The sequence below is a fragment of the Mesorhizobium sp. genome (assembly GCF_004963255.1).
GTDB lineage: Bacteria > Pseudomonadota > Alphaproteobacteria > Rhizobiales > Rhizobiaceae > Mesorhizobium.
Genome location: NZ_SUGA01000003.1, coordinates 1 through 111,634 on the forward strand (window position 1 = coordinate 1; position 111,634 = coordinate 111,634).

The following is a 111,634-nucleotide window of genomic DNA, read 5'->3' on the forward strand; positions in this document are numbered from 1 at the left end:
GCCCATCTGCCTCGTGCGCTAAATATCGGCTCCCGTGCAAAACCCTCCTTGTGGGGGAGAAAGCGATTTCAACATCTTAGCGAAGCTAAGTGTTAGAAATCGCAAGAGAGGGGAAAAGCGCCGACGAGGTAAGGTAGCGCTCTACGAGAAGCGGCGTATGCGCCCTACGAAATCCCCTCTCTGGCATTTTCCAAGCACTTGCTCGGGGACAAGCCCACTCGCAAATGCAGGAAAATGCTTTCTCCCCCACAAGGGGGGAGATAGGCGCCGCGCCATTACAGCTAAATGGCCAGGCGCCGCAGCTTGTGATCCTCCCAAGTGGGAGATGTCCGGCAGGACGGAGCGGGCGCTGCCCCGTCAGGCTTTCAGCATGTCAGCATAGTGCAGCGCCCCACGTTGACCGCGCCCCACTCCCATCTAAATTGGTTCCCTCAATCAGGAGCACACCATGGAACTCTATCGCGGCCGGCTCATCGACCACATCCAGCTCGTGGTGCGCGACCTTGCGGCCAGCCGGCGTTTTTACGGCGGCCTGTTCGAGGTGCTGGGCATTCCGATCGGCGGCGAGGCGCAGGATTATTTCTGGGCCGACGAGTTGTTCGTCTCCAGCGCCGACAGCCGCGCCGCGCTCGGCGTGCTGACCGGCCGCCATCATCTCGCTTTCCAGGCGAAGGACCGCGCCATAGTCGATGCCTTTTACCAGGCCGGGCTCGCTGCCGGCGGCAAGGACAATGGTGCGCCGGGCGAGCGCCGTTACCATCCCGGCTACTATGCCTGCTTCCTGCTCGACCCCGACGGCAACAACATCGAGGCGGTGTTCCATGGCGAGGCCCGGCGAAGCGCCGCGGCGGTGGAGATCAGCTTTTAGAGAGCAAAGGGCCGTTGCTGTCCCAGCCCGCCAGCTCGAGGCCCTCGCGTATTCTTTCGCGGTCCTCTGATCGCTCGATGCGCGTTTCCTCGATGATTTGCGCGATGGTGAGGCCGGGCTCCAGGGCGCGTCCTTCACGCACGCAGGCCAGCGCCTTCTCGGCGTCGCCGGCCAGGGCGTGGCACGTTGCCAGTCTCGCCCATTGCCAGGCGCTCTTGCGAGGCAGGCATGAGAAGGACGCGGCCGCTTCGCGGTAGCGGCCGAGGATCAGCAAGGCTTCGCCCCGGTCGTAATAGTACCAGGTCGGATGCATCGGATTGAGCTGGATGGCCTTGTCGAGCAGGGCCAGCCCGGCCTCGCCGTCGCCACGCAGCGCCCGGAAGAAGCCAGTTTGGGCGAGCGTGTCCGCGTCGTAGGGATTGAGATCCAGCGCGCGGGCGAAGTGCTTCTCGACTGCGTCGTATTCGTCACGGCCGCGATAGAGAAGCGTCAGCGCCAGCATGCGGTGGCAGCGCGCCTCGTCCGGGCTGAGCGCGATCGCGTGCAGCGCCCGGTCGCGCGCCTGGTCGAGCACGGCGCGCGGCGCGTCGTTGTAGCCGCCGATAATCACTTCGGCGAGAGCCAGATAGGCATGCGCCAGCCCTGATTGCGGATCGAGCTCGATCGCCTTGAGGAAATGCTCGCGCGCATCCTGGTTGACCCGTTCGCCATAGCTGCGCAGCAGCTCCTTGCCGCGCAGGAAATGCAGATAGGCTTCGACATTGGCCGCAGCCGCGGGGAGGCCGCGCCGCATCACCGCGCTTTCGATATTGGCGACCAGCGCCGTCACGATCCGCTGCGCCACCATCGTCTGGAAAGCGAAGATATCGGCCGGGGCAAAAGTGAAGCTCTGCGACCAGACGCGCCGGCCGGATGCCGTCTCGGTCAGAACCACGCGCGCGCCGTATTCCGTCCCCGCGGTTTCGACGCGGCCTTCGGCGATATAGTCCGCGCCGAGCCGCTCCGCCGTCGCCCGGATGTCCTCGCTCGAATGCTCGGCCAGAGCGAAGGCCGAATGCCGCGCCAGCACGGCGACGGTCTTGAAATATGAAAGCGCGTTGGTGATTTCCTCCACGGCGCCGTCGAACAACGCCCTGGCGGTGGCGTTGGCGGGATCCACATCAAACGGCAGCACCGCCACCGTAGGCTCCGCCCGCGCCGCGGCCGCCGCCGACGGCGGCGGCGGCGTGGCCTCGGTCTCGGGAAGCTGGAAGAGGTAGCCCCGGCGCGGCACCGTGCGGATCAGCGCCTGCGCCTCGTCGCCGATCGATTTGCGCGCGTCGCGGATCGACTGGGTGAGCGAGTCCTCGGTGACGATGATGCCCGGCCAGACTGCCTGCATCAGCTCGTCCTTGCTCAGCACCCGTCCCGGATTGCGCGTCAGGAAGGCGAGCAGCTCCAGGGTTTTTGGCCGGATGGGCACAATCTCGCCGTCCCGCCGGAGCGTACCCCGGTCAAGATCGAGAACAGCGCCGCCGATCCGTAGCGCCAAGCCCTTGCCCCATCGACACGCCTGATTGCGCAGGGTTCATTGGGAGGGCAAATGCCGGCAAGGTCAAGCCCGAAACATGCCGAGCAGGCCAAGCCATGAACGGCGCCGCGCGGCGTTCGGCTCGACGCCTGTCTTGCCTGGCGCGGTCTCATTGGACGGCAGCAGGGAAAGCCAGGCCAGCATCTCGTTGGCCTCGCCGCAGCAGGGTCCCGCGATGCTCGCAGAAAGCATGCTCAGCGCTTCGCCCCGCGACAGCGACGTCGGTGCAAATGATGTGTCAGTCCTCGCATGCATGATCGACCTCCGTGGCTGGCGTCGGCGCCATGTGCCGCCCATGAAGGCCATCATCGTCCCGAGGGCGTCCGTTTGTCCTGAAACAATCCTGATTTTTCGCTGAATCCGTCCGGCCTAGCGGCGCCACAAGGGCTTGGCGAGCTCATCGCGCACCTGGTCCATCGTCAGGCCGATATCGCCTATGAGATGCGGCGTGTCGCGCGCCTTGGTCGCAAGCTCCTCACGAAACCGCGCCCGCTCTCCCCATGCCGACAGCAGGCCGAACAGGCCGGGCCGGCGCTCGGCCAGATCGACGCCCGTCGGCGGCTCGCTGAGATCGAGCCGCACGGCGCCATAGAACCCGGATATCGTGTCCAGCATCGTTTTCATGGTCGGCTCCCTCCTTTGAAACGCTGCCCTTTGGAAAGGCATGCGGGGAGCCTGAACCTTCGCCATGCGCCGAACCATCGGCCGCATGCAGTGTTTTGGGTCCTGCATTTGTAGTATTTTGATGGTTCTACGGTTGATCGCATCTATGCCCGCTGGCAGGACAAGCCATGAACCGCATCGTGACGACCTCGGAGGTGTTGTCGGACCGCGAGCGCGCGGTGGCGGAGAGGTTCGCCGCCGGCATGACCTATCGCGAGATCGGCGAGGCGCTGTTCATCGCGCCGTCCACCGTGCGCACCCATCTCGCCGCGATTTATGAAAAGCTAGGCGTGCGCAGCAAGGTCGCGCTCGCCATGCATATCAACGCCATCGCAGCCGCGCCGGCCATGTCGCCGAACGGGCCCGAAGCTTCGCCGGTGCTCGCGATGTTCCCAATCGAATGCCTGAGTGCCGACGAGCAATGGCGCCGTTTTGCCGACGGCCTTTCGTCGGACATTACCGTCGATCTTGCGCGCTACGCGGACTTCCCGGTCGTTGCCTTTCACACCATGAAGGCTCTTGGCAGCAGGCCGGCCGATTTCGCCGCCGACGGCAAGGTGTTGGGCGCTGCCTATATCCTGTCTGGTCAATTGCGAGCGGTCGGCCAACGGGTACGGCTTACGATGGAACTCGCTGACGCAGGGACCGGCGTCAGCCTGTGGAGCGAGCGCTTCGACCGGCCCGTGGAGGACATCTTCGCGCTGCAGGACAGCTTGACCGAAAGCGTCATCAACGTGCTCGCCGGCTGTTTCGGAACGATCGCCACGGTCGGCCGCAATGCGATCCGCCGCAAGCCACCCGCTAGCCTGCGCGCCTACGACTACTATCTGTTGGGTGTCGAGCAGCACAACACCTTCAGCCGCAGCGGCAACAGGGAAGCCATCAGGCTATTTTCACGCGCCCTCGAGCTTGACCCGACCCTTGTCAAGGCCTGGACCGAACTTGCCTACGCCTATTCGATTGAGGCATGCAACGGCTTCGGCGACGATCTGAACGCCTCGATCGCCAAATGGCGCTGGGCGGCCGAGAATGCCCTGCGGCTCGACCCGAGCGACAGCACCGCGCACAACTGCTTCGGCGATCTCATGGGCTGCCTCGGCGATCTGGAGGCAGCTGAAAGAGCGCACCGGCGCGCCTTCGAATGCGGTTCCAATCATGCCGACACACTGGCGCTGCTTGCTGGCAGCAAGGCGCTGGTCGCGGGCGATCCGGCCGAAGCGATCCCGCTCATCGAGCGCGCCATGCGCCTCAACCCGCTTGCCCCGCCATGGTATTTCGGCATGCAGGGGCGGGTCCTGTTCACGGCCGGCAAGTACCGGGAAGCCATAGCCGCGCTGCGACGGAGCACGCCGGATTCTCCGCACGTGCTGATATTTCTGATGCTCGCCCATGCGAGGGAGGGCGAGGGGGCCGAGGCAGCCGCCATCGCGGGCAGGTTGCGCACGGAATTTTCAGGCTTCTCGGTGGACGGTTTCATTGCGGGCTATCCCGTCACCAATCCGGACGCCGTGCGCGCTATCCGCGACGCGGCGAAGCTGGTGGCGATCCGCTAGCCGCCGGCCAGAAACGCCGCGATCAGCTTCAGCATGTTGCCGTCCTGCCCGAACTCCTTCGTGTCGAAGTCGCGGCTGCCCTGGCGCTGCGCCCTGGAGAGCTGGTCGAGATAGGCCGTCAGTTCCGCCCTGACCTTCTTGCAGCCGGGATCGTTTTCGGCGGTGAGGCCGGTGCTGAAGGCGACGATCTTGTCGACCATGGCGATGATGCCGGCGCCATGCACCTTCTCATGCGCGATCAGGCCGGCCGCGAACCGGTCCCAGCGCGCCTGCAGGGCGGGGTCCAGCTTTCCGGCCGGCTTCGGCAGCGTATAGGTGATGATCAGCTTCGGCCGCGCCGACTTCAGCACGCAGGCGCTGCCTTGCGGCTGGTAGTTGCGCTGCCACGTCAGCTTGAAGAAAGTGTGCGCGATGACGCGACGCCCGCCGCCCGCCTCGCCGACCAGCGGGCCCTTCTCGCCGATCGAGAGATAAAGCTGCTCCGCGCTTTGCCCGGAGACGGCATAAGTCTCGATCCTCTCGATGGGCTTCCAGTCCGCCCGTGCAGGGGAGGCAAGCAGCAAGGCGCAAAGCAGGATGGCGAATTTCATGAGGGACTCAATGGGATTCCGTCCGTTGGGTGCATAGCGGTTGTCTCGCGCAAGATCAAAGCGCGCGGGCAATCCGTCCTTTGAGGAAGGAGACTACAGGCCGCCGTGCCGGAACCCGCTCCGCCCGTCATCCGTTTCCTTGGCCAATCATCCCAACCGATGGGGGAGGACAAGATGACCCGCAGCGAGATCATTTCCGTGCTTGGACCGGTCGACGAGGCCGTCATCGCCGACATCGCGCTCACTGGAGCAAGCCTCGAGGAGCTGCGCGAGGCCTTCGCCTGGATCGGCGCCGACGAGGCGCTGGTGAATGAAGGCCATGCCATGCCCGGCGCCCGCGTGGCGAGACTGATCGAGATACTCGAACCGCCGGAGGACGAGCCCGAGGCGCCGCGCGCGGCGGACTAGGGCGAGGGCGCCCTGACATGGGTGAAGCACAGGTGCTTCTCCCTACCTGCCCCTCTACCCCCATCCCTCATAGCTTTTGCCGCTTTGGCGGCGGCACAAGCAGCGGACCCGCTGGAAGTAGCAGCACTGGAAGAATTCGCGGTGCTTGATACGGTGATCGAGAGACGTCTCCAGCTAAGCTTTGATGCTTGGCACTGGCGGCATCTCGCGCGGCTCGAAGCTCAGCCGCTTGACCGTGGCCACAATCGCGGCTGATAGCGCCTCAGCTTCGGACAGCAGGGAAGGACCATCGCGGCCATAGGTGAAATCTTCGCTCGGTAGCACGCCAGGCGGGCAATGCTCCTCGATCGTGGCCCGGATAAGTTGGAGCGCGGCGCGGCAGTCAGGATCGTTCTTGGTCATTCATAGAAACATGCAGAAGGGCTAAAATGTTCCGGGCAGGATGGATCAGTGCAATTTCGCGCCGATCTGTTTGGCGAGCGCTTCAAGAGCCTTCACGTCTTCTGCGTAGGACCGCGCTTGCGCAGGGTAGCGCTCCATCTGTTGGCGATAGAAAGTCAGCCACTTCTGCAAATCGCCAATCGGGAACGCCCCTCGCCATATGCCCTTCTCAAGCGTGAATGTGTCCGTCGCCGAATCGTAGGTCGCTGTCGTCTTCATGGAGGGGCGTTATAGGTTCACATCCCTGAAACAAAAGCCGCGTCCCCGGCGTTTGCGAATGCAAACTCGCAAGGTGCGTCATTGCCATCCACCTCGATCAAGAAGACTGAGTACGATCAGGCCAGCAGGATCCTCTCTGTGTGGTTCGTGGCTAGCGGCAAGCGCTACGATTTTGAGGGGGTGCCGCCTGAGACCTACGCAGCTTTCCGATCGGCATTCGTCAAGGGCCGCTTTTTCAACGACCACATTCGAAATCATTTCCCGTATCGCCGCGTTCCGGACTAAGCGTCCATATCAGGCAGGCTTACGCAATGACCCCTTTAACATTTGTGGGCGCGGCTTCATCCTGTCGTGTGCACATGATTGGTCGCTCGGTCCTGGCGGGTCCGAGCCCAACCACCTTTCACCCGCTGGCTTCGGCTGGCGGGTTTTTTGTTTCGCGCTCTCGCGGAATGTAAAGAGCCTCTCCTGATGGCACCTTTGCTGCGAACTGGAGCGTGAACAGAAGCCGATTTCTGTCATCCGTCACATTCATGATCCAAGGGGTCATATGCTCCCAGAACGATCGCTTGCTGTCGTTTATCATCTCGCCGGCGGCGCGCACTGCTTCCTGGCGCGCGGCATCCAGATCGGGGAGATCGACGCCCTCATCATCGGGGTTGAATTCGCCGTTGTCGACGTGGAAATGAAAAGTGGGCATTCCGCTGGCCTTGTTGAACAGTGGAATAACTCTCGCCTCACGACTTTGTTTCGCGGTGGTTGCGGCTTGACAGTAGCGCAGGCCAGGTTTCGCCGCCTTGGAGGACCATCCTAGGTCGCGGGCAGGAATATTATCCGCGTCAGGCGTCTAACTCCAGCGACTCATGATCGTCCTGGAACTCGTGCCACATGACCTGTCTGATGTCTTGGCAGTCGACGACCTGGCTGCACGTCTCGCAGCGATAGAAATCCGAATTCCGAATGGAGCCCGGCGGGCGGTGCACTGTCACCCCTTTCGGCGGACCGAGCTCGGAAAGCCTCGTCATCCTCGAAGCTTCCTTGCCTCGCGCTCCAACGTCTTTCTGTCGTTGCCGTGCTCGCCGATCAGTTCACGCACCTGCTCGGGCGTGATGCGATGCTGTTTAGCGAAGTAGCGGACTTCGTAATCCTCATCCGCCGAAACACGGTCGCGGTCCCTGAAATCGCGCTTGGTTTTGTCGTCTGCCATAGCTGTTCCTCCTGGTGAGAGAGAACAGAGTTCCGCACCGAATGTTCCCATTAGCTGCAGCTAACGGAACTGAAACGACCCTGCGCTATTGAATCAAACTTGAGTGATGCGTTGGGGCTCTCATGCGTAAGCCGGTCCGGCTGTCCTTCATTCGCCCGATGGAGCCTGAGCTTGTCGAGCAACCACCAAAGGGAGACGGCTGGAGCCATGAGGTGAAATTCGACGGCTACAGATCGCAGATCCTCAAGGACGATGAAGGCGTCCGAGTGTTCACAAAGTCGGGTATCGATTGGACTGCGAAGTACAAGTCGATCGCCAAGGAAGCCGAGACCCTGGAGGCAGAGAGCTTCATTATCGAAGGCGAGATGATTGTGCTCAACGAAAAAGGCCTGTCCGACTTCCATGCGCTGCGCTCGGCTATCACACGGCGGCCTCAGGCTCTCTATTTCGTCGCGTTCGACCTCCTGCATCTGAATCGCCATGACTTGCGCGACATGGCCCTGAAAGATCGCAGGGAGGTGCTACAAGCGCTTATCCCGGCAGGTGGGCATATCCAGTTCTCGGAGGCTCTGCCGGGCACTGGCGACGCCGTTTACCACCTCGCGTGCGAGGCCAACCTGGAAGGCATCGTTTCGAAGCGCCTCGACAGTGTCTATCGCTCCGGCGCGACCATGAACTGGCGGAAAATCAAGTGCTACGTCGAAGCCGAAATGGACATCATTGGCGTGCAGCGTGAGGCGGGGAAGCCTCCCATGGTGCTGATGGCCGACAAGGGCCGCTATATGGGCGGTGCGTTTGTCACTTTCAAAGCCGACAAACGACAGGCTCTCTGGGATCGCGTGCAGGGCAAGGTTGGTGCTCCGCCTCCAAAGGAAATGGCAAAGCAGAAGGCGGAATGGCTGAAGCCGGGCCTGGTCGGACGGGTGAAATTCCTCAAGGGCGAGGAGACGTTGCGTCATGCCTCGCTCAAGGACTTTCGCGAAAAGTAGGGTGGAGTTACTGCGATGCCAGTTCGCCAGAAGGCGCAGGACGCGGGAATTTTCGAGCCTGCTGAATTGGAGTTCTTGGCGAGGGTGTTCGACCGCCTGAAATATCAGGAGCAGACTGCTGATGAACGTGAGGCTCTGGCGTCCCGAATCCTCGCAAACTTCATGGCCGGCATCCAAGATGAGGAAGAGCTTGTTTTGCTGTCACGGCTGCCTCTGGGTCGCTCACACATGTCCTAAGCGGCAGCACGGTCGTTGCCTCATTAGTCGGGCTAGCTGTTGCTGCCAAGCTACAGCCCTTTACATGAGATTCCATTAGAAAAGGCTTGTGCGGGGTTTCCTGGGTTTCGGGCGGACCATCCGGGGAAAGGGGCGCGCAGCAGTTTGAGGGAAGATGACCCGTCGGCTTAGGTCGGCGGGTTTTTCTTTCGAGCGACGGCTCTCATTTGAGATCGCACCTCAGATCGGTCGCGAGTCAAGGAGCGGTCCGCCATCCGCCGGCGCCACGTTCTGTTGTCGACGGTGATCTGGCCTTTCGGATCTACTATCGAAGCGCGCCCATCCGGCGCAAAGACAATTCCCCCAGCCTCCAAAGCCAGCCGCACAGCACGCACACTGCTAGGCCGGGTGTTCTTTAGCCCGTGTTCGATTCCGCTGATCGTTGCTTCACTGAGGTCGGCCTTGGAAGCAAGTCGCACCCGCGACCATTTCAAGAGGGCGCGGGCGAGTCTGACCTGTTCCGCCGAGAGTTCATGTCGACTGTCCATAAGTTTGGAACATTCAATCTCGCTAAAATGTTCCGGGTGGGGCCGATTTTTACAACGAAGCAGATGGCGGCGCGGCTGACAGGATTCAACATTTGACATCGCGGCCGTGGTGGCGATGCGTCAGTATCGGACCGTCCCATTTCTACCCGGGAGTGGACACCGGTCTGCGATCGAGTGTCACGGCAAGATCGCAGACCGGCGCGCCTCATCGCGCAAGCTGTTGCCGCCAAGCTACAGCCCTTTACGCGAGTTCCATTGACGCCGGAGCGGCTGAAGACGGCTTGTCCGTAAAAGCCTTGGCACGAGCAGCTTTCAAGTCCGTCGCTTTGCCTTGCCAGACGCAGCAGGCAGCTCGGGTGCGCTCGCAAGGATTTCTCGGGACCGCTCTATGAGTCGGCGGTTCTCCTCAATGAGCTCCTCAGCTTCCTCAATGCGCATAATGGTTTGCTGCTCCATCTCATCGAGGGGCTGAACTGGGCTGTTGGACTCGCCGATCTGTTGCATGACCATCCTCAAGTTATGAGTTACCCGCGATCCGCCGGCAGACAAAACTCCTGAGGGCTGGAAACGGTTCCCCTGAGCGGCCCGACATTTCCGCGATGGGGCGCGTTCGGTCGAACCGCTGGAGGGGGATAGGGCGCCGGCGCCTACGCAGGAAGCATGGGTGCTTCTCCCTACTTGCCCCTCCAACCCTTCCCGTCATAGTTTTTGCCGCTTTGGCGGGAGAAAAGCGTTTGGAGACCAATGTCGCCATTGTCGGCGCCGGCCCTGCCGGGCTCGCCGTTGCGGCCTGCCTCAAACAGGCGGGCGTCGATTTCGTGATCCTCGAGAAGGCCAATGAGGTTGCGCCGTCCTGGCGGCGGCATTACCGGCGACTGCATCTGCACACGGTGAAATCCTTCTCCTCGCTGCCTTTCGTGCCGTTCCCGAAAAACCATCCCCGTTACGTTCCGCGCGAAAAGGTCGTGGCCTATCTCGATGCCTATGCCGAGCGCTTCGGCCTTGAGCCGCGCTTCGGCGTCACGGTTAAGTCCATCCGCCGCGAGGGCGACCGCCTGCTGGTCCAGACCGATGCCGGACGCTTCAGCGCACGCAAAGCTGTCGTCGCCACTGGCAACAACGCCCAGCCGATCGTGCCGGATTTCCCGGGCATCGAGGCCTTCAAGGGCAAGGTGCTGCACAGCGCCGCCTACACGGAGGCGGCACCCTATGTCGGCAAGAACGTGCTGATCGTCGGCATGGGCAATACGGGCGCGGAGATCGCGCTCGACCTGGCCGAAAGCGGCGCTCACCCCACCATCTCGGTGCGCAAGGGCGTCCACATCGTGCCGCGCCAGCTGTTCGGTGTGCCGATCCAGATGGTGGGCATCGCCAGCCGGACCATGCCACAGGCGCTGAACGACTGGATGTTCCCCAAGATCCTCGACCTGGCGCTGGGCCGGCTGGAGCGATATGGCATCGTGCGGCCGAAGCAAGGCATCCTGCAAGGCATCGAGGCCGGCCGCATTCCGGTGATCGATATCGGCACCGTTGCGGCGATCAAGCAGGGTCGGATCGGCATTGCGCCGGACATCGCAAGCTTCGCCGGAGACGGCGCGACATTCGTCGATGGCGTGGAGAAGAAATTCGACGCGGCCATTTTCGCCACCGGCTATCGTCCTGCCTATGACGCCTTCCTGTCGGCGGAGCTCAGGCCGGACAAGAGCGGCGTCAACGCGCGGGCGAGCGAATTGGGCGTCTATCTCGTCGGCTTCCACAACCCCGTCACCGGCCTGCTGCGCGAGATCGGCATCGAGGCGCAGGCAGTGGCGAAGGATATTGCGGGGAGGTGAGGGTTATTTGCGGTCAGTATGATAGGCCGGGTTCCTTCGCCCCCCTCTCTGTCCTGCCGGACATCTCCCCTCGAGGGGGGAGATTGGCAGCTTCGGCGACGGCCGTCTCCCTGCAGCGCTGGTGATTGGCGAAAGCATACATGACATATAATCTCCCCCATTGAGGGGGAGATGCCCGGTAGGGCAGAGAGGGGGGCCTCGCGCAGACCTTTCTGTGTTTTGAGCCCCGCCCACCTGAATCGGGTGGCGCATCGGACCACCTCATGCGAAGCCATTGCTGCCAATGAGGGATCGGCCATGCTCATGCTCTACGATTATCTCCCGTCGCAAAACGCCTGGAAGATCCGCGTCCTGCTCGGCCTGCTCGGCATCGCTTACGAAACCCGCATGGTCTCGATCTTCGAGGGCGAGAGCCGCACGGAGGCCTTCCTGAAGCTCAACCCCGCCGGCGCCGTTCCGGTGCTCGCCGTGGACAATGGCCAGGCGATCGCCGAGTCCAACGCAATCCTCATCCTCGTCGCCGAGGGCACGCCGTTTTTGCCGGCGGACCGGCTTGCCCGCGCCAAGGTCATGCAGTGGCTGTTCTTCGAGCAGTATTATGTCGAGCCGGTCATCGGTTCGCTGCGCTTCTGGACGCTGACCGGCCGCCTGGAGCGCAACCAGGCCCTGGTCGCCGGCAAGCGCGAGGCGGGCGTCCGCGCGCTTGGCGCGCTGGAGCGCAGCCTGGCCGACACGCCTTTCCTGGTCGGCGATACGCTCACCATCGCCGACATCGCCGTCTATGCCTACAGCCACCGCGCTGAGGATTGCGGCTTCTCGCTCGCCGACTATCCGGCCGTCGAAGCCTGGGTGGAAAGAGTGGGCGAGGCGATCGGACCTGGCTATCCGGTGCATCCCTACAGCATCGATCCGCATTCGGGCGGGTGAGCCGCCGGAACATGGCGGCGGGCAGGGCGTTTCCCAATGGCTTCAACCAGAGCCATGGAGGCCCGCAATGGCCCGCACCCTTGCCATCGCAATCCTCGCCACCGGCATCATGAGCCTGCCCGCCATGGCGGCCGAAAAATATTGGGTCGCCAGGGACGCGGTCTCCAAGCAGTGCGAGATCGTGCCGAAGAAGCCGGATGGCACGCTTGTCGTGGATCTCGACAAGAAGACATACGCCAGCGAGGGCGAGGCGAGGAAAGCGATGGAGGCGAGGGCGGATTGCAAAAGCAAGTAGGGCGTTGAGGACCGTGCCTACCTGTCCACGAGCGACATCGTGCGCTCGTTATACCTTGGCCCGGACACCTTGTCGGGCGTCAGCGCCATGTCGAGCCCCAGCATCTCGGTCGCATCGAGCGTGATATCCGCCGCCGCGACATTTTCCTCCAGATAGGTCCGCCGCTTGGTGCCGGGGATCGGCACGATGTCGATGCCGAAGTCCGGCCCCTTGGCGAGCAGCCAGGCGATCGCGATCTGGCCGGGCTTCACGCCCTTTGCCGCTGCAATGTCGCGCACAGCGGCGGCAGCCGCGACATTCGAGTCGAAGTTCTCGCCTTGGTAGCGCGGATCGCCGCGGCGGAAATCGCCTTGCGGATAGTCTTCCGCGCGCTTGACGTCGCCGGCCAGGAAGCCGCGGCCGAGCGGCGCGAACGGCACCAGGCCGATGCCGAGCTCCCTCAGCGCCGGGATGATCTCCGGCTCGAGGTTGCGCTCCCACAGCGAGTACTCGCTTTGCAGCGCCGAGACCGGATGCGCGGCATGCGCGCGGCGGATGTTGGCAATGCCCGCTTCCGACAGGCCGAAGAAGCGCACCTTCCCCTCGGCCACCAGCTCGCCGACCGCGCCGGCGACATCCTCCATCGGCACCGCTGGATCGACGCGATGCTGATAGAGCAAGTCGATGTGGTCGGTGGCGAGCCGCTTGAGCGAAGCGTCGACCACCTCGCGGATGTGTTCGGGCCGGCTGTCGGTGCCGGACTGCTTGCCGTCGACGATGCGGAAGCCGAACTTGGTCGCGATCGTCACCTTGTCCCGCCGGCCTTGCAGCGCGCGCCCAAGCAGCTCCTCGTTGACGAAAGGTCCATAGACCTCGGCCGTATCGAGGAAGGTGCAGCCGAGCTCGATTGCCCGGTGGATCGTCGCGATCGACTCCGCCTCGTCGGCCGGTCCATAGGCCTGGCTCATGCCCATGCAGCCGAGGCCGATGGCCGACACTTCGAGCCCCTGGCTTCCGAGTTTGTGTTTGCCGAGGCTCATATGTCCTTGTCTCCCGCGAAAAATCAGCGCTCGCGAAAGTATAGGGCGGGGACAGGGCACGTCCAGCACGAGCCGACAGCGCTTGATTCAGGTCAAGGAAACCGCAGGACGGCGCCGTATAGTCGGCCCGTCTTGGGAAGGACACAAGGCGGGCGGGTGGTTCCGGCCGACTCCACTCCCTCGGGGACCCGACGGAACCACCCACACCGACGTTTGGACAAAAAGCCTGTAACGCGTCGCCCGAACTCGTTTTCGGTGCGACGCGCTTTTTCATGCATCCACAGCCCACACCGCGCCGGGCTCAACTATAAGGCGACAGGCACTGCTGGCGAGGACCGCCATAGGGCTGGTAGCTGTTGTCCCAGGCGCGGTAGGAGCGGTAGCGGTCAAAGCACCAGCGCAGATGGGCGGCCGCCAGGCGCGCCGCGGGGGGCGGGGGCGGCGCGACCGTGGCGGCCGCCACGCCGGCCGCGAAGGCGGCGGCCGGGAACCAGTAGCCATTGTAGTAGCGGTAGCCGGGCCGCATGCGCCAATAGCCCCTGAATCCGTTGTAGTAGTAGGCGCCGCCGACGACGTAGAAGCCGCGCCGGTACCAGACCGGCGTCGCCTGGCTGGTCACGGATGCCTGGCCCGGAGCGGGCATGATCGGAACTGCCTCTGCCGGCGAGGCCAGCATCGATGCGCCGAGCACCAGGCCGCATAAGGCCGTCGATATCCATTTCATCGTCTCTCTCCTTTGTCTTGTGTCACCTGGGATCACGGCGGGATCACTGGCGCTTCACCGCTCGCAGTTCGGAAATCGAAAGCGCGCCGTCGCCATCGGTGTCCGCCTGCAGCAGCCGGTCGGGAATGGCGGCCGTGAATTCGTCGCGCGAGATTTTACCGTCGCCATTGCGGTCCATGCGGCCCGCCTCGGCCTGCAGGCCGGCGAAGCGCGCGGCCTGGATGTCGCGCTTCGCCTTGACCTGCGCCACGGCCGCCTGCACCTCCTCGGGGTCGAGCACGCCGTTGTGGTTGGCGTCCAGCCGGTCGAACATCCGCGCCCGCGCTGCCTGGATCTCGCTGAATTCGAGCCTTCTGTCGCCATTGGTGTCGATGCGCCGGAACGCCTCCCGGGCGCCCGTGTCGGCGGCGAAGGCGCTGCAGCCGCACAAAAGCAGCCCGGTAAGGGCGATCACGATCTTGGTCATCTGGGTCTCCGCTGAATTCGACGACCCGTCGCGGATCGTCCTTGCAGCGTCTCCTACGCGCGAGTTCGACGGCTCCTACGCGGCGGCCGCGAATTTTTCGGAAGTTCGACACGCGGGGGCGCCGCGCCACGGCGGCCGGCAAAAAAATCCGGACGCTGGCGTAGGAGCACGGGCCGGGCTGCGTATTGGCCGACAGTCGCCATCTCGCGACGTGACATTTCGAAAGGACCAACCATGAAACGCTCAGCAATCGTTGCAGCCCTGCTTCTCGGGCTCGCTCCGGTCTGCGCCGCCGCGACGCAGGACATGCCCGGCCAGCGCATCCTGCAACGCCTCGACACCAATGGCGACGGCGCGATCTCGAAGGACGAGATGCTCGCCGCCCGCGAACGTCTCTTCAAGAGGCTCGACCGCAATGGCGACGGCGTCATCGACGAGAAGGAGATCGAAACCGCCCGCCAAGCCATCGAAGACCGTGCCCAGGCAACCGAGGCCCGCCTCGGCAATCGCTGGCGGCGCATGGACAGGAATGGCGACGGCAAGGTCACCGAGGACGAGTTCCAGGCCAGCACGCCGCTCTTCGATCTCGCCGACCGCAATGGCGACGGCAGGCTCTCCGCCGATGAGATCGCGGCCATCCGCAAGATCGTGGCCGCTCACGCCAATTGACCAACCTGCCTTCCAGAAAGGAAATGACATGATTTCAAGATTCAAACTCTCGCTGTTCTGCCTCGGCGCAATGGTCGTCTGGTCGGCCACTTCCCCGGCCTCGGCCGAGGAATGGACGCGCAAGACCGTGCATGGCGGCGAACTGAGCCGCAGCGTCGACCGGGACGGCAATACCTACACCGGCTCGACCACGCGGACCGGACCGAATGGCGGCACCTACACGTCGAACTCAACCTGCAAGGCCGGCGTTGTTGACCGCTGCTCCAGGAGCTATTCTGCCACCGGGCCGAACGGCAAGACCGTTTCGGGTCAGCGCTACAGCGCGGCCGGACCGTTTCGCGGCCGTTCTGTCGGCAGCTTCACGGGCCCGAACGGCAACACGGTTCACGGCTTCCGCCGTTGGCGCCGCTGACATCTGGTGGTGGACTTGACGTCGGAATTCGTTCTTCTCCCGAGCCGGATCGTCGCGGATTTCTGCCTCGCCGCCGGAGGCTCCTCGACCGGTGCTCGCTGCCGTGCGGGATGAAGCTGTCGGTGGCGATGAGGAGCTTCTGGCCCGCATCGCCGCGGGCAGCCAGGCGGCTTTGTCCGCGCTCATGGCCCGCCACGGCCGTGGGCTGCGGACATTCGCCGCGCGCTATCTCGGCCATGCCGCCGATGCCGAGGACGTGGTGCAGGAGGTGTTCGTGACCGTCTGGAAACAGGCCGCGCGCTTCGATCCCGGCCGGGCGCGCGCCTCGACATGGCTCTACCGGATCACCGCCAACCGCTGCATCGATCAGCGCCGGCGTCGCGCGCTGCGCAATTTCTTCGGGCTGGACGACATTGCGGAGGAGCCCGCCGCGCCGGAAGCGAATGCCGAGACCGCGACAGCGGCGAGGCAGGAACTGGCAATCGTGCGCGATGGCCTGTCGCGTCTGCCGGAGCGCCAGCGGATGGCGCTGCTTTTGCGGGCTGTGGGCGAGCTTGACATCGGTGCGATCGCCGAGGTGATGGGCGCCAGCGCGGGCTCGGTCGAACAGTTGCTCGTGCGCGGGCGCCGCGCGCTCAGGGATCATTTGGCAGATGCGGCCGGGGGCCGCGAAAGGAAGTCCTCATGACACGCGAGGAATTCGAGAACAACCGCCGCCGCTTCGGCGACGACATCGATGCCTGGCCAGAGGCCTTGAGAGGACCGGCCCTGGCATTCATGGCGCTTGACGGCGATGCCGGCGCCGACGACGCGCTCGACAGGCTGGTGCTTCAGGCCGCCCTGGTCGAGGGCGACGATCGCGCTTTGGCGCGCAAGGTGCTGGCCCGCATCGATCGCGGCGCGGCGCGTCCTTCGCTGGTGCCGCGCTTGCTCGTCGCACCGGCCGGCATCGCCGCTTGCGCCGCGGCCTTGCTGGTCACCGCGACAATCGCCGGTTACCAAGTGGCGCGCCTCCAGGACCAGCCGCAGGATTCCGAGCTTCTGGCGCTCGCCGCCGGCGCCAGGCTTCCCGATGACGGCGGACCGGCGATCGCGGGTGATGCGGGCGAGGGGGACGCGCTATGACCGGTCGTTCATGGACATGGGCTGCGGTGCTGGTCGTGCTTGCGCTGTCCCTCGCGCTCAACTTCTTCTTCATCGGCTATGCCGCGCATGGCCTGCGCCAGGCGGTCGCCGCACGCGGGCTGCTGGCCGAGGTCGCGGGCGCCTACTCGCCCGAGGTGCGCAAGGAATTCCGCTCGGTCATGCGCGACAACCGCGCCCGCACGTTCGAGGCGCTGCGGCAGCTGCGCGCGGCGCGCGCCGACCTGGCTGCGGCCGAGCAGGCGCGACCTTTCGACGAGGCGGCGGTCAGGCAGGCGATGGCGGCGGTTCGCGCCGCCACGACCAACCTTCAGGCAACGGTGCAGGACTACCTGGTTGCCGCTATGAAGAACGTCGCCGCGAAGCCGGCGGGGGGCGGGTGAGCCATCGCCCTACTCGCGGCACAATTGCCGTGACCTATTCGCGTGTCGGAACCATGATGACGAACCAATGCGGCACGACCGGCTTGTCCTGATACTGCTCCGGCGCGAGCTCATCGCCGGCCTGCGGGCGATGCGGCGCCGCGATCTCGCCTGGATCGGGCTCGGCGGCGGCGCGCTGCTGGCCTATGCGATTGCCGATATCGTGCTTGCCTTGCAGGCCGCGGCCCCAAGGTTGCGCCACGACCAGCTCCTGTGGACCCTTGGCCTGCCGCTCACCCTGGCAGTGCTCGGGGCGCTCACAGGCAACGCGGTCGCCAGGCTCTGCCTTGAACGGGCTTTCGCGCCTTTCCTCAAGGCGCTGCCGCTTGGCTCCAGACAGCGCCGCCAAATGGCTGGCAGGGCGACGCTGGCGATCTTCGCGCCGCTGGGCGTTCTGGTTGCCGTTTTGGTCGGCTTCGCCTGCGCCATCATTGGAAAGCCGTTGCCGGCGGCCTGGGGCGTGGGCGCGGCGATCCTGTTTGCCCTGGGCTTCGGCACGGCAGCCATTTGGCGCCTGCGGCAGCCACGTCTTCTCCTCGATGAGGCGGCGAGCGAGACGGCGCCGGTTGGAAGGCCGCGGCTCGGCCGCCTCGACCGGGCGCGTCCGCGCTGGCTTTCGAGCTGGGCCTGGAAACTGCCAGGTGGCCATTTGCGACCATCATGGAAGCTCGCCGCGGCCGGCCTGCTGCTCGCAGCCTCGGCCATCCTAGGCGCATGGGCAAGCCTTGCCGGCCGCACGGCCGGGCCGGCGGCGGTCGCGGGCCTGGCGGGCGGCATTCTCATCTTCATGCTCAGCCTGCGCTGCCAGCCGCTCGGCTCGCCGGTGCTGCGCACGGCGCCCATAGGCTTCACGCGCGTGTGGCTGCGGCTGGTGCAACTGCCGCTGCAATTGTCGCTCGCCTTCTTCCTGCTGCCGGCGGGCGCGGCGCTCGCGGCCGAGCCGTCGGCATGGGCCGTGCCGGTGGCGGGCGGGCTCTGGCTGCTGGTGCTGAACGGCGCCTATGCGGTGTTCGGCGCCTATTTCCTCAACACGCCCTTCGTCGCCATGCTGAGCTTCGCCAGCGCGCTCGCCTATGCCAGCTATGAAACGCTCGAATATGGACGCACCGTGCTGATCGGCCTGGCGGCATTGGTGGTTTTCCTATGGCACAGAACCCGACAGAGGTATCGCAATGGATGAAGTGCTTGCCGTCAGCGGGCTCAGCGCCGGCTATCGCGGGCGCGCCGTGGTGCGCGGCATCGATCTTTCGCTCCGCCGGGGCGACATAATCGGCCTGCTCGGCGCCAATGGTTCGGGCAAGTCGACGCTGATCAGGGCGATCACCGGCCAAATCCCGTTGCTCGGCGGCAGCGTGATGGTTGATGGCGTCGACCTCGCCGCCGCGCCGGAGCGCGCCAAGGCCGGCTTCGGCCTCGCCATCGAGCCGCACGACTTGCCGGCGCCGCTGTCGGGACGCCAATATATCGAACTCGTCGCCTCGATCCGCGGCTGCGCGCCAAACGATCTGCCAAGCGCCGATCTGCCGGGCGCCGACCTTCTGGAGCGGCTCGAACTCGGCCGCTGGATCGACCGCCCGATCGCCGAATATTCACTCGGCACGCGAGCCAAGGTCGCGATCCTCGCGGCACTTCTCGGCCGGCCGCCGCTGCTGATTTTTGACGAGACGCTGAACGGCCTCGATCCGGTTGCCGCCTGGGAAGTGAAGCGCGTGATCACCGCGCTTTGCGCGAGCGGCCGCCACGCCGTGATCGTGTCGACCCATGTGGTGGAAGCCGTACCGGCGCTCTGCAGCCGCGCCGTCCTGATGGCCGATGGCAGCCTGAACCGAAGCTGGGATGCGGCGCAACTGGTGGAGGCAGGCAGGGCGCCAGGCGCCTTCGAGGCAAGCGTCATGCAAGCGCTGCGCATGCGAGCCGCTGCCTGATGTCGATCTAGGCCATCGGCAGCATGCGGCGCATGATCAGCGAGGCGTGGCCGCCGACGCCATGCGCGGCTTCGCGGCGCTCGACCACTTCAAAGCCGTGCTTGCGGTAGAAGGCGATCGCGCGGTCGTTGCCTTCGATCACCTCGAGCGCGATCGAGGGGATGCCGGCATGCGCGGCAAGCACGGCATGCAGAAGGTCGACCGCAAGCCCGCTGCCGAATGCCTGCGGCTCGATATGCAGCCGCTCCAGCGTGACGTCGCCTTTGGCGTCCATCGCCGCCATCGCATAGCCGGCGATCGAGCCGTCGGCGCGTTCGGCGACGAAGGACATCTTATCCTCGTCCTCCAGTTCTTCCGAGAGCTTGTCCGGCGCGTGCCTTTCGTCGGAAAGCCTGGCCACGGTCTCGTCGCCCATGATCGGCGCGTAGGTCCGCTGCCAGGATTGGCCGAGCAGCCGCGACACATCGGCAAGGTCGTTCCTCGTCATCGCCCGGATGCGGGTCATGGTCGTTGTCCTTGTTTCGATCCGAAGATAGGGCGAAGCGCGCTGCGCGGCCAACCCCTCGGGCGCGCTGAAGGCGCGGATCCGGTCGGCGCTCTTTCGGGGCGTTCAAGCGGCTATCACGGGCAGCGGAAACGTCCTGCATGCCGCCGGATAGCCCGCTGCCGGACCGATGGAGGCGGCAGCGGGCCATTGATGCGACGGGAGTGCTGTCCCGCCGAGCAGGAGACACTGCTCACCCTAGGTTTAAGCCGGCATCGCCAGGGACGCGACTTACGGATTCGTAAGCTCACTCACGATGACGTTCCCGGCCACGCCCGGCGGCGCAGCGCCCCTCTCACGCCGCACGCGGCTCGGCCGGTTTTCCACCTTCGCGGACCCGTCGGCCAAAGACCATCAACTGCCGCGCGGTGTTGTTGCGCAGGCGGCGCAGGCGCCATTCCAGCCCGTTGTCGGTGGTGATGCGCTTGGCATAGATGCTGGCGCGCAGCGCCCTGGTGTCGGCCGCGACCTTGATCGGATCATCATAGAAGGCGCAGATCTTGTCGGCCGCCATGCCGGGCGTTTCGAGCCAGGCGGGGATATGCGTGGAACTGAGGCAATCGACATCGGTTAGCACGCGGTTTATCCCGTCGCCTTGCGCCGGGCAGGTCGTGGCGAACGCATCGCCGATGAAGACCACGCCGTCGCGGCGATGGCCCCGTGTCGTCGTCAGGCTGACCTGCCGCACCTCGACCTCGCTGGCGACGGCGAAGTTGCCGCATCGGTGGGCAATCTCCGGCATCAGGTCCATGAGCATCTTCTGCGGATTCTCGCGAAACGCCCGCACCCATGGATCGGCGACTGTCCGATAGACGAACATGTTCGCTCGCAGCCGCTCGCCGATCCGGAAGATGGTAAGAAAGGCAATGCGATCGGCGACCCGCCTCGCGTAGAAGGTGAGGGACTGCAGGCCGAATTCCTGCGGCGTGATCGCCAGATCGAAGCCCATCGACAGCGAATGCGCCTTCGATTCCTCGATGCGCTCGACGCCGATGGCGCGCCGCACCGCCTCGCTGTAGCCGGTGGCGACCACCAGAAGCCGCGCATCGATGACGGAGCCGTCGGTGAGCATTAGGCGCTGCCGGTCCGGCCCGGTCGACACCTCGGCGACCTTGCCCACCGTCAGCGGCACTTCCGGAGGCAGCGCCGCGCGCATGCCATTGACCAGCGGCGCGTAGGAGAAGGCGTATTCAAAGGTCTGCTTGCGCTCGAACAACTGGCCGAAGCGGAAGACATGGAGATCGGTCATCGGCGTGGAGAGCGATCTGAACACCTGCCCGAGGCCAAGCTTCTCGAACAGCCCCATCTGTTCGTCGCGGGTCTTCTCGGCCCGGAATTCGTCATGGTGGACACGGTGCGGATCGATCAGCGCCACCCTGCGGCCAGCTTTGGCGAGCGTTATCGCCAGAACGGTTCCGGCCAGCCCGGCGCCGACGATCGCCACTTCCGCCTCGGTCCTGCCGGGCGGGGCTGCGGGCGTTTCGCGGTTCTCGGTGTTGCTCATTGCTTGTCTCCAAGGCCCGTGGGCATGCTCTCCCGCCGCTGGGTCTGCTTCCAGCGCGGCGCCAATGCCGAACCATCTATGAATTCCAGTCCGCCCGCTTCGTTGAGCGTATGCAGCTTGCGGCCGGCCCAGCCGGCGCCTGGATTGAGGATCGTCTCGACGACCTGTTCGAAGCCGCCCTCGTCGAGGCGCGTGACCCGCGCAATGCCGAGCGCGGCGCCATAGCTCCTGCGGCAGTCCTGCACGGGACGCAGAAGCTGGCCGCCGCGTTTCACCATGCGGCCCGCCGGGCGCGCGGAGGCAATGTCGATCATAACGGGGTTCTTCGGATGCGGCGTCCACGGCCCGCGGAAATCCGGCGCCGACCACAGATGCAGCTGGTCCGAGAAGGCGCCGCCGCCGTCGCGCACGGTGGCGAACATCCACCAGCGCCCGCCATGCTCGGTGAGCGTGGCGTCGCTGGCGACGATGTCGGACAACAGCGTCGCTTCCTTGACCCAGCCGCCCGGGAACGCGGTGGCGCGGTAGAGATCGACGGTTCGGTTGGCGCCGCTTTCCGGCACCATCCACATCTCGCCGTCGCGCTCGAACACGAAGGGGTAGGAGAGGTGGTAGGGCAGTTCCAGCACCGGCTTCGGGGTGCCTGCCGGTCCGTTCGGCCCGAAAGCCACCGCCGACAGGATCGCCTTGCCGGTGCGGTGGATGTAGTCCTCCACGAACAGCGTCACCTGGCCGCGGTAAAGCACCGGGAACGGATCGGCGTAGAAGCGGCTGCCGTCGTCGGCGAGCTCCCGCCAGCCCGATTGCGGATGGGCGCGCAGTTCGTAGAGGTCGCTGCCTCCGGTCTCGCGCCAGCCGACCCGCCAGTGCGGGGCGTTGTAGCACAGATGATAGATCTGCTGGACGATGCGCCGCGCCGTGGCCTTGGCAGCCCGCACGCCAAGCTTCGTGGCGGATGGCATGGGCGGGGGCGACGCCCCGGATGGCGGTTCGGGCAGCACGGGCAGGGGCGAGCGCGCGGCGCCGTTGACCGCCGCCACGATCAGGCTGGCCGTGCGCGCCAGCATGTCCTGGAAGGATGCCAGCGCGATGCCGTGATATTCGGTGCCGAGCCGCCCTTCGGCGACAACCGCGCCGTTCTGCTCCAGGCGGGCGAGCGGCGTGCGCCCGGCAAGGATGAGCGCCAGCAGCGCTTCCTCGCCGCAGACGCCGTCATAGGCGAGCCGCCAGACCTGTCCGCCTTGCGGCTCGACGTCGCCGACGAGGTCGATCGTGAGATCGGCTAGCTGGGACGCCCTCGCATGGCCGGCGAGCGTCGAAATCGGCACACGCCTGGCCGTCCCATTGGCGGGCAGGCGGTGGATAAGCGTCTCAAGCTGGAACAGCGCCTCGGCCGCCTGCGGCACACCGCCCGCCGCCGGACGCGCGTCGACGCAAAGCTCGACGCCAGGCAACTGCGACAGCCTTTCGGCCAGCGCTACATGGAAAGCGCGCACGCAGTCGCCGTTGATGCGCAGGCTCAGCCGCATGGCCCGTCCCCAGGCGACTCGCCTCCGGAGCCGGCAGGCAGGCCCGCCGGTTCTAGTTCCCGCCGCATGCGCACGATGTCTCCAATTTCAGCTGCACCTAATTTCGATCCTGTTGGTGCAAACTTCGTGCCAGGGCAGTCCCAATTTATGAACATAATTAACAGTGTTTTAATCGTTGCCGGGAATAGCTAGGCCAACGCCGCATTTCTCGTCTTGCCGGCCGATGGAGCGTTGTCGGAGCGACCTTTGCAACCACCCCTGCTCATGGTGCCTCAGCAGAACGCTCCGGAGGCTGTCGCGCCGGCGCCGGCCTATTACGCGCCCGCACCGGCGCCAGCTTCCGCCACGGTCGAGCTTGGCGATCTCCGCCGCATCCTGTTGCGGCGCCGCTTCCTGATCCTCGCCGTCACCGCGCTGCTCACCGCGGTGACGCTCGTCTACACCATGCTGACGCCGGCGCTCTACTCCTCGACGGCGCAGATCATCGTCGATCCCGAGGACCTCCAGGTCGTCACCAACGACGTCAATCCGAGCCGCATTTCGCCCGATGGCGGCATCACCCAGGTCGAGAGCCAGGTCAGCGTCGCGCAGTCGAACGGCGTGCTGCTGCGCGCGATCAAGGCCACCAACCTCACCGAGGATCCGGAATTCAACGGGCAGGGCGGTCTCGGCCGCTGGATGGGCATGCTCTTCGGCGACAGCGGCAGCGACAGGACGGCGACCACGCTGGATTCGCTGCGCCGTGTCCTCGCTGTGAAGCGCGACGACAAGGTGCTGGTGCTCAACATCATCATCACCGCCAAGAGCCCGCAGAAGGCGTCGGACATCGCCAACGCCATCGCCAACGCCTACCTTGCCGACCAGGCCGACGCGCGCAAGGAGAAGGCGGCCAAGGCCTCCGAGGCGATCACCGCGCGGCTCGACGAACAACGCAAGCGCGTCGAGCAGGCCGAGAACGCGGTCGAGGCCTACCGCTCGCAGCACAACATGGTGATGGCCCAGGGCAATCTGGTGAGCGACCAGGAACTGACCGGGCTCAATGCCGAGCTGACCGCCGCGCAGGCGCGCACCCAGCAGCTGAAGGCGCAGGTCGATCAGTTGCGCAGGCAGGGCGGCGCGCCGGACGCGACCTCGGAAGCCACGCGCTCCTCGACGATCTCGAGCCTCAGGGCGCAGGAAGCGGCGCTGGTCGACCAGATCGCGCAGCTCGGCACCGGGCTCGGGCCGCGCCACCCCTCGATGATCGCCGCCCAGCAGCAGCTGCGCGACCTGCGCGTGCTGATCCAGCGCGAGCTCGGCCGCATCGTCACCGCGGCGGAGACCGACTATGAGCGCTCCCTGGCCAACCAGCAGGCGCTGCAGGCCAAGGTCGCGGCGCTCAAGTCGAAATCGCTCAATACCGACCAGGCTTCGGTGCGTCTGCGCGAATTGCAGCGCGACCTCGACGCCGTGCGCACCGTCTATGCCAACTACCTGCAGCGCGCCCAGGAAACGCGCGAGCAGACCAATGTCGACAGCACCAACGCCCGCATCATCTCCGAAGCCATGCCGGCGCTGAAGAAGAGCTGGCCGCCGAAGGGGCTGCTTGTGTTTGGCGCCGTGTTCGGCGGGCTGGCGTTGGGCGTCGGCATGGCGCTGATCGCCGAATATCTTTCGCCAACCGTGCTTTCCGCCAACCAGATGCAGTCTGCCATCGAGGCGCCGGTGCTGGGCGTGCTGCCGGGCAGGGGACGCCGCCGCTTCGGCCGCGCGGGCGGCGTGGCGCAGAAGACCGACGCCGTGGCCGGGCTCGCGCTGCAACGCATCGCCGCCGCCACGAGGCGTCCGACCGACTGGCCGCTTGTGCCTTCGATCCTGGTGGCGTCGCCGCCCGAGGACAAGGCGCAGCGCTCGAGGGTTGCTTGGCAGCTCGCCAATGCGGCGGCGGCCAGGGGGCGGCGCGTGCTGTTCATCGACATCAATGCCGGCAAGGGCCAGAAGGACCCGCAGCCTGGCGTGCTCGACGTGCTGCGCGGCGAATATCCTCTCGAAGCGGTCAGCCGCTATGCGCCCGGCTCGTCGGTGGCGCTGATCGGCAGGGGCAGGCCGGCAGCGGTGTTCCAGGAAGCGCAGGCGCTCTATTTCGCCCACCGCATGCTGGCGGAGGCCAACCACAGTTTCGAGCTCGTCGTGATCGACGGCGGCGCGCTGGCGGACGACCTCAACGTCCTGCCGCTGGTCGCCATGGCCGACGAGATCCTGCTCGTCGCCAGGCTGAACGCGACGCCGATGCGCGATGTCGCCTCGACCTCGGAAGCAGTCTCGGTCATGGGACGGTTGCCGACCGGCGCCATGCTGGTCGACGAGGCGGCCTGACATGGCCTCGATCCTGGCTGGTTCCGCCCGACCTGTCCCGGTGCCGGGCTACGGCATGGCGGGCCCGCGCACTGTTCCGGTCGACACGCTGACCCGTCTTGGCATCACCGTGGCGGTGCTGCTTCTGTTTTCCATCTCGGGCGGCATGCTGTGGCTGGCCGGCTACAATTACGATGGCCTGCAGGGCAGCCCGCTGAGCAAGATCCACCCGTCCACCTATCTCTTCGTGCTCGTCTTCGTCTGGCGCGCCTGCACCTTCGGCAATCCGGTCGGCTATGTTGTCCATGTCACCAACAAGCGGCCGGCAACGATGCTGATGGCGGTGATCTCGACGGTGCTTCTCTTCGTCGTCATCCTCAGGCAGCGCCCCGGCATGGCCGGCATGATCGACACGTTCGTCGCCCCGGCGCTGGTCGTGCTGCTGCTGAGCGAGGACGACGAGAAGACCTTTGCCCAGCTGCGGATCGTCATCCATGCCGTGATGACGGTGAACGCGCTGATGGCGCTGTTCGAGTTCGGCACCAAGCATCTGGTGTTCCCCTACAGGTTCGACGGCGCCGTGTTCGTCAATGATCTGCGCTCCACCGCGCTGCAGGGGCATCCGCTCTCCAATGCCACGGTCACCTCGATCTATGTGCTGTCGCTGCTGTCGGGTTCGCGCTCCCTGTCGACGCCGCTCGGGCTGGCGCTTGTCGGGCTGCAGTTCTGCGCGCTGGTCGCCTTCGGCGGCCGCTCGGGCATGGTGCTGACGATCCTGCTCGGCGGCGCCTACATGCTTATCCAGGGCCTGGCGCAGCTCAGGACCGGGCGCGTCAACCTTCTGGGCGCCGCGCTGGTGATCATGCTTGCCGCGCTGCTGCCGCTGGCGATCGCGCTCGCCGGCTATTACGGCTTCTTCGACGCGCTGCTCCAACGTTTCGTCTCGGACAGCGGCAGCGCCAATGCCCGCGTCGAGATGTTCGATCTCTTCAGGCATCTGGAGCTGCGCGACCTGATCGTCGGCCCCGATGTCGACCTGCTCGAAAGCATGCGCCGCATCACCGGCCTGGAGCAGGGCATCGAGAATCCGATCCTGCGCCTGACCCTCTATCAGGGCGCGTTCTTCACGCTTCTGATCTTCTTCGGTTTCGCGCTGTTCATGCACGAGGTCGCGCGCCGCTGCCATCCGGGCATCTGGCTGCCGATGCTGGGCTGGCTCATCCTGCTCAACACCTCCGAAAGCATCGCCTCCAAGACGACGCTGATGACCAAATTCGTGGTGATCGCCCTGGCGCTGTACAGGCCGGCGCGGGCCGAAAGCAAAATGTCCTGACGAAACACCGGCTTTCGGCATGCTGTTGCGTAAAACCAAAGCCTTAGCGCGGTTTGATGACTCAACAAATCAAGTTGGCGGCATCCTCAGCCCCAGCGCCTCGACCATGGCGGGATCGAGCGCGCGGGTTATGTCGTCCATCATGCCCATGCCGTCGAACAGGTCCCAGAACGCCCAGGGAAAACCGGCGGCTTCGGCGCTCTGCCGAACATCGGCGATGTAGCGGGCGCGGTCGGGATTGGGCGCGGCGGTGTAGCGGGCGTCGGTGCGCAGCGCGCCGAACTCGCCCATGATGATGCGGGCGGGCGCGATGCCGTGGCCGTCCGCCCAGTCGCTCACCTGCGCGAGATAGCCGTCGATGTAGCCGCGATCGGGCTGCGCGTCGAAATAGACCTTCAGCACCTTCTCGGTCTCGGCATAGGCGGCCTTCTTGGCTTCGTCGGACCTCTCCGTATCCTCAGCCATCCTTGCCCTGACCGAGGCCAGCGTCTGTTCCAATGTGCCGGCCGAGGCCGGCCACGGCACGTTGTTCAGCGCGCGGTAGACCGGCTCGCGCATCCATGGCGCGCCCTGATGGCTGAACAGATAGGGCTCGTAGAAGTGGAAGGTGAACAGGATCGGCTCGAATTCCCCTAGCGGCGCCGGATCGAGCGCGGTGAGGCCCCGCACCATCGAGCCGCAGCCGCCGGTGACGACGATCGGCAGGTCTTTCGCCGAGCCCCGCGCGGCGGTCAGCAGCGCCGCCTGCACCTTGGGCCACACCTCGGAGGAACAGTCCTGGGGCGGCTCATTGACCGGTTCCAGCGCGACCCTGCCGGGCGCCATGTCCTTGAGCATGCTCGCCACGTCGGCGACGAAGGCCCGGTAGCGGGCGAATTCCGGCGCGCCGGTGCTGGAAACCATGCGCTCGGGATTCCAGTAATGGGTGGCGCCATTGGCCTGCACGTTGACGATGACGCCGAGATCGGCGGCTAGAGCCGCTTCGACCGCCGCGCTGAGCATCGCCATGAGGTCGGCGCGCCGGCCCGCATCGGCGGCCAGGAACGGGCCCGGATCGACAGGCAGGCGGATGAAGTCGAGCCCGCTGGCGCGCAGCCGGGCGAGGTCAGCCGGCGTCGGCACGGGCCGCTGCGACTGGAAGGGCGGCCAGTCATAGTCGGTGCGGGGCGCGGGGAATTCGCGTGTCAGCGCAAACCACGGCCAGGCGTTGACGCCGCGCTTGAAAGGCCATTCGCCGGCGGCGCGCGCTTTAGATACGAGCGGCGGGACCGCCAGCGGCACCGTGGCCGCGACCAGCGCCGCGCCGAGCAGACGGCGGCGAGACCAGCCGGTCATGCGTGCCCAGTCATGCGTGCCCCAGTCATGCGTGCTTGGCCCGGTCGGCTTGCGCCGGCGCGGCGGTGGCGCCGCCGAGCTGCCGCAGCGCTTCCTTCTCATAGGCGGTGAGCACGTCTTCCCAGCGGAAGGCCTCGCGGGCGCGTGCCCGCGCCGCCTTGCTGCAGCGCACCACCAGCGCGTCGTCGGCCAGCGCCGCGTCGATCCGTGCGCTCAGGCTGTCGGTGTCGTTGAAATAGATCGCCGCCTCGCCGGCGACCCAGCGATTGTAGCGGTTGTCATGCGCGATCACCATGTTGCCGGCGCCCAGCGCCTCGACCAGCGAGGGGTTGGTGCCGCCCACAGTGTGGCCGTGCATATAGGCGCGCGCATGGTAGCGCAGCGCCTTCACGGTCGCCTGGTCGTAGATCGCGCCCGGCATGATCACCACGGAGCCCGCCGCCTCGCGCACCGCGCGGTGATAGGGGATCTCGTCGTTGAGCGTGCCCAGCACCACCAGCTTCATGTCGCCGCGATCGCGGCGGCGGAAGGCTTCGATGATCGGCAGGATGTTGTTGTCGGGCTCGATACGCGCGATAGAGACCAGGTATTTGCCGGGCTCGAGCCCGAGCGCGCGAACGGGTTCCTCCGGCGCCGAGGTCACCGGGTCGGCCCCGTAGGCGATGGTGGCGATGGCGCTGCGCGGCCGCCGGGTCGCCAGGTGGTCGGCGATCGCCGGGTGGTCGGCGATGAGACGGTGCGAGAGCCAGGCGCCGATCCATTCGTTGAGCCAGAACCAGGCGCGCGCCGCCGGCCCCCATTTCGGCCGCCGCCACTCGATGCCGTCCATGTTGGTGATGACCCTGCGCCGCATGAGCCTGAGCCAGGTCAGGAACACCGCGCCATTATAGCCGAGCACCAGGCACACGCCCGGGCGCCTGGCGGCGTCGAGCACGCATTGCCAGTCGAATTCCAGCGTCGCCCGCGGACCCCTCGAGGCGACCTCGATGGTGATGAGCTCGATGCCGCGCCAGGTCTCGCTCATCACCCTTTGGCGGACGTGCTCGACTTCCTTCTGGCAATAGACGCCGACCCTCCAGCCGCGTCCGGCCAGGAAAAGCGCCAGCCGCTCGGCGAAAGTCTCGAAGCCGCCGTGGGAAGCCGGAATGCCGCGTGTCCCCAGGATCAGGATCGAAGGCTTCTCGATCGGGTTGGAAGATCGTTCCGGTTTCAAAATAAAAGGATTCCCCCGGGGTCCGGTCATGGTTGTTGCTATGTCAATGACCGCCCAGCAACTTCCGTGCCAGGGGTACCCCCAGGGTGGATACTCGCATGAAGGTGTAAAATTTCTCTTCAGAACGCGGGGCTTGCTTCATTATCGGTCAACCTTCGCGACGTATCTGTGTCGATACGGGGCACGCTCAGGTACCAGGGTCGCAGCAGGGCAATCAGGAAGCCGGCACGATCCTTGCTCCCGGGCCTGCAGTGGCCACCGCTGGGTGGAGCGGCGTGCGGATTTGGCATGAAGTTTCTTCCGCGCTTGAAGGGCCCGGTGCCGAGCGGACTCGAGGTGCAGGTGGAAAGAGAGTGATGCGCATTGCCTGCGTTCATCAGGGCTACGAGCTCTATGGTTCGGACCGCAGCTTCGCCGAGAGCGTGGCTGCGCTGCGCGCCGCGTTTCCGGCCGCCGAGATCGAGGTCGTGCTGCCGCGCAAGGGGCCTATCGTCGAGATCCTCGCGCCGCATGCCAGCCGCATCGTGTTCGAGCCGCTCTGGGTGCTCAGGCGGCAGGCGATGCTCAGGCTCGCCACCGTCGAGATGGCGCGGCTGCCCGCGGCGCTCTGGCGCGCCTGGCGCCGCATGCGGGGCAGCGACCTGACCTATATCAACACCTCGATCATCGCCGACTATGCGCTGGCCGCGCGGCTTTTGCCGCGCAAGGCGCTGCTGCACATCCACGAGATCCCCGAGGGCATATTGCGCAAGGTGCTTGTCGCCCTGATGCGCTGGAGCCGTGCGGACCTCATCTTCAACTCGCGCGCCACCCGCGCCACGTTCGGCGATCCGCCGGCCCTCGATGCCAGGGGGCGGCGCACGCATGTCGTCTATAACGGCGTCGCCGGACCGCGGGCCGCCCTGCCGGTGACCTATGACGGCAGCCGCCCGCTCAGGGTCCTGCTGCTTGGCCGGGTCAACCGCATCAAGGGGCAGGAGGTGCTGCTCGAAGCGGTCGCCTCGCTTCCCGCTGGGTTGCGCAATCGCGTCGAGGTCCGCCTCGTCGGCGGCGCCTTCGAAAGCGTCGAGCGCGAGCAGGCGCTCGCCGAACTGGTCGGTCGCATGGGGCTGACCGGACATGTCGAGGTGCTGCCCTTCGTCTCCGACCCCACCAACCACTATCGCTGGACCGACATCGTGGCGGTGCCGTCGCGCCGCCCGGAATCGCTCGGCCGCGTCGCCATCGAGGCGATGGGCTGGGGCAGGCCGCCGCTGGTGTCGGCGATCGGCGGACTGGTGGAAGTGGTGGCCGACGGCGAGACCGGCTGGCATGTGCCGCCGGGGGATGCCAAGGCCCTTGCCGGCAAGCTCAGTGAGATCATCCAGCGGCCGGAGCTCTGGCGCGGCTTCGCCGCCGCCGGCCGGGCGCGCTACGAGACGCTCTTCAGCGAGCATATCGCCGCCGCCGCGATCGTGGCGATCGTGGCCGACAAGCTGAAGGCCGCGCCGCGACGGGGGCGGGCGGGCGTCGCCCGCGAGGCGGAGACGAGCCCGTGAAGTTCACCTTCCCGGCCCATCTGGTGCGGCGCCTCATGCTGATGATCGGCGGCGAGGCGATGCAGAGCGGCTTCCATTTCGCCCTCAACATCGCGTTGCTGCATCTTCTGTCGGCCGAAGGTTACGGCCTCTTCGCGATGGCCATGGTGATGGGCGGCGTCGGTCTGTCCTATATCCGCTCGCTCACCGCCGTTCCGGCCGCCATATGGATGGGCAAGAGCACCAACAGCGCCGGCGTCGACGCCTATGACATGACCTTCGGATCGGCCGCGCTTGTGGTGGCGCTGCTGATGGGGCTGGGCACGGGGCTGCTGATGCGCCTCCTCGGCGACCCGAGCGGCATCGGCGCCGCCTGCTTCGTCTGCGCCTGGTCGCTGCGCAGCCATATGCGCACGGCATTCTTCGCGCGCCGCATGCAACTCGTCGTCTCCATCAGCGACGCCGCATTCACGATCGCGGGCATCGTGCTGGCGGCAGCGGCGGTCTGGTTCATTGCGAACGCGCTTCAGACCACCTTCTATGCGCTTGCCGCGGCCAATATCGTCGGCATCGCGGTGCTGGTGAGACTGGCGCGCCGCAGGCTGCGCGTCTCGTTTCGCGCGCCGACCTGGCGGCGCTATGCAAAGCTCTGGCCGCAGCTCTGCTGGTCGGGATTCAGCGCCACCACCACCAACATCCAGGGGCAATCCCTGGCGCTGCTGGTCGCGGGTATCGCCGGGCCTGCCGCCTACGCCCCACTGGCGGCGGTGCTGGTGCTGTTCGCGCCGCTGCGCATCTCCAGCCTTGCCTTCTCGAACATGCTGCAGCCGGAACTTGCGAAGCTGGTGCGCAACAAGGAGTTCGACCGCGTCTGGACGCAGGCCAAGATCTGGGCGCTCGTCATGGGTTGCGGCAGCCTGGCCTATGGCTGCGGCGTCCTGTTCATCCTGCCGATGATCAAGTCGCAGGCTCTGCAGCATGCCTCGGTCGGCCTGATCGGAGTTTTCGCCATCGCCAACTTCGTACCGATCATGGCCTATGTGATGCCGCGCGTGGTCCTTGAGATTCTGGGCGATTTCCGCATCGTCGCCTTCATCACCATGGCCGGCGCGATCGTCGGGCTGGCGACGATCGGCATCCTGCTGGCCGTCGCGCCGTCGACCTGGGCGCTGGCCGGCGCCGCGGTGTCGGAGACCTTCGTGCTGGTGGCCTCATGGTATTTCACGGCCAACCGCATGTGGAACCTCAAGCACCCCAACGAGCAGCGCCCCACCATGGTCGGCGCCTGGCGCCGCGCGGCGACGCTCGCCGTGCAGAGACGATAGGAGAATGATGTGGCAAGCCAGGCAATGCCGATGGCCGCGATGACGACCGGCCTGGCCGACGGCGAGGCCGCGCCGCACGCCGCCGGCGCCACTGGCACCGCTTACGTGGCGCAGTTGCACACCAGCCTCGAAACGGCCAAGCCGCTCTGGCTGCGTCTCGAGACGACCGGCGTGTGCACCGGCCATCAGCATTTCGCCTGGGCAGAGGGGATCGTGGAGCGGCTCATGCCCCCAAAAGCCGAACTTGCCATCGTCGAATTGCGGAACGCCGCGACGGGCGAACCGGTCATGCTTGTGCCGCTCATGCGGCGCCGCGCGTTCGGCCATTGGGTGATCGAATGGCTGAGCTGCGGGGTCTGCGACTACGCGGCACCCTTGCTCGCCGACGCCGCGCCCTGGACAACGCAGTCCGCCGAGGCCGCCTGGGCGGCGGTGCTTTCGGTGCTGCCGCGGGCGGACCGCATCCACATCACCGGTATCCCGAAGGAGATCGGCGGCGTCGCCAATCCCCTGGCGCTGCTTTCGCCGGCGCGCGATTCCATCCATTCCCGCTACGGCATCGCCATGGATGGCGACGCCGAGACCGTCGTCAAGCGCATCTGCCGTCCGTCCTTCGTCAAGGCCCTCAACAAGGACCTGCGCCGGCTGGACCGCAATGGTGGCCTGGCGTTGGTGGAAGCCGACACGCCGGCGTTGGTGGACTCGATTTTCGGCAAGCTGGTCGAAATGCGGCTCAGCCGTTTTCGCGAACTGGGCCGGTTCGATCTCCTGGCGCGGCCGCCGGTCGTCGATTTCTACCGAAGCGCGGCGCAGCGCGGTCTGAAGGACGGTTCGGTACGCGTCTTCGGCCTGCGCGCCGGCGACGTCATGGTCGCGGTCCAGTACCTTGCGGTCCATCTCGGCACACTGCATGCGCTGCTGGTCGCGATCGACCAGGCCGCGGTGCCCAACGTTTCGCCCGGGCTGTGCATCATGGGCGAGTTGATCCGCTGGGGCCGCGGGCAGGGCTTCGACTATTTCGACCTGTCGGTCGGCAACCAGAGCTACAAGGAGCATATGGGCGCGGTGAAGTCGGTTCTGTCCGAACTTTGCTACGGCATCACGCTGAAAGGCCTGGCCGCGAGCGGCGCCATCAACTACCGCGGCCGGGGCGTTGCCCTCGTGCGTGACAACCCGCGGCTGTTCAAGCTCGCGCAGGACTTCATGCAGCGCTGGCGGCGGCTGCGGGCGGGGCGGTGAGTGGGCGGCCTGCGCTGGCCAAATTGACTCACATTCCGCTCTCCGCCATGCTTATGGCAGCCGCATTCTTCGGCGGCAGCGTGTTCGAGTGAGGCCATGGCCAGTCCCGTCGCCAGAGAAAAGTCCCGCCGCGCCGCGGTGAAATCCGCGCTCGAGCGCCACAAGGTCTATGTCACCGCGCAGCGCTTTTCCGGAGGCACCTACAGCGCCCGCGTGCTGGTCGACGGCGAGGCCTATTGGGTCGACGAGTTCCGGCTGAGCCAGCTGAAGCAGGGGCTGACCCCGGCGGAGCTGGAACTGACGCCGGCGGTTGACGATTGAGCATTCGGGGATGATGACTGAGAGGCTGGCGGGACAGCGCCCCCCTCTGGCCTGCCGGCCATCTCCCCCACAAGGGGGGAGATTGGCAGTTCCGCCGATCGCACTTCTCTTGCAGCGTCGAAAATTGGCGAAAGCCGTCGCGACGTCTGATCTCCCCCCAAGTGGGGAAGATGTCCGACAGGACAGAGGGGGGCGCGAAGGAACGAGGCGTTTGTCTTTGGCCACCATGCGCTAACCCATGCCGCCCGCCAACCTCAAACCCTATCGCGCCAAGCGCGAATTCTCTCGCACCCCCGAGCCCGCCGGCAGCCTTCCCACCGAGGGCTCCAACCGCTTCGTCGTTCACAAGCACCACGCCACCGCCGACCATTACGACCTGCGCCTCGAAATCGGCGGCGTGTTGAAGAGCTGGGCTGTCCCGCGCGGGCCGTCGCTCAACCCGGCCGACAAGCGGCTTGCCGTCGAGACCGAGGACCACCCGATCGAATATATCGACTTCGAGGGCGTCATCCCCGAGGGCGAATATGGCGGCGGGCCGATGATCGTCTGGGACACCGGCACCTGGGCGCCGATGGAGGACGTCGACAAAAGCCTGGGCAGCGGCGCCTTCAAGTTCCGGCTGGCCGGCGAGAAGCTGAATGGCGGCTGGATGCTGACGCGCCTGAAGCCCAGGCCCGGCGAGGACGAGAACAAGAAGAACTGGCTGCTGTTCAAGGAGCGCGACCTCGCTGCCGATGCGAAACGCGACATCCTGAGCGAGCGGCCCGAAAGCGTGAAGTCCGGCCGCCGGATCGAGGAACTGGCGGCGCCGCCGAGGAAGCGGGAACGTCTGCCTCCGAAGCCGGGTTCGCTGAAACCGGGCGCGCTGCCCGGCGCGGTCAAGGCCGCGCCGCCGAGCCGCATCGAGCCGCAGCTTGCCACCCAGGTGCCGAAGCCGCCGGGCGGCGAGGGGCCGGCGGAGAAGACCGGCGAGCTGTGGCTGCACGAGATCAAATTCGACGGTTACCGCACCATGGCGCATGTGGTGGATGGCGAGGTGCGGCTGATCACCCGCGGCGGCATCGACTGGACCAAGCGCTATGGCGATCTCCCGCAGGCCTTTTCGCGCCTGCCGGTCGCCCAGGCGATCATCGACGGCGAGATCATGGTGCTCGATGACAAGGGCATCTCTCGCTTCGCGCTGCTGCAGGACGCGCTCGCCGAAGGCGCAGGTTCAAAGCTGCATTTCTATGCCTTCGACCTTTTGCATCTCGACGGCTGGGATCTGCGCAAGGCGCCGCTCATAGAGCGCAAGGCGCTGCTTGCCGAGCTGCTCGCCGGCCAGGCCGCCAATGCCGCCATCCAGTACAGCGACCATGTCGAGGGCGACGGGCAGGGTCTTTACGATCAGGCCTCGGAGCTGGGGCTCGAAGGCGTCGTCTCCAAGCGCGCCGACGCCATCTACATGAGCGGCCGCACCAAGAGCTGGACCAAGGTGAAGGCGCAAAAGACGGACGAATTCGTCATCGCCGGCTATACCGTGTCCGATCGGGCCGAAGGGCTGGCGGCGCTGGGCATGGCAGAATTCGTCGATGGCGAACTGCACTATCGCGGCAAGGTCGGCACCGGCTTCGATAGCGACATGGCGCGGGATCTGCTCGCCCGGCTGGAGCGGCTGACCGCTGGCGCCACGCCGCCCGAAGGCGTGCCGCGCGAGATCATGCGCGAGATGCATTGGGTGAAGCCGCTGCTGTCGGCACGCGTGCGCTATTCGAACCGCACCGCCGACAATGCGATCCGCCACGGCGTCTTTCGCGGCTTGCGTGATGTCGGCGGGCTCACCACGCCGGCGCCGGTCAAGCGCAAGCGGCTGATCGCCGAATCCGACCTTGCCACCATCTGGGTCACCAATCCGGAGCGGCGGCTGTTCGGCAAGACCGGCCCGACAAAACTCGACATCGCCGTCTATTACGCGCTGGTCGGCGATTTCATGCTGCCGCACATCATCGGCCGCCCGGTGTCGCTGGTGCGCTGTCCGACTGGCAAGCCGCAGGACTGCTTCTTCCAGCGCCACGCCTTCACCGGCATGCCGCCTTCGGTGGCGGTGTTCGAGAGCGTCAATTCCGAAGGCGAGACGAAAACCTATCTCTCGGTCGAGGATGCCAAGGGCTATCTGGCGCTGGCGCAATTCGGGGTCGTCGAGTTCCACACCTGGGGCACGCACCGTCAGAGGCTCGACAGGCCGGACCAGATCGTCTTCGACCTCGACCCGGGCGAGGGGATCTCGTGGCGCGAGGTCGTGGAGGCGGCGGTCCACATCAAGGGCGGGCTGGAAAGCCTCGGCCTGGTGCCCTTCGTCAAGACCTCCGGCGGCAAGGGCATCCACATCACCGTGCCGGTGACCAGAAAGCAGAACTGGAAGAAACTGCACCAGGCGAGCAGCGCCATTTCCACCTTGCTCGCGGCAAGCGCGCCCGACACCTTCACCACCACCATGGGCAAGGAGAACCGCAAGAAGCGCATCTTCATCGACTTCCACCGCAACGCCCGCGGCCACACCTCCGCCGCTCCCTATTCGCTGCGCGCCCGCACCAACCTGCCGGCCTCGACGCCGGTGAACTGGACCGACCTCGAGACGATCGACGCGCCGGAGGACCTGAACTACGCCTCGCTGCCGGGCCTGCTGGAGACCTCGGGCGATCCCTGGGCGGAGATCGATGAGGCGGCCAGGGATCTGCCGGTAGTGGGATAGCTTCAGGTTTCCGGGAAAAGTCTTGGAAAGAGCATGTCTAGTGCGTCCACAGGGAAGCGCAGGGACACGGGCCCCTTCGGCGTTTGAGACGCCAGCAGACCAAGCGACGACACATCGTTGAACACTCGCCGGGCGGTTCGCTCCGGCAGTCCGGTGATGCGGGATATTTCGCCTCGCTCGAATTCGCCGCGCATCAGCGCCTCCTCCAGCAGACGTCCGGCCTCTGGTTTGATCTCCTGCCTTCCAACATAGGCACGAAGACGTTTTGCCAGCGTGGTGAGATCCAAAAGCCCGGACATGAAGCTTACCTGGTCGATGCATATTCGCAGGAACCACAGTGTGAATTCCTCCAGTGCTCGCTGCGACAGATTTCCTCTGCCGTCGAGATCGCCTTGGCGCGGCATGTCGGCATGATCCATCATGGCCTTGTAGTCGTTTCGGCTCTCCAATCCGCGCGCCAGTCCGCGCGAGATCGACCACAATCCATGCGCGGCAATGCCGGCTTCATGAGCCATTGCATGACTCATCAGGCGGCTTACCCTGCCGTTTCCGTCTGGAAAGGGATGGATGAAGTTGAAACGATGGTGGGCGGCTGGAATGGCCAGTATCCTGCCCGCCTTGCCAAGCCTAGCAAAGCGATAGCGCGTTTCGAAGTGGCGCATGAAATCGCCGACGCGGGTGCTCGACGGTGGCTGGTGCCTGCCGACGGCAACATCATGCTCGGGTGATGATCGCCACTCTCCCGGCGTCATCAGAAACTCACGCCCCATACCCTTGATGCGCAGCGCCGGTTCCTCCGCGTCGCGATAGAATTCCTGGTGCAGCCACAAGATGAAGTCGCAAGACGCCGGCTCGGGCAATTCACTTCTCGCGGCTAGCCGGTCTATCTCGGCCTGCAACCTGACATGGGCGGCGGCTTCGATTTGCAGATTGCGCCGCTCCTCATTCTTTTCAAAATTGCCAGCCAGCGCGCGCTCTATGTCGCGAGGGCGCGTGTCGTGACCCTCTATGAGATTGCTGTAATAGGTGTTCATAAGGCGTACGAGATCGGCAAGGTTCGCGGCCGTGAGAGGATGGAGGCTATTGCCCAAAGTCGCGGATGCCGCCGAAAGCTCTGCCACGGCGTCCGAAATCGTCTCGGGCACGTCCACCAAACGGGCCGGCTCTATTCGTTGTACGCTTTCTTCCATCGACTCGGTTCCTAATTCTGGCCGATCTGGAAATCCTATAACCGTATAATCATAAGAGGTTTTTTTAAACTGAATATGGAAATTGGCCGATCTTTTGGCCGATCTCGCTATAAGCGCAATGCCACGAAAAATGTGAACGGTTAGGCTCGGCGACTTCGCCGTAGCCTACCTCCATCGACGCTTCCTACAATTTAAACTATTCTGGTCCCAACCTCGCGGCAGGCCCGAAAAACACTTCGCTAGGAATTCGGCTGTAGGGTGAGGGGTCGGTGTAGGATTTCCAGAGCGCCAATCGTCCTACGGACGAAGCGCTGCAAGAGCATGATCGCGACAAGACCATGCTCCAACATAGTGTCAGTGCATGGCCGCGTAGGAGTTCATCATGGCGCCCAGGGCAAGTTGGAAAGGTTACCTCAAGCTCAGCCTCGTCAGCTGTCCGGTCCGGCTTTACCCGGCCACCAGCGCGAGCGAGCGCATCTCGTTCAATCAGCTGCACAAGAAGACGCACAACCGCATCAACATGAAGCCGGTCGATCCCGAGCTCGGCCTGGTCGAGCGCTCGGACCTTGTGCGCGGCTACGAATATGAGGACAAGCAGTACATCATCATCGATGATGCCGATCTCGACGCGGTGAGGATCGAATCCAATCACACGATGAACATCGAAGCCTTCGTCGACGAGGGCGAGGTCGATGTCATCTATCAGGACTCCCCCTATTATCTCGCGCCCGACGGCGCCATGGCGGAGGAGACTTTCGCGGTGCTGCGCGAAGCCATGCGCAAATCCGGCAAGCTGGCGATTGCGCGGCTGGTGCTCTCCAGCCGCGAGCGCGTGGTGACGATCGGCGCGCGCGAGAACGGCATGTTCGTCTGCACCTTGAGGAACCCCAACGAAGTGCGCGGCACGGCTGAATATTTCGGCAACATCCCGGCCGGCAAGCCCGATCCGGAAATGCTGGAGCTTGCCATGGCGCTGATCAAGCAGAAGCAAACCCACTTCGACCCGAAGAACTACGAGGATCGCTATGAAGTGGCGCTGATGGCGATGATCCGCGAGAAGCTGAAGGGCCACAAGCCGATCATCGCGGCGGCGCCCGAGCGCGGCAACGTCATCAACCTGATGGATGCGCTGAAGGCCAGCCTGTCGCAGCAGGCCAAGCCGCCGGCCAAGTCGAAGAGCAAGGCCGAGGAAGCGCCCGCAAAGCCCGCCAGGAAGACGGCTGCCGGCGGGGCGGCTGAGAACCCGCTGAAGGCGAACCTGTTGAAGGCCGTCGGCAAGAGCAAGAAGTGACGGGAGGGCCGGTGATCGTTCCCGGCGCCGTCTTCGGCGTCGTCGGCGCGCTGGCCGCCTTTCCGTTGCGGCTCGCCGCGCGCGAGGTCGAGCGCCGCCATGCGGAGCTGAGGCGCGGCGTAACCCGCCGCACCAGCCATGTCGTGTTCGGCCGAGCGCTTCTCGGCAAGGCGAAATCCGGCGATGCCGAGATCGAGCGCCGCGCCAAGGCCGAACGCGAAGCCGGCCGCCCGCTCTCCAGCGAGAACGGCTTCCTGCGTCTGCTCGGGCTGATGAAGGCGCCCGACGTCTCGTCGCTCTCCAGGCAATCGCTGATCGACCAGTCGCGGCTAGCCGGCGACGATCTCGACATGCTCTCGCTGTTCGATGCTTTCGAGCATGACGGCGAGCCCTATTCCTTCCGCGACCTGATCCTGGCCAAGAAATATGCCGGGCTGATCGCCAGCGGCGCCAGCTGGGGCGCGATCGCGCGCTCGGTCCATCGCTCCGGCCCGATCGCCTCGCTCACCGCCAAATCGCTCAATCTCGGCTCGCAGCACGGCCGGCCGGACGCGATCTATCTAGACGATGGGACGAGCGAACTCGACGGCCAGTTGCTGTTCGACCTCGGCTCGCCGGAAGACGACACGCTGGAAGAGCTGTTCGCCGAGGCGGAGATGGCGGAAGAGGAGGGGCGGCACGACGATGCGGCAGCCCTCTACCAGCGCTGCCTGGCGATCGATCCGAAGGACGCCATCGCCGCCTTCAACCGCGCCAACTGCTTGCGCGGCGCCGGCCGGATCGCCGAAGCAGCGCACGATTATGCCCGCGCGATAAAGCTCGATCCGGGCTTTGTGGAAGCCTGGTTCAACCTCGCCGGTCTGATGAGCGACGAGGGCAAGGTGGCGTCGGCAAGGCGCCATCTGCAGAAGGCGATCGTGCTGGATAAGACCTATGCCGACCCGGTGTTCAACCTGGCGCGGCTGGAATTCGATGCGGGCAATCTGGCCGAGGCCCGCCGGCTGTGGGCGCGGTACCTGGAACTGGACGCGGAGTCCGAATGGGCGCGGACTGCGCAAAAAGGAATCCAGTTCGTGGATTTGCACATGGCGCGCACGGCGGGGTGAGCGCCTCTCCTTCTCCCCTTGTGGGAGAAGGTGGATCGGCGCGCCAGCGCCGAGACGGATGAGGGGTGTTGGAAGAAATGAGGCGCTGGTGATCTTGTCGCAAGTAAGGATATTGACGGGCGTGCCCGCCAAGCTGGAGCACCCCTCATCCGTCCGAGCTTCGCTCGGCCACCTTCTCCCACAAGGGGAGAAGGAGAGGTTGGCGCACACATGACCACCTTCCTCTTCGATGGCTTCGACACCGCTCCCGTCACTATCCTGCTCGCACATGGCGCCGGCGCGTCGATGGACTCGCCTTCGATGACCGCCACCGCCAAGGCGCTCAGCACGGCCGGCTTCCAGGTCGCGCGCTTCGAGTTCCACTATATGGCGGCGCGCCGCTACGGCCACCGCAAGCCGCCGCCGCGCGCCGAGACGGTCAACCCGGAATATGTGAAGGCAATCGCCGATCTTCGCGCCAAAGGCGTGACCGGCAAGCTCATCATCGGCGGCAAGTCGATGGGCGGCCGCGTCGCCTCGATGGTCGCCGACGAGATGTTTGAAAAAGGCGAGATCGCTGGTCTCGTCTGCCTCGGCTACCCGTTCCATCCGCCAGGCAAGCCGGAGCAGTTGCGGACAAAGCATCTCCTTGACCTGAAGACGCCCACGCTGATTTTCCAGGGCACGCGCGACGAGTTCGGCACCAAGGACGAAGTCGCGACTTACGGACTCTCCGACGCAATTGAGGTGGTCTGGCTGGAGGACGGCGACCACGACCTCAAGCCACGCAAGGCGATCTCGGGTTTTTCGACCGGGGATCATCTGAAGACCGTGGCAGAGACGATCAAAATCCGAATGGCGGGCTGACTGCGCCGCCAAGTCTGCCGAGATTCAGGTCAGGCCGAGCCGAAAAGGGTGGTTTTCGAGAACCGGAGCGGAGCGTACTTAAAGTACGTGAGCACCGGAAGCGCAGGAAGCCGCCATTTGCAGGCCGGCATCACCTGAATATCGGCAGACTTGATGAAACTTGCCACCTTCAACATCAATAACATCAACAATCGTCTTGAAAACCTGCTCGCCTGGCTGGCGCGCGCAAAACCCGATGTCGTCTGCCTGCAGGAGCTGAAATCCCGCGACACGCAGTTCCCGCTGACGAGGCTTGCGCACGCCGGCTATGGCGCGGTGTGGAGAGGCGAGCCGACCTGGAACGGCGTGGCGATCCTCGCGCGCGGCGCCGAGCCGGTGCTGACGCGCGACGCGCTGCCCGGCGACGACGCCGACCGCCAGGCTCGCTACATCGAGGCCGCGGTCGACGGCGTCGTCATCGCCTGCCTCTATGCGCCGAACGGCAATCCGCGGCCGGGCCCGAAATTCGACTACAAGCTCGCCTGGCATGAGCGCTTCGCGGCGCACGCGGCCGATCTCCTTGACACCGGCCTGCCGGTGGCGCTCGCCGGCGATTTCAACATCGTGCCCGAATCGCGCGACATCTATGAGACCCGCTCCTATGACGACAACGCGCTGGTGCAGCCTGAAAGCCGCGCCGCCTTCGCCGCGCTGATCGACCAGGGCTGGACCGACGCGCTTCGCAAGGTCTTTCCAAGGGAAGAGAGACTCTACACCTTCTGGGACTACCGCCGGAACCGCTGGCCGCGCGACGCGGGACTCAGGCTCGACCACATCTTGCTGTCGAAGAAGCTGGCGCGAAAGCTGAAAGCGGCGGGCATCGACCGCGAGGTGCGGGGCGGGGAAAACCCCAGCGACCATGCGCCGGTCTGGGTGGAACTGGGGTGAGAAAACAGAAATCCCCGCCATGGCGGGGATTGTTAAGAATCAGGTTCTGGTGGCTCGCTTATACGGGCGTAGGCGGCGGCGAACCCGCCACCATCGCAGAAAGCTTGCCCTTGCGGACGACAATCGGCTTTCCGTAGGTCTTCTTCATTATGCATTCCTCGTCAGTTTATGCTGCAGAAGCACCGAGGATTTCAGCATCAACCCGGCAAGACGGGCGGCGAACCCGCCACAACCGCTGAAAGCTTGCCCTTGCGAACCAAAACAGGCTTCTCGTAAGTCTTCTTCATGCGATTGCTCTCCTCGAAAATCCCGTCCGATAATCTCATACGACGAGTTCCTGTCAAGTAAGCGGCCAGGACGGGCCGTTCTGTTTCTGGGGACAGCGTTCTACTGAAGCAACCGCCGCCCAATAGTGTGATGGTCGCGGCGGCTGGAGCCGAGTTCGGGATATATCGCCGGGAGGATCTATCGAGGCACATTTATCGCCTCTCTGTGATGTCCGGCAACTAGCCACGGCGGAAGGCTCGGCTAGGATGTTGGCCGCCTGCCGCCATCGGACGGCGAGAGGCGCGGGGGAGCCAGATGAAGAGACCGACTGACAGGCTGCCGGCGCTGGCGACACTGATCGCCGGCGTTACCTGTTTCGGCAAGCTGCGGGACAGCGGCGCCGCCAATCGGTTGCGCGGCCAAGGGCGCGGCGCCTGTGGCTGCTGACGCTCTTGTCCTTTTCGTCTCGGCTCTCGTGGTTGCGGGGGCCATCGCGCTCATTGCGCTCGCACTACGCCGGCGCCGCAAGCGGCGCAAGCTGCGCCGCAGCGCCGATCCCGCGCACGATTATCGGGCTCGCGCCAATTGGTCGGCAAGCGACCACGCGTTGAACTACTCGTCCTTCGTCTTCATGGATGTCGACGGCGACGGCAGGTTCGGCGACGTCGACCGGCCGATGGGCGGCATTGTCGTGCGGGTGTTCGACGACAAGGGCGCGTTCATCACCTCGGCCACCAGCAACAGCTCCGGCTTCGCCAACTTCCTCATGTCGACCAGAAAGCGGTGGGCAAGCCTCCGCGCGCCTGGACTCTACCGGTTTTCGGTGTCCGTCCCCAAGGGCTGGCGCGTCAGCACGGGCAACGAGAGCCAGATGTTGCGGCTGGTCGAACTGCCGGGTTCTCCCGCCGGCCTGGTGGGAGAGGATCTGCCTGGACTTGTCGGGTTGATCCCGGGGCGGAGCCTGCGCGGTAGGGTCCCGGCATCGGCGCAGGCGACATTGAAGTTGATGGGCAAGGGCGAACTGCTGCAGACCATGCCGCTTGCGGCAGGCAGCTTCCAATTCGACCTCCCGGACGTGGCTGACACACTGGAGATTTCGGGCCCGGATATCGGGCGGCGCCTGGCGCTGTCTCCCTATCCGACCGACCTCGGCGAACTGAGGCCGGACGCAATCGCCGACGAGGCCGTGCTGTCGCGGATCGGGTTTGACGACGTCACATCGCTCGACTTCAAGAAAGTGCCTTCCGGCCATGCCGGCCTGGAGTGGCGCAACATCAACGCCATCGCTAGAAACTACGTCAAGGAGAGCGAAGGCTATCTCAACGGCAGCATCAGCGGCAACCACGCAGCCTATACCAGCAGCGGCCACCCAGCCGAGTTCGGCGGCAGCACACCCTTCGGCTTTCATTCGGTCATGTTGACCGCCGCCTGGCTGAGATCGGAAGGCGAGGTGGCGCTGATTGAAAGCTGGCTGGGCGACGAACTCGTCGCCAGCGATGAGGTGGTGCTATCGGCATTGGCGCCGGTTCACTACGCGCCCATGCTGAAGGCTGTGACGCGCGTGCGCGTCTCCACCAGGCACTACTGGCAGCTCGTGCTGGACGATCTGGTGCTGGCGCGCTGAGCGGCGTGGACACTTTTTGGCAGGTTCGGCGGACTGCCATCGGCATTTTGTCCCGGCAATGGGGCCGGAAGCGGCCGCACGCCGTTCTGGAATTCCATCACGCCTAGGAATGATTGCTCCTGCTTCGGCGGATGCCTTGCATTATTGCGGCGGGTTGGACAACACCACCGGCGCATTCGCGGCGGTGATCGCCCCAAGCCTGCCTCTAAGAACCAAAGTGGGCTTCTCGTAGACTTTCTTCATGCCAAGCTCTCCTGCGAAATCCCTGCCGGATGATCCCATAACATCCTGTGCTGTCAACCAATGCGCCTTCCAACCGGTCCAGCTATTCTTGGGAAATGTGGCTTTCCGCGCACAGTCGTGGGCTGGCAGGGTCCGAAAGGTCCTCCATCGAGCCACATCTTCGCCTCGATGATGTCCCGCACTTAATCTTGGCAAAGCTCGGCCGTCTCCCCCGCAGGGGGTCAGCAGCATGCGCCGGCTTACATCCCGGCCCGGAAATTGGCGAAAGCGATCGTGACATCAATCTCCCCTTGCGTGGGAGATGCCCGGCAGGGCAGAGGGGGGTGTGAAGGAACGCGGCCCTCGATCGGTTCCGGCCGCCAAGTCCAAGGTACGCGCCATGCCCACCCTCCATCTCGTCGAAGCCTCGATCGCCGACCTGCGCGGCGCGCTGGAGGACGGCACTGTCACCAGCGTCGAGCTGGTTGCGGCCTTTCTCAGGCGCATCGCCCATTACGACCGTCACGGCGTCACGCTCAACGCCGTGCCCGTCCTCAATCCCAAGATGTTCGAGGAGGCGGAAGCGTCCGACCGGCGCCGCCGCGCGGGCAAGACGCTCGGACCGCTCGACGGCATCCCCTACACCGCCAAGGATAGTTACAAGGTGAAGGGCCTGACGGTCGCCGCGGGTTCGCCCGCCTTCGAGCATCTCGTCGCCACGGAGGACGCCTTCACCATCGCGCGGCTGCGCGCCGCCGGCGCGGTGCTGATCGGCCTCACCAACATGCCGCCGATGGCCAATGGCGGCATGCAGCGCGGCGTCTATGGCCGCGCCGAAAGCCCGTATAACAAGGATTTCCTCACCGCTGCCTTCGCCTCCGGTTCGTCCAACGGCTCAGGCACCGCGACCGCCGCGTCCTTCGCCGCTTTCGGGCTTGGCGAGGAAACCTGGTCGTCCGGGCGCGCGCCGGCGTCCAACAACGCGCTCACCGCCTACACGCCCTCGCGCGGCGTGATCTCGGTGCGCGGCAACTGGCCCCTGGTGCCGACCATGGATGTGGTGGTGCCGCATACGCGCAGCGTCGCCGACATGCTGGAACTGCTCGACGTGATCGTCGCCGACGATGCCGAGGCGCGCGGCGATTTCTGGCGTGTGCAGCCCTGGGTGGATATCCCGAAAGCCTCGGCGCTGCGGCCGGCGAGCTACACCGCCCTCCCGCTGCAAGGCGCGCTCAAGGGCAAGCGGCTCGGCGTGCCCAAAATGTATATCGGCAAGGACGAGGGCGCCGACAGGCCGATCGAGACCCGCGCTTCGGTGCTGGAGCTCTGGCGTCGGGCGGCGGTCGATCTGCAAAGACTCGGCGCGGAAGTGGTCGAGGTCGATTTCCCCGTCGTCTCCAATTACGAGCGCGATCGTCCCGGCGCGCGCTCCATGGTCGAGCGCGGGCTGGTGCCGCCGGAATTCGCCGAACGCGAGATCTGGGATCTGTCGATCTGGTCGTGGGACGATTTCCTGCGCGCCAATGCCGACCCGGCCATCCCCGATCTTGCTTCGGTCGACGGCGCAAAGATCTTCCCGCAGCCGCCGGGCGCGTTGCGCGACCGATACGGCGAGGCCGATCTCGATCTGGCGCAGTATGTCGAGCGGGCGAAGCGGGGCGTGGCGCGACTGGAAGATATCCCAACAATCGGGGAAGGCCTGAAAGGCCTCGAGGCAACGCGCCGCGTCGACTTCGAGGACTGGCTCGATGCCAACCGCCTCGATGCCGTGGTGCTGCCGGCGGTGGCCGATGTCGGGCCGGCCGATGCCGACGTGAACGAGGCTTCCGCCCGGCTCGCCTGGCGCAACGGCACCTGGGTCGCCAATGGCAATCTCGTCTGGCGGCATCTGGGCATCCCGACGGTGACGGTGCCGATGGGCGCCATGGCCGATATCGGCATGCCGGTGGGCCTGACCTTCGCCGGCAAGGCCTATGACGACACGGCGCTGCTGATGATCGCCGGCGACTATGAGCGCGCCACGCGCCGCCGCACCGCCCCGCCGCGCACGCCGGCGCTGGCCGACGATGTGTTCGCGGCGGGCAGCGGTGTGAGGAGGGGCGTTGGCGATGCGCCGTTTACCCTGAAGCTGACTGCCGAAACGGCCCACGCTGGTGATACTGACGAGATCACGATCGCGCTGGAGATCGAGCCGGCGGAGCCGGAAGTAGACGTTAAAGTCGACGTCAACGGCGAGCCGGTGATCATGCAGGCCGGCGGGAACCGCCACACCGGCCGGATCGTGGTGCCCGCCGCGACGCATCAAGGTTTCCACAGTGTGTGGCGGGGTTCATATGGCTCGATCGTCACGGCCGTTGTGAAGTCGCCGGACGGGCGCGCTGCTGGGGCATATGCCGTGACGGGCGGGATTGAGTAGTGCCTCCTCCTTCTCCCCTTGTGGGAGAAGGTGGATCGGCGCGATAGCGCCGAGACGGATGAGGGGTGTTCCAGCGGAGTGAGGGGTGGGTGTTCCCTGGAACACCCCTCATCCGGCCGCTTCGCGGCCACCTTCTCCCGCAAGGGGAGAAGGAGGAGATTGCGCTACGCCACCCAGTCCACCACCAGCGCCGCCACCCCGAACACCGCACCAACCGCGCACACCGCGTTCCAGCCGCCCCAGGCCCAGGCAAGGCCGGCCAGCAGCGAGCCGATCGCACCGCCGATGAAGAAGATGCCGACGAACAGCCCGTTGATGCGGCCGCGCGCTTTGGGCTGTAGGAGATTCACCGCGCGGCGGCCGAGCGTCTGGTCGCCGATGACGCCGATATCGAGCAGCACCGCGCTGGCGCCCATCAGGATGAGCGGCAGCCATGCGCCGCCGGCTCTGGCGGCGCCGGCGAAGGCGGCGAGCGCGAGCGCGGCGATGAGCACCAAATGGCAGGCGACCGTCGCCGGCCGCGTCCAGCCGCGGTCGCCGGCGCGGCCGAACAGCGGCGTCACCGCCGCACCCCCGGCGCCGACCAGCGCGAACAGCGCGATGCCCTTCTGGCCGAGATCAAAGGGCGGTGCTGCAAGCCTCAGCGCCACCGCCGTCCAGAACACGCTGAAGCCGGCCATCGCCAGGCTGGCGGTGAAGGCGCGCCGCCGCAGCACCGGTTCCTGGCGCAGAAGCGCGAGCAGCGAGGCGATGAGCCCCGCATAGCTCGCATGCGCCAGCGGCCGGCGCTTCGGCATGGCGAAGCCGAGCAAGATGGCGAGCAGCGCCAGCGTCGCGGCGACGATGCCATAAAAGGCGCGCCAGCCGAAGGCGTCGGCGACGAGGCTGGCCAGCGGGCGCGACAACAGGATGCCGATCATCAACCCGGTCATGACATCGCCGATGACGCGGCCGTCCGCTCCCGGCGGCGCCATCGAGGCCGCGACCGGCACCAGCACCTGGATGCAGGAGGACGCCGCGCCGAGTGCAAACAGCACCAGCAGCAGCGAAGCCGCGGACGGCGCGACGGAGGCGATCGCCGCAGCGAGCACGCCAGTGCCCAGCATGCGCAGCACCAGCACGCGATTCTCGACGAGGTCGGCGAGCGGCACCAGGAAGAACAGCCCGGCGGCATAGCCAAGCAGGGTGGCCATGGAGACGAGGCCGCCTTCCCATGCCGCTGCCCCCAGCGACGGTCCGATCAGCCCGACCAGCGTCTGCGGCGCGAAGATGTTGGTGACGATGATGCCGACCGAGCCGGCGAATAGCAGCGTCTGCGCCCTGGTGATGGTTTGAGCGCCGGTGGACGGCGCGGCGAACGCCGTGGTGGCTTGCGTGCAGTCTGATCCGTCCATTGCGAGTCCTCATTGTGCGCATATCATGAGGGGACTTTATTCCATGGAAGCATAATGCTACAATTCAAATGATCTAATAATGATTATGCGAGATACGCATGAACATTCACGACCTCGAAGCCTTCGTCGCCGTCGTCGAGACCGGCTCCATCGTCGGTGCTTCCGCCAGGCTCAACCTCACGCAGCCCGGCGTGACGCGTCGGGTCCAGAATCTCGAGGAGCAGCTGGCGACGCCCTTGCTCGACCGCCAGTCGAAGCCGCTCAAACCAACCGCATCCGGCCGCGAGGCCTATGAGCATGGCCGCCGCGTGCTGCGCTCGCTGGAGGATCTCAAGGCGGGCGTCTCGCCGGCGGGCGAGGTGAAAGGCGAGTTCCGCCTCGGCATCATGCCTTATCTCTCGACCAGCGCGCTGTCCGAGCCGCTCGACAGTCTTCGGGCGGCCTTCCCGCAACTGACCCTGAGGATTACATCAAGCCTCTCGCCGCGCCTGGTGGAGCAGGTGCTGCACAGCGAAATCGACGCGGTGGCCGTCTGCCTCGCCGAGGGCGTCGCGCCGCCGCCCGAACTCGTCGGCGAGGATCTCGGCGTGCAGGCGGTGCTTCTGGTGGCCTCGCCAAGCCTCGGCGTGCCGAAGCCGGCCGAGCTCAACGATCTTGCGCGCTACCCCTGGGTGCTCAACGAAACCGGCTGCGGCTTTCGCGCCTTCATCCGCCACCGCTTCGAGGTGGCGCGGCTGCCTTTCCATGTCGGCGTCGAGGCGCAGGGCGCGGATCTAAGGATGTCGCTGGTGGCACGCGGCCACGGCATCGGCGTCGTCACGCTCGGCGCGCTGGCGAGCAGCCAATGGCGCGACGCGGTCGAGGTGGTCGACTGCCCCGGCTTCAAGCCGCAGGTGCGCTGCTGGCTCCTGCACCGCCCGCCGGCCGGCAGGCTGGCACGCCCGATCGCGGTCTTCCGCGACGCGCTGGCCGAGGCGCTGAAGGGCCCGATGCCGCTGATGTCGTAAAAGCCAGGCGCCTTATCTTCCCCCTGATCCTAGAAAAGCGCTTTCAGTACTTTGGCAAACCCAAGCGTTAGAGATTGCCAGAGGGAGCGGGCTACACCGTCCGTCGAGTTCGCTATTTCCGGGTCTTGCGATCGGGGCAGGGAGGCGAGCCACGAATCCCAAAACTGCTGCTGCATGGAGACGAATACGGGCATCACATCATAACCATCGTCAAATATATTGACTAAGTCGCTCTCCTTGGGACGCTCCCCCGTTTTCACCTTGCAGACCACCAATCCACGACTCATCCCTGTCACGGTGCCTTCAGGGAAAACATTCGCACTCGCGCCATAACAAAAGGGCAGTATCCCGTCCAATTCCAGCTGCTTGCGGATTTGGCACAGGGCTTCGAAATAATCGTCTTCCTCGGCAACGATGACCTTGTCGCGATAGCTGCAAGTGAGCCTGCACCGAGTCCCCACATTCTGCGGCGTGAACACCGCCTGCTCGTTACCTCCCGTGTCTCCTCCGATTAGGAACACGGTGTATTGTTCATCCATTGTCATCCCCCGATCCTTTGGTCACGTTAGTTGCAACGGTTTATAAATGCAACCGAAAATTGCATCTGAGTTGGCGCGAGTTGCTGCTTGCTCGCTCCTGCCTCGTCCTTGACCCATCTCCCGCCCACGTTATCTTCGCCGCCATGCCAGACACCGCTCCCTCCGCCGCCGCGCCGCTCATCGTCATCGACCTGCAGACCGGCATGTTCGACGGTCGTTTCGACCCGCCGATCCATGACGCCGATGCCATCGCCGAGCGCTCGCGCGCGCTGATCGACTGGGCGCGCAGGTCCGGCCGCAAGGTGGCGTTCATCCGCCATGACGGGCCGGAAGGCGATCCGCTGGCGCCAGGCGCCTCCGGCTGGCCGGTCTGGCCGCTGCTCGGCCAAGCGGCCGACGAGCCGACCTTCTGCAAGAGCGTCGGCAACGCTTTCTCCAATCCCGAGCTCGCCGAATGGGTGGCGGGGCAGGGCGCGAAGGACGTCGTGCTCATCGGCGCCCAGACCGATTTCTGCGTCGCCGCAACCGTCAAGGGCGCCTTGGCCGAGGGCCTGGGCGTCACCGTGGTCTCCGACGCGCATTCGACGCTGGATTCGATCGAGGAGAAGGCGCCCGCCATCATCGCCCGCCACAATGAGGCCTTTGCCGGCCAGGGCGCGCGCATGACGACGACGGCGGAGTTGACGGAAGGCTGAGCGCTCCTTCTCCTTCTCCCCCTGTGGGAGAAGGTGGATCGGCGCGATAGCGCCGAGACGGATGAGGGGTGTTCCAGCGAAGTGAGACGCCGGCTTTCCCTGGAGCGCCCACACCTTCAACGAAACCTTCTCCAGAGCGGGAGAAGGGGAAACCCCAACCCAAGGAGCCTATCTTGCCCACCCTTGCTCTTCCCGCCGAAGGAGGCTGCCGCTGCGGCCGCGTGCGCCTGAAGATCTCGGCAAAACCGCTGCTCACCATGGCCTGCCACTGCATCGGCTGCCAGCGTATGTCGTCCAGCGCCTATTCCCTGAGCGCGGCGATCCCGTCGGAAGGTTTCGAGGTGACGAAGGGTGAGCCGGTGATCGGCGGCCTGCATGGGGCCTCCAAGCATTATTTCTGCGGCTACTGCATGAGCTGGATGTTCACGCGGCCAGAAGGGATCGACTGGTTCGTCAATCTGCGCCCGACCATGCTCGACGACCATGCCTGGTTCGCGCCCTTCATCGAGACCTGGACCGCCGAGAAACTGCCCTGGGCGGCGACACCGGCCGTGCACAGCTACGAAGCGCTGCCCGCCTTCGAGGAATATGAGGGGCTGGTCGCCGAATACGCCGGCACCAAAGGCTGATCGGAAGGGAGTCTGGCCAAAAGCAAACGGCGACCCTGGGCTGGTCGCCGTCGGCATTTCCTATCATGGTCGACGCGGCCGTTGGGGGCGCATTGTTGGGGATGTGCTTGGGCGTCCGCGTCGACCACGGCGGCCTCATACCGCAGACTTCACCATGGCACATTTGCCGCTCGCTGAAACTTCCGCGAAAACGGTATATGGCGGCTCTTTCCTTCTTCCTTTTGCGCGAGAAAGTAGCCCGGCGATCCGCGATTCCTGGTGACCCCTGTAGCGACGCGCTTTAGGTGCCTGACGTTGCAGCCGATAAAAGCCTCCTGCCTGTCACACAGGCCGCATGGCCGATCCCGAAAATCAGTTTGCACACAAATGTTTCAAGCCGCTCCGGCTTCGTGAGGCATTTCACCGTTCGCGCGCAATCGGCTGGTTACAGACGCATTGCAAAAGCGGCGCCGGGTGAAGAGGAGGCGCCGGTTTTGCGCCGCCTATTTATGGGAGCTGTCCATGTTCAAAAGTCTCAACCGGATCCGTGCCGCCTTCGCGCAGGCCAGCAAGCGCCGCCGCACGATGCGCGAGCTGAACGAGCTGCCGCCGGAGATCCGCAAGGATATCGGCTGGCCGCAGGCCGCGCAGGACGACGAGATTCGGTTGCCGTTCTGAGACGAATGCCAAGGCGCCACGCAGTGCGCCGGCATCTCGCGGCGCTTGGTGCCGACGGCGCCGGCTGGCCGCGCGAGGGCGGTCCGGCCGGTGCCAAACGGTGGCGCCTTGACCCTATATCTCCGCAACGACCGTGCCGGACACCGGATCCGTCACGCCGAGATCGCCGCCCAGGTCTTCGAGCATATCGCGGAACGTGTCGAGAATGCCGATCATCATCGGGCGCGCCGCGGCGAGGCTGTCCATGTCGTTCCATTCGCCGACCATGCAGAAGGTGCGCTCGCCGGTCTTGATCAAGGCGCCCTTGCGAAAGCCCTTGGTGTTCAGCGAGACCTTTTCATGTGCTTCGACGAAGGCCTTCTCCAAGCCTGGCTTGGTTCGAAAGCGGACTACGTTGTAGGCGGTCACTGCGTCCTCCGTTCGATGAGATATCAGCCGGCCGGCTTGTAGGCGCCGGCGGCTTTGTTGGCGGCCGCGATCACCGCCTTCATGTCGAGCTCTTCCAGAACGACGAGATCGCTCACCGAGCCGCTCGCGCGCACGGCAAGCGTCATCCCCATTCCGGCGATCTGGTCCGGCACCTCGCCATTGACGATGACGTCATAGAGGCCGCGCGTGAACATCAGGCTGTTCATCCTGCCGCCCACGCTTTCAAACAGCGCCGCGATTGCGACTTCCCGGTTCGATCCTTGCATCAGCCCCTTGGCGGCATGGGGTTCGTAAGTCGCCAGTATGGTAACCTTCATGGGATCCTCCTCCAGATATCACTGCCTCGGCCACCCAATGATGAGGGCAGCACGGACGTGCCTGTTTCTCCTTACATTTGACTGGTCTGTGGACCGCTTGGGCAACACGGCCGGCGGCGGCTCAACCGCAGCGAGGCTCCGGCTTGGCGTAATATGCGCCTTTTCTAATATAACGGCAATCTGCCATCGGCCATCTGCCGGAAGCCGATGACCCAATTTTCCATTAGCATTTGCGGAAATCCGTGGGCCAAATGTCGCCTCGACGATGCGCCATGACCGTTTTGTGTATTCACGCGGGCGATATGGCCTGATAATAGGTCAACCAAGCTGACCTAAATAGAAGCACTGCGGGAGGTGCGCCTTGACCCTGATGAACCTTCTGGCCTCGCGCTCGTCGCGCATGAAAGCCTCGGAAATCCGCGAGCTGCTGAAGCTGCTCGACCAGCCCGACATCATCTCCTTCGCCGGCGGCATCCCGGACCCGTCGCTGTTTCCCGCGCAGGCCATCGGCGACGCCTACCAGGCGGTGCTGGGCGGCAAGGAGGCGGGGACCGCGCTGCAATACCAGGTCAGCGAGGGCTATCTGCCGCTGCGCAAATGGCTGGCCACCTATATGGGCAAGCTCGGCGTTCAATGCGACGAGGGCAACATCTTCATCACCTCCGGCTCGCAGCAGGCGCTCGACTATCTCGGCAAGCTGTTCCTGTCGCCAGGGGACACGGCCCTGGTCACCTGGCCGACCTATCTCGGCGCGTTGCAGGCCTTCAACGCCTACGAGCCGCGCTATGACCGGCTGAACACCGCCGGCGGCAACATGACGCCCGAGGCCTACCGCGCCGCCGCGGCGGTGCCCAGCACTTTTTCAAAAGGGGGCGGTAAGGTGAAGTTCGCCTATCTGGTGCCGGATTTCGCCAACCCGACCGGCAACACGCTGGATGTCAGGCAGCGCGAGGCGGTGCTCGACCTCGCCGGCGAGCTCGACATCGCCGTCATCGAGGACGCCGCCTATCGCGCGCTGCGCTACGACGGCGTGGGCGTGCCGCCGATCCTGGCGCTCGACTGCGCCCGTTCCGGCGGCATCGATCAGGCGCGCACGCTTTATTGCGGGTCCTTCTCGAAGATCCTGTCGCCCGGCATGCGCGTCGGCTGGGTCTGCGCGCCGCGCCATGTCGTTGAGAAGCTGGTGCTGATGAAGCAGGCCTCCGACCTGCACAGCCCCTCGATCAACCAGATGGTCATGCACCGCGTCGCCGACACCATCTTCGACGCCCAGGTGGAAAAGCTGATCGGCGCCTACCGCAAGCGGCGCGACGCGCTGCTCGGCGCGCTTCAGGCCAACATGCCCGACGGCATTTCCTGGAGCCGGCCGGAAGGCGGCATGTTCGTCTGGCTGACGCTGCCGGAAGGCGCCGACGCCACCGAGCTTCTGGCGCGTTCGGTCAAGGAGGCGCGCGTCGCCTTCGTGCCGGGCAACGCCTTCTACGCTGACGGCACCGGCCGCAACACGCTGCGCATGTCGTTCACGCTTGCCGATGACCGCGCGGTGAACGACGGCGTGCCGCGGCTGGCGAAGCTGCTGCGGGGTTAGGCCTTCCAATCACCGTCGCCTCGCGCAGGCGTGATTGGTAGTGCGCAGGCGTGATTGTCCGCGCGGCCCATTCCTCGGCTAGGGTCGCGGCCGATCCAACACCCCCTGGATCGACCCGACCCTGGGGTCCCACCTCCAAGGTCTGTACGAAAGAGCCCCGACGGCCTCCACCGGCGGGGCTTTTTTCGTTGCCGCGGCGGTCAGCGTGCCGGCTTGCCCTTTTTCGGGCCGCTTTTGCGCTACGCTGGAGCAATTCCAGGAAAAGTGTCAGCGGTTTCCGTCCGGAATTGCGTCAGAACAAAGGGATAGAGCGGTTCGCCGTTTCCGTGAAACGGTGAAACGCTCCATAGGGAGGATCAGATGACCTTGCGTCTCGGCTTGACCATGCTTGCCCTTGTCGCCTTAGCCGGCCAGGCGCAGGCGTTCGAGATCTCCAGCCCGTCGGTCGCCGACGGCAAATGGAATGCGAAATATCTCGGCGACAAGGCCGGCTGCGGCGGCAAGAGCGTCTCGATCGCGCTCGCCTGGAAGGACCCGCCGGCCGGTACCAAAAGCTATGCGCTGACCATGTTCGACACCGACGCCAATGGCGGCAAAGGTTTCTGGCACTGGCTGGCCTGGAACATCCCGGCCAGCGCCAAGGGCCTGGGTGAGGGCGCCGGCGCCGAGGGCGGCAAGCACATGCCCAAAGGCTCGGTGCTGGGCAAGGGCGGCGTCGGCCGCGCCGGCTATTTTGGCCCATGTCCGCCGCCCGGCAGCGGACAGCATCACTATGTCTTCACGCTCTACGCGCTTGGTGACAAGACGCTGCGCATGCCGGACAATCCCCTGCCGGATATGGTCTCGGTGGCGGCGAAAAGCTCGGCCCTGGGCGAGGCGACGGTGACGTATACTTACGGGAGGTAGCAGGGCGCCGGTGGCAGCCAATCTCCCCCCTTGTGAGGGAGATGCCCGGCAGGGCAGAGGGGGCGCTGTCCCGCCAGCCTTTCCAGCTACAGTCAGCTAAATCTTTGGTTGTGTGCGTCAAGTTCTGCAAAAAGGGGGCGGCCATATTGCTGGTCATGCGGCTTGGCGTAGAGCGAGCTTCTTGTGCTCGCGCAGGTCGTCCATGTTGATGTAGCGATTGGCCTCCATCCAGTTTTCGTGGGTCTCGACAGCGAGCGCCCTGACCAGGCGCAGGCAGCTTTCGGCGTTGGGGAAGATGCGTACGACATAGGTGCGGCGCCTGATCTCCTCGTTGAGGCGCTCCAGCATGTTGGTGCTCTTCAAGTGCTTATGGTGCTGGCGCGGCAGGCGGAAGAAAGTGAGCGTGTTGTCGATGCTCTCTTCCACCCAGGCGGTCAGCCGCGGATAGCGCGCCGACCATTTGGCCAGCCACGCGGCGAGATCGGCTTTGGCCTCGGCGAGGTCGCGCCGGTCATAAAGCCATCTGAGCTCCTGCAGACAGTCGTCGCCGTGCTTGCGCGGCAGATGGTCGAGCGCATTCCTGAGGAAGTGGACATAGCAGCGCTGCCAGGCAGCTTCGGGGATCACTTCGCCGATCGCCGCGACGAGACCGGCATGATCGTCGGACACGACCAGCTCGACGCCCCTGAGGCCGCGCGCCTTCAGCGCCACGAGGAAGTCCTTCCAGGCCGAACGGCTCTCGCGATTGGCCATCTCCACAGCCAGGATCTGGCGCCGCCCATCCCAGTCGATGCCGACCGCGATCAGCACCGCCTGGCTCATGACGACGCCGGCCTCGCGCACCTTCTCGTAGCGGGCGTCGAGGATGAGATAGGCAAACGGCTCTTGAAGCGGCCGCTCAGCAAAGGCCTGCAGGCTCTCGTCCAGCCGCTTGTTGATGGCCGAGATCGAGGAGGCCGAGAAGGCATGGCCGCACAGCTCCTCGGTGATCGCCTTGACCTTGCGGGTCGATACGCCTTGCACGTACATCTCCGCCAGCGTCGCAACCAAGGCGCGCTCGGAACGCTGGTAGCGCTCGAACAGCTCGGTGGAGAAGCGACCAGCCCGGTCCTGCGGAACCCGCAGTTCGAGCTTGCCGACACGGGTGATAAGCGTGCGGCCGTAGTGGCCTGAGCGGTAACCGAGACGCTCCGGGGTGCGCTCGCTCTTCGAAGCACCCAGCGCCTCGTCCATCTCGGCCTCGAGAACTTCCTGCAGCACGGTGCGGATCACTTCACCCAGCTCGTCGGGATTCGAAAGAAGAATGTCTTTGACGGCGGCGCTGGCGGTCTTACCTTCACTCTTGGTCATGGTGGCGTTCCTCGCGAGGGAATCGGTGACGTTGAACATCACCAGCCTGCCATGACCGCCCTCTCTCAGCGAATTTGCAGAACTCTCAGCACACTACCATCTAAGCTTGGGTTGGGAAGTTCATCGCAGTCGGTGCGAGGCGCCGGACAAGGATGCCCAACGCAGAGACATGCGCCGCGGTCATTGTGATGATGAAAAGTGGCCCTGCAAACGCCAAGGCGGAGGCTCAGAGCCTTGCCACAGTCACAGCGGCAAGCGGTACGCCTCGATGGCGGAAGCGCCAAAAATCTGCGACCATTCCTCGCCCGTCAGCCCGGAGAGGCAATCGTCGAGGGCGCGCTTGACCGATTGATAGTCGGCGGCGACCAGGCAGACCGGCCAGTCCGAGCCGAACAGGCATCGCGACGGCCCGAAGATCGAAAGCACCGCGTCGACATAGGGCTGCAGGTCCTGGCTTTTCCAGTGCCGCCAGTCGGCCTCCGTGACCATCCCGGACAGCTTGCACCAGACGTGGTCGCGATGCGCCTTGAAACCTTGCATCAATCCGGCCCATGGCTCCATCGCATGCTGCGCAATGCGCGGCTTTGCGATGTGGTCGACGATGAAACGCAGATTCGGATGCCGCCCGACCGCCTCCAGGGCCGCGGGAATCTGCGGCTCCTTCAACAGCAGGTCATAGGCCAGCCCGGCCTCGGCGACCGCAGCCAGCCCGCGCTGGACGTCCGCGCGCAGCAGCCAGTTCGGATTCGCCTCGTTATGGACGAGGTGACGGATGCCGACCAGATAGCGGCCATCCGGCCGCGCCTTCAGCTCGGACAAGGTGGCCGCCACCTCGGGGTCGGTGAGGTCGACCCATCCGACGACGCCGGCGACGAAGTCGGTCCGGCTGGCCGTCTCCAGGAATGCGCGTGTCTCGTCGAGCGAATGCCATGCCTGGACCAGGATGGTCCGGTCCACGCCGGCCGCGGCAAGCGCCGGCCTGAGGTCGTCGGGCGAGAACACCCGGCGGATGGCGGCATAGTCTTCCGTCATCCAGCCGCAGGATCCGTCCGCCGGGTCCCAGAAATGCTGATGGCCGTCGATCACCAGGGGATTGCCGGTGCCCATGGCGCTCACCAGCGCTGGTGGACAGAGGCCTTGATGCGCCGCTCATAGATGTCGGCGATGCGCTCCATCACTTGCGGCGACAGCGCCGGCAGGTCGGACGCGGCGGCATTTTCCTGCGCCTGCCGGACGGACTTGGCGCCCGGAATGGTCACCGTCACCGCCGGGTTCATCAGGATCCAGCGCAGCGCCCATTGCGCCATTGTCGCGCCTGGCGGCAGCAGCGGCCGCAATTCCTCGACCGCCTGCAGGCCTTCCTGATAGTCCACGCCGGAGAATGTCTCGCCGACGTCGAAGGCCTCGCCCTGCCGGTTGTAGTTGCGGTGGTCCTTGGCACTGAAACTGGAATCGCTCTTGAACTTGCCGGACAAGAGCCCGCTGGCCAGTGGCACCCTGACGATGATGGCGACATCCTTCTGGCGCGCCATGTCGAAGAACAGCTCCGCGGGTCGCTGCCGGAACATGTTGTAGATGATCTGGACGCTGACGACACCGGGATATTGCAGTGCCTTGATGCCTTCCTCGACCTTCTCGACGCTGACGCCGTAGTGACGGATCTTGCCCTCCTCGACCAGCCTGTCCAGCGCCTCGAACGTCTCGGGCTGGTAGAAGACCTCCGTCATCGGACAGTGGAGCTGGACCAGGTCGAGCACGTCGACCTCGAGATAGCGCAGGCTGCGCTCGACGAAGCTGGTCAGGTTCTGGCGATTGTAGCCGGAAGCGACATGCGGGTTTAGCCGCTTGCCGGCTTTGGTGGCGACCATCGGCCTCGCGCCGCCCCGCCTCTTCAGCGTCTTCGCGATCAGTTTTTCCGCCCGGCCGTCGCCATAGACATCGGCCGTGTCGATCATCGTCACGCCTGAATCGAGCGCGGCGTTGAGCGCCGCGATAGCGTCCTTCTCCTCGACGTCGCCCCAGTCGGCACCGATCGCCCAACTGCCGAAGCCGATTTCCGACACTTGCCAGCCGGTGCGGCCAAATCGCCTTTGATGCATAGAAACTTACTCCTCAAAGCCAACGTCGTCTTGACGGGTCGTGCCCGCAGGAATATCAGACCGGATAGTTGTATGACAACCCTGTAAGCATGCAAAGGTGATGACGAAAAGCGGCGGTCTTGAATCTACCGGCAGGCTGGAGGGCAACAGGATATTCCTGGCATCGGCGCGCGTCGGCGATCGATGTCAACCCGACTTGGACCGTCAAGCCGCCGCCGCCGCCGATCGATACAAGCCACGAACCGGTCGAGCGGCCTTGCCCGATTTACTTCCCAGCGCTGTCGCGCAGCTGCTCGAAGCGCTTGTAGGAACGGGAAAGATGCAGCCGCATCGCGCGCTGCGCCGCCTTGGCGTCGCGGGCCGCTATGGCGTCGTGGATCGCCCGATGCTCGCGCCGCGTGCGCTCGAAATGCCGCTCGCGCTCGTCGGGCTCCAGGCGATCGAACTGCGTCCATTGGCGCGGGATCATCGCGGTGCCGAACGTGTCGAAAAGCCGGCTGAAATAGGCGTTGTGCGAGGCGAGCGAAATCGCCCGATGGAAAGCCGCATCCTCGGTCGCGGCGAGACCGGTTTCGGCGATCGCGCGGTCGATGGCGTCGAGCTGCCTGGCCATGAGCGCAAGGTCCTTGGCGGTCCGGCGCGTGGCTGCCAGCGCCGCCGCCTCTCCCTCGACGCCCATGCGCAGCTCAAGCACCGCCAGGATCTCGTCGATCGATTCGACATCCGTCGGCACGATCGAAAAGGTTTTCGGCGGCGGCTCCTGGGCCACGAAGGCGCCGAGGCCCTGCCGCGTCGTGATCAGCCCGCGCGCGCGCAGCGAAGCCAACGCCTCGCGAACCACGGTCCGGCTCACGCCTGTGGCGTTGACGATCTCCTGCTCGGTGGGCAGCCGCTGTCCCGGCGCAAGATCGCCAGCCTCGATCTGCGCGGCAAACTTGTCGACCAGCTCGCCCCTGAGGTTGGGGGACTGGCGAATGGCGCCGAACATTGCTTGCTCGCGATCCGTCATCGGAAAACCGGCCCGTTAAATCGATTCTTACGCCAAGGATCGCACCGCTTGGTTGCAACGGCAATCTTTCGTTTGTTTGAGCCCAACAGCAAGGAAGGACCAACATGAAGCAGCAAATCGGCTTTATCGGACTGGGCGCGATGGGTTCGGGCATGGCGGCCAACCTTCTGGCCAAGGGCTGGCCGCTGACGGTGTGGGCGCACCGCAACCAGGAGGCGGCGCTGAAGCTTGTCAGCGCTGGCGCCCGCCAGTCGGCGACGCCGCGCGCGCTCGCCGAAGGCTGCGACATCGTTGTCCTCTGCGTCACCGGCTCGCCGCAGGTGGAAGCGGTCGTAAAGGGTCCGGAGGGGCTTACGGCTGCCGACAAACCGCTGCTCATCATCGACTGCTCTACCTCCAACCCGTCCTCGACGATCGCTCTCGCCGCCGAACTTGCAGCTCAAGGCGTGACGCTGATCGACGCGCCGCTTGCGCGCACGCCCAAGGAAGCCGCCGAGGGCAAGCTCGACGTCATGGTCGGCGGGGCGGCGGAAGCGGTCGCCCGCGCGCGGCCAGTGCTCGAAGCCTTCGCCGCGCGCATCGTCCACACCGGCCCGACGGGCAGCGGCCACACCATGAAGCTGCTCAACAATTTCGTCTCGATGGGCTATTCCGCGATCTATTCCGAGGCGCTGACGCTCGGCGCCAAGGCCGGGTTGACGCCGCAGGTCTTCAACAGCGTCATCTCCGGCAGTCGCATGGACTGCGGCTTCTACCAGGCCTTCTTCGACTTCGTGCTGAACCGCAACGAAAACGCCCAGCGCTTTGCCATCGCCAATGCGCTGAAGGACATGACCTACCTCGCCTCCTTCGCCCAGGCCGCCGGCATCGCCAACCCGGTCGGCGCCGTAGTCCGCAACGGTTTTGCCACGGCGGTGGCCACGGGGCACGGGGAAAAATTCGTGCCGGCGCTGTCGGATATCGTCGCCGGGTTGAACGGGGTGTCGCTGGTTGAGCCGGCGGCTGAGTGAAATCGCACAGGGCGCTTCTCTCCGTTTTGGCTGGCGCTGACCGGGCGGGCTGAGCCGCTGCCTACCCGGCCGCCTGCCCGCGCACTGCCTTCCGCAGCCGCGAATGCCGCGCCGGCGACGCTGGCTTCGCCGAGGCCTCGCCTCCCGGCAGTCCAACGCGTGAGGCGGCGCCCGCGAGATGCCGCGTCATGGCAGCGCTCGCGCCCTTTGCGTCGCCGGCCTTGATCGCCGCCAGGATGCGTTCGTGCTCGCCCAGTGTCGTGCGCGCCATGTCGTCCGACTTCTGCTGGTTTCCGGCGGCCAGGATGCTTTCGCGCACCCGCTCCGAGACGAAGACGAGAAACTGGCCCATATAGGGGTTCTGGGTCGCTTCTGCGACGGCGCGGTGGAAACCGAGATCGTTCTTCAGCCAGGCGACGCTGCCATAGGGAGCCGTGCGCATCCCATCGAGCGCCTGCTCCATCGCCGCGATATCCGCATCGGAGCGGCGGGTCGCGGCCAGCGCGGCGATCTGCACTTCCAGCATGCCGCGCAGCTCGAAAAGATTGCGGAAGGAATCCGCGCGCTGCAACGTCTCATAGTCGATCGTCAGCACCGTGGCGTTGGTGGCGTCGGCGACGAAGGCGCCCCTGCCCTGCTGCGACCAGATGCGGCCTTCCGAGCGCAGCCTCGCGATCGCTTCGCGCACCACGTTGCGGCTGACCCCGAATGTGGTCGCCAGCGCCTGTTCGGTCGGAAGCTGATCGCCGGGCTTCAGCCGCCCCTGCGCGATCTCGCGCGAGATGGAACTCGCCACCAGGGTGGAGAGATGCGGACCGCGATTGACTTTGTCGAGCTTCAGCGTCATCGCTCACCTATAGTCGAGCGCGGATGCGGACGCCAGAATGCGGCCGTTGCTCAATATATGGCGCGGATCGATCGCGTCCTTGATGCCTGCCGCGAGATCGAGCGTCACTGGATCGATGCGGTCGAGAAAGGCCCGCTGCTTGACCCGGCCGATGCCGTGCTCGGCGCTGATCGAGCCGCCATAGCGGTCGACCACGGCGAAAATCTCCGCTTCCCCCTCCTCGAACAGATGCTCGATCGCCTCGGCCCCCATGCCCTCCGGCGGCACGACGTTGAGATGGATGTTGCCGTCGCCGACATGGCCGTAGGTGACGGGCAGCGCGTCGGGTCTCGCCCGCCCCAATTCGAACAGTGCATCGGTTACGAAATCGGCAAGCTTCGAGATCGGCACGGAGACGTCGGTGCGCAGATAGCGGCCGCCCCGCCCCTGCCGCTCGACCATGATCTCGCGGTAGAGCCACAGGCGCTCGCCCTGCGCCCGGGTCGATGCCACGATGCCGTCCTCGACGAGATCCTCGACGCCCGCGAGAAAACTCAGCAGCATATCCTTGAGGTCGATCAGTCCTCCGGACGAAACCTCGATCAGCACATAGGCGGGGTAAGGCTTGCCGAGCGGCTCGTGGAAATCCTTGCCCTCGCGCATGGTGATCTCGATGCCGCCGCGCAGGATCAGCTCGAAGGCGGTGAGCAGGTCGCTGCAGCCGCGCCGCGCTCGCGCATAGAGCGCCATCGCGTCCTCGACCGACCGCAAGCCGACGAGCGCCGTTTCGATCTGCGTCGGCCTGGGGAAGAGCTTCAGCGCAGCGGCGGTGACGATGCCGAGCGTGCCTTCCGAACCGATGAAGACCTGCTTCAGATCATAGCCGCGATTGTCCTTGCGCAGCACCTTCAGTCCGTTCCAGATCCGGCCGTCGGCCAGCACAACTTCGAGGCCGAGCACAAGGTCGCGCGTCATGCCGTAACGCAGCACGTTGAAGCCGCCGGCATTGGTGGCGACATTGCCGCCGACGCGGCAGCTGCCCTGCGCCCCGAAGGTGATCGGCAGGATGCAGTCGCTCTCCTCGGCAGCGCGCTTGGCATCCTCGAGGATGCAGCCGGCCTCGACCACCATGGCGAAGTCGATCGGGCTGATCGAGCGGATCCTGTTCATGCGCTCCAACGAGACGACGACCTCGTTGCCATCAGCCGCCACCGCCGCTCCGACAAGGCCGGTCAGCCCGCCCTGCGGCACGACGGGGATGCGCTCGGCATGGCAGTGCCTCATCAGCGCCGACGTCTCTTCCACCGAGCTGGGCCGCGCCACCGCCAGCGGGCGGCCGAAATGGTCGCCCGACCAGTCGCGGCTGTAGCGGACAAGGTCCTCTGCCTCGGTCAGTAGCCCGCCATCCGACAGCACGCCGGTGAGGGCGGCGATCAGCGATGCGGAATTGGGCTGCACGGCATTCATGAACTGAACCTGGACCCTTCCGGAAAACGACTGGACAACCACCAATCTTGTCGTGTTATCATACAACCCTGATTTAGAACATCAAGCGACGCCGTGCTTCCCGAAGCCGTTTGATGTAGATGGTCAGACCGGCAAATCACTGAATTCGGAGGACTTTCCCAATGAGCGACGCCCCCGGCTTTCGCTATATGCACACCATGATCAGGGTGCTCGACCTCGACAAGTCGATCGCCTTCTACACCGAAGTGCTCGGCATGACCTTGCTGCGCCGCGAGGATTATCCCGGCGGCAAGTTCACCAATGCCTTTGTCGGCTACGGGCCGGAGGACAAGGAAGCGGTCGTCGAGCTGACGCTGAACTGGGGCCGCGAGGAACCCTATGAGATCGGCACCGGCTTCGGCCATCTGGCGCTCGGCGTCAACGACATCTACGCCGTTTGCGCCGAGCTGGAAAAACGCGGCGCCAAGATCCCGCGCAAGCCCGGGCCGATGCAGCACGGCACCACCCACATCGCCTTCGTCGAGGATCCGGACGGCTACAAGATCGAGCTGATCGGCCTGGACACAATGCAGTAAATTCAGCCCGGACCGCACCGGCCTCGCGCCGATGCGGTCCCTTTCCGTCCGCGCTTGCTTGGGAGGCGGTGCGGATCGGTACGTCACTTGATGACCGCGATCTTGCTGCGGTCGATAGTGATGGCGACGGCGGCGATCAGGACCGCGCCGAACACCATGTTCTCCAGGAAGATATTGACGCCGACGAAGGTCATGCCGATGCGCACGATCGAGATGATCAGCGCGCCGACCGCGGTGCGCGCGACGCCACCCAGCCCGCCGGTGATCGCAGTGCCGCCGACAATGACGGCGGCGATGGCCGGCAGCAGCAGCTGGTTGGCGAGCACCGGAGAGCCGCTAGACAGCCTGGCCGCCAGCACGACGCCGGCGACGGCCGCCAGCATCCCCGACGCCGCGAAGGCGATGATCTTGGTGCGGTCGACATTGATGCCCGCGGCCCAGGCCGCCGGTTCGCCGGCACCGACCGCGATCGCCTGGCGGCCGAAGCGCGTATAGCGCAGCACCAGGAAACTCGCGATGCCGATCAGCGCTGAAATCAGCACCACCATCGGCAGGCCGAAAATCGTGGCGTTGATCCAGGCGGTCTTTTCGCGGCCTGCTTCCTCGATGGTGATGGCGCGGCCGTTGGAAACCCAGAGCGCCAGCCCGGTGACCACGCCGCCGGTGGCCAAGGTCGCGACGAAGGACGGCACGCGTAGCTTGACATGCACGATGCCGCTCAGCAGCCCAAAGGCGAGGCCGGACAGGATCGCCACCGGAAAGGCGGCGAAGCCGAGCGAGGGCAGCAATTGCGCCAGCATCACGCTCGCCAGCGATGCCACCGCCTGGATCGACAGGTCGATGCCGCCGAGCAGGATGGCGAAGGTGACGCCGGTGGCCAGAATGAACAGCACGGCGGTGTTGGCGAAGAGCAGCGCCAGCGTCTCGCCGGTCAGGAAGCCGGGCGCGGCGATCTCGATGATCAGCAGCAAGGCGACGAGCAGGACCAGCGGTATGGCGCCTTGCGTCCACTTGCCTTCGAAGACCTGCCTGATGGAAAAAACCTCGTTCATCGGCTCACACCATCGCTCGCAAGAGGTCTACCTGCTTGGGTTTGTTGCCGGGGCTCGCATTGAAGCGCGCGGTGATCTCGCCGTCGCGCATCACCAGCACCTGGTGCGACAGGCCGATCGTCTCTTCCAGCGTGTCGGAGATCAGAAGGATCGCCACGCCCTGCTCGGAGAGATCGCGCACCAGCTCGTAGACTTCCTCCTTGGCGCCGACATCGAGGCCGCGCGTCGGATGATCAAGCACCAGGATGCGCGAGCCGGCCGTCATCCAGCGCGCCAGCACCACCTTCTGCTGGTTGCCGCCGCTGAGCTTGCGGCAGGCGGCGTCCGGTCCGGGCGCCTTGATGCTGAGCCGCTTGATCCAGTCGGCGGCAAGCCGCCGCTCCTTCGCGTAGTCGATGGCGCCGTTGCGCATGACGCTCGAGAGGTCCGCCAGCGAAATGTTCTCGGCGATCGACAGGAACATCACCAGCCCTTCCAGCCTGCGCTCGCGTGGCACATAGCCGATACCCCTGCGCACCGCCGGTTCCGGCGAGCCGAAGCGCACCGGCTCGCCGGCGATCTTCATCTCGCCGGCGTCATGCGGCAGGAATCCGCCGATGGTGCGGGTCACCTCTTCGCGGCCGGAGCCGACGACGCCGGCGATGCCCACGATCTCGCCGGCGCGGATCGAAAGATCGACCCCGTGATAGAAGCCGTTAGCGCCCAGGCCCTTGGCCTCGACCATGATCTTGTCGCCCGGCGGCTGTTGGCGCGCCTCGCGGTAATATTCGGCCTGCAGCCCGCGCCCGACCATGATCTCGTGCAGCTCCGGCGCGGTGACTTGCGTGGCGCGGTGCTCAGCCACGACCGCGCCGTCCTTCATCGTGTAGACGCGGTCGGAGATCGCCAGCACTTCGTCGAGGCGGTGCGAAACAAAGACGAAGCTGGCGCGGGACTTCAGCGAGCGCACCCGCGCGAACAGAACCTCGATATCGGCGGCGTTGAGCACCGAGGTCGGCTCGTCGAGCAGGATAAGCAATGGACGCTCGACCATCTCCTCCAGCGTCAGCGCCTTGGCGAGCTCGACCATCTGGCGCGCTGCGAAGGTCAGCTCGGAGGTGCGCGCGGTGACGTCGATGTCGACGCCGATCTTGGCGAGCTGCCGTCGCGCTGCGGCGTTCATGGCACGCCAATTGACGAGACCGAAGCGGGTGAAGCGGTCTTCCTCGCCCAGGTAGATGTTTTCGGCGACGGTCAGGTTGAGAACCAGCGACTGCTCCTGGAACACCATGCCGATGCCGTGCCTGGCCGCGTCGCGGGCGTTGCGCAGCTTGAGCTGTTCGCCGTCAAGGGTAATCGTGCCGCCATCCGGCCGGTAGCCGCCGGCTAGCAGCCGCATCAGCGTGGACTTGCCGGCGCCGTTCTCGCCGATCAGCCCCACCACTTCGTTTGGCCGCACCTCTATGGAGACGTCGCGCAACGCCTGGACGCCGGGGAAATTCTTGATGATGTTCGACGCCTGCAGCATGGCGGTCACTTCACGATCTTGAGGCGAACGCGGTCGAGCGACAGCGCCACCGCGGCGATGATCATCAGGCCCTGCACAGTCTGCTGGATATAAGGCGAGATGCCCAGCAGGATCATGCCGTTGGCGAGGACGGTGACAATCAGCACGCCGATCAGCGTATTGACGACACCTCCCTCGCCGCCGGTCAGCGCCGTGCCGCCGACGACCACGGCCGTGACCGCCGCAAACAGCCTGCCGTCGCCGATGACGGCATGCGACTGGCCGAGCTGGGCCGCGGCGAGCACGCCTGCAATGCCGAAGAAGAAACCCGCCAGCGCGAAGGCCGCGATGCGCACGCGCGTGACGTTGACGCCAGAGAGCTTGGTCACGTCCTCGTCGCCGCCGATGGCCAATATGTGGCGGCCGAGCCGGGTGTGATACTGGATGATCGCGGCGAGCACGAAGGCCCCGACCGCGACCCAAACCGCCAGCGGCAGTCCGAGGAAACGATGCAAGGCGAGGTCGCGGATCGAAGCGTCATTGAGGCGGATGGCCGAGCCGCCCAGCATGTAGACCGACAGGCCGAGCCCGATGAACCACATGCCGAGCGTCGCCATGAAGGATGGGATGCGCAGCATCGTCTGCACGAGGCCGCTGATCAGCCCCATGATCGTGCCCGCGGCGACCGCCGCCAGCACCGCCCACCAGCCATAGTCGTTGCCGTTGCTGTCATTGGCGGCCAGCAGCACCACCACCATCGCCGCCACGGACAGCGTGCCCTCGACCGAAAGATCGATACTGCCCATCAGGATGATGAAGGTCAGCCCCATCGCCAGTGTCAGCGGGACCGCGGCGGAGTTCGCGAGCCGCACCAGATTGCGCAGCTCGATGAAATTGGGATTGGCGATGGTGATCAGAATGCACAGCACGACCAGCACCGCCAGCGGCGCGAGCCTGCGCCAGCGCCTGCCGCCGAGCATGCTGGCGATGCGGCCGGAGAGGAATGTCATAAGCGTCGTCCGCTCGATGTCCGAAACGGACTTCAGGGGTTCTGTCTGGATTGTCAAGAAACCGCTTCCCGTCTGCTGGTGACAGGCGTCGTGGCCACGGGCGCAAGACGCCGGCAAGAAAGAGCGGGCGGCCGCCAGGGAGAAGCCGGCCCGCCCCAACGGGTCAGGCGCGGATCGCTCCGGTCACCCGGCCCCACAGATCGTTCCAGTCAATCTCGGGCTTCGACTCGACATTGGTCTTGTAATATTCCTCGACATTGTCGTGCGAGATCAGCACCGCCTTGCCGTAGAATTCGCGGTGCTCCGGCGGCTCCTTGGCCGGGTCGAACTTGCCGATCTTGGCGTTGTAGCCGATCGCAAGCCCCATGCCGCCCTGCCAGAACGGATCCGAGGTGACCGTGCAGGCGAACTCGCCTGTGCGCACCGCGTCGACTGCCGTCTTGATGCCGTCGACACCGACGATCGGCACCTTGCCGGCGAGGTTCTCGGCGCGCAGCGCTTCGAGCGCGCCGGAGCCCATGTCGTCATTGGCGGCCCAGATGCCCTTGATGTCGTCGCCGAAGCGGGTCAGCAGATTGCCCATCAGGTCGAAGGCCTCGGTGGATTTCCAGTTTGCGACCTGGAAGTCGAGCAGCTTGATGTCGGGATTGGCGGCAAGCGCCGCATCGAGGCCCTTCTTCCGCTCGATCGCGGCCGTGGTCGAGATCAGGCCGCCGAGCGCGACGATGCCGCCCTTGCCGCCCATCGTCTTGAACAGGATCTCGGCGATGGTCTTGCCGCTGGCGATGCCGTCGAACTCGATATGCGAGACATAGTTCGGGTTGAAGTCCTTTGGGTGCAGGTCCGCCGGCTTGTTCCACTGCGTCACCACATAGGCGCCGGCCTTGGCGCAGGCTTCGACGATCGGGCGCGCGTCGGGCGTGTCGTTGGGGTCGGAATTGAGCACCATGTTGCCGTTGGTCTTGGCCAGCATCGCCTTGATGTCGGCGATGCCCTTCTCGCTGTTTCCTTCCGAAACCAGCGTGACATGCTCCAGCCCGGCCCATTTGGCATAGGCCTCGGCGCCGGTCTTCCACACCGCGTGATAGGGATTGGACAACGAGCGGATCGACGTCACCAGCGTCGGCTTGTCGGCCGCGCGCAATATGTTCGGCATCGCCAGCGTCACCGCGCCGGCGGCGGCGCCCAGCATCAGCGTCCGGCGGCTGACCCTGCCGGAAAAAACAAGACCATTGCTGTCCTTCATTTCGAACCTCCCGATTGAATTTATTTGCCGCCCGGCGCTTGCGCAGGGCGCGCGGCCGGGTCCTCCAGCGAGGGTCGTCAATCTCCTCTACTTGTATGACAACCCTTCAACACTGCAACCATACTCTTTCTCTTGACGCGGCACAAGCGACTTGAGATCGTCGCGCGCATGAAGAGCGAGGCACTGACTTCGCCTCGGCAAGGGAGCGAGAATGGCGGATTATATCATCGTTGGCGGCGGCTCGGCCGGCTGCGTTCTTGCCGCCAGGCTGAGCGAGGATCCAGGCCTGTCGGTCGTCCTGCTCGAGGCCGGTCCGCCCGACACGGACCGCTACATCCATATGCCCGTCGGCTTCTTCAAGATGACGTCGGGACCGCTGATCTGGGGCTATGACGCCGCGCCCGGCAAGGAGATCGACGGCCGCGTCATGGTCTACCCGCAGGCACGGGTGCTGGGCGGCGGCTCGTCCATTAATGCCCAGGTGTTCACGCGAGGCTGCCCGCAGGACTATGACGGCTGGGCGGCCGACTTCGGCTGTACCGGATGGGGCTATGCCGATGTGCTGCCCTATTTCGTCCGGTCCGAGGGCAACGACACCTTCGCCGGCCGTGAGCACGGCATCGACGGTCCGCTCGGCGTTTCCAGCGGCGCACCGCACCCGCTGACTCGGATCTTCGTCAAGGCGGCGCAGCAGGCCGGCCTGCCCTTCCGCGCCGACTTCAATGCCGGCGAGCAGGAAGGCGCCGGCTTTTACCAGACCACGACGCGCAACGGCAGGCGCTCGAGCACGGCGGTCGCCTATCTGAAACCCGCGCTCGGCCGCGGGAATCTGACACTGCGCACCGACGCCACGGCCAGCCGCGTCGTTGTCGAGAACGGCCGCGCCATTGGCGTCGAGATCATCGCCAACGGCCGCACCGAGCTCATGCGCGCCGAACGCGAGGTGATCGTGACCGCGGGCGCCATCGGCTCGCCGAAACTCCTGATGCTGTCCGGCATCGGCCCGGCCGCGCATCTCGGCCAGCACGGCATCAAGGTGGTTCACGATCTGGAAAACGTCGGCCAGAACCTGCACGACCATATGGACGTCGACGTTGTCGCCGAACTCAATGGGCCGCACGGCATCGACCGCTATAAGAAGAAGCGCTGGCAGGCCGTTGCCGGTCTCGAATACGCGCTGTTCGGCAAAGGACCGGTTGCCTCCAACATCGTCGAGGCCGGCGGTTTCTGGTGGGGCGACCGCGCCGAGAAGACGCCCGACATCCAGTTCCACTTCCTGCCCGGCGCCGGCGTCGAGGAAGGCATCGGCTCGGTTCCCGGCGGCAACGGCTGCACGCTGAACTCCTACCATGTTCGGCCGCGCTCGCGCGGCAGCGTGGCACTGCGCTCGGCGGATTTGCGCGATGCGCCGGTCATCGATCCCAATCCCTTTGCCGAGCGCTACGACCTCGAGCGCGCCATCGACGGCATCGAGATCAGCCGCGAGATCCTCTCGCAGCCGGCCTTTGCCAAATACATCAGCCGCGAACACCTGCCGGGTGCGGGATGCCAAGGCCGCGCGGCGCTCGAAGCCTTTGCCCGTGAGCATGGCCGCAGCGCCTACCATCCGGTCGGCACCTGCCGCATGGGCGGCGATGCGGGCAGCGTCGTCGATCCGGAGCTGCGTGTGCGCGGGCTGCAAGGCTTGCGCGTCTGCGACAGCTCGGTCATGCCGCGGATCGTGTCGTCGAACACCAACGCAGCGGTGATCATGATCGCCGAGAAGGCGGCGGATATGATCATCGGCAAGACACCGGCGGCATAGCTCACTCGTTCTCGAACATCTCGCGTGGCGGAAAATCCGCGCGGCTGTAGTCGACGACGATGAACTTGCCGCCCTGGTAGCGCTCGACCACCGGGTTGTCGGTCACCTTGCCGCGCACACGCTCGGCCTGGCCGTCGGAACTGTCCTGCGGCGTCCAGCCGAGCTTCTTGCGGGCATCCTTTCGCCAGAAGCCGCGGCTGTTGTTGGACTGGCCCCAGATCACGGAACAATCGACGCGCTCCGCTTCAGCGCAACGTGCGATCAGCCGCACGAAATCGTCGTGCGATATCCAGGTCGAGAGAATGCGCTCGTCGGGCACTTCCGGCAGCACGGAACCGATGCGGATCAGTACGCTCTCCACCGCATGCTTGTCGAAATAGAGCCGCGCCAGCATCTCGCCATAGGCCTTCGACAGGCCGTAATAGCCGTCCGGCCTGAGCAGGCAATCCTGGTCAAGAATCTCGGTCCGCTCGTAGAGGCCGACCGCATGCACCGAGGACGGGAACACGACGCGCGCTTTCTCCCGGCGCGCCGCCTCGTAGATGTGGTAGGCGCCGCGGATGTTTGGGCCGAGCACGGTCTCGAAGGGTTGCTCGGTGGAGATGCCGCCGAAATGCAGGATCAGGCCGCAGCCCTCGGCTAGTTCATCCACCGCCTTCTGGTCCTCGAGATCGGCCAGGGTGAAGCTTGCCCTGTCCGGCAACGGGATCGGCAAGGGCGCGACATCGGTGAGCCGCAACGTCCAGCCCAGTGAAGCCAGCCTGGCCGAGAGCAGCCTTCCGATCGTGCCGGATGCCCCGGTCAACAACACAGGTTTTGTGGAAGCCATCATGGCCTGCCCTTTCCCGGTCCCTACGCCGATACTTGCGCGCACCCGCGAAGGACCGCACAGATTGCCTTCGGCACGGCCGTTGAAAATCTCATCATATCACCAGACAAATTATGACTTGCCAGCAAATGCGGTTCGTTTATTGCTTGGCGACGATGAAACGTTCCTTTGGCCTTCCCCCGCAGATCAGCCGCACTGCGCAGGTTGCGGACTGGTTTGCGCGCGAAATACGAGCCGGTCACTTGACGAGCGGCGAAAAACTGCCGACCGAGCAGGAGCTGATTGCGCAATTCGGCGTGAGCCGCACGGTGATCCGCGAAGCCATGGCCTCGCTGCGCTCGGAAGGGCTTGTTGTCAGCCGCCAGGGGGCGGGCGTGTTCGTCGCCGATCATCAGGCCGCCACCACCTTCCGCATCATCTCCGACGAGCTCACCTCGCTGACCGAAGTGCAGAACGTGCTGCAGCTTCGGCTGGCGGTGGAACAGGAAGCCGCCGGCATCGCCGCCGAGAAGCGCAGCGACGACGATCTTGCCCGCATGCGCGACTGCCTCGATGCCATCGACGCCTCGATCGCGGCGGGCGAGAGCGCCATCGAGCCGGATTTCGCCTTCCACCGTGCGATCGCGTCCGCCACCGGCAACCCCTATTTCGAACGCTTCATGCATTTCCTCGGACCCGTCATCATTCCGCGCCAGCTGATGCGCCCGCGCGACGAAACGCCGGAGCAGCGGCGGCTGTATCTGGAGCAGGTCCAGACGGAGCACCGCCGCATCTACCAGGCCATCGAGCGGCAGAATGTAGAAGCCGCCCGCTTCACCTTGCGCGAGCATCTGGAAGCGGGCCGCGAGCGCTATCGCCGCATGGTCGACGGTCCGGCAAGCCGGTAACACAGGATCCATCAGACCTAAGCCATCTCGGCCACCGGCATCTTGCAGACCTGCATAAGGGCGGCGAGCTGGCGTTCCTCATCCGCTGTCAGGTCGAGCAGCGGCGAGCGGACCGGTCCGCAGTCGATGCCGGCAATGCGCGCGCCCGCCTTGACGATCGACACTGCATAACCGGCGCGCCGGTTGCGGATGGCGAGATAGGGCAGAAAGAACGAGCGGATGAGATCGTCGACCTCGGCCTTGCGGCCTGCCCGCAAGGCGTTGAAGAAACGCAGCGCGACCTCGGGCGCGAAATTGTAGATGGCCGACGAATAGGTCGTCATGCCGATCGCCGCCGCGGCGCTGGCATGGACCTCGGCCGTCGGCATGCCTCCGATGAAGACCAGCCGGTCGCCCATGCGATAGCGCGTGGCGGTGAGCAGCTCGATGTCGCCGACGCCGTCCTTGAAGCCGATCAAGTTAGGGCAATCCTGCGCCACGCGCTCGAGCGTCTCGGGCGTCAGAATGGCATTGTCGCGGTTGTAGGCGATCACGCCGATGCCGATCGCGCGGCAGATGGTGGTGAGATGGCGGCGCAGGCCCTCCTGCTCGGACTTGACCAGATAGGGCGGCAGCACCAGCAGGCCATCGGCGCCATTGGCCTCGGCCGCCTTGGCGAACTCCACCGCCATATGCGTGCCATAGCCGACGCCGGCGAGCAGCGGCAGGGTCTTGGGCACTTCGTGCGAGGCCGAGCGCACGACGCGTTTGTACTCCTCGAGCGTCAGCGAAAAGAACTCGCCGGTGCCGCCGGCGGCAAAAAGCCCGCTCGCTCCGGCGGCGCCCTGAGCGGCGACATGGGCGCGATAGCCGTCTTCGTTGAAGGCGCCGTTCCGGTCGAAGAAAGTCAGCGGAAAGGACAGCAGTCCGCGGCCAAGGGATTTCATCAGTTCGGTCGGAGAGAAGGTCAAAGGGTGTGCTCCATGCAAGGGCCGGCGGATGGGTGTCTACCCGGCTGGGATTGTTCTGGCGGTGACTATCGCGGCTTCATGCGGGGCCGGGCCGCACTTGCGCCGCGGCGGCGTCGATCGCCTTGCGGCCGAGGCCCGACTTGACGATGCGGATCAACTCCTCCTCGCTGGTATCGGCTGTCGAGGCGTCGAGCGCGATCTCGCCCGAATGCAGGAAGTTGATGCGGTCGCAGACCTCGAAAATCTGGTTGTAGTTGTGCACGATCAGGATCACCGAGACCTGGCGCTGCTGGCGCAGGTTCTGGATGAGACCCAGCACATGCGCGCTCTCGCGCACGCCGAGCGCGGCCAGCGGCTCGTCGAGCACCAGGATTTTCGGCGACGAATAGATCGAGCGGGCCACCGCGATGCACTGGCGCTGGCCGCCGGACAGAAGGTCGACGGTGCTGTTGACGGAGGGGATCGAGATGCCCAGCGTGTCGAGATAGAGCTGCGCCTGCTCGCGCATCTTCCTGTTGTCGAGCAGGTTCAGTCCGAGCACGCGCTTGTGGTACTCGCGTCCCAGGAACATGTTGTGGAAGACGCTGAGGTCACCGATCAGCGCCAGGTCCTGGTAGACGGTCTCGATGCCATGCGCGCGGGCGTCGCGCGGCGAGGCGAACCGCACCTCCTTGCCTTGTGAGACGATCGTGCCGGTATCGGGCTGGTGGAAGCCGGACAGGATCTTGATCAGGGTCGACTTGCCGGCGCCGTTGTCGCCGACCAGGGCCAGCACTTCGCCCTGGCGCAGCCTGATCGAGACGTCGACCAGGGCTGTCACGGCGCCAAAGCTCTTGGAGATGTTGGTCATCTCCAGCACGACAGGCGCATCGGGCGCCAGCGGCGGAATAGTTTGCGTGTTCATACGCGCCTCCGCGTGCGCAGGCGGTCGACCTGGATAGAGAGGATCATGGCGGCGATGATCGCCGCGCCGAGATAAATGTCGGAGACGGTCGCCTGGGCGCCGATCATGACCAGCCCGTTGTTGAGCGAGGCGACAACGAAGGCGCCGATCAGCGCGCCGATCACGGTGCCCGAGCCGCCCAGCAGCGAGGTGCCGCCGATGACCGCCGCCGCGATCGCCTGCAACGTCAGGAAGGGACTGCCCGCCTGCGGGTCGGCCGAGGTGAATTGCGCCGTGTTGATGATGCCGGCAAAGGCGGCGCAGCCGCCGGCGATCATGAAATTGTAGATCTTCATCCGGTCGGTGCGCACGCCGATCTCGCGCGCGCCGATGATGTTGCTTCCGGTCGCAATCGTGTGCAGGCCGAAGGTGGTGCGGTTGAGCACCAGGGCCAGCACCAGCACGACCAGCAGCGCCCACAGGAAGGGTGTGAAAGCGGTGACGCCATGCCAGGACAAAAGCGCATCCGTCGGCTGGTAGAGGCTCTGGCCGAAGATCGCGTTGAAAGGCTGCTCGACCGGCGCCACGATCGGCTGGCTGTTGTAGATCGACACCACGATGCCTTGCAGGAAGAACAGTGTTCCGACCGTGGTGATCAGGGACGGTACCTTGAAGCGCACGGTCACGATGCCGTTGATGGCGCCGACGAGGATGCCGATCAGCACACCGATCACCGCACCGACGGCCAAAGGCACCCCGTAGGTCACCGACAGCAGCGCCATGATGTAGGGCGCGATGGAGAAGATGGCGCTGAGCGACAGGTCGATCTCGCCGGTGATCATCAGCATGACTTCGGCCGTGGCGATCAAGCCCAGCCGGCCGGTGTCGCGCAGCACCACGCTCATGAACGAGGGCGACAGGAAACCTCCGTCGCTGCCGAGCTGGAAATAGATCACCAGCACGATGGCGACGACGGCGATGCTGGCCTCGCGGTAGCGCGACAACAGGATGAGCAGTTGCTCCCGCATTGTCCGGGGGACCTTGACGCCAACGGCGTTCTTCTTCGTTGGCTGTATTGCGGTGGGCGGCAAGCTTGTCTTCCTGGTTCGATGCGAGGCAAGTTCATCGGTAGCGTGCTATGCATCCGCGGCCGATGCCCTCGCCACCCCATCGCGAGATGAGATGGCGAGGGGATCGGCAGGGAGCTGTTAGGGCTCAGGTCGGCTCGGCGTCGCTGCGGCCCTCGAAGCGCGTCTTGCCGACATAGGCGTCGACATTGTCCTTGGTCACATAGGCCTGGCTGGTGTCGCTGTTGGCCGGGCCGACGAGACCGCCGGAGAGCTTGTAGAGATACATCTGCTGCACCGGCAGGAAGCCCTGCAGATAGGCCTGCTGGTCGGTGGTGAAGTTGACGTCGCCCGACTTGATGAAGTCCAGCGTCTGCGGAAACAGGTCGAAGCCGGCGACCGCGCCGCCGCCCTTCACCAGGCCGTATTTGTTGGAGATGAAGCCGCAGGCATAGGTGTCGGAACCGCCGGTGCCGAACATGCCGTTCACGTTCTTGTGGCTGAGATAATAGCTTTCGACGCGCGAGATTTCCGTTGCCGGATCCGGGCCGGTGTTGACGACGTCGTAAGTGACGCCGCTGTTGGAGTCCTTGATCGCCTGGATATAGCCGTCGAGGCGCGGCTGCGTGTTGAGCGAGCCAGGCACGCCGATCGACAGCATGACGTGGCCGCCTTTGGGGATCAGCTTCAGCCATTTCAGCGCCGAGTTGTAGCCCGACTGATAGAGCGGCTGGCCGACATAGGAAAGCCGCTTGTTCGGACTGCCGACGGGCACGTCGGCATTGAAGGCGACCACCGGGATGCCGGCCTGAGCCGCCATTTCGGTGGCGGCGTCGAAAGCCGTCGGATCGACCAGGCACACCGCGATGCCGTCCGACTTCTGCGCGATCGCCGTCTGCATGGCGCTGACCATTTCGGAGACGACGTTCTTCTGCGAACCCGTCCACTGGTAGCTGCAGCCGAAGGCGGCGCAGGCGTCCTGGATGCCATAGACAGTCGGCGTGAAGAACTGATCCAGCGTCACATGGCAGACGAAATGGAATTTGTAGGGCTTCTTCGGCAGGCCAGCCGATGAATCAGCTGCTTTTGCCGCGCTGATGCCCGCCAGTCCGCCGGCAAGGCCGGCGGCGCCGAGGCCGAGCTTGCCGGCCAGCGCGAAGGCGCCGCGCCGGCTCATCGCGGCGTTCGCCAAGTCCATGTGGTTCTTCGTTTCGTCGTTCACTGCTTCCTCCCTTTTGCGGGCTTACCCGCTTGTATGTCATGTGGTTACATTGTTATATGACAAGTTAGGTGTCAATGGTCTTTCGACGCGGATTGATGGCGGGCTCTCGGGCGAAATCGCCGCCGGCTGGCCGGCTCGGACAAAACAGGGATCAAGGGAAGCAAAGATGGCTGAAATCGAGTTCAGGACTGTTGCGAAGAATGGGCTTGAGGTGACGACGATCGGACTCGGCGGCACGGGGCTCGGCAACATGTATCGCGCCGTCGATACAGATGCCGCGGTCAACACCGTGCACGCAGCCTATGACAGCGGCATCCGTTATTTCGACACCGCCCCTGTCTACGGTTTCGGCGTCAGCGAGACGCGGTTGGGCCTTGCGATCCAATCGCTACCCCGCGCCGACATCGTCATCTCATCCAAGATCGGCTACGACCTTGTGCCGATCCCGCCCGAGGAGCTGAAGCCTGCGCTGTGGGACCAGCCGGGCTCCTTCCGCGCCGAGTTCGACTATTCGCGCGATGCCGTGATGCGTTCGCTCGAAGGCACACTGAAGCGGCTCGGCACCGACTATATCGACATGATCTCGATCCACGATCCGGACGAGGCAATCCATTTCGGCCCCGGCGAGGACCCCTACGCCAGGAGCCGTTTTCGCGAGGCCATGGACGGCGCCTATCCCGCGCTCGACGAGCTACGGTCGCAGGGCGTCATCAAGGCGGTCGGCGTTGGCATCAACCAGTGGCAGATGCTGTCTGATTTCGTCGTCGCAGGGGAATTCGACTATTTCCTGCTCGCCGGCCGCTACACGCTGCTCGAGCAGGAGCCGCTGGCGACCTTGCTGCCGCTCTGCGAGCAGCGCGGCACCAGGATCATCATCGGCGGTCCCTACAATTCGGGCATCCTGGCGACGGGTGCCGTCAAGGGCGCGACCTTCAACACCCGGCCGGCGCCCGAACCGGTGCTGGAGCGGGTGCGTCGGATCGAGGCGATCTGCGCCCGCCATAAGGTGTCGTTGCCGGCGGCGGCGCTGCAGTTCCCACTCGGCCATCCGTTGGTGTCGAGCGTCATTCCCGGCGCCCGGTCGGCGGACGAGCTCGAGCAGAACCTTGCCTATCTGCGCGAGGACATCCCATCCAGCTTGTGGACCGACCTCAGAGACAGCGGATTGATTGCGCAGGGCGCCCCCTTCCCATGACCAACGAAGGTTGATGCGCATTCATCGTCCGGTTGTACATCTCAAATGGAGTGCAGAACGGTCGATTTCCGCCTGCGGATCGAATGACCGCTTTCGGCGGATATCGATGCGGTGCGCATGGGCTTCAATAGGCGCAAAGCGGTCATCGGTGGCTGTGTAACAAACTGCGCAACAAACGAAAAGAAAAACTCAACGATTTCAATGCTTTACGCGCCAATTCGAAGACGCTCTCTCCGCCAGAAATTTTACTAATACATCAATGTTTTCATGTGCTTAGATTATTAGTGGAGTGCTTCAAGATCGAAGCGACCTTAATCTGCGTAACAAACCGCCAAGAATCCGCTCAGTCCGCCACAGCGTCGCTCAACGTCGAGGTGATCAGCATCCTATTCGGGGCCGCAAGCAGACGTCAGCTTGCGGCCGCAGGCTTTCGAGGGCGGAAGCCGAAGAAGATCTTGTATATCACACGGCCTCACGGCGTGCGGGCAACGTGCGAGCGCGGGCAGGGGTTAGACCGTAACCAATGCGACGCGGCAGACCGCCTTTCGCACGGAAGAACGCCCCCCTCATGGCGAGAACCGCTGAAGCCCAAGCGGAGAATCTGCGTCCGGCAATGCCGAGGAGCGCCGTACCTTCCAGCGCGCTCGGGATGGCTCGCCCCTTATCCTGCTCTTCCGAGATCGTCTGCATGTTCAAGGCCAGGAGACGGCGGACGCGGCTCCCAGACTCCGAGCTTGCGCAGGACACGGACTTCATCGCGGATCAGCGTCGTCAACGCGCGTATGACCGTCGTGGTCGGCCGCTGGCTGGACGTGGCCAGAAGCAGCTCCCGCTCGATCGGCGGGTTGCGGATGCGCCAGTAGTTGATCCTGCCTTCGGCGACGAGGTTGTGGCAGCTCGAATAGGACAGGATGGTGTAGCCTATCCCCGCCTCGACCAGCCGCAAGGTCGAGGGCATGGCGTCGACCTCGACCTCGATGTTGGGCTCGATGCCGGCGGATCCAAGGATGTGATCCAGCACCACCCGCAGTCCGTGGGGCCTTGCCGGCAGTATCATCGGCAGCCGGGACATCACGTCGGCATCGACCGGGCCTGGCCCGAGATTGTGCGGGTCGTTTTTGGCGCCGAGCAGGAACAGTTCGTCACGCAGGATGGGTTCGGCCAGAAGATTGTTCATCCTCGGCGCGTTGTACAAGACCGCGACGTCGATCTTGCCCATCACCAGCCATTCGAGCAAATGGCCGCTGAAGCCTTCGATCACCCTCATGCTCACTTGCGGGAACTGGGCGCGGAAATTCTGCACCAGCGGCGCCGTCAACACGACGCCGACCGAGGGCGGCATTCCGAGCACGATAGTGCCGCGCGGGTTGGAGCGCAGCGCCGCCAGCTCCGTCTCGGCGCGCGCTGCCTGCTCTAGCAGGGCCACGGCGTAGCTTTGCAGGATCTTGCCGGCTTCCGTAAGCACAATGCCGCGGCCATTGCGATAGAGCAGCGCGACGCCGACCTTGTCCTCGAGCGACTTGATCTGACGGCTGAGCACCGGCTGGCTGATGGAGAGCGCCACCGCCGCGCGCGAGAAACTGCCGAACTCGGCCACGGCGGTGAACAGCTGCAGTTGCTTCAGATCGAACATTAAAGTGCGGCCTCTGGCTCGAATGCGGTAACCGCATTGTTGGAGCACGCGGCAAACGCCTGAGTTTGGGACACAGAGCGACGGTTGACAAGGGAGGCCCAGCCGGCGCCTTGCAAAGCTGTTATGCGGCGAGCGAAGCTTATGCTGCGCTCCGGAATTGGCTTATTTGCTAGCCCATGGCCGTCTGCACGAGGCGGCCTTCCCGGAGTAAAAACTTTGCAGACTCGAACGCTTGGGTTCGTTGGGCTCGGCCGCATGGGCGCGCCCATGGTAAGACGGCTTGCGGAAGCGGGCCACCATGTCATCGTCCATGACCGCAGGCCGGATGCCGCCGCTGACCTGCCGGGCAACTCGATAAGCGTGGCCGCCACGGCCGCCGCCGTCGCCGACGAGGCCGAGGTGGTGTTCTGCAGCCTGCCGACGCCGCCGATCGTCAAGGAGGTCGTGCTCGGCGCCGATGGCTTGACATCGGGCTCGAAGGCCAAGGTGGTGATCGACCTGTCGACGACCGGTCCAAGCATGGCCAAGACCATCGCGGCGGAATTGGCCGGCCGCGGCATCGCCTGGGTCGACGCGCCGGTTTCTGGCGGCATCGCCGGAGCCAGCAACGGCTCGCTCGCGGTGATGGTTTCGTGCAAGAAGTCGGTGTTCGACGAGATCGAGCCGGTGCTGGCCAATTTCGGCAAGCGCTTCTACTGCGGCGAAAACGCCGGCACCGCGCAGGTCGCCAAGCTCGGCAACAACATGATCGCGGCGGCCGTCATCCTGCTCTCCGCCGAGGCGCTGGCGATGGGCGTGAAATCCGGGCTGGACCCGCGCATCATGTGCGACATCATCAATGCCTCGAGCGGCCGCAACAGCGCCACCCAGGACAAGTTCCCCCGCGCGGTGCTGCCGGGAACGTTCGATTTCGGCTTCGCCACCGCCCTTTCCTACAAGGACGTCCGCATGTGCGTCGACGAGGCGGAGAATCTGGGCGTGCCGATGGTCGCGGGCTCGCTGGTAAGACAGATGCTCGCCGCCACGAATGCGCGTTTCGGACCGGACTCGGACTTCACTTCGATGGTACGCATCGTCGAAGAATGGGCGGGGATAGAAATCCGCGCTTAGAGCGGTTCAGCGCTTCACGGAACCGCTGAACCGCTCTAAGTCTTTGTTTTTACGCAATTCCGGGCGGAAAACCGTTCCACACTTTTCCTGGAATTGCTCTGAAGGGCTGGACCCGCGGAGGACTTGGGGAATGGCAAGCTTCACGAAGCAATTGGCCGACACGCTGGCCGACCTGCCGTTGGAAGTGTTCAGTCCTGCCGCCACCGCCAAGTCAAAGCTCTGCCTGCTCGATTTCCTCGGCTGCGCCTTCGAGGCATCCGCGCTCGATCCGAGCCAGCAGGCGCTGGCCGCGGTGGCGCCGGCACGTGGCGGCCACATCATCGGCGAAACCCGGCAGGCCACAGCGGCGGACGCGGCCTTCGTCAACGCGGTCAAGGGTCATGGACTGGTCCGCGAGGACATGCACGCCGGATCAGTATGCCATCACGGCGTCGTCGTCTGGCCGCTGCTCCTGGCGCTGGCCGAGGCGAAGACGGTTTCGGGGGCGGATCTGCTGCGGGCGGCAATCGTCGCCTACGAGGTCGGCGGACGGCTGGGCCGGATGCTGATCGACCGCGAGCTTTCGACGCTGTTCAGGCCGACCGGACTGGTGGCTCCCATCGGCGCGGGATGCGGCGCGGCGCGGCTCATCGGCCTCGACAGGGAACAGACCGCGGCCGCGATCGCCTTTGCCGCCAACACATCTTCAGGCCTCAACCAGTGGCCGCAGAGCGGCGGATCGGACATGTTCTTCCATCCGGGCTTCGCCGCGCGCAACGCCTGGATGGCTGTTCAGCTTGCCGCCGCCGGCGCCTATGGAAGCCCGGACGCGCTCGAGGGAAAATCCGGTTACTTTGCCGCCTTCGCCCGCCGGCCGATGCCGGGACCTGTGCAGCTCTTCCCCGACGGCGAGGCCGATATCCTGGCCGTCTACCACAAGGCCGCGCCCGCCTGTAATTTCGCCCAGACCGCCTGCCAGACCGCGCTGAAGCTGGTCGAGATGATCGGCCCGGGCGCAGCACCCGTTGAGCGCATCCATATCCGCGTCCCCGCCGCCGCCGCAGCCTATCCGGGTTGCGACAACACCGGACCCTTCGAGCGTTCGCTGCAGGCCAAGATGAGCATTCCCTATGGCGTCGCGGCGGTGTTCGCCAGCGGCCGTCTGTCGGAAGACAATTACAGGGACCTCAAGGACAAGGAGACGCTGCGGCTGATCGATGCCTGCGACCTCTCGGCGAGCGAGGAACTGACGGCGCAGTTTCCGGCCCGGCAGGGCGCCAGCATCGATGTCGTGCTGGGTGACGGGCGGCAACTGTCGATGGGCCTCGAGGATGTCATACCGGCAACCGAAGCCGAAATCCGCGCGCGCTTCAGGTCGGCCGCCGCGCCGATCGTGGGCGGCGAGGCCGCAAGGTCGATCGAGGACTTCATCGACCGGCTGGAGTCCAAGAAGGATGCCGGCCGGCTGATGCCGCTCTGCGCCCCCAAGGAAAAGGCCAGGCAGCGAAGAGCGGCTTGAGCGGGAAGGCGCATGGAGGAGGCTGAATGACAGTTCAGCGAAAGACAGCTTTCGTCACCGGCGCCGCCAGCGGCATCGGCCGAGCCATCGCGACAAGCCTCCAGGCCGAGGGCACGCGCATCGTGCTTGCCGACCGGCAGGCCGAGGCGCTTCAGGCATTGTCAAGCCAACTGGGCGGCGAGGTCTTTGCGCTCCCGCTGGACATCACCGACACGTCGGCCGTCGACGCTTGCCTGGAACAGGTGCCGGCGGAATTCCGCGACATCGACATACTGGTCAACAATGCCGGCCACGATATCGGCGGCCGCATCCGTTTCGACCAGGGATCCCCGGACGATTGGTCCGCGATCATCGAGACCAATCTGATCGGCCTGATGCGGGTGACGCGCGCGATCCTGCCCGGCATGGTCGCGCGCGGCCGCGGCGACATCGTCAACATGAGCTCGATCAGCGCGCTCCGGATCGTGCCCGAGCAGGCGCCTTACTCAGCCAGCAAGGCCGGCGTGCACATGCTGAGCGACATCATCCGCGGCGAGCTCGCGGAGACGCCGCTGCGCGTCATCGAGATCATGCCCGGCCTGACGCGCACCAACATCGTTACCACCCGCCACCGCGGCGACGAGGACGCGGCGCGCCAATATTTCGAACGCTTCGGCATGGCGCTCGATCCCGAGGACGTGGCGCGCTGCGTGATGTTCGCGCTGAGCCAACCGCCGCATGTCCAGATCGCGCAGATGTTCGTGCTCCCGACGAACAGATGGTAGGGTCCGACCTACGGCTATAGTCGCGGTTCAGGCCGTGCATCGAACCGGCTGAGCCGGTTCAGTGCACGGCCGCGTACATGATGCGGCTTTCGGTGGCCTCGGCGATGTCCATCTCCTCGACGACGCGCCCCTGCCTCGCGACAAGGACCCGGTCCGACAGAGCGAGAATCTCGGGTAGATAGGACGAGATCACCACCACCGCCATGCCGCTGTCGGCAAGCTCGTTGATGAAGTTGTGGATCTCGACGATGGTGCCGACGTCGACGCCGCGCGTCGGCTCGTCCAGCACGACCAGCTTCGGCTTCTGGATGAGCGCCTTGGACAGCACGACCTTCTGCTGGTTGCCGCCCGACAGCTCGATCACGCGCGCGTCGGCATCGATCGCCTTGACGCCCAGCCGCTTGGTCCAGGCCGTGGCAAGCTCGCGCGCATTGCGCGGCGTGACCGCCGTCAGCGGATTGGTGCCGGTCGCCAGCGCGCCGAGCTGGACGTTGCTGGCGATCGTCATCGTCTCGAAGAAGCCTTCGATCTTGCGGTCCTCGGTGACATAGACGATGCCGTCGCGCACAGCGGGCCGTGGCGTGCGGTAACGGACCGGCCGGTCCTCGAAGCGTACGGTGCCGCCGTGGAAATAGTCGCGCTTCAAGACGCCGGCGACGATCTTCATCGTCTCCGTCCGCCCCGCCCCGACCAGGCCGAACATGCCGGTGACCTGACCCGCGAATACGGAGAACGAGGTGTTTCGGACCGTGTTGCCCATCGAGAGGTTCTCGACGCTCAGGATCTTCTTGCCCATTGGCCGCGCCTTGCGCTTGTCGCCGGCGTAGAGCTCGCCAGACAGGCTTCGCCCGACCATCGCCTGCACGATGCGGTCGCGGTCGAAATTGCGCGTGTCGTCGGTGACGACGACCTTGGCGTCGCGCATCACCGTGATGCGGTCCGACAGGTAAAGCGCCTCCTCCAGCGCGTGGCTGATGAAGATGATCGCGATGCCCTGCTCCTTCAGCCGGCGCGCCAGGTTGAAGAAGTGGAATTTCTCTTCCGGCGTCAGCGTCGCCGTCGGCTCGTCGAAGATGATCAGCCGGGCATGGTGGTGCACGGCGCGCGCGATCTCGACCATCTGCTTCTTGCCGGCGCCGAGGGTGGAGACCTGCGAGGTGGGATCGACGTAGAAATTGAGCGACAAGAGATAGCGCTGCGCCTGGATGTTGAGGCCGCGCAGGCGGTTGAAGAGCTTTTCGTCGCCAAGATAGATGTTCTGCGCCACCGACATCGACGGAACCAGGTTGGTTTCCTGGAAGACCATGGCGACGCCATGGGCGAGCGCGTCGGAGGGTGAGTTGAAAACCGTCGGCTTGCCGTCCAGGACCATCTCGCCGGAGGACGGCTGATAGACGCCGGCAAGCACCTTCATCAGCGTCGACTTGCCGGCGCCGTTCTCGCCGAGGATGGCATGGATCTCGCCCGGACGGACGTCGAGGTTGACGTCCGAGATCGCGAGCACGCCGCGAAAGTCCTTGGACACGCCACGCAATTGAACCAGTGAATTCATGCCGCCGTCTCGTCGTCGATTGCCACGATCTTGCCCGAGCCCCTGGCGCCGGCGATCAGCCTGCCGCCTGTCTCGCAGAGCGACGTCACGCCATGGACGTCGCCATCGGCGCGGCTTTGGTAGCTGCGCAGCATGGCCATGCGGTCGTCGCATCGCACCACCAGGCCGGTCGACCATGTCGGCGACCACGGCTTCAGCATATTGAGTTTCTTGCGGGCGCCGCCCTGGATCGGCTCGAGAAAGCTCTTTCCGGTCGCCAGCGCCGGCGCGATCCAGTAGGCCGGCTCGATCGTGTCGACCATGCGGCGCCGGTATTCGTCCTCCTTGAGCACGAATTCGACCAGCGGATTGCGGGGCGCGAACATCGCCAGCCAGAAGCCGCCCGAGGCCGATGGCGTCATGCGGCCCGGATAGGCGGGCAGAGCCGCGAGCGCGACGCGGGGCTGCGCGCCGCCCGTCAGCGCAAGGACGCGATGCCGCCACGCTTCCGCGACGAAGATGTCCTTTCCCGAAAGCGCCAGGCCGGCCGCGAATTCCAGCCCGCCGAGAAGCCGTTCGGCGCGGCCGCTGCCGGTGTCGATGTGCCACACCGAGCCGCTCGCCGACTTGGTCATCAGGTCGCGTTTCCACTCGCTCGCCGCGTGTCGATCGGAGCCCACGGCGACGAACAATCTCGTCGGATCGGCGAAGACCATGGCCGTCACGCAAGAAGGATTGATGCCTTCGACCTTCAGCGGCCTTGAGGCGGTGCTGGGGCTTTCCAGAAGAATTCCGCGACCTTCGACCGCAATCGCCAGGTTTTCGCCCAGGGCGGCGATGCTGGTCACCGGTCCATCCATCGGACAACGCGCGCTCAGCTCAAATTGCGAGGCATCGCCGCTGGTCGAAAGGGTCAGTAGGTCGTTGCCGGAGGAGCAGAGTATGCCGTCATGCGCTGGTGTGAGATTGTCGACATCGTCGAGCTGCATCAGCACCGGCATCGCGTCCAGCTTCGCGTTCGGCCGCAAGGGCCCGTCCATCGGCGGCACGGTGCTGCCGGTGAGATCGAAGCCGCGGAAATTGGCCCAGGCATTCCGGATAGCGGCGATCATGAGCGGGCGCCCCAATAGGCGTCCTGCGCGCACCAGTTCGGGTCGGCATCAGGCAGGCGGTAACGGCCGATGCGATTGTTGGAGACACCGCCGAGATAGAGCCAGCCGCGATGCTCGCGCATTGAGGTGATCATGGGATGGTTGAGGCCGCCAAGGTCCCAGAGATTGTCGAGGATCTCGCCCTTCTCGTTGAACTTCACCACGCAGCCGGTGTTGATGTTGGGATAGAGCCACTGGTCCGGCGCGACGCGACGGGCCATGCGCTTGCGGAAGCCGGGCATGCGCAGCGCCAGATCGAGCGCCGGCCCGCGCATGCCGAGCAGCGCCAGCCAGTAATTGCCGTCGGAAGACCGGTTGATGTTGTCCGGATAGCCCGGAAGGTTGGAGATCACCTTCTCGGTCCTGCCCCTCTTCGGACCGTCGAAATAGTAGCGGCTGATCGAGCAGGTCCAGCTCTCGGCGAATATGAAGGATTGCCCGTCGGGGCACATGGCGACGCCGTTGGCGAACACCAGTTTCGGGATTTCCGTATGCGTCTTGCCGGTGCGCGGGTCGTAGCAGATGATGCGCCCGCTGGCGCGGCTCTCGAGCGCATCGGTCGCCCAATCCTCCTGCTCGTAGCGGATGGTCGCCTCGCTGAAATAGATGCGGCCGTCCGGCGCCACATCGACGTCGTCGGCCAGGCGAAGGCGCGAATCGTCCACCACCGAGAACCAGCTGCGGTTGGTCTCGTCGGTCAGCTTGGTGACCGTCTTGTCGGGCGCCACCTGGAAAAGCCCCATGCCGCCGATGCAGACGAGCAGATTGCCGGATTTGTCGAAGGCCATGCCGAGCGGATGGCCGCCAATATGCGCGAACACTTCCGAGCGCTTATGATCGGGACCGAAGAAGCGCACGATGTCGCCATGGCGCGTGCCGCAATAGAGATTGTCGTCGCGGTCGAGGATGACATCCTCCGGCCCTTCGATCTCGCCGAGGCCGATGATCTCAACCGAGCGCAGGCGATCGTTGAGCACATAGGGCGAGCCGGGCGCATCGACTTGCGGCGACGGCGGCAGCGACAGATAGGCGGGCGAGACATAGACCTTGGCCAGGATGCGGTGGCGGTGCTTCTGCCAGCGCATGTCGACGAAGACGGCGAGCAGAAGGATCGCGCCGAGGATCGTCGAGGTGATCGGACCGCTGATGCCGAGATTGATCAGGCCGTTGGTCAGCATGAGCACGAGCAGACTGCCTATGATGGCCTTGGCCACGGAGCCGCGGCCGCCGCCGATGGCGGTGCCGCCGAGCACGGCGGCGGTCAGCGCCTGAACCTCCAGGCCGACGCCGGTGTCGGACCCCGTGCTGCCCAGCCGGGCCGCGAACAGGAAGCCGGCGAGCGCGCACATGGTGCTCGAAGCGACATAGGTGAGGAACACCATGAAACGCACATCGATGCCGGCGTTGAAGGCCGAGCGGCGCGCCCCGCCGACGGCCGTCAGCCGCCAGCCGGGCCGCATGCGCGACAGCACCAGATGCCAGGCGAGCGCGATGATCAGCGTGATCAGCAGCGACACCGGAATCCCGAGTACCGTGCCTTCGCCGATGAACACCCACAGATCCGACATCGAGAACCCCGACATGATCGAGGTGGACATGCGCACGAAGACGATCTCGTAGAGCGAGCGGAAGATGATCAGGCTGACCAGCGTCGTCAGGAAGGCGCGCAGGCGCAGATAGCCGATCAGCACGCCGTTGATGGCGCCGCAGACCATTCCCATGCCGAGAATGCCGGCGAGCACCGCCGGCACCGGCAGCTCGTAGACATTGACGCCGATGAGAGAGAACAGCACGGCCAGCGAAAAGACCGAGGCCACCGAGAGGTCGATGCCGCCCGAGATCATCACGACCGTGAGCGCCAGGACGACAAGCCCGAATTCGGCGAACTGCCGGGCCAGATCCGACAGGCTGGAGAGCGACAGGAAATCGGGAATGATCGATCCCATCACCAGCACCGTGAGCACCAGCGCGGTGAACGGGATGGCGTTGTCGATCCATCGCTTGGACATGATCTCCCCGATCAGATGATCGGGGAGAAAACGCGAGCGCAGTGACGCTAGGGTGTCGCTGGACATGATGCTGATTGACTTGTCCCCGCTCACTTCAACTGGTCGAGCGACCAGCAGGTGCGCGCGCCGATATTGTCCTTGGTCAGCAGCGTCAGCGGCGTGTAGTAGGAGGTCTTCGATTCGCCTGCCTTGGCGGGCGACAGCAGCGTCTGGACGATCTGCTGGTTGATCGCGTTGCCCTGCAGCGGCACGTCATAGCTGATGATCAGGTCCAGCAGCCCCTTCTGGATGTTGTCGCAGCCGATCTGGTTGCCGCCGCCCGAGGTCACGACATAGACGTCGTTGGCCTTGCCCGCCGCCTGGATGGCAGCGCCCGCGCCGACATCCTGGTTGTCCCAATTGCCGACCACGCCGCAGAGGTCGGGATGCTGCTGCAGCACCGTCTCCATGATGGCGCGCGCCTTGGCCGGATCGTACTGGGCGGCCTGCTCGGACACGATCTTGATCGCCGGGTCCTTGGCGAAGGTCTGCTTGTAGGCATAGAGCTCGTAGAGGTCCGACGCCGCTGTTGGCTGGCCGCGGATGATGGCGATCTTGCCGGACTTGCCCGATCCCGTGCCGCACTGCTTCACCAGCGCGTCCGCCTCGATATAGCCGACGCGCGACCAGTCGGCGCCGACATAGGCGTCGGTCGGCACGACCGATTCCAGGTTGAGCTGGACCACCTTGATGCCGGCGTCCATCGCACGCTTCAAAAGGCGCGCATAGGACTGGACGTCAGGATTGTGCGCGATGATCAGGTCTGGCTTTTCGGCGATGAGCGCCGTCAGCGCGCGCGTGCCGGCATCCGTGCTCCAGTTCGGGTCGCGGATCTCGAGCGTGTAGCCGAGGTCGGCCGCCTGCTTGCGCATGATCGCCGCCCAGCCTTCCGTCAGGTCGAAGCCCATGGCCAGCGGAATAAAGACGACGCGCTTGCCCTTGAGGCCGTCATAGAACGGATTGCGCGACGGATTGTCGAGGCCGTCATCGGCATGTGCGGCCCCCGCCAGGCCGAGCGCCATGAGCCCGGCCGCCAGGATAGTTCTGAATTTCATGGTTTCCTCCCGTTGTATTGCAAAGCTTTGTTCAGATGTCGCCCTGGCTCTGTTGCGAAGTCTGCTCGTCCCTCGGGTTGATGAAGCTATCGACCGTGATGGCGAGCAGCAGGATCAGGCTCTTGATGAGGTTCTGCGTGGTGTAGGTGATGTCGAGGATGGTCATGCCGTTGAGCAGAACGCCGACCAGCAGCGTCCCCACCAGCACGTTGCGCACGCTGCCGCGGCCGCCGCTGAGGCTGATGCCGCCAAGCACGACGACCAGCAGCACGTCGTAGATCATGGTCGAGTTGTAGACGCGGGTGCTCATCCCCGAGACGGCCGCGGCCATCACCACGCCGGCGAGGAAAGCGATCAGCGCGCTGATCACATACTGCGCCACGATCAGCGGGCGCAGCGGCAGGCCGGTGATGCGCGCGGCGAGCGCGTTGTCGCCGGCCGCGTAGACGAAGCGGCCGAAGCGCGTGCGCATCAACACGAGCGCGACCAAAGCGGCCAGCACGGCAAAGGCGACGATGGGCATCGGCAGGCCAAGGAAAGCCCCCTGCCCGAGGGCATCGAACCACGCAACGCCGGCAGGCGAATTCTGAACGTCGATCTGGAACAGGAAGGCTCGTCCCGAGCCATACATCACAAGGCCCATCGCGAGCGTCGTGAATATGGCTGGAATGTCGGCGTAGGCGATCAGGATGCCGCTGGCCAGGCCGATGGCCAGCGCCAACAGGGCGCCGTAGACCAGGGCCGTGTCGAAGGGCGTGCCGGCTTGCGCCATCGAAAGCACCCAGGACAGCGACACGACCATGGTCGCCACCATGGCAAGGTCGATGCCGCGGCCGATGACGACCAGTCCCATGCCAAGGCCCAATATGCCAAGGATGGAGACGCTGCGCACCAGCGCGATCAGATTGCCCGCGGTGAGAAAATTGTTCAGCGTGGCGGCGAAAACCACGAACAGCGCGACGGCGAGCGCGAACACCACGCCCTCCTGCGACAACCGCGCCTTGGCCATTGCGCCACCTCCCGAACCAGGCCTTGCCGGCCCGGTCGCGAACCCCCTTCGCGACCTGCTTTTGCTGCCGGCGACCATCCCCTTTTTGGCTGGCTCAAGACATATCCGCACAGGGAATATCAGTTATGTTTCATGCCGGACCGGGCATCGGACGCCCGAGCTGTGCGATGGGTTGAAGGCCGGACCCGTTCGGCAGCGTCGGCAAGACCTGTCATGCGACAAGCGCCATAGCTGTTATCCGGATTCCGCACGGCCTCATCGCTTCACTCCGCCTTGCCAATCGCGCAAAACTGCTGGGCGGCAAGAGGAGGCGCCAAAGGCGCCTGTCGCATCGGGAGGAAATGATGACGGAAGAGCCGCGCAAACAGACGCCGGGGGTCTACAGACGCCGAGTGGGCGATGCCATGGTCACCGTCATCAATGACGGTTTCCTCGATATCAGCGTGGCCATCCTGCGCGGGACAGAGCGCGGCGACATGGAAGGCCTGATGCGCGAGCAGTTCCGGCACACGGAACCGCGTCTCACCGTCAATGCCTTCGTGATCGAGACCGGCAAGAACACCGTCCTGGTAGACGCCGGAGGCGGGTCGACCACGGTCTATTCCATGGGGCTGCTGCCGCAAAATCTCGAAGCCGCCGGCTTCAAGCCCACGGACTTCGACACCGTCCTGCTCACCCATATCCATCCCGACCATTCGAGCGGCCTCATCGACACGGCGGGCAAGCCGCTCTTCCCGCGCGCCGAGATCATCGTCCACGAAGACGATTTCGACTTCTGGTCCGACCCGGAAAAGCGCGGAAAGTCAGCTGCCGCCGTGCCCTATACCGGCTCGGCGGATGCCCTGCTGACGACGTATCGGGGCCGCTTCCGCCCGACGAGTGGCGGCGAGGTGGTACCAGGCATCCGGCAACTCCCGCTGCCTGGGCACACGCCGGGCCACAGCGGCTATCAGCTCGACTCGGCGGGCGAGACGCTGGTGATGTGGGGCGACACGGTGCACGTGCCGGAGATCCAGATTCCGCGGCCGCAGGTCACCAGCGAGTTCGATGTCGACGAAGCGCTGGCGCATGAAAACCGCCGCAAGATCTTCGAGCATGTCGCCAACGAGCGGCTGCTCGTCACCGGCGGGCACCTGCACCTGCCCGGCTTCGCACATCTGGTGAAAGCCGGAGATGGCTTCCGCCTTGTGCCTGAAACCTGGATGGTCCAACTCTGAGAACAGACGTCAGAAACAGATACGGGCCGGTCCGATCAGAACCGGCCCTTCTGTCTTTCGCTCACGCGTCAGTCGGTCACTTCGACCCAGGTCTTGCTCTTGGCGTCGTATTTGACCAGCGTCACCTGCTCGGCCGTGATGGTGATGTGGCTTTTTTCGGAGAAACCGATATTGCCGGTCATGCCCTTGAAGCCCTGGACCGCGTTGAAGCCTTTCTGCAGGTCTTTCGGCTTGGTCGACTTCACGTCCTTGATGACCTGCGCCAGCATCTTGATGCTGTCATAGGCGCCCGCCGAAAAGGGCGTGGCATCGACGTTGAACTTCTTCTTGTAGGCGTCCTTGAACGCCAGAAGTTCCGGACCCGGATGCAGCTCGGTCGTCAGCATCGCGGTGATCGTCCCGTCGGCAAGGTCGCCGGCGAGTTTCGAGTAGGTGTCGTCGGCGTTGGTCTCGTCATTGCCGTAGACCATGGCCTCGTAACCGATCGAATGCAGGTCCTGCACGAAGGCAGCCTGGTCCTGCGGGGTGAGCCACACGTCGACGCATTTGATCCCCGCGGCCTTGATGGCGTTGACCTCCGGCATCAGGCCGGCGGTCGCGCCGGTCGACCAGTTCTCGGTGATGGTGTGATCCATCGCGATCTTCTTGCCGGCCTTGTCATAGGCAAGCTGGATGCCGAACAGACCGCCCTGTCCGTAGGTGGATGGATCATGCAGCACCGCAAGGCCATCGGGGCAGTGCTTCAACGCATGCTGGCCGATCTTCTCGCCCCAGGCAAAGGTGTTGAGGCCGAAGTCGAAGACCCACGGGTTCGGCGGGCTGGTCGGCCCGTCGGGATTGACGGTCAGGCCGCCATCGTCGACGACGCCGATGGTCGGGAACTTATGGCGCTGCGCCAGTTGCGCCGTGACCGGGCCGGTGTCGGGCGAGCCCGCAATAGCGATCGCACCCTGCGACATCAGCTTCTCATAGAGCTGGCCGGACAGCGTGGCCGACGCATTGTCGTTATGCGGGTCGAGCTTAAAGGTGTGGCCATCGACACCTCCGGCGGCGTTGACCTCGTCGACGGCCATCTGCGAGCCGTTCACCGTGGCGACGCCGGTCGAACCATAGGCGCCGGTCGTTCCCGCGATGAGGCCGATGAGATATTCGTCCGCCGCGCCGGCCTGAACACTGAGCCCCCAGAACGCCGTCGTGGCCAGCAACATCGCGGAAGTCGTCGCGCGTTTTCTCATGTCTGATTTTCCTCCCTGCGATCGGTGGGCAGGAACCGACAACCCGATCGCTCAATTTGCCCTGCGCTTCCCGCGCCCTCTCGGTGGTGGATTTTGCTATCCCGTTGCCCGGCCTTGTCAACGCGAGCGCCAGCGCCCCGAAGCCGGTTCAGCGACCCTGTAAATGCCACTGGAGAAGCCGACCGGGCACGATCATCGGTATCGCCAAAAGGGAGCTCGGCATTTAGGATAACTTATTGCTCTCACTTGCTTTTATATCAAACCAACTTGCTAAAACCGCGCGCCGAAAGACGTCTTGGACCGCCTCGCCGCGCCCCGCGTTTCACCGTTCCGAAGCGCCGTCCAATCGCTGCGCTCATAGCTGTTATGTCACTCGCATCAGCTATTTCCGGACGGTCATTTTCGACTAGGTTTTTGACACCGGCGCAGCATGCCAGAGCTGGACAAATTGCGGCATGGAACCCCCGCCCGACGGTTCATGTTGAATCCGGGCGGCTATCCGACGGAAGCGTCTCCCGCGAGGCGATCAAGACGGCTGAGGAGCCGACGCCGGCCAGGGGAGAGGGGAAAGCCACCAGTGCTGCAATTCGTGTTGAGCGGGGTAGCGATAGGATCGATCTACGGTATGATCGGCATGGCGCTCGCGATCTCGTTCTACGTCACCCGCATCATCAATTTCGCGCAGGGCCAGCTGATGATGGTGACCGTCATGGTCACCGCCGAGCTCGCCTCCTCCGGCTATCCGATCTGGCTGGCCGCGCTTGCCGGCCTGGCGTGCTCGTGCATCGTCGGCATCCTGTCCTATGTCATCGCGGTGCGGCCGATCCTTTTGTCGAACCGCTTCAGCTTCGGCTGGCTGGTCTCGACGCTTGGCTTCGCTGTGATCGTGGAGAACGCGGCCGCCTATATCTGGGGCCCGACGTCGCAGGCTTTTCCGCCGATCCTCAACGGCATCAGCCTGCCGATCGGCGGCGCGGTGCTGACTGCCCAGCAGCTTCTCGCCATCGTCACTGCCGCGGTGCTTGCCGCCGGCTTCGAGATCGTGCGGCGCTACACGCTGTTCGGCAAGCTCGGCATGGCGACGGCGGCCGACCCCGAGATGGCATCGGCGATCGGCGCCAACACCACCGTCGTCGCCATCGTCGCCTTCGCGGTCTCCGCCGTCTACGCCGGGGTCGCGGGCCTGCTCATCGGACCTTCCACCTTCGCCAATCCCTATCTCGGCGATACGTTCGGAACCTACGGCTTCATTGCCATGATGATCGGTGGCGGCACCGAGCGGCCGATAGCTGCGATGTTCGGCGGCCTGCTGCTCGGTGTCTGCGCGGAAGGCGCCAACGCGCTGATCAATTCGCAGGCTTCGGACTGGTTTCCCTTCATCGTGCTCGTGCTGATCCTGATCGTCTCGCCCAAAGGCCTGTTCAGCACCAGCAATCCCCTGTTTCGCCCGCGCCGAGCGGCCGTGACGCGCGGCTGAGGTGAGCATGGCCCCTGCATTCGATACTCACTCGGGCGCCGCCGCTCCAAGGCTTCGCATCGGCCGCTGGCGCACCGCCGGGCTTGCCGCTGTCCTGATCGCCTATCTGGCGGCCACCGCCTATGTCGCCCACACCGACCTCGGCCTGCAGAGCCTAGTGCTGGTGGCCGCTGTCTTCGGCATCCTTGCGATCAGCCTAGACCTCGTGGCCGGGATGCTCGGCCTCTACTCGCTGGGCCAAGGCGGCTTTTTCGGACTCGGCGCCTACGCGACGACGATCCTTGCCAACGACTATGGCTGGAACGTCTTCGGCCTGCTCGTGCTGGTCCTGGCGGCAACGGGCTTGATCGGCATGGCCGTGGGCGCAATGTCGCTTAGGGTCAGCGGCCTCTACTTCGCCATCACCACCTTCATCTTCACGCTGGTGCTGACGGTCCTGGCGACCGACATGGTCACCGTCACCGGCGGCCTGCAGGGATTGCTCGGCCCGGCCTTTCCGGATTTTCCGGCAGACCTGGAATGGCTCGGTACGCCGCTTGTGTGGTGCATCATGCTGGCGCTGCTCGCCTGCCTCGGCCTGGTCTGGAACATCCGCCATTCGCCGCTCTACCCGATCCTGCTTTCGATCCGCGATGCCGAGCCTTTCGCCGAGGCCGCCGGCGCGCGCACGGCGGCGATCAAGGTCGGCGTCTTCGGTGTCTCGGCCGCGATGGCCGGAGGAGCCGGCTGGCTCTTTTCCTTCCTCGGCGTCGTCTCTCCCAGCCAGTTCGACTGGTCGGTGTCGCTGAACGTGCTGGTCATGGTGCTGATCGGCGGCATCAACACCAGCATCGGGCCGGTCGTGGGCGCGATGTTCGTCTCGATGTTCCCGAATGTCGTCAACATCAATCCCTGGCTGCAGGAGATCGTCTACGGAGCGCTCTCGATCCTGGCGATCACGCTGTTGCCCGACGGTGTCGTCGGCATTGCGCGGCGCGCGCTTGCCCGGCGCGCCGGCGGCATCGCTCCGGTGGCGGATGCGGCCTCGGCCGAAGCCCTGCCTGCCGCGCCCACCGTCGCAGCTTCTCCCACTTCGCCGAGGGACTCAGAGGTGATCGTGGAGTGCCGGGGCATCGAATTCGGCTACGGGCTCGGCCCGAAGGTCCTGCGCAATATCGACCTGGCCGTCCGCCGCGGCCATATCCATGGCCTGATCGGCCCGAACGGCTCGGGAAAGAGCACGCTGGCCAATGTGATATCGGGCCGCCTGACGCCGCATGCCGGAGAAGTCCTGCTCAAGGGCATACGCGTCGACGGCATGCCGGCGAGCAGCCGCTCGCGGCTGGGACTGCGGCGCACCTTCCAGGCCGCGCAGTTGGTCAAGGAACTGACGCCGACGCAGAACGTCATGGTCGGGCTCTTCGACCGCGTGCCGCGCATCGTCGGCCGCGCGCCGCTCTGGCCGATGCTTGCCTCCGGCCGGCGCGACCTCTCGGCCATGCAACGCCGCGCCAGCGAGGCTCTCAGCCTCGTCGGCGCCGGCGACTGGACGGCAAGGCAGGTGGCGGACGTTCCGCACGGCATCGAGCAGTTGACGCAGCTCGCCTCGGTCTGCGTGGCCGGACCGGACATCATCGTGCTCGACGAGCCAGCGACCGGACTGTCCGCCAAGGAGGTCAGGCATCTCGCCGCGATCCTGGCCAGTCTGAAGACTCAGGGCGTGACGATGATCATCATCGAGCACCAGACGCGCTTCCTGTTCCCGCTCTGCGACCGCGTGACCGTGCTCAACGCCGGCGAAGTGATCCTCACCGGCTCGGCCGACGAAGTGCGCGCCGACCCGGTGGTCAGACAGGTGTATCTCGGCGAATGAGCGAACAGCCCACCCTCGAAATCAACTCGTTAAGCGCCGGCTACGGCCGCTTCGACGTCGTGCGCGACGTGGCGCTCAGCGTCGGCAAGGGCGAGGCCGTGGCCTTGCTTGGACCGAACGGCGCCGGCAAGACGACGGTACTGCGCGCCATCATGGGCCTCGTCAAGCAGCGGCGCGGCCTGATCCGCATCGGCGGCACCGACGTCTCGGCGCTGCCCACCCATCGTATCGCCCGCGGATTGGCCGCGATCGCGCCCGAGGGACGCCGCCTGTTCCTCGACCAGTCGGTGGAGGACAATCTGCTCCTGGGAGCCCTGCATCTGCGCCACGACAAGGCCCGCATCCAGACCTTGCTCGCCTCGGTCTACGGACTCTTCCCGGTGCTCAAGGCTTACCGCCAGCGGCTGTCGTCTTTCTTGAGCGGCGGCGAGCAGCAGATGGTCGCGATCGGCCGCATGCTGATGAGCGACCCCGAGATCATGCTGCTCGACGAACCGTCGGTGGCGCTTTCTCCGGTTGCCGTCGACATCGTGGTCAAGGCGATGCTGGAGCTGCGCAAGCGCGGCGCCTCGCTGCTTCTGGTCGAACAGCGCACCGATGTCGCGACCCGGGTCTGTGACCGGCTCTACGTCATGACGCATGGCGAGATCGTCGACGAGATGAAGCCGGAGACGATCCGCTCCGGCGGCATGTCGATCCTCAACAAATATCTCGGCTGACGCCTGAAACCGTCTCGAGCGACGTGACGCCTCTCACGCCGAGGCGGCGTAGCGCCGCGCGAGCGCCGACATGCCGACGGCGAGAACCAGGATCCCGCCCTTGAAGATCGGCTGGAAGTGGGTGGGCGCGCCGAAGATGCTGAGCCCGTTGAAGCCGACCGCCAGGATCAGCACGCCGACCAGCGTGCCGGTGATGTGGAACTCGCCTTCACGCAAGGTGGCGGAGCCGAGGAACACCGCGGCAAAGGCGTCGAGCAGATAGCCGTCGGCGGCGGCCAGTGTGCCGCTGCCGAGCAGCGACGACAGCAGCGTGCCGGTGAGCGCCGCGCAGAAGCCGGCGGTGGCGAAGGCGAAGATCTTGATGCGGTCGACGCGAATGCCGGACAGCCTCGCCGCCTCCATGTTGCTGCCGACGGCCTGCATCTTCTGGCCGATGTCGGTCTTGTTGAGCACCGTCCACAGCGCCAAAAGCACGACGACCATGATGATCACCGGATTGGGCAGGCCGAAGACGATGCGGCCGAGCGAGATGTCGGTGAAGGCGCGCGGGATGCCGGTGGCGATCGGAAAGGCGCTGTAGGTGAAACCGATGCCGGTCAGCATCGTGCCGATGCCAAGCGTCGAGATCACGGCATTGATCCGGACCTTGGTCACGAGCAGGCCGTTGAGGATGCCGATGCCCGCGCCGAGGGCCAACGCGCAGATGATGCTCAGCCAGATCGGAAAGCCTTCATAGGCCATCAGACCGGTGACGATGAGGCCGACGAAGCTTGCCACGTAGCCGATGCTGAGATCGAACTCGCCGACTACAAGCGTATAAGTCAAGCCGCTGGCGATGATCGCGGTGAGCGAAGCCTGGCTCAGGATGTTGAGGAAGTTGGCGCGCGACAGGAAAACGCCCGGCGCGTTGGCCGAGAAGAAAAGCACCATCAAGAGCAGTCCGATGATCGTCCCATAGCGCGACAGACCGATCAGCGCGGTTCGCTTCCATGAGGATTTGCGGGGCCGCGGCGCTTCCTTTGCCATGGGGACAGTCTCGGCCGTCATGCCGCTTCTCCTTGATCGTCATGCGCATCGTGATAGCTGAGCTCGATAATGCTCGCTTCGGTGATGTCGGCGCCGGTGAGTTCGCCGGTGATGCGGCCCTCGCGCATCACCAGGACGCGGTCGGCCAGCAACGTGAGTTCCTCGACGTCGGAGGAGATCACCAGGATGCCGACGCCGGAGCGGGCAAGGGCGCGGATGGCGTCGTGGATCTCCTCGCGCGCGCCGATATCGACGCCCCGCGACGGCTCGTCGAGGATCAAAAGCCTGGTTCCGGCATTCAGCCAGCGCGCGATCAACGCCTTCTGCTGGTTGCCGCCTGAAAGGCCGGCGATCCTGGCCGTGACGCCCGGTGTCTTGATGCCGAGATGGGCGACGAGGCTTTCCGCCTGCCGCCGGCTCTTGGCGTCGGAAAGGAACGGAAAACCGGGCACGCTGCGCAGCAGCTTCAGTGTTGAGATGTTGATATTGAAAGCTACAGATTGCTGCAGCATCACCCCTTGCGAGCGGCGCTCCTCAGGCACCAGGGCGATGCCTGCCTCGACCGCCTCGGACGGGTTGGCGACAGTGAGCCGCTTGCCGTCCAGTTCGAAATGACCGACCTCGGGGCGGGCAAGCCCGGCGACGAGATGAGCGAATTCGGTGCGGCCGGCGCCAACCAGCCCGCCCAGCGCCAGAACCTCCCCCTTGTAGAGATGGAGGCTCACATCCTTCACCGCCTGCTTCCAGGCAATAGCGTGGGCGGAAAAGATGGGCTGCCGACTGCGGTCGGCGGCGAGCCGGTCGCGCTCGTCCGGCGTGCGGACGGCATGGCCGATGATGGCGCGGACCAATCCCTTCTTGTCAAGCGCGCCGCGCTCGGCCTGGCTGACGATGCGGCCGTCGCGGAGCACGGTGATCCTGTCGCAAAGCTGCAGCACTTCTTCCAGCCGATGCGACACGTAGAGGATGGCGACGCCCTGGGCGGCGAGATCGCGGATGATGGCGAAGAGCTGCTCGCTTTCCGGCTCGGAGAGCGAGGCTGTCGGCTCGTCCATCGCGATCATGCTGGCGTCGCGGGTAAGCGCCTTGCCGATCATGACCAGCCAGCGCTGGGCGACCGACAGCTCGGAGACTTTCGTGTCGAGCGGAAACCGGATGCCGACGCGCTCGGCCGCGGCGCGCGCGGCGACGCCCGAGCGCTTCCAGTCGATCATGCCGAACCGCGTCACCTTCGGCGCGCCGAGCAGCATGTTCTGCAGGGCGCTGAAATGCGGGATCAGATTGAGTTCCTGATGGATGAAGGCGAGGCCCGCGCGCTCGGACGCCTTCGGCGAGCCCAGCTGAAGCTCATTGCCCGCGATCGTCACGCTGCCCTGGTCCGGACTGGTGACGCCGGCGAGACAGCGGATCAGCGTCGACTTGCCGGCGCCGTTTGCGCCGACAAGGCCGTGCACCCGGCCGCGCTCGATATCGAGATCGGCGCGGTCGAGCGCGAGTTCGCCCGCAAAGGATTTGGTCAGGCCGCGGATGCGCATCCATGCGCCGGCGGCCGAGACGGGCGCCGACACCTAGCCGCTCCGTTTCGCGGAGCGGCCCAGCCTGTATGTCTTACATGCCATTGGGGTGTTCGGCCATGAACTTGTCGACATTGTCCTTGGTCACCACCACGCCGGGGATCTCGATGGTCTTCGGCTGCCAGGAATCGCCGGCTTTCATGGAGTCGAGAATGGCCTGGAACACTTCCTTGCCCTCCTGATAGGCGGGCTGCCAGACGGTGGCCGTCATGTCGCCTTCCTTGACCAGTTGCAGGGCCTGGGCGCTGCCGTTGATCGACACTGTCGTCACATCGGTGCGCCCTGCCTGGCGCAGCGCCGCCACGGCGCCCTGCATCGGCTCGTCCCAGCACGACCAGATGGCGAGCGGCGTGTCGCCGCCGGCCGGATGCGCGGTGAGCCAGGCCGCGGCCGTGGCGTTGCCGAACTGGACCTGCCCGGGCGCGACCACTTCGCTGTAATCCACCTTGACGCCCGACTTGCCCTTGACGCCTTCGTCGAAGGCCATGCCGCGGTCGATGCAGAGCTTGCCCGGATGGAAGGTCATGGCCAGCACATTGGCCTTATCGCCGGCCTTCTCCAGGAGGTACTTGACCGAATCGTCGCCAACCTGCCGGCCGCTGGTCGTCGCCACGATGCCGGGGACGATCTCGCCGCCCCAGGTGCCGACGGGGATATGCGCGTCGCGCGCGGCCGCCAGGCCGGAGCCGATCGAACTGCTGGCGAAGGCCAGCACGAAGATGGCGTCGACATGCTGGGCCGCGAAGCTGTTCATCGCTGCGTTGGCCTGATCGGCGCTCGCCTGCGTGTCGGTCACCTTGACGTCCCAGCCGGCTGCTTTGGCGGCGTCCGTCGCCCCGCCGATGACCGCGATGTTCAGCGCGTCATTGGCGAGCAGCGCGACGATGCCGAGCGTCTTGTGGTCCTGCGCCTGCACGGCGGTTGAAACGATCATCGTTCCAGCGGTCAGTAAGGCAAGCAAAAGCCTTTTCATCTGGGAAATCCTCCTCTCCCGTTGGTGCCGGCCCATGGCGGACCGACCGTTCCCTCTCCTCGGACTCCGACCAGGGGCGCCGGGACACCGGCTTTGCCGTGTCCGTCGGGCACCCCTGCCGGCCGCTTGCATGCACGCCTCCGCTGCGGCTCTCACGAGCCAACATGAGACAGAGGCGCCTGCCGCTTGATCTTGGTACCGGTACCATATGGCAGTTTTAGCAGACCGGCAATAGCCGCCGTCGCTCTGCCCGAGAAATTCGCCGTTGCGACATCCCATGTGATTTGAAATGAACGAGTTCGCGTTGCCAAGCTGATTTTTCTTGTTATCGGTATCAGGCTGGGGCTATGGCTGAGGCGGTCTAAGTGGAGAGCGCCGCGAGCGCGTAACAGCTCGAGCGAGATGGGAGCAGACATGAACGTGACCTATGACTTTTCCGGCAAGAACGTCATCCTGATCGGCGGGACGACCGGCATCGGGCGGGCAACGGCGCTGGCCTTCGCCAAGGCCGGAGCCAATCTCTACGTCTCCGGCATCGGCGCGGACTCCGGAGAAAGCCTCAAGGCAGAGGTCAAGCCGCTTGGCGTCGAGATCGAATTCGAGGAAGTCGACGTTCGCGACAGCAAGGCGATGGCGGCCCTGCACAAGCATGCCTTCGAGCGGTTCGGGCGCATCGACATCGCCTTCAACAATGCCGGCGTCCCGGGCAAGACCGCACCCGTGCACGAGCTCGATGACGAAGATTACGACCTGCTGATGGACGTCAATCTGCGCGGCATCTTCAACGGCCTCAGGCATCAGGTCCCGCACATGACCGCCAAGGGCGGCGGCGCGATCGTCAACACCTCGTCGCTGTTCGGCGTCATGGGCTTCGCCACGACCGCGGTCTATTGCGCCAGCAAGTGGGGCGTGATCGGCCTCACCAACTCGGTGGCGTTGGAAGTCGCCCGCAAGAACATCCGCGTCAACGCTATCGCGCCTGGCTCGGTGATGACGCCGCTGCTGCGCGGCATGTTCGGCAGCGAACAGAGCGCCAAGGATACCGTGCTGCCGATGATCCCGATGGGCCGGATCAGCGACCCGTCCGAAATCGCGCAGTTGGTGCTTTTCCTGTCGTCGGACGCGGCGTCCTTCATCACCGGGCAGGCCGTGGTGATCGACGGCGGCGGCTTCGTCGCGGGCGCCGACAAGCTCTGACGCTCAAGGCTGGGGCACAGGCCCCAGCCTTGTTCGTCCCCATTCAGGCGACGCAACTCTTCTCGCCTTTGGCGAGGGCGATCTCCACCACCTGGAGACCCCTGTCCGTCAGCCGCGACGGGAATGTCGTGCGCAGCCGGTCCTCATGCACCGGTATCACCCTGCGCACCTCGCCGCCGACCGATTTCAGCATTTCGGCGCTGGAGAAGATCAGATTGTGCTGACTGCCGACGGCAAGCCCGATGGGCACGATCTGCGGCGCGGCCGGATCGAGCCCGGTCAGATTGTCGTATGTGTATATGAGGTCGCCGGCGAAGATCCAGCGATCCTCGCCGCCGCTGGTGCGGTCGTTACGGACCGTCACATACATGCTGCCATAAGTGTGGGTGTCGGCGGCGAGATGGACGTCGATCCCCGGCAGCACGTCCTCCTGGTCGCCATCGATGCAGATCATGCGGCCTTCCTTCGCCGCCTCGACCGCGCGCACGATATCGGCCGGATCACCGCCGCCGACCAGGAACCTGTATTCCGGCCCGAGCGTGAGCGCCCAGACCCATTTATCCAGCTCGCTCTTCTGGACGTAGAATTTGGCGTTGGGGAACAGATGCATGGCGCCCATATGGTCGAAATGGGCATGGGTGATGAAGACGCTGGTCACGTCCTCCGGCTTCACGCCGCATTCGGCAAGAACCGCGCGCGGACCGTGATAGTTCGAGACGCCATAGGCGGTGGCCAGTTGCTCGCCGTAAGCGACATGGTCGTAGCCGGTATCGATCAGGATGGTTTCGCCACCGCCCTTCAGCAGCGCGTAGGCATAGGGAAGCTTGCGCGTGCCCTGGTGCTGCGGCCCGTACATCATGACGCTGAAGGGGAACTTCTCCACCGCCGCGTATTCGAGCACCCAGATCGAGTAGTGTGCCATTCAATCCTCCCTGATTGATTAGATGCCTTGCCCGGACAGGCGCGGCGCGTGGACGGCGCAACAGGCCTGTCCGAAATCGATGAGCTCGAAGCCGGGCAACAGGCGCGACGTCGCCCGCAGATGATCGCTCGTCGCGCGAAGCGCGCGTGTCAGCGTGTCGAACCGTTTGTCCGACCTGTCCTGCGCCTCGCGGCAGGCCGTCGCCGCGGCGCAGGCTTCCATGAGCGTCTCGGCCGCACCGCGCATGTGATGGTAGTGGTGCGCTGCCGGCTCTGGCGCCTGCAGGCCGCGAACCGCTTCTGCCGCTTGCATGACAGCCTGTCTTGCTCCAGCCAAAGCGCCCTCGGCCAGCGCCGCCTGGCGGCGCGACGTCAGCAGGAACAGCGCGTAGCCGGACAGTTGGGTCAGGGTCTGGCTGATCAATTGCTGCGCGTCACGCGCGGCGTCGACATAGCGCAGCAGCGACTGCTCCGTCACGCCGACGCAGGAATACACGCCCATTGCAATCCTCCACGCCGGCATCGCGGCGTCCTCCTCGTTTGGGCATTACCCGATTTTGATATCGGTAACAACAGAATTGCTGCAACCGGCGTCAACGGCTTGTTTGTTCGACAAGGGAATGATTTGATGCGCGCCGGCCGGACCGAGCGATAACAAAGATGCCCAGGCGATCATCCCAGAACACAGAAAGACGCAATGGCAGCGCCCGAATGCGCGACGTCGCGGTTCGCGCCGGTGTCTCCACCATGACCGTCTCGCGGGTCCTGAACGAGCCCGGCAAAGTGTCCGAGGAGATGCGCGAGCGTGTGCTGACGGCGGTCCGCGAGATCGGCTATCTGCCGAACCACCTCGCGGGCAGCCTGTCCTCGAACCGCTCGACGACCATCGGGCTGATCGTTCCCAGCATCGACAACTCGATCTACACGCAGACGATCAAGGGCCTGTCGGAGGTGCTGAAGCGCTCCGGGTTCCAGCTGATGATCGCGGAATCGGGCTATGATCCCAATGAGGAAGAGGAGCTCATCACCGTCTTCCTCAGCCACCGGGTCGGCGGGCTCGTGCTGCACAGCACCGAGCATACGCCCCAGGCGATCGAGAAGATCCGCAAGTCGGGCATTCCCGTCGTCGAGAACGGCAACATCCCCAAAGAACCGCTCGACATGGTCGTAAGCTATTCAAATCGCGATGCTTCTTACGCGATGACCATGCATCTCGGCAGGCTCGGTTACCGCAAGATCGCCTTCGCCAGCCTTTATTCCGTGCACAACGACCGTTCCCAGGACCGCCTCAAGGGATACCTTGCGGCGCTCAAGCAATTGGGCCTTGAGCCCGACTCGCGCATGGTGCTTGAGACGGGGCGCGGCCTTGCCGCCGGCGCCGAAGTCGTCGCGCGGGTGATTCAGAGCGTGCCGGAGGTCGACGCGCTTTTCTGCGCCGGCGAAGTCCTGGCCGTCGGCGCGCTGTTCGAGTGCCAGCGCCGCGGCTGGTCAGTACCCCGCCGCATCGCGCTTGCCAGTTTCGATGACGTCAACCTGTTGCGGCATGTCAGCCCCTCCATCACCAGCTTGCGCCTGCCGCGCTACGACATAGGCGAGCGGACGGCGCGGATCCTGCTCAGCCGCATCATCGACGGCGCCGATCACCTGCGCGGCAGCGTCGTCGACCTCAAGTTCGAAGTCATCCAGCGCGAGAGCACCTGACCCGCCCCGAGCACCGGTATCGCAACACGGCTCCCCGCTTTTCTGCGATTGCATTTTGTTACCGGTACCAATATAAAGTCGAGAACTGCGCGGCAGTCGCCTGCCTGGCGGACTATCGTAGGAATGAGGGGCTTGGCAATGCTCGCAGAATGGCGGAACAGGATTTGAGCTTGTCGAAGGAAGCCGAGGGGGCCGCGCCCTCCACCCGGGCGAAGCCGCTCAACGAATGCTCCGCCTTGATCACGGGCTCCACCGCCGGCCTTGGGCAGGCCATGGCGGCAAGGCTTGCCGAGTCCGGCTGCGGCATCATGCTGCACGGGCTGGAGGAGGCTGACCAGGTCGAGGCGCAGCGCGACGATCTCGCCCGCAAGACGGGCGCTCGCGTAGCCTACCACAAGGCCGATCTCTCGACGCTATCGGGTGTCGAAGGACTGATCAATGCTGCGATGTCGGTGCTCGGGCCGATCGACATCCTCGTCAACAATGCTGTCGTCCGGCACTTCGCGCCGGTCATGGATTTCCCGGCCGAGCAATGGGACCTTGCGCTGGCGGTCAACCTCTCCGCCGCGTTCCACGCCATCCGGCTTCTGCTTCCTAGCATGCGCAGCCGGAATTTCGGCCGGATCTTCAACATTACCTCCGTCTACGGCATGCGCGGAACGACCGATCGCGTCGGCTATGTTACGACGAAGTCTGCTATCCTCGGCTTGACCCGCGCCGTGGCGTTGGAGAACCTGGACCGCGACGTGACCTGTCACAGCCTCTGTCCGGGATCGGTGCTGACGCCAGGCACAGAAGAAAGGGTGGAGAGACTGATGGCCGAGCGCCGCATCGACCGGATGGCGGCCGAGCGGCTCTTCCTCGAGGGCAAGCAGCCGGGCGGCAACTTCGTCTCGGCCGGGAGCATCTCGGACCTGCTCGTCTTCCTGTGCGGGCCGATCGCCCGGGACATGACCGGATCGGTACTGCCGGTCGAAGCAGGCTGGCTGGCAAGTTGAGCTAGGGCCGAAGCAGACCGGCATCGCACACGCGAGAGTAATGTCTAGAGGAGCGATCCATGGACGAATTGTACGAAGTCTACGCCATTCGTTACGGCCACCACGACCGCAACGCGGCCGCGAATTTCATCGGCGGCGACCCGCATGACGGGCCAATGCCGCTCGACTATTTCGTCTGGGCGATCGTCAGCAAGTCGCGCACTTTCGTGTTCGATACGGGCTTCGACGCGAAAGTCGCGGACCGGCGCCAGCGCAATCTGCTGCGCCCGGTCGGCGATGGATTGAAGATGATCGGCATCGATCCGGACAAGGTCGAGGACGTCATCATCTCGCATATGCATTTCGACCATGCCGGCAATCACGAGCTGTTCCCGAAGGCTCGCTACCACGTCCAGGACGTGGAGATGGCCTACTGCACGGGACGCTGCATGTGCCACAGCTATCTCAGGCATCCGTTCGACTATGAGGACGTGGCCAGCATGATCGGCAAGCTCTATGCCGGGCGCGTCACCTTCCATGACGGCGTCTCCGAGGTCGCTCCAAACCTCACCGTTCATCGTGTCGGCGGCCACTCAAAGGGGCTGCAGGTGATCCGGGTGAAGACGCAGCGCGGCTGGGTGGTGCTCGGGTCCGACGCATCGCATTTCTACGCCAATTTCGAGCAGAACCGGCCTTTCCCGGTGCTGGAGAGCGCAACCGACATGCTGGACGGCTACGCCACCATGAAGAAACTCGCCAGCACGCCGAACCACATCATCCCGGGTCATGATCCCCTGGTCCTCGCTCGCTATCCTGCCGCGCTGGCTGGCGTTGACGACATCGTGCGCCTCGACCTCGACCCGATCGCCGGGGCGCCGTGAGCGCCTTTTTGATCGGCGCCCCTGATGATCGAAAGCCTTGGGGCGTTCGTCGCTAAATCGCATGGAGACGACAATGAACAATCTCAAGCTCGGGCTGGCTGGCGCTGGCAGGATGGGAACGCCGATGGCGAAGCGCCTGATGGCGGCAGGCTATAGCGTGAGCGTCTATGACACGAATGCCGGCGCCGTCGAGGCATTGGCCGCGCAGGGCGCCGGCAAGGCCGCGACTCCCGCGGAGCTGGCGAAGCGCTGCGACGTGGTGCTGCTTTCACTGCCGACGCCGGAGATCGTGCAGGCCGTCTGCCTTGGCCAAGACGGGCTCACCTCCGCCAAGGGCGCGAGCATCGTCATCGACCTCTCGACCACCGGTCCGCGGACGGAGCGCCTTGTCGCGCAAGGCCTCAAGGCCGCCGGCATCGCGCTGGCCGACTGTCCGGTCAGCGGTGGCGTGGGCGGCGCTGAAAAAGGCACGCTGGCAATGATGGCCGCCTGCGACGAGGCGACGATGCAAACGATCCGCCCGGTCCTCGAAACGCTGGGCAAGCCGGTGCATGTCGGCCTGGAGCCGGGCATGGGCCAGATGATCAAGGTGATCAACAATTTGATGTCGGTGACGGCCTTGTCGATCGCTTCGGAAGCGCTCGTGCTCGGCACCAAGGCCGGGCTCGATCCGGACGTCATGCTCGAGGTCATCAATTCGGGCAGCGGCAGTTCCAACGCGACGCTGACGAAGATCCCGAAATTCGTGCTTACCCGCGGCTTCGATTTCGGCTTCGCCATCGGGCTGTCGGCCAAGGATATCCGCCTCTGCCTCGAAGAGAGCGACGCGCTGGGTGTGCCGATGATCGTCGGCGGCGCGGTGCGGCAATTGCTGACCTTGGCGAAGAGCGACCTCGGCGCCGATGCGGACCTGACCGAAATCATCAAGCCGATCGAGGGTTGGGCCGGCGTGACTGTTGCCGGCAAGAAGGCTCAGGCCTGACGCCGGCCGGAACGAATCCGATGAGCGTCAATTCCCCCCAGGCGATTGCCCCGGGCCTGTCGCGCCGGCTTGCTGCGTTTGTGCGCAATTCGCAATGGAACGACGTGCCGGAGCCGGTGCGCGAGCATACGCTGCGCGCCCTCTTCAACGGCTTCGGGACCGCGCTTGGCGGGTCGTCCGACCAGGCGATCCTGCGCCTTGCGGCGAGCCTCGCGCCCTTCTCGGCGGGGTCGGCGGCGACCGTTGTCGGTCATGGCGCGAAGCGGGATGCGCCGACCGCTGCCTTTCTCAACGCCGCGTCAATGAACGTGTTCGATTTCGACGACACCCATCAAGGCACGATCATCCATCCGACCGCGCCCGTGGCGCCCGTTGTCCTTGCCTTGGCCGAATTGCGGCCGGTCAGCGGGACCGAGCTCCTGCATGCCTTCGCGCTCGGCGTGGAGGTGACCTGCCGGATCGGCAACGCGATCTCGCCGAGCCACTACGATCGCGGCTGGCACATCACCTCGACCTGCGGAATCTTCGGCGCCGCTGTAGCCGCGGCGAAGCTGCTCGATCTGACCGAGGAGGAAATCCTCTGGGCCTTCGGCAATGCTTCCGCCCAGGCATCGGGTCTCGTCGAGACCCTGGGCTTCATGGCGAAGAGCGTGGGCGTCGGCACCGCCGCGCGCGGAGGCCTGCTCGCGGCGCTGATGGCGAAGGGTGGGGTCGAGGGACCGCCGATGCCGCTCGAAGGCCCGCGTGGTTTTCTCAAGGTCTTGTGCGACGCGCCGCAGCCGGAGCTGATCGAGCGCGGACTGGGCAGCGACTGGGAGAACCTGCGCAACATGTTCAAGCCATATCCCTGTGGCGTGGTGCTCAACCCGGTTATCGACGTATGCCTTGACCTGCATCGGAAACCGGATTTCTCCGCCGATCTCGTCAACGACATCACCGTGCGCGGTTGCCCGCTGCTCAAGGCCCGCGCCGACAGGCCCGACGTCACCACAGGCCGGGAAGCGCAGGTCAGCGCGCAGCATGCCGTCGCCGTCGCCCTGTTGCGCGGCACGGCGGGTGCGGCCGATTTCAGCGACGCGGCTGTGAACGACCCTGACGTGAAGGCATTGCGCGCCAAGGTGCGTCCGATCGACACGGACGAAGCCATTCCGGTCGAGGCGGCCTATGTCTCCGTCCGCTGCAGCGATGGGGCGCATTTCGAGGTGCGCGAGCTGGCTGCCACGGGCAGTCCGGCACGGCCGATGACGGACGCCGCGCTGCGCGATAAGTTCGCCGCCCTCGCCGAGTACGGCAGCCCGGCGATCGATGCCGGCGCGCTTGCCGATAGCCTGTGGGCGCTTCGCGACGTCAGCGACGTCGGTTCAATCATGGCGCTGGCCCGGCCGAAGGCATAGGCCGCACGCCGTCGTGCCCGACCTCAGCGATTGTGCTGCGGCGGCTTCCAGACATGGGTGGAGATGATGTCCCTCAGTTCCGTGCGCACGGCCCGGAACAGCGGCCGGAATGTCGAGGACATCGGTTTCTGCGACGAGGTCGCGAGGATCAGCTTGCGGGTGATCTGCGGGTCGAACGGCCAGACCTCGATACGGCCGGCTTCGGCAAGCAGGTGCACGGACGCATAGGGCAGGACCGTGTAGCCGCCGCCCTCCTCGACAAGCAGCAGCGTGGACGGCATCGCCTCCAATTCCATCTCGATGCGCGGGTAGATGCCGTGCTCGGCGACGATGTTGTCGATCAGCCGACGCAGACCATGCGGCCGGCTTGGCAGGATCATCGGCAGTTCCGCTAGCACGCCGAGGCCAACCGGACCGCGCGGCAGCAGAGGCTGGGCCAGCGCCGGGCCGATCAGGAAAAGCTCGTCATCGGCGAGCGGCTCGGTCAGCACCGAGGGGTGATTGGGCGAGTTGTAGAGCACCGCCGCGTCGATGCGGCCGGCGATCAGCCATTCGAGGATATGGCCGCTGAAACCCTCGATGACCTGCAGGGCAACATTCGGGAACTCGTTCTTGATCTTCTTGACCAGCGGCACCGTCAGCACCGTTCCGACGGAGGGCGGAACGCCGAGCACCAACCTGCCGCGTGGCGAAGCCCTGAGATTGGACACGGCATTCTGCGCGAGCCGCATGCGCTCGACGATCTCGTCGGCATGCGATTTCAGGAGCGCTCCGGCTTCGGTCAGCACGACGCCGCGACCGTTGCGGTGGAACAATTCGACGCCGAGCTCTTCCTCGAGCCCGCGGATATGGCGCGTGATCATCGGCTGGGTGACATTGAGGTCGACGGCGGCTTTCGAGAAGCTGCCCGCCGAGCCGACCGCGATGAAGACCTGAAGCTGCTTCGTGTCCAACTCAAACCACCCAACCCGCCGCCGGGCGGTGCTTTGCCCGAAGCCTTTGACCCTACGTGCGGAACGGATATTTCAGGCCGCGCACGTTCAGGAACACGGCATAGACCGAAGTCGTCGCCGTGATGAAGAGCCGATTGTGCCGCGCACCGCCAAATGCGACGTTCGCCACCATTTCCGGCACCAGGATCTTGCCGATCAATTCACCAGCCGGAGTGTGGCACTGGACGCCGTCCCAGGCGCTGATCCAGAGGTTGCCGGCAATATCGACCCGGAACCCGTCCGGAATGCCCGGCGATATTTCGGCGAACACGCGCGAATTTACCAGCCTGTCTCCGGCAACGTCAAACGACCTGACGTGGTGCGGCGCGCTGCGGTCGGTCAGATAGCCGGAATCGGCGATGTAGAGCTTCTTCTCGTCGGGCGAGAAGGCAAGGCCGTTGGGCATCGAGAAATCGTCGGCGACAACGGTGATGCGACCGGATTGCGGATCGATGCGGTAGACGCGGCAACCGGGCTGCTCCTGGTCGGCCCGGCGCCCGACATAGTCGGAGATGATGCCGTAATTCGGATCGGTGAACCAGATGCTGCCGTCCGACTTGACCACCACGTCGTTCGGCGAGTTGAGCCGCCTTCCCTCGAAGGCGTCCGCAAGCACGGTGATCGAGCCGTCCCATTCGGTGCGCACGACGCGGCGTTCGCCCTGCATGCAGGTGACGAGCCTGCCTTCGCGGTCGCGGGTGCTGCCGTTCGGATTGGCGACATTGCCGCGGAACAGCGAAACCGCGCCGGTCTCCTCGTCCCAGCGCAGCATGCGGTCATTGGGAATGTCGCTCCAGACCAGCGTGCGCAGGTCGGCGAAATAGACCGGCCCTTCCGCCCAGCGGTTGCCAGTGTGCAGCGTTTCGAGGAAGGCGACCGGATCGATAAGGTCGCCGAAGCGCGGGTCGATGATCTCGTAGCAGGACATCGGTGGTTCTCGCTTATGGGCGGATGGCGAGGGTCTGGCTTGGTGCACCGGACGGCGGGACCGTCCGGTGCCAATCTTCAGCGCTGGACGAACGGCGCCGGGATGGAGTTCCCGGCGTCGATCCACACACTCTTTTCCTGAAGATATTCGTAGATGGCCGTGCGGCCGTTCTCGCGGCCGAAGCCCGACTGCTTGTAGCCGCCGAAGGGCGAGAGATAGCTCGTCGCGCGGTACATGTTGACCCAGACGATGCCGGCTTCTAACCGGTCCGGCAGCCGGATGCCGCGGCCTATGTCCTGTGTCCACAATCCGGCGGCGAGGCCGTAGATGCTGTCATTGGCGATGGCGACGGCTTCATCCTCGTCCTCGAACGGGATGATCGAAAGGACCGGGCCGAACACCTCTTCCTGGGCGATGCGCATCGACTGGCTGACATTGCCGAAAATGGTCGGCTCGACGAACCAGCCATCGGCAATCGCCTTGTCCTCGGGCACCTTGCCGCCGAGCAGTTGCAAAGCGCCCTCGTCCCGGGCGATGCCGATATAGTCGAGGACCTTCTTGCGCTGGGGAAGCGTCGTGATCGGCCCGACCTGCGTGTCCGGGTCAAGCGGATCGCCGATCCTCGCGGTCTTCGCGAACGCGACCAGCTTTTCGACCACCTGATCGTAGACGGAGCGCTGCACCAGCGCGCGCGAGCCGGCGATGCAGGTCTGGCCGGTCGCCGCGAAAATGCCCGAGACCAGGCCGGGGATCGCAGCCTCCAGCTTGGCGTCGGCGAAGACGATGTTGGCCGACTTGCCGCCAAGCTCCAGCGTCACCTTCTTCAGGCCGCCTGCCGCGGCCTGGTAGACGCGCCGTCCGGTGGCGTCGCCACCGGTGAAGGCGACTTTCGCCACTCCCGGATGCGTGACCATGCGATCGCCGATCTCGTGGCCGAAGCCGGTGATGATGTTGACGACGCCTTTCGGGAAGCCAGCCTTCTCGAACAGTCTGCCGAAGAAGAGCGCCGAGACCGACGAGAATTCAGAAGGCTTCCACACCACGGTGTTGCCGGCAGCCAGCGCCGGCGCCAGCTTCCAGGTCGCCAGCATCAGCGGCGAGTTCCATGGCGTGATGGCCGTCACGACCCCCAGAGGCTCGAGCTTGGTGTAGTTGAAGACGCCGGGCTTATCGATCGGGATGACGCGCCCCTCGATCTTGTCGGCCAGCCCGCCGAAGAAGCGGAACCATTGCGGGATGTATTTGCACTGCATCCGCATTTCGTTGATCAGCTTGCCGTTGTCCCTTGTCTCGAGGACGGCGAGGTTTTCCGCCTCCTCGGCGACGAGGTCGGCAAAGCGCGCCATGATCTGGCCGCGCGCGCTCGCCGTCATCGACCGCCATTCCCCCCGGAAGGCCTGTGAGGCGGCCTCGACGGCCGCATCGACATCGGCGATGCCTGCGCGCGGAACAAGCGCCCAGGCCTTGCCGGTGAACGGATCGAAGGACTCGAAATACTCGCCCGACGCCGCGGCGGCCCAGCGGCCGCCGATCAGCATGGCAAGCTTGTCCTCGGCGAGCGGCGGACGCTGGATCATGCGCCGATTTCCTGCAGGGCCTCGCGGGCATTGCGGAAGGCGTCGACGCCAGCCGGCACGCCGGCATAGATCGCGACCTGCAGCAGCACCTCGCGGATCTCGTCCTTGGTGACGCCGTTGCGGATCGCGCCCTTGACGTGCATCTTCAATTCGTGCGGCCGGTTGAGCGAAGCGAGCATGGCAAGGTTCAGCATGCTGCGCGTCTTGCGGTCGAGCGTCTCGCGGCCCCATACGGCGCCCCAGCAATATTCGGTCACCAGCTCCTGCATCGGCCGGTTGAAGTCGTCGGCGCTGGCGAAGGATTTCTCCACGAATTCGGCGCCGAGCACCGCCTTGCGGATCTCGAAGCCCTTGTCGAACATGTCCTTACCCATGGGGTTATTCCTTTCTGGTCTGCTTGGGAGGGATCAGAGGCCGGGTGTCGGCCGATATTTGCGACCGCGCGCCAGCACATGGCCGAGCGAGCCGTCGGTGAGGTAGATCTGGGTGGCCTTGGAATCGTACAGCACGCTTTCCTGGCCCGGATAGCCGAGCAGCTCGCGCACGCGCGGGTTCATGTAATAGGTGCAGATGGCGATCGTCGTGACGGCCGAGAAGGCGGCGCCGTCTTCCTTGTTGAGCCGTTCGAGATGCGCTTCCGCGCTCGACGCGAGGTCGGCGTCGAGCCCGCGATGGAATCCTTCCTTCAGATCGACACGAAAATCGAGCGCCTTTTCGGCGTCGGCGAAGCTGCAGACCGAACCGAATGCCGGCATCTCGCCATGGGCCGGAATGAGGAAATCCGCGAGGGCGAGGAAAGTCTTGTCCTTGCTCATCTCAGGCCACCTTCTGGTTGCGCCGTTCCGCGATCATGCGACGCGTGTTGCGCAGCGCCACCGCCATGATCGTCGCGGTCGGATTCGTGGCCCCGGAGGTCGGGAAGGTCGAGGCGTCCATGATGTAGAGGTTGGGCACGTCATGGCAGGCGCCCCACTGGTCGACCACCGAGCGCTTCGGATCGTCGCCCATCACGGTCGTGCCGATCAGGTGCCAGCCCGACTCGCGCACCGGCGTGGAAACGAGCGTCTCGATGGCGCCGGCGGCGCGCACCGATTCCAGGCAGCGGTCGATGTTGAACTGAAGCAGGCGGTTCGAGTTCTCGTTGACCTTGTAGATGATCTGCGGCGCCGGCAGGCCGTCGGAATCGACGAGGTCCTTGGACAGCACCACCTGGTTCTCCTCTTCCGGCAGATCCTCGCCGACAATGCCCCAGATCAGTGAGTGACCGAAGCGGCGGGCGACGTTCTCGTGCAGGTTGGCGCCCCAGAAATCCTGGAAGCGGCCTTCCTCGGCGACATAGACCTTGGAGCCGATGGCGCCCGAGACGCCGACCGGACCGCCCGATGGCATGCAGTTCCATTTCGATCCGCGCACGAAGCCGCGCCGCTCGTCGGTTTCGTAGAATTCAAGCGAATAGACCTGCTGGCCGAACGGACCGCGCCAGGAGTCAAGCGGATCCGTGTACGAGGCAAGGATGCTGGCGAAGGGATGCATCATCAGCCGTTTGCCGACCATGCCGGATGAGTTAGCCAGCCCGTCCGGGTGCTTCGCCCCGCCCGACATCAACAGCAGCCGCGGCGTGCCGACGCCATTGGCGCACAGGATGACGACCTTGGCGCGCTGGCGCCGGTCGCGGCCATTGGCGTCGACATAGACGACGCCGGTGGCGAGCCCCTGCTCGTTGGTCTCGACCTCCTTGACGCGAGCGCGGGTAACGAGCCGGGCGCCGGCCTTCAGCGCAAGCGGCCAGTGCGAACGGTCGGTGGTCGACTTCGCGCCTTCGGGGCAGCCAGTGAGACAGGTGCCGCGCCGCACGCAGGCGTTCAACTCGCCGAATTTTTCGGACGGTATCGCATTGCTGCCCGGCCACCAGTGCCAGCCCATGCGCTCCATGCCGAGCGCGCCGCGCAGGCCCACCGAACCGATCGGCAGCGCCGGGAAAGGATATGGTCCGCGCGGCGGAAACGCCGGGTCGCCGGCAAGGCCGGACACTCCGACCTCGCGCTCGATCTCGAGCTGGTAGGGCAACAGGTCCTCATAGGAAAACGGCCAGTCCTCGGCCACCCCGTCGAGCGAGCGGACGCGGAAATCGGAGGGCAGGAAATGCATCCATTGCGCGCCGTAG

112 protein-coding genes and 1 pseudogene (1 of these 113 cut by a window edge) are annotated in these 111,634 nt (G+C 65.2%); 54 read left to right on the plus strand and 59 right to left on the minus strand.

Annotated elements, in window-relative coordinates:
• The first annotated feature begins 448 nt into the window (after positions 1-448).
• Entirely contained in the window at positions 449-868 is a 420-nt protein-coding gene (locus tag E5X34_RS04680) for a VOC family protein (protein ID WP_292561678.1), read from the plus strand.
• On the opposite strand, the gene E5X34_RS04685 is transcribed toward E5X34_RS04680, so the two are convergent.
• The 3 genes from E5X34_RS04685 to E5X34_RS04695 form a co-directional block, all read right to left on the minus strand.
• Positions 858-2,399 carry a winged helix-turn-helix domain-containing protein gene (locus tag E5X34_RS04685; protein WP_292561681.1) on the minus strand — a complete coding sequence of 514 codons (1,542 nt, stop codon included), beginning with the start codon at positions 2,397-2,399 and terminating at the stop codon, positions 858-860. The genes E5X34_RS04680 and E5X34_RS04685 overlap by 11 nt on opposite strands.
• 63 nt (positions 2,400-2,462) lie before the next feature.
• Positions 2,463-2,630, minus strand: a complete 168-nt coding sequence (locus E5X34_RS04690) for a hypothetical protein (RefSeq protein WP_292561684.1) — start codon at positions 2,628-2,630, stop codon at positions 2,463-2,465.
• 177 nt (positions 2,631-2,807) lie between these two features.
• Positions 2,808-3,062, minus strand: coding sequence for a DUF1127 domain-containing protein (locus tag E5X34_RS04695; protein ID WP_292561688.1), 255 nt, complete (start codon positions 3,060-3,062; stop codon positions 2,808-2,810).
• 167 nt (positions 3,063-3,229) lie between these two features.
• On the opposite strand from E5X34_RS04695, the gene E5X34_RS04700 reads away from it, so the two are divergent.
• Positions 3,230-4,654, plus strand: a complete 1,425-nt coding sequence (locus tag E5X34_RS04700; protein ID WP_292561691.1) for a LuxR C-terminal-related transcriptional regulator — start codon at positions 3,230-3,232, stop codon at positions 4,652-4,654.
• On the opposite strand, the gene E5X34_RS04705 is transcribed toward E5X34_RS04700, so the two are convergent.
• Entirely contained in the window at positions 4,651-5,244 is a 594-nt protein-coding gene (locus tag E5X34_RS04705) for a DUF922 domain-containing protein (protein WP_292561694.1), read from the minus strand. The two genes, E5X34_RS04700 and E5X34_RS04705, sit on opposite strands and share 4 nt — an antisense overlap.
• Positions 5,245-5,418: 174 nt before the next feature.
• Between E5X34_RS04705 and E5X34_RS04710 the strand changes: the two genes are divergently transcribed.
• A complete protein-coding gene (locus E5X34_RS04710) occupies positions 5,419-5,652 on the plus strand; it encodes a hypothetical protein (RefSeq protein WP_292561697.1) in 234 nt (77 codons plus the stop codon).
• 174 nt (positions 5,653-5,826) lie between these two features.
• Here the strand turns inward: E5X34_RS04710 and E5X34_RS04715 are convergent, their stop codons facing one another.
• Both E5X34_RS04715 and E5X34_RS04720 read right to left on the minus strand, forming a co-directional pair.
• Positions 5,827-6,054, minus strand: coding sequence for a hypothetical protein (locus E5X34_RS04715; RefSeq protein ID WP_292561701.1), 228 nt, complete (start codon positions 6,052-6,054; stop codon positions 5,827-5,829).
• A gap of 45 nt (positions 6,055-6,099) precedes the next feature.
• Positions 6,100-6,312: a hypothetical protein gene (locus E5X34_RS04720; protein ID WP_292561704.1), complete on the minus strand. Its 213-nt coding sequence runs from the start codon at positions 6,310-6,312 to the stop codon at positions 6,100-6,102.
• Between the two features lie 81 nt (positions 6,313-6,393).
• Here E5X34_RS04720 and E5X34_RS04725 point away from each other — a divergent pair, with 81 nt between their 5' ends.
• Positions 6,394-6,597, plus strand: coding sequence for a KTSC domain-containing protein (locus tag E5X34_RS04725; protein WP_292079051.1), 204 nt, complete (start codon positions 6,394-6,396; stop codon positions 6,595-6,597).
• A 118-nt stretch (positions 6,598-6,715) separates the two neighbouring features.
• Here E5X34_RS04725 and E5X34_RS04730 read toward each other — a convergent pair whose 3' ends face one another.
• A complete protein-coding gene (locus tag E5X34_RS04730) occupies positions 6,716-7,012 on the minus strand; it encodes a hypothetical protein (protein ID WP_292079052.1) in 297 nt (98 codons plus the stop codon).
• A 321-nt stretch (positions 7,013-7,333) separates the two neighbouring features.
• Entirely contained in the window at positions 7,334-7,519 is a 186-nt protein-coding gene (locus E5X34_RS04735) for a DUF3606 domain-containing protein (protein WP_073988684.1), read from the minus strand.
• Between the two features lie 122 nt (positions 7,520-7,641).
• On the opposite strand from E5X34_RS04735, the gene E5X34_RS04740 reads away from it, so the two are divergent.
• Both E5X34_RS04740 and E5X34_RS04745 read left to right on the plus strand, forming a co-directional pair.
• On the plus strand, positions 7,642-8,508 hold the full coding sequence (locus tag E5X34_RS04740) for an RNA ligase family protein (protein ID WP_292561708.1): 867 nt from the start codon (positions 7,642-7,644) through the stop codon (positions 8,506-8,508).
• Positions 8,509-8,523: 15 nt separating this feature from the next.
• Positions 8,524-8,745, plus strand: a complete 222-nt coding sequence (locus E5X34_RS04745; RefSeq protein WP_292561711.1) for a hypothetical protein — start codon at positions 8,524-8,526, stop codon at positions 8,743-8,745.
• A 167-nt stretch (positions 8,746-8,912) separates the two neighbouring features.
• Here E5X34_RS04745 and E5X34_RS32890 read toward each other — a convergent pair whose 3' ends face one another.
• A complete protein-coding gene (locus E5X34_RS32890) occupies positions 8,913-9,371 on the minus strand; it encodes a helix-turn-helix transcriptional regulator (protein ID WP_366664872.1) in 459 nt (152 codons plus the stop codon).
• A 213-nt stretch (positions 9,372-9,584) separates the two neighbouring features.
• Complete coding sequence (locus tag E5X34_RS04750; protein WP_292561714.1) at positions 9,585-9,776, minus strand: hypothetical protein; 192 nt, start codon at positions 9,774-9,776, stop codon at positions 9,585-9,587.
• A gap of 230 nt (positions 9,777-10,006) precedes the next feature.
• Between E5X34_RS04750 and E5X34_RS04755 the strand changes: the two genes are divergently transcribed.
• The 3 genes from E5X34_RS04755 to E5X34_RS04765 all read left to right on the plus strand — a co-directional run bounded on the left by E5X34_RS04755 (position 10,007) and on the right by E5X34_RS04765 (position 12,326).
• Positions 10,007-11,104: an NAD(P)/FAD-dependent oxidoreductase gene (locus tag E5X34_RS04755; protein ID WP_292561717.1), complete on the plus strand. Its 1,098-nt coding sequence runs from the start codon at positions 10,007-10,009 to the stop codon at positions 11,102-11,104.
• A gap of 297 nt (positions 11,105-11,401) precedes the next feature.
• Entirely contained in the window at positions 11,402-12,031 is a 630-nt protein-coding gene (locus E5X34_RS04760) for a glutathione S-transferase family protein (RefSeq protein WP_292561720.1), read from the plus strand.
• Between the two features lie 67 nt (positions 12,032-12,098).
• Positions 12,099-12,326 (plus strand): hypothetical protein, encoded by a 228-nt coding sequence (locus E5X34_RS04765; protein WP_292561723.1) that lies wholly within the window; start codon positions 12,099-12,101, stop codon positions 12,324-12,326.
• Positions 12,327-12,343: 17 nt separating this feature from the next.
• Here the strand turns inward: E5X34_RS04765 and E5X34_RS04770 are convergent, their stop codons facing one another.
• The 3 genes from E5X34_RS04770 to E5X34_RS04780 all read right to left on the minus strand — a co-directional run bounded on the left by E5X34_RS04770 (position 12,344) and on the right by E5X34_RS04780 (position 14,535).
• The gene (locus tag E5X34_RS04770; protein WP_292561726.1) at positions 12,344-13,345 is read right to left on the minus strand and encodes an aldo/keto reductase; all 1,002 of its coding nucleotides are present in this window, start codon (positions 13,343-13,345) and stop codon (positions 12,344-12,346) included.
• Between the two features lie 301 nt (positions 13,346-13,646).
• Positions 13,647-14,069, minus strand: a complete 423-nt coding sequence (locus E5X34_RS04775) for a BA14K family protein (protein ID WP_292561728.1) — start codon at positions 14,067-14,069, stop codon at positions 13,647-13,649.
• Positions 14,070-14,112: 43 nt separating this feature from the next.
• The gene (locus E5X34_RS04780; RefSeq protein WP_292561731.1) at positions 14,113-14,535 is read right to left on the minus strand and encodes an EF-hand domain-containing protein; all 423 of its coding nucleotides are present in this window, start codon (positions 14,533-14,535) and stop codon (positions 14,113-14,115) included.
• A gap of 234 nt (positions 14,536-14,769) precedes the next feature.
• On the opposite strand from E5X34_RS04780, the gene E5X34_RS04785 reads away from it, so the two are divergent.
• The 7 genes from E5X34_RS04785 (at position 14,770) to E5X34_RS04815 (ending at position 19,106) form a co-directional block, all read left to right on the plus strand.
• Complete coding sequence (locus E5X34_RS04785; protein WP_292561734.1) at positions 14,770-15,204, plus strand: EF-hand domain-containing protein; 435 nt, start codon at positions 14,770-14,772, stop codon at positions 15,202-15,204.
• 28 nt (positions 15,205-15,232) lie between these two features.
• A complete protein-coding gene (locus tag E5X34_RS04790; RefSeq protein WP_292561737.1) occupies positions 15,233-15,616 on the plus strand; it encodes a hypothetical protein in 384 nt (127 codons plus the stop codon).
• A gap of 91 nt (positions 15,617-15,707) precedes the next feature.
• On the plus strand, positions 15,708-16,304 hold the full coding sequence (locus E5X34_RS04795) for a sigma-70 family RNA polymerase sigma factor (RefSeq protein ID WP_292561740.1): 597 nt from the start codon (positions 15,708-15,710) through the stop codon (positions 16,302-16,304).
• Positions 16,301-16,741: a hypothetical protein gene (locus E5X34_RS04800; protein ID WP_292561743.1), complete on the plus strand. Its 441-nt coding sequence runs from the start codon at positions 16,301-16,303 to the stop codon at positions 16,739-16,741. The genes E5X34_RS04795 and E5X34_RS04800 overlap by 4 nt, the downstream gene beginning before the upstream one ends.
• Positions 16,738-17,142: a periplasmic heavy metal sensor gene (locus tag E5X34_RS04805; RefSeq protein WP_292561746.1), complete on the plus strand. Its 405-nt coding sequence runs from the start codon at positions 16,738-16,740 to the stop codon at positions 17,140-17,142. The genes E5X34_RS04800 and E5X34_RS04805 overlap by 4 nt, the downstream gene beginning before the upstream one ends.
• Positions 17,143-17,209: 67 nt before the next feature.
• Entirely contained in the window at positions 17,210-18,361 is a 1,152-nt protein-coding gene (locus E5X34_RS04810) for a hypothetical protein (protein ID WP_292561749.1), read from the plus strand.
• Positions 18,354-19,106 carry an ABC transporter ATP-binding protein gene (locus E5X34_RS04815; protein ID WP_292561752.1) on the plus strand — a complete coding sequence of 251 codons (753 nt, stop codon included), beginning with the start codon at positions 18,354-18,356 and terminating at the stop codon, positions 19,104-19,106. The genes E5X34_RS04810 and E5X34_RS04815 overlap by 8 nt, the downstream gene beginning before the upstream one ends.
• Before the next feature lie 7 nt (positions 19,107-19,113).
• On the opposite strand, the gene E5X34_RS04820 is transcribed toward E5X34_RS04815, so the two are convergent.
• From E5X34_RS04820 to E5X34_RS04830, 3 genes are all read right to left on the minus strand, one after another.
• Positions 19,114-19,611, minus strand: a complete 498-nt coding sequence (locus E5X34_RS04820; RefSeq protein ID WP_292561755.1) for an N-acetyltransferase — start codon at positions 19,609-19,611, stop codon at positions 19,114-19,116.
• A gap of 334 nt (positions 19,612-19,945) precedes the next feature.
• On the minus strand, positions 19,946-21,154 hold the full coding sequence (locus E5X34_RS04825) for an NAD(P)/FAD-dependent oxidoreductase (RefSeq protein WP_292561757.1): 1,209 nt from the start codon (positions 21,152-21,154) through the stop codon (positions 19,946-19,948).
• Positions 21,151-22,683: a formyl transferase gene (locus tag E5X34_RS04830; protein ID WP_292561760.1), complete on the minus strand. Its 1,533-nt coding sequence runs from the start codon at positions 22,681-22,683 to the stop codon at positions 21,151-21,153. The genes E5X34_RS04825 and E5X34_RS04830 overlap by 4 nt, the downstream gene beginning before the upstream one ends.
• A gap of 246 nt (positions 22,684-22,929) precedes the next feature.
• Here E5X34_RS04830 and E5X34_RS04835 point away from each other — a divergent pair, with 246 nt between their 5' ends.
• Together E5X34_RS04835 and E5X34_RS04840 are read left to right on the plus strand one after the other, a co-directional pair.
• A complete protein-coding gene (locus E5X34_RS04835) occupies positions 22,930-25,038 on the plus strand; it encodes a Wzz/FepE/Etk N-terminal domain-containing protein (protein WP_292561763.1) in 2,109 nt (702 codons plus the stop codon).
• Positions 25,039-25,093: 55 nt separating this feature from the next.
• On the plus strand, positions 25,094-26,350 hold the full coding sequence (locus E5X34_RS04840) for a VpsF family polysaccharide biosynthesis protein (protein ID WP_292562365.1): 1,257 nt from the start codon (positions 25,094-25,096) through the stop codon (positions 26,348-26,350).
• Between the two features lie 69 nt (positions 26,351-26,419).
• Here E5X34_RS04840 and E5X34_RS04845 read toward each other — a convergent pair whose 3' ends face one another.
• A complete protein-coding gene (locus E5X34_RS04845) occupies positions 26,420-27,685 on the minus strand; it encodes a cellulase family glycosylhydrolase (protein WP_292562367.1) in 1,266 nt (421 codons plus the stop codon).
• Positions 27,686-27,710: 25 nt separating this feature from the next.
• A complete protein-coding gene (locus E5X34_RS04850) occupies positions 27,711-28,898 on the minus strand; it encodes a DUF1972 domain-containing protein (RefSeq protein ID WP_292561766.1) in 1,188 nt (395 codons plus the stop codon).
• A gap of 356 nt (positions 28,899-29,254) precedes the next feature.
• On the opposite strand from E5X34_RS04850, the gene E5X34_RS04855 reads away from it, so the two are divergent.
• The 5 genes from E5X34_RS04855 (at position 29,255) to ligD (ending at position 36,031) form a co-directional block, all read left to right on the plus strand.
• Entirely contained in the window at positions 29,255-30,436 is a 1,182-nt protein-coding gene (locus E5X34_RS04855) for a glycosyltransferase family 4 protein (RefSeq protein ID WP_292561769.1), read from the plus strand.
• Positions 30,433-31,740, plus strand: a complete 1,308-nt coding sequence (locus tag E5X34_RS04860) for a hypothetical protein (protein WP_292561772.1) — start codon at positions 30,433-30,435, stop codon at positions 31,738-31,740. The genes E5X34_RS04855 and E5X34_RS04860 overlap by 4 nt, the downstream gene beginning before the upstream one ends.
• 9 nt (positions 31,741-31,749) lie before the next feature.
• Positions 31,750-32,979 (plus strand): GNAT family N-acetyltransferase, encoded by a 1,230-nt coding sequence (locus E5X34_RS04865; protein ID WP_292561775.1) that lies wholly within the window; start codon positions 31,750-31,752, stop codon positions 32,977-32,979.
• A 96-nt stretch (positions 32,980-33,075) separates the two neighbouring features.
• Positions 33,076-33,300 carry a hypothetical protein gene (locus tag E5X34_RS04870; RefSeq protein WP_292561778.1) on the plus strand — a complete coding sequence of 75 codons (225 nt, stop codon included), beginning with the start codon at positions 33,076-33,078 and terminating at the stop codon, positions 33,298-33,300.
• Positions 33,301-33,538: 238 nt separating this feature from the next.
• Complete coding sequence (gene ligD / locus E5X34_RS04875; protein WP_292561781.1) at positions 33,539-36,031, plus strand: DNA ligase D; 2,493 nt, start codon at positions 33,539-33,541, stop codon at positions 36,029-36,031.
• 2 nt (positions 36,032-36,033) lie between these two features.
• On the opposite strand, the gene E5X34_RS04880 is transcribed toward ligD, so the two are convergent.
• Positions 36,034-37,221: a Fic family protein gene (locus E5X34_RS04880; RefSeq protein ID WP_292561784.1), complete on the minus strand. Its 1,188-nt coding sequence runs from the start codon at positions 37,219-37,221 to the stop codon at positions 36,034-36,036.
• Between the two features lie 382 nt (positions 37,222-37,603).
• Between E5X34_RS04880 and E5X34_RS04885 the strand changes: the two genes are divergently transcribed.
• From E5X34_RS04885 to E5X34_RS04900, 4 genes are all read left to right on the plus strand, one after another.
• On the plus strand, positions 37,604-38,512 hold the full coding sequence (locus tag E5X34_RS04885) for a Ku protein (protein WP_292561787.1): 909 nt from the start codon (positions 37,604-37,606) through the stop codon (positions 38,510-38,512).
• Between the two features lie 11 nt (positions 38,513-38,523).
• On the plus strand, positions 38,524-39,618 hold the full coding sequence (locus tag E5X34_RS04890; protein ID WP_292561790.1) for a tetratricopeptide repeat protein: 1,095 nt from the start codon (positions 38,524-38,526) through the stop codon (positions 39,616-39,618).
• A gap of 210 nt (positions 39,619-39,828) precedes the next feature.
• Positions 39,829-40,464, plus strand: coding sequence for an alpha/beta family hydrolase (locus E5X34_RS04895; RefSeq protein WP_292561793.1), 636 nt, complete (start codon positions 39,829-39,831; stop codon positions 40,462-40,464).
• 153 nt (positions 40,465-40,617) lie between these two features.
• Entirely contained in the window at positions 40,618-41,391 is a 774-nt protein-coding gene (locus tag E5X34_RS04900; RefSeq protein ID WP_292561796.1) for an exodeoxyribonuclease III, read from the plus strand.
• Between the two features lie 58 nt (positions 41,392-41,449).
• On the opposite strand, the gene E5X34_RS04905 is transcribed toward E5X34_RS04900, so the two are convergent.
• Positions 41,450-41,539: a putative RiPP precursor gene (locus E5X34_RS04905; protein WP_292561799.1), complete on the minus strand. Its 90-nt coding sequence runs from the start codon at positions 41,537-41,539 to the stop codon at positions 41,450-41,452.
• A gap of 49 nt (positions 41,540-41,588) precedes the next feature.
• Entirely contained in the window at positions 41,589-41,678 is a 90-nt protein-coding gene (locus E5X34_RS04910; RefSeq protein WP_292561802.1) for a lasso RiPP family leader peptide-containing protein, read from the minus strand.
• A 295-nt stretch (positions 41,679-41,973) separates the two neighbouring features.
• Here E5X34_RS04910 and E5X34_RS04915 point away from each other — a divergent pair, with 295 nt between their 5' ends.
• Positions 41,974-42,105 (plus strand): hypothetical protein, encoded by a 132-nt coding sequence (locus E5X34_RS04915; RefSeq protein ID WP_292561806.1) that lies wholly within the window; start codon positions 41,974-41,976, stop codon positions 42,103-42,105.
• Positions 42,095-43,282 carry a hypothetical protein gene (locus E5X34_RS04920; RefSeq protein ID WP_292561809.1) on the plus strand — a complete coding sequence of 396 codons (1,188 nt, stop codon included), beginning with the start codon at positions 42,095-42,097 and terminating at the stop codon, positions 43,280-43,282. Before E5X34_RS04915 ends, E5X34_RS04920 begins: the two co-directional genes overlap by 11 nt.
• Positions 43,283-43,423: 141 nt before the next feature.
• Here the strand turns inward: E5X34_RS04920 and E5X34_RS04925 are convergent, their stop codons facing one another.
• Complete coding sequence (locus E5X34_RS04925; RefSeq protein ID WP_112130457.1) at positions 43,424-43,525, minus strand: putative RiPP precursor; 102 nt, start codon at positions 43,523-43,525, stop codon at positions 43,424-43,426.
• 379 nt (positions 43,526-43,904) lie between these two features.
• Between E5X34_RS04925 and E5X34_RS04930 the strand changes: the two genes are divergently transcribed.
• Positions 43,905-45,920, plus strand: coding sequence for an amidase (locus E5X34_RS04930; RefSeq protein ID WP_292561813.1), 2,016 nt, complete (start codon positions 43,905-43,907; stop codon positions 45,918-45,920).
• Positions 45,921-46,084: 164 nt separating this feature from the next.
• On the opposite strand, the gene E5X34_RS04935 is transcribed toward E5X34_RS04930, so the two are convergent.
• Positions 46,085-47,314 carry an MFS transporter gene (locus E5X34_RS04935; protein WP_292561816.1) on the minus strand — a complete coding sequence of 410 codons (1,230 nt, stop codon included), beginning with the start codon at positions 47,312-47,314 and terminating at the stop codon, positions 46,085-46,087.
• A gap of 98 nt (positions 47,315-47,412) precedes the next feature.
• Between E5X34_RS04935 and E5X34_RS04940 the strand changes: the two genes are divergently transcribed.
• Entirely contained in the window at positions 47,413-48,321 is a 909-nt protein-coding gene (locus E5X34_RS04940; RefSeq protein WP_292561818.1) for a LysR family transcriptional regulator, read from the plus strand.
• Between the two features lie 29 nt (positions 48,322-48,350).
• On the opposite strand, the gene E5X34_RS04945 is transcribed toward E5X34_RS04940, so the two are convergent.
• Entirely contained in the window at positions 48,351-48,860 is a 510-nt protein-coding gene (locus E5X34_RS04945; protein WP_292561821.1) for a hypothetical protein, read from the minus strand.
• A gap of 143 nt (positions 48,861-49,003) precedes the next feature.
• Here E5X34_RS04945 and E5X34_RS04950 point away from each other — a divergent pair, with 143 nt between their 5' ends.
• The 3 genes from E5X34_RS04950 (at position 49,004) to E5X34_RS04960 (ending at position 50,841) form a co-directional block, all read left to right on the plus strand.
• Positions 49,004-49,555, plus strand: a complete 552-nt coding sequence (locus E5X34_RS04950) for an isochorismatase family protein (protein WP_292561824.1) — start codon at positions 49,004-49,006, stop codon at positions 49,553-49,555.
• A 173-nt stretch (positions 49,556-49,728) separates the two neighbouring features.
• Positions 49,729-50,184: a GFA family protein gene (locus tag E5X34_RS04955; RefSeq protein WP_292561826.1), complete on the plus strand. Its 456-nt coding sequence runs from the start codon at positions 49,729-49,731 to the stop codon at positions 50,182-50,184.
• 501 nt (positions 50,185-50,685) lie between these two features.
• A complete protein-coding gene (locus E5X34_RS04960; protein WP_082056316.1) occupies positions 50,686-50,841 on the plus strand; it encodes a DUF1127 domain-containing protein in 156 nt (51 codons plus the stop codon).
• A gap of 114 nt (positions 50,842-50,955) precedes the next feature.
• Here E5X34_RS04960 and E5X34_RS04965 read toward each other — a convergent pair whose 3' ends face one another.
• Both E5X34_RS04965 and E5X34_RS04970 read right to left on the minus strand, forming a co-directional pair.
• Positions 50,956-51,249: a DUF718 domain-containing protein gene (locus tag E5X34_RS04965; RefSeq protein WP_292561829.1), complete on the minus strand. Its 294-nt coding sequence runs from the start codon at positions 51,247-51,249 to the stop codon at positions 50,956-50,958.
• A gap of 23 nt (positions 51,250-51,272) precedes the next feature.
• Positions 51,273-51,587, minus strand: coding sequence for a GYD domain-containing protein (locus E5X34_RS04970; protein WP_042642850.1), 315 nt, complete (start codon positions 51,585-51,587; stop codon positions 51,273-51,275).
• Between the two features lie 370 nt (positions 51,588-51,957).
• Between E5X34_RS04970 and E5X34_RS04975 the strand changes: the two genes are divergently transcribed.
• Both E5X34_RS04975 and E5X34_RS04980 read left to right on the plus strand, forming a co-directional pair.
• Positions 51,958-53,175, plus strand: coding sequence for a PLP-dependent aminotransferase family protein (locus tag E5X34_RS04975; protein WP_292562369.1), 1,218 nt, complete (start codon positions 51,958-51,960; stop codon positions 53,173-53,175).
• Positions 53,176-53,535: 360 nt separating this feature from the next.
• Positions 53,536-54,081, plus strand: a complete 546-nt coding sequence (locus tag E5X34_RS04980) for a YbhB/YbcL family Raf kinase inhibitor-like protein (protein ID WP_292561833.1) — start codon at positions 53,536-53,538, stop codon at positions 54,079-54,081.
• A gap of 153 nt (positions 54,082-54,234) precedes the next feature.
• Here the strand turns inward: E5X34_RS04980 and E5X34_RS04985 are convergent, their stop codons facing one another.
• From E5X34_RS04985 to E5X34_RS05000, 4 genes are all read right to left on the minus strand, one after another.
• Positions 54,235-55,431, minus strand: a complete 1,197-nt coding sequence (locus E5X34_RS04985) for an IS256 family transposase (protein ID WP_287307195.1) — start codon at positions 55,429-55,431, stop codon at positions 54,235-54,237.
• A 243-nt stretch (positions 55,432-55,674) separates the two neighbouring features.
• Positions 55,675-56,538 (minus strand): amidohydrolase family protein, encoded by an 864-nt coding sequence (locus tag E5X34_RS04990; RefSeq protein WP_292561839.1) that lies wholly within the window; start codon positions 56,536-56,538, stop codon positions 55,675-55,677.
• A gap of 5 nt (positions 56,539-56,543) precedes the next feature.
• Complete coding sequence (locus tag E5X34_RS04995; protein ID WP_292561842.1) at positions 56,544-57,530, minus strand: aldo/keto reductase; 987 nt, start codon at positions 57,528-57,530, stop codon at positions 56,544-56,546.
• 265 nt (positions 57,531-57,795) lie between these two features.
• Positions 57,796-58,539, minus strand: a complete 744-nt coding sequence (locus E5X34_RS05000) for an FCD domain-containing protein (protein WP_292561845.1) — start codon at positions 58,537-58,539, stop codon at positions 57,796-57,798.
• 98 nt (positions 58,540-58,637) lie between these two features.
• On the opposite strand from E5X34_RS05000, the pseudogene E5X34_RS05005 reads away from it, so the two are divergent.
• Positions 58,638-59,549 (plus strand): annotated as a pseudogene (locus E5X34_RS05005) (NAD(P)-dependent oxidoreductase); the annotation flags it as partial.
• Between the two features lie 61 nt (positions 59,550-59,610).
• Here E5X34_RS05005 and E5X34_RS05010 read toward each other — a convergent pair.
• Both E5X34_RS05010 and E5X34_RS05015 read right to left on the minus strand, forming a co-directional pair.
• The gene (locus E5X34_RS05010) at positions 59,611-60,396 is read right to left on the minus strand and encodes a FadR/GntR family transcriptional regulator (RefSeq protein ID WP_292561848.1); all 786 of its coding nucleotides are present in this window, start codon (positions 60,394-60,396) and stop codon (positions 59,611-59,613) included.
• 3 nt (positions 60,397-60,399) lie between these two features.
• Positions 60,400-61,842 (minus strand): FAD-binding oxidoreductase, encoded by a 1,443-nt coding sequence (locus tag E5X34_RS05015; RefSeq protein ID WP_292561851.1) that lies wholly within the window; start codon positions 61,840-61,842, stop codon positions 60,400-60,402.
• 161 nt (positions 61,843-62,003) lie between these two features.
• On the opposite strand from E5X34_RS05015, the gene gloA reads away from it, so the two are divergent.
• Complete coding sequence (gene gloA, locus E5X34_RS05020) at positions 62,004-62,417, plus strand: lactoylglutathione lyase (protein ID WP_095080570.1); 414 nt, start codon at positions 62,004-62,006, stop codon at positions 62,415-62,417.
• An 83-nt stretch (positions 62,418-62,500) separates the two neighbouring features.
• On the opposite strand, the gene E5X34_RS05025 is transcribed toward gloA, so the two are convergent.
• The 4 genes from E5X34_RS05025 to E5X34_RS05040 all read right to left on the minus strand — a co-directional run bounded on the left by E5X34_RS05025 (position 62,501) and on the right by E5X34_RS05040 (position 67,211).
• A complete protein-coding gene (locus tag E5X34_RS05025) occupies positions 62,501-63,469 on the minus strand; it encodes an ABC transporter permease (protein ID WP_292561853.1) in 969 nt (322 codons plus the stop codon).
• A 4-nt stretch (positions 63,470-63,473) separates the two neighbouring features.
• Positions 63,474-64,976, minus strand: coding sequence for a sugar ABC transporter ATP-binding protein (locus tag E5X34_RS05030; RefSeq protein WP_292562371.1), 1,503 nt, complete (start codon positions 64,974-64,976; stop codon positions 63,474-63,476).
• A gap of 5 nt (positions 64,977-64,981) precedes the next feature.
• Positions 64,982-66,022 carry an ABC transporter permease gene (locus E5X34_RS05035; RefSeq protein ID WP_292561856.1) on the minus strand — a complete coding sequence of 347 codons (1,041 nt, stop codon included), beginning with the start codon at positions 66,020-66,022 and terminating at the stop codon, positions 64,982-64,984.
• 106 nt (positions 66,023-66,128) lie between these two features.
• A complete protein-coding gene (locus E5X34_RS05040; protein ID WP_292561859.1) occupies positions 66,129-67,211 on the minus strand; it encodes a sugar ABC transporter substrate-binding protein in 1,083 nt (360 codons plus the stop codon).
• A 211-nt stretch (positions 67,212-67,422) separates the two neighbouring features.
• Here E5X34_RS05040 and E5X34_RS05045 point away from each other — a divergent pair, with 211 nt between their 5' ends.
• A complete protein-coding gene (locus E5X34_RS05045; protein ID WP_292561862.1) occupies positions 67,423-69,015 on the plus strand; it encodes a GMC family oxidoreductase N-terminal domain-containing protein in 1,593 nt (530 codons plus the stop codon).
• A gap of 1 nt (position 69,016) precedes the next feature.
• Here the strand turns inward: E5X34_RS05045 and E5X34_RS05050 are convergent, their stop codons facing one another.
• Entirely contained in the window at positions 69,017-69,847 is an 831-nt protein-coding gene (locus tag E5X34_RS05050) for an NAD(P)-dependent oxidoreductase (RefSeq protein WP_292561864.1), read from the minus strand.
• Between the two features lie 152 nt (positions 69,848-69,999).
• Here E5X34_RS05050 and E5X34_RS05055 point away from each other — a divergent pair, with 152 nt between their 5' ends.
• On the plus strand, positions 70,000-70,731 hold the full coding sequence (locus E5X34_RS05055) for a FadR/GntR family transcriptional regulator (RefSeq protein ID WP_292561867.1): 732 nt from the start codon (positions 70,000-70,002) through the stop codon (positions 70,729-70,731).
• A gap of 17 nt (positions 70,732-70,748) precedes the next feature.
• Here the strand turns inward: E5X34_RS05055 and kdgD are convergent, their stop codons facing one another.
• From kdgD to E5X34_RS05075, 4 genes are all read right to left on the minus strand, one after another.
• Positions 70,749-71,681, minus strand: coding sequence for a 5-dehydro-4-deoxyglucarate dehydratase (kdgD, locus tag E5X34_RS05060; protein ID WP_292561870.1), 933 nt, complete (start codon positions 71,679-71,681; stop codon positions 70,749-70,751).
• A gap of 76 nt (positions 71,682-71,757) precedes the next feature.
• Positions 71,758-72,585, minus strand: coding sequence for an ATP-binding cassette domain-containing protein (locus E5X34_RS05065; RefSeq protein WP_127255617.1), 828 nt, complete (start codon positions 72,583-72,585; stop codon positions 71,758-71,760).
• Positions 72,582-73,592 (minus strand): ABC transporter permease, encoded by a 1,011-nt coding sequence (locus tag E5X34_RS05070; protein ID WP_292561873.1) that lies wholly within the window; start codon positions 73,590-73,592, stop codon positions 72,582-72,584. Before E5X34_RS05070 ends, E5X34_RS05065 begins: the two co-directional genes overlap by 4 nt.
• Before the next feature lie 187 nt (positions 73,593-73,779).
• Positions 73,780-74,853, minus strand: coding sequence for a sugar ABC transporter substrate-binding protein (locus E5X34_RS05075; RefSeq protein ID WP_292561876.1), 1,074 nt, complete (start codon positions 74,851-74,853; stop codon positions 73,780-73,782).
• Between the two features lie 166 nt (positions 74,854-75,019).
• On the opposite strand from E5X34_RS05075, the gene E5X34_RS05080 reads away from it, so the two are divergent.
• On the plus strand, positions 75,020-76,048 hold the full coding sequence (locus tag E5X34_RS05080) for an aldo/keto reductase (RefSeq protein ID WP_292561879.1): 1,029 nt from the start codon (positions 75,020-75,022) through the stop codon (positions 76,046-76,048).
• Positions 76,049-76,709: 661 nt separating this feature from the next.
• Here E5X34_RS05080 and E5X34_RS05085 read toward each other — a convergent pair.
• The gene (locus tag E5X34_RS05085) at positions 76,710-77,681 is read right to left on the minus strand and encodes a LysR substrate-binding domain-containing protein (protein WP_292561881.1); all 972 of its coding nucleotides are present in this window, start codon (positions 77,679-77,681) and stop codon (positions 76,710-76,712) included.
• Positions 77,682-77,897: 216 nt separating this feature from the next.
• Between E5X34_RS05085 and E5X34_RS05090 the strand changes: the two genes are divergently transcribed.
• The 3 genes from E5X34_RS05090 (at position 77,898) to E5X34_RS05100 (ending at position 81,053) form a co-directional block, all read left to right on the plus strand.
• Positions 77,898-78,791: an NAD(P)-dependent oxidoreductase gene (locus tag E5X34_RS05090; RefSeq protein ID WP_292561884.1), complete on the plus strand. Its 894-nt coding sequence runs from the start codon at positions 77,898-77,900 to the stop codon at positions 78,789-78,791.
• A 130-nt stretch (positions 78,792-78,921) separates the two neighbouring features.
• The gene (locus tag E5X34_RS05095) at positions 78,922-80,289 is read left to right on the plus strand and encodes an MmgE/PrpD family protein (RefSeq protein WP_292561887.1); all 1,368 of its coding nucleotides are present in this window, start codon (positions 78,922-78,924) and stop codon (positions 80,287-80,289) included.
• 26 nt (positions 80,290-80,315) lie between these two features.
• Positions 80,316-81,053 (plus strand): SDR family oxidoreductase, encoded by a 738-nt coding sequence (locus tag E5X34_RS05100; RefSeq protein ID WP_292561890.1) that lies wholly within the window; start codon positions 80,316-80,318, stop codon positions 81,051-81,053.
• Positions 81,054-81,111: 58 nt separating this feature from the next.
• Here the strand turns inward: E5X34_RS05100 and E5X34_RS05105 are convergent, their stop codons facing one another.
• The 5 genes from E5X34_RS05105 to E5X34_RS05125 all read right to left on the minus strand — a co-directional run bounded on the left by E5X34_RS05105 (position 81,112) and on the right by E5X34_RS05125 (position 87,847).
• A complete protein-coding gene (locus tag E5X34_RS05105) occupies positions 81,112-82,605 on the minus strand; it encodes a sugar ABC transporter ATP-binding protein (RefSeq protein ID WP_292561893.1) in 1,494 nt (497 codons plus the stop codon).
• Positions 82,602-83,696: a hypothetical protein gene (locus E5X34_RS05110; protein ID WP_292561896.1), complete on the minus strand. Its 1,095-nt coding sequence runs from the start codon at positions 83,694-83,696 to the stop codon at positions 82,602-82,604. The genes E5X34_RS05105 and E5X34_RS05110 overlap by 4 nt, the downstream gene beginning before the upstream one ends.
• Positions 83,693-85,744 (minus strand): SMP-30/gluconolactonase/LRE family protein, encoded by a 2,052-nt coding sequence (locus tag E5X34_RS05115; RefSeq protein WP_292561900.1) that lies wholly within the window; start codon positions 85,742-85,744, stop codon positions 83,693-83,695. Before E5X34_RS05115 ends, E5X34_RS05110 begins: the two co-directional genes overlap by 4 nt.
• 89 nt (positions 85,745-85,833) lie before the next feature.
• Positions 85,834-86,838, minus strand: coding sequence for a sugar ABC transporter substrate-binding protein (locus E5X34_RS05120; RefSeq protein ID WP_292561903.1), 1,005 nt, complete (start codon positions 86,836-86,838; stop codon positions 85,834-85,836).
• A 31-nt stretch (positions 86,839-86,869) separates the two neighbouring features.
• Positions 86,870-87,847, minus strand: a complete 978-nt coding sequence (locus tag E5X34_RS05125) for an ABC transporter permease (protein ID WP_140803091.1) — start codon at positions 87,845-87,847, stop codon at positions 86,870-86,872.
• Between the two features lie 344 nt (positions 87,848-88,191).
• Here E5X34_RS05125 and E5X34_RS05130 point away from each other — a divergent pair, with 344 nt between their 5' ends.
• Positions 88,192-89,064: an MBL fold metallo-hydrolase gene (locus E5X34_RS05130; RefSeq protein ID WP_292561907.1), complete on the plus strand. Its 873-nt coding sequence runs from the start codon at positions 88,192-88,194 to the stop codon at positions 89,062-89,064.
• A 68-nt stretch (positions 89,065-89,132) separates the two neighbouring features.
• On the opposite strand, the gene E5X34_RS05135 is transcribed toward E5X34_RS05130, so the two are convergent.
• The gene (locus E5X34_RS05135; RefSeq protein WP_292561910.1) at positions 89,133-90,299 is read right to left on the minus strand and encodes an ABC transporter substrate-binding protein; all 1,167 of its coding nucleotides are present in this window, start codon (positions 90,297-90,299) and stop codon (positions 89,133-89,135) included.
• Positions 90,300-90,876: 577 nt separating this feature from the next.
• On the opposite strand from E5X34_RS05135, the gene E5X34_RS05140 reads away from it, so the two are divergent.
• The 3 genes from E5X34_RS05140 to E5X34_RS05150 are packed head-to-tail and all read left to right on the plus strand — an operon-like array spanning position 90,877 to position 94,347.
• Positions 90,877-91,776 (plus strand): branched-chain amino acid ABC transporter permease, encoded by a 900-nt coding sequence (locus E5X34_RS05140; RefSeq protein ID WP_292561913.1) that lies wholly within the window; start codon positions 90,877-90,879, stop codon positions 91,774-91,776.
• 7 nt (positions 91,777-91,783) lie between these two features.
• Entirely contained in the window at positions 91,784-93,628 is a 1,845-nt protein-coding gene (locus E5X34_RS05145) for an ATP-binding cassette domain-containing protein (protein WP_292561916.1), read from the plus strand.
• Positions 93,625-94,347 carry an ABC transporter ATP-binding protein gene (locus E5X34_RS05150; RefSeq protein ID WP_292561918.1) on the plus strand — a complete coding sequence of 241 codons (723 nt, stop codon included), beginning with the start codon at positions 93,625-93,627 and terminating at the stop codon, positions 94,345-94,347. The genes E5X34_RS05145 and E5X34_RS05150 overlap by 4 nt, the downstream gene beginning before the upstream one ends.
• Positions 94,348-94,380: 33 nt before the next feature.
• Here the strand turns inward: E5X34_RS05150 and E5X34_RS05155 are convergent, their stop codons facing one another.
• The 3 genes from E5X34_RS05155 to E5X34_RS05165 are packed head-to-tail and all read right to left on the minus strand — an operon-like array spanning position 94,381 to position 97,920.
• Positions 94,381-95,394 carry an ABC transporter permease gene (locus E5X34_RS05155; RefSeq protein ID WP_292561920.1) on the minus strand — a complete coding sequence of 338 codons (1,014 nt, stop codon included), beginning with the start codon at positions 95,392-95,394 and terminating at the stop codon, positions 94,381-94,383.
• A complete protein-coding gene (locus tag E5X34_RS05160) occupies positions 95,391-96,941 on the minus strand; it encodes a sugar ABC transporter ATP-binding protein (RefSeq protein WP_292561923.1) in 1,551 nt (516 codons plus the stop codon). The genes E5X34_RS05155 and E5X34_RS05160 overlap by 4 nt, the downstream gene beginning before the upstream one ends.
• 40 nt (positions 96,942-96,981) lie before the next feature.
• Positions 96,982-97,920 carry a sugar ABC transporter substrate-binding protein gene (locus E5X34_RS05165; RefSeq protein ID WP_189343077.1) on the minus strand — a complete coding sequence of 313 codons (939 nt, stop codon included), beginning with the start codon at positions 97,918-97,920 and terminating at the stop codon, positions 96,982-96,984.
• A gap of 414 nt (positions 97,921-98,334) precedes the next feature.
• Between E5X34_RS05165 and E5X34_RS05170 the strand changes: the two genes are divergently transcribed.
• Positions 98,335-99,117, plus strand: coding sequence for an SDR family NAD(P)-dependent oxidoreductase (locus tag E5X34_RS05170; RefSeq protein WP_292561926.1), 783 nt, complete (start codon positions 98,335-98,337; stop codon positions 99,115-99,117).
• A 43-nt stretch (positions 99,118-99,160) separates the two neighbouring features.
• Here E5X34_RS05170 and E5X34_RS05175 read toward each other — a convergent pair whose 3' ends face one another.
• Positions 99,161-100,039, minus strand: a complete 879-nt coding sequence (locus E5X34_RS05175) for an N-acyl homoserine lactonase family protein (protein ID WP_292561929.1) — start codon at positions 100,037-100,039, stop codon at positions 99,161-99,163.
• 18 nt (positions 100,040-100,057) lie between these two features.
• Positions 100,058-100,540, minus strand: coding sequence for a hypothetical protein (locus E5X34_RS05180; RefSeq protein ID WP_292561931.1), 483 nt, complete (start codon positions 100,538-100,540; stop codon positions 100,058-100,060).
• A 209-nt stretch (positions 100,541-100,749) separates the two neighbouring features.
• On the opposite strand from E5X34_RS05180, the gene E5X34_RS05185 reads away from it, so the two are divergent.
• The 5 genes from E5X34_RS05185 to E5X34_RS05205 all read left to right on the plus strand — a co-directional run bounded on the left by E5X34_RS05185 (position 100,750) and on the right by E5X34_RS05205 (position 105,973).
• Positions 100,750-101,739 carry a LacI family DNA-binding transcriptional regulator gene (locus tag E5X34_RS05185; RefSeq protein WP_292561935.1) on the plus strand — a complete coding sequence of 330 codons (990 nt, stop codon included), beginning with the start codon at positions 100,750-100,752 and terminating at the stop codon, positions 101,737-101,739.
• Between the two features lie 170 nt (positions 101,740-101,909).
• Complete coding sequence (locus E5X34_RS05190) at positions 101,910-102,737, plus strand: SDR family NAD(P)-dependent oxidoreductase (protein ID WP_292561938.1); 828 nt, start codon at positions 101,910-101,912, stop codon at positions 102,735-102,737.
• A 59-nt stretch (positions 102,738-102,796) separates the two neighbouring features.
• A complete protein-coding gene (locus tag E5X34_RS05195; RefSeq protein WP_292561942.1) occupies positions 102,797-103,597 on the plus strand; it encodes an N-acyl homoserine lactonase family protein in 801 nt (266 codons plus the stop codon).
• Between the two features lie 61 nt (positions 103,598-103,658).
• Positions 103,659-104,579 carry an NAD(P)-dependent oxidoreductase gene (locus E5X34_RS05200; RefSeq protein WP_292561945.1) on the plus strand — a complete coding sequence of 307 codons (921 nt, stop codon included), beginning with the start codon at positions 103,659-103,661 and terminating at the stop codon, positions 104,577-104,579.
• 20 nt (positions 104,580-104,599) lie between these two features.
• The gene (locus tag E5X34_RS05205; protein WP_292561947.1) at positions 104,600-105,973 is read left to right on the plus strand and encodes an MmgE/PrpD family protein; all 1,374 of its coding nucleotides are present in this window, start codon (positions 104,600-104,602) and stop codon (positions 105,971-105,973) included.
• A 23-nt stretch (positions 105,974-105,996) separates the two neighbouring features.
• Here E5X34_RS05205 and E5X34_RS05210 read toward each other — a convergent pair whose 3' ends face one another.
• From E5X34_RS05210 to E5X34_RS05235, 6 genes are all read right to left on the minus strand, one after another.
• Positions 105,997-106,926, minus strand: coding sequence for a LysR substrate-binding domain-containing protein (locus tag E5X34_RS05210; protein ID WP_292561950.1), 930 nt, complete (start codon positions 106,924-106,926; stop codon positions 105,997-105,999).
• Positions 106,927-106,978: 52 nt separating this feature from the next.
• A complete protein-coding gene (locus tag E5X34_RS05215) occupies positions 106,979-107,893 on the minus strand; it encodes an SMP-30/gluconolactonase/LRE family protein (protein WP_292561953.1) in 915 nt (304 codons plus the stop codon).
• Positions 107,894-107,970: 77 nt separating this feature from the next.
• Entirely contained in the window at positions 107,971-109,470 is a 1,500-nt protein-coding gene (locus tag E5X34_RS05220) for an aldehyde dehydrogenase (RefSeq protein ID WP_292561956.1), read from the minus strand.
• Positions 109,467-109,844 (minus strand): carboxymuconolactone decarboxylase family protein, encoded by a 378-nt coding sequence (locus E5X34_RS05225; RefSeq protein ID WP_040985791.1) that lies wholly within the window; start codon positions 109,842-109,844, stop codon positions 109,467-109,469. Before E5X34_RS05225 ends, E5X34_RS05220 begins: the two co-directional genes overlap by 4 nt.
• 33 nt (positions 109,845-109,877) lie before the next feature.
• Positions 109,878-110,285 carry a hypothetical protein gene (locus tag E5X34_RS05230; protein ID WP_292561959.1) on the minus strand — a complete coding sequence of 136 codons (408 nt, stop codon included), beginning with the start codon at positions 110,283-110,285 and terminating at the stop codon, positions 109,878-109,880.
• Between the two features lies 1 nt (position 110,286).
• Positions 110,287-111,634 carry the 3' portion of a GMC family oxidoreductase gene (locus E5X34_RS05235; RefSeq protein WP_292561962.1) on the minus strand. It continues 326 nt past the right edge of the window, so the window shows 1,348 of its 1,674 coding nt (coding positions 327-1,674); its start codon lies beyond the right edge, outside the window — the gene reads right to left on this strand; its stop codon occupies positions 110,287-110,289.

Coding starts and splice junctions, on each gene's coding strand:
- E5X34_RS05055 (WP_292561867.1), top strand. CDS start 70,000: ATGAAACGTTCCTTTGGCCTTCCCCCGCAGATCAGCCGCACTGCGCAG.
- E5X34_RS04970 (WP_042642850.1), bottom strand. CDS start 51,587: ATGAAGGTTACCATACTGGCGACTTACGAACCCCATGCCGCCAAGGGG.
- E5X34_RS04720 (WP_292561704.1), bottom strand. CDS start 6,312: ATGAAGACGACAGCGACCTACGATTCGGCGACGGACACATTCACGCTT.
- E5X34_RS05125 (WP_140803091.1), bottom strand. CDS start 87,847: ATGGCCAAGGCGCGGTTGTCGCAGGAGGGCGTGGTGTTCGCGCTCGCC.
- E5X34_RS04925 (WP_112130457.1), bottom strand. CDS start 43,525: ATGAAGAAAGTCTACGAGAAGCCCACTTTGGTTCTTAGAGGCAGGCTT.
- E5X34_RS05225 (WP_040985791.1), bottom strand. CDS start 109,844: ATGGGTAAGGACATGTTCGACAAGGGCTTCGAGATCCGCAAGGCGGTG.
- ligD (WP_292561781.1), top strand. CDS start 33,539: ATGCCGCCCGCCAACCTCAAACCCTATCGCGCCAAGCGCGAATTCTCT.
- E5X34_RS04710 (WP_292561697.1), top strand. CDS start 5,419: ATGACCCGCAGCGAGATCATTTCCGTGCTTGGACCGGTCGACGAGGCC.
- E5X34_RS04940 (WP_292561818.1), top strand. CDS start 47,413: ATGAACATTCACGACCTCGAAGCCTTCGTCGCCGTCGTCGAGACCGGC.
- E5X34_RS04880 (WP_292561784.1), bottom strand. CDS start 37,221: ATGGAAGAAAGCGTACAACGAATAGAGCCGGCCCGTTTGGTGGACGTG.
- E5X34_RS05025 (WP_292561853.1), bottom strand. CDS start 63,469: ATGAACGAGGTTTTTTCCATCAGGCAGGTCTTCGAAGGCAAGTGGACG.
- E5X34_RS05145 (WP_292561916.1), top strand. CDS start 91,784: ATGGCCCCTGCATTCGATACTCACTCGGGCGCCGCCGCTCCAAGGCTT.
- E5X34_RS04745 (WP_292561711.1), top strand. CDS start 8,524: ATGCCAGTTCGCCAGAAGGCGCAGGACGCGGGAATTTTCGAGCCTGCT.
- E5X34_RS04735 (WP_073988684.1), bottom strand. CDS start 7,519: ATGGCAGACGACAAAACCAAGCGCGATTTCAGGGACCGCGACCGTGTT.
- E5X34_RS04750 (WP_292561714.1), bottom strand. CDS start 9,776: ATGCAACAGATCGGCGAGTCCAACAGCCCAGTTCAGCCCCTCGATGAG.
- E5X34_RS05045 (WP_292561862.1), top strand. CDS start 67,423: ATGGCGGATTATATCATCGTTGGCGGCGGCTCGGCCGGCTGCGTTCTT.
- E5X34_RS05200 (WP_292561945.1), top strand. CDS start 103,659: ATGGAGACGACAATGAACAATCTCAAGCTCGGGCTGGCTGGCGCTGGC.
- E5X34_RS04815 (WP_292561752.1), top strand. CDS start 18,354: ATGGATGAAGTGCTTGCCGTCAGCGGGCTCAGCGCCGGCTATCGCGGG.
- E5X34_RS05065 (WP_127255617.1), bottom strand. CDS start 72,585: ATGAACACGCAAACTATTCCGCCGCTGGCGCCCGATGCGCCTGTCGTG.
- E5X34_RS04740 (WP_292561708.1), top strand. CDS start 7,642: ATGCGTAAGCCGGTCCGGCTGTCCTTCATTCGCCCGATGGAGCCTGAG.
- E5X34_RS04885 (WP_292561787.1), top strand. CDS start 37,604: ATGGCGCCCAGGGCAAGTTGGAAAGGTTACCTCAAGCTCAGCCTCGTC.
- E5X34_RS04800 (WP_292561743.1), top strand. CDS start 16,301: ATGACACGCGAGGAATTCGAGAACAACCGCCGCCGCTTCGGCGACGAC.
- E5X34_RS04765 (WP_292561723.1), top strand. CDS start 12,099: ATGGCCCGCACCCTTGCCATCGCAATCCTCGCCACCGGCATCATGAGC.
- E5X34_RS05070 (WP_292561873.1), bottom strand. CDS start 73,592: ATGCGGGAGCAACTGCTCATCCTGTTGTCGCGCTACCGCGAGGCCAGC.
- E5X34_RS05030 (WP_292562371.1), bottom strand. CDS start 64,976: ATGCTGCAGGCGTCGAACATCATCAAGAATTTCCCCGGCGTCCAGGCG.
- E5X34_RS05080 (WP_292561879.1), top strand. CDS start 75,020: ATGGCTGAAATCGAGTTCAGGACTGTTGCGAAGAATGGGCTTGAGGTG.
- E5X34_RS04825 (WP_292561757.1), bottom strand. CDS start 21,154: ATGAGCAACACCGAGAACCGCGAAACGCCCGCAGCCCCGCCCGGCAGG.
- E5X34_RS04995 (WP_292561842.1), bottom strand. CDS start 57,530: ATGCATCAAAGGCGATTTGGCCGCACCGGCTGGCAAGTGTCGGAAATC.
- E5X34_RS04790 (WP_292561737.1), top strand. CDS start 15,233: ATGATTTCAAGATTCAAACTCTCGCTGTTCTGCCTCGGCGCAATGGTC.
- E5X34_RS05155 (WP_292561920.1), bottom strand. CDS start 95,394: ATGACGGCCGAGACTGTCCCCATGGCAAAGGAAGCGCCGCGGCCCCGC.
- E5X34_RS04780 (WP_292561731.1), bottom strand. CDS start 14,535: ATGACCAAGATCGTGATCGCCCTTACCGGGCTGCTTTTGTGCGGCTGC.
- E5X34_RS04915 (WP_292561806.1), top strand. CDS start 41,974: ATGAAGAGACCGACTGACAGGCTGCCGGCGCTGGCGACACTGATCGCC.
- E5X34_RS04950 (WP_292561824.1), top strand. CDS start 49,004: ATGCCAGACACCGCTCCCTCCGCCGCCGCGCCGCTCATCGTCATCGAC.
- E5X34_RS05185 (WP_292561935.1), top strand. CDS start 100,750: ATGCGCGACGTCGCGGTTCGCGCCGGTGTCTCCACCATGACCGTCTCG.
- E5X34_RS05215 (WP_292561953.1), bottom strand. CDS start 107,893: ATGTCCTGCTACGAGATCATCGACCCGCGCTTCGGCGACCTTATCGAT.
- E5X34_RS04935 (WP_292561816.1), bottom strand. CDS start 47,314: ATGGACGGATCAGACTGCACGCAAGCCACCACGGCGTTCGCCGCGCCG.
- E5X34_RS04810 (WP_292561749.1), top strand. CDS start 17,210: ATGCGGCACGACCGGCTTGTCCTGATACTGCTCCGGCGCGAGCTCATC.
- E5X34_RS04905 (WP_292561799.1), bottom strand. CDS start 41,539: ATGAAGAAGACCTACGGAAAGCCGATTGTCGTCCGCAAGGGCAAGCTT.
- E5X34_RS05195 (WP_292561942.1), top strand. CDS start 102,797: ATGGACGAATTGTACGAAGTCTACGCCATTCGTTACGGCCACCACGAC.
- E5X34_RS04805 (WP_292561746.1), top strand. CDS start 16,738: ATGACCGGTCGTTCATGGACATGGGCTGCGGTGCTGGTCGTGCTTGCG.
- E5X34_RS05095 (WP_292561887.1), top strand. CDS start 78,922: ATGGCAAGCTTCACGAAGCAATTGGCCGACACGCTGGCCGACCTGCCG.
- E5X34_RS04975 (WP_292562369.1), top strand. CDS start 51,958: ATGAACCTTCTGGCCTCGCGCTCGTCGCGCATGAAAGCCTCGGAAATC.
- E5X34_RS05100 (WP_292561890.1), top strand. CDS start 80,316: ATGACAGTTCAGCGAAAGACAGCTTTCGTCACCGGCGCCGCCAGCGGC.
- E5X34_RS04830 (WP_292561760.1), bottom strand. CDS start 22,683: ATGCGGCTGAGCCTGCGCATCAACGGCGACTGCGTGCGCGCTTTCCAT.
- E5X34_RS04690 (WP_292561684.1), bottom strand. CDS start 2,630: ATGCTTTCTGCGAGCATCGCGGGACCCTGCTGCGGCGAGGCCAACGAG.
- E5X34_RS05135 (WP_292561910.1), bottom strand. CDS start 90,299: ATGAGAAAACGCGCGACGACTTCCGCGATGTTGCTGGCCACGACGGCG.
- E5X34_RS04730 (WP_292079052.1), bottom strand. CDS start 7,012: ATGCCCACTTTTCATTTCCACGTCGACAACGGCGAATTCAACCCCGAT.
- E5X34_RS05220 (WP_292561956.1), bottom strand. CDS start 109,470: ATGATCCAGCGTCCGCCGCTCGCCGAGGACAAGCTTGCCATGCTGATC.
- E5X34_RS04900 (WP_292561796.1), top strand. CDS start 40,618: ATGAAACTTGCCACCTTCAACATCAATAACATCAACAATCGTCTTGAA.
- E5X34_RS04945 (WP_292561821.1), bottom strand. CDS start 48,860: ATGGATGAACAATACACCGTGTTCCTAATCGGAGGAGACACGGGAGGT.
- E5X34_RS04870 (WP_292561778.1), top strand. CDS start 33,076: ATGGCCAGTCCCGTCGCCAGAGAAAAGTCCCGCCGCGCCGCGGTGAAA.
- E5X34_RS05230 (WP_292561959.1), bottom strand. CDS start 110,285: ATGAGCAAGGACAAGACTTTCCTCGCCCTCGCGGATTTCCTCATTCCG.
- E5X34_RS04895 (WP_292561793.1), top strand. CDS start 39,829: ATGACCACCTTCCTCTTCGATGGCTTCGACACCGCTCCCGTCACTATC.
- E5X34_RS32890 (WP_366664872.1), bottom strand. CDS start 9,371: ATGTCAAATGTTGAATCCTGTCAGCCGCGCCGCCATCTGCTTCGTTGT.
- E5X34_RS05105 (WP_292561893.1), bottom strand. CDS start 82,605: ATGAATTCACTGGTTCAATTGCGTGGCGTGTCCAAGGACTTTCGCGGC.
- E5X34_RS04960 (WP_082056316.1), top strand. CDS start 50,686: ATGTTCAAAAGTCTCAACCGGATCCGTGCCGCCTTCGCGCAGGCCAGC.
- E5X34_RS04775 (WP_292561728.1), bottom strand. CDS start 14,069: ATGAAATGGATATCGACGGCCTTATGCGGCCTGGTGCTCGGCGCATCG.
- gloA (WP_095080570.1), top strand. CDS start 62,004: ATGAGCGACGCCCCCGGCTTTCGCTATATGCACACCATGATCAGGGTG.
- E5X34_RS05000 (WP_292561845.1), bottom strand. CDS start 58,539: ATGACGGATCGCGAGCAAGCAATGTTCGGCGCCATTCGCCAGTCCCCC.
- E5X34_RS04840 (WP_292562365.1), top strand. CDS start 25,094: ATGGCGGGCCCGCGCACTGTTCCGGTCGACACGCTGACCCGTCTTGGC.
- E5X34_RS04715 (WP_292561701.1), bottom strand. CDS start 6,054: ATGACCAAGAACGATCCTGACTGCCGCGCCGCGCTCCAACTTATCCGG.
- E5X34_RS04930 (WP_292561813.1), top strand. CDS start 43,905: ATGCCCACCCTCCATCTCGTCGAAGCCTCGATCGCCGACCTGCGCGGC.
- E5X34_RS04820 (WP_292561755.1), bottom strand. CDS start 19,611: ATGACCCGCATCCGGGCGATGACGAGGAACGACCTTGCCGATGTGTCG.
- E5X34_RS04695 (WP_292561688.1), bottom strand. CDS start 3,062: ATGAAAACGATGCTGGACACGATATCCGGGTTCTATGGCGCCGTGCGG.
- E5X34_RS04845 (WP_292562367.1), bottom strand. CDS start 27,685: ATGACCGGCTGGTCTCGCCGCCGTCTGCTCGGCGCGGCGCTGGTCGCG.
- E5X34_RS05010 (WP_292561848.1), bottom strand. CDS start 60,396: ATGACGCTGAAGCTCGACAAAGTCAATCGCGGTCCGCATCTCTCCACC.
- E5X34_RS04700 (WP_292561691.1), top strand. CDS start 3,230: ATGAACCGCATCGTGACGACCTCGGAGGTGTTGTCGGACCGCGAGCGC.
- E5X34_RS05115 (WP_292561900.1), bottom strand. CDS start 85,744: ATGTCCAAGCGATGGATCGACAACGCCATCCCGTTCACCGCGCTGGTG.
- E5X34_RS05040 (WP_292561859.1), bottom strand. CDS start 67,211: ATGAAGGACAGCAATGGTCTTGTTTTTTCCGGCAGGGTCAGCCGCCGG.
- E5X34_RS04705 (WP_292561694.1), bottom strand. CDS start 5,244: ATGAAATTCGCCATCCTGCTTTGCGCCTTGCTGCTTGCCTCCCCTGCA.
- E5X34_RS05205 (WP_292561947.1), top strand. CDS start 104,600: ATGAGCGTCAATTCCCCCCAGGCGATTGCCCCGGGCCTGTCGCGCCGG.
- E5X34_RS04985 (WP_287307195.1), bottom strand. CDS start 55,431: ATGACCAAGAGTGAAGGTAAGACCGCCAGCGCCGCCGTCAAAGACATT.
- E5X34_RS04910 (WP_292561802.1), bottom strand. CDS start 41,678: ATGAAGAAGACTTACGAGAAGCCTGTTTTGGTTCGCAAGGGCAAGCTT.
- E5X34_RS04855 (WP_292561769.1), top strand. CDS start 29,255: ATGCGCATTGCCTGCGTTCATCAGGGCTACGAGCTCTATGGTTCGGAC.
- E5X34_RS05110 (WP_292561896.1), bottom strand. CDS start 83,696: ATGATCGCCGCTATCCGGAATGCCTGGGCCAATTTCCGCGGCTTCGAT.
- E5X34_RS05130 (WP_292561907.1), top strand. CDS start 88,192: ATGACGGAAGAGCCGCGCAAACAGACGCCGGGGGTCTACAGACGCCGA.
- E5X34_RS04980 (WP_292561833.1), top strand. CDS start 53,536: ATGACCTTGCGTCTCGGCTTGACCATGCTTGCCCTTGTCGCCTTAGCC.
- E5X34_RS05175 (WP_292561929.1), bottom strand. CDS start 100,039: ATGGCACACTACTCGATCTGGGTGCTCGAATACGCGGCGGTGGAGAAG.
- E5X34_RS04785 (WP_292561734.1), top strand. CDS start 14,770: ATGAAACGCTCAGCAATCGTTGCAGCCCTGCTTCTCGGGCTCGCTCCG.
- E5X34_RS04760 (WP_292561720.1), top strand. CDS start 11,402: ATGCTCATGCTCTACGATTATCTCCCGTCGCAAAACGCCTGGAAGATC.
- E5X34_RS05150 (WP_292561918.1), top strand. CDS start 93,625: ATGAGCGAACAGCCCACCCTCGAAATCAACTCGTTAAGCGCCGGCTAC.
- E5X34_RS05085 (WP_292561881.1), bottom strand. CDS start 77,681: ATGTTCGATCTGAAGCAACTGCAGCTGTTCACCGCCGTGGCCGAGTTC.
- E5X34_RS05120 (WP_292561903.1), bottom strand. CDS start 86,838: ATGAAATTCAGAACTATCCTGGCGGCCGGGCTCATGGCGCTCGGCCTG.
- E5X34_RS04680 (WP_292561678.1), top strand. CDS start 449: ATGGAACTCTATCGCGGCCGGCTCATCGACCACATCCAGCTCGTGGTG.
- E5X34_RS05170 (WP_292561926.1), top strand. CDS start 98,335: ATGAACGTGACCTATGACTTTTCCGGCAAGAACGTCATCCTGATCGGC.
- E5X34_RS04770 (WP_292561726.1), bottom strand. CDS start 13,345: ATGAGCCTCGGCAAACACAAACTCGGAAGCCAGGGGCTCGAAGTGTCG.
- E5X34_RS05050 (WP_292561864.1), bottom strand. CDS start 69,847: ATGATGGCTTCCACAAAACCTGTGTTGTTGACCGGGGCATCCGGCACG.
- E5X34_RS05180 (WP_292561931.1), bottom strand. CDS start 100,540: ATGGGCGTGTATTCCTGCGTCGGCGTGACGGAGCAGTCGCTGCTGCGC.
- E5X34_RS04990 (WP_292561839.1), bottom strand. CDS start 56,538: ATGGGCACCGGCAATCCCCTGGTGATCGACGGCCATCAGCATTTCTGG.
- E5X34_RS05165 (WP_189343077.1), bottom strand. CDS start 97,920: ATGAAAAGGCTTTTGCTTGCCTTACTGACCGCTGGAACGATGATCGTT.
- E5X34_RS05015 (WP_292561851.1), bottom strand. CDS start 61,842: ATGAATGCCGTGCAGCCCAATTCCGCATCGCTGATCGCCGCCCTCACC.